We start from the raw sequence: 109,328 nt of genomic DNA, 5'->3' as shown, positions 1-109,328 counted from the left end.
TGGGCAACGAGTTTTACAAGCTCTGGCTGGACCCCAGCATGAGCTACTCCTCAGCGGTATTTGATGGTAACTACCGCCAAAGCCTGGAGTCGGCGCAGTGGGCCAAGTACGAGCGCATCCTGCAGCGGCTGGACGCGCAGCCCGGGCAGCGCATTCTGGAAATCGGCTGTGGCTGGGGCGGTTTTGCCGAATACGCCATCCGCACCCGCGGTGTACACGTGACCGGCGTGACGCTGTCTACCGAGCAGCTGGCATGGGCGCAGCACAGGTTAGCCGCCGCCGGGCTGGCCGCCCAGGCCGACCTGCGCCTGCAGGACTATCGCGATATCGAGGGCGAATTTGACCACATCGTGTCCATCGAGATGCTGGAGGCGGTGGGCGAGCGCTGGTGGCCGTCCTACTTTGCCACCCTGCACGCGCGGCTGAAGCCGGGCGGCAAGGCCATGGTGCAGGTGATTACCATTGGCGACGAATACTTTGCGCGCTACCGCAGCAGCACCGACTTTATCCAGCAGTTCATCTTCCCCGGCGGCATGCTGCCTTCGCCCGGCCAGCTGGATCAGCACATTGCCAGCGCCGGCCTGCGCCTGAGCGACCGCTACACCTTTGGCGCCGATTACGCCGAAACGCTGCGCCGCTGGCTGGCAGACTTCGACGCTGTGCAGCTGCGCGTGCGCGCCCAGGGCTTTGACGAGGCTTTTGTGCGCCTGTGGCAGTTTTACTTCTTCTATTGCATTGCCGGTTTTGATGCCGGGCGCACCGATGTGTGCCAGCTGGAGATGACGCGTCATGTCTAGATGGGTGGCTACCGGCGCCTTGCTCGCCGGCTTGATGGTAACGGAGGTGGTGATGGCCTTGCCTGCAGAGCTCGCTAACCTGCGCCCGCTGGGGCAGGGCAATTTGCGCTGGTTCGGTTTCAAGCTGTACGACGCGACGCTGTATACCCAGCAAGGCCAGTCATTTGACTGGGCGCGGCCGTTTGCGCTGTCGCTGCGCTACGCACGCGATATCCCGTCGGCCAAAATCGTCGACATCAGCCTGGAAGAAATGCAGCGCTACGGCCTGCCGGAAAACCGCCGTACCAGCTGGCGCGACGCGCTGACCGCGGCCATTCCCGATGTGCGGCAGGGCGATGAAATCGTCGGCGCATTCGATGGCAACAGCCTGCGCTTCTGGCACAACGGCCGCCCCACCCGCACGGTAGACGACCCGCTGCTGGCGCGGACTTTCTTCCGTATCTGGCTAGACCCGGCCTCGCGCGCCCCTGAGCTGCGCGAGCAGCTGCTGAACGCCCGCGGATGACGCCCCTGCAGCTGGCGCTGGCCGGCTTGGCTGCCATGCCGCTCGCCATGCTGGCCTTGCCGGTGTACCTGCATTTGCCGGCGCTGTACGCCCGGGATTTCGGCATTGCGCTGTCCAGCCTGGGTCTGCTGCTGTTTGTGACGCGGCTGCTGGACACCGTGCTGGACCCGCTGCTAGGGCAATGGCAAGACCGCCTTGGGCGTGGCGCACTGCGCCTGGCGGCGGGCGCGGCTGCTGCCGCCGCCGTAGCGGGTTTTGCCTGGCTACTGTGGCCGCAGCCTGGCTGGCCGCTGTGGCTGCAGCTGTCTGCCGCCCTGCTGCTGGTGTATGTGGCGCATGGCTGGCTCACCATCGCCCTGCTGCGCTACGGCGCGGCGCTGTGGCCCACGCCGGCCGGCCGGGCGCGTGTCGCAGCCTGGCGCGAGGGCTGGGGGCTGGCTGGTGTCCTGCTTGCCGCGGCCCTGCCTGCGTGGTGGGCCAGCAGCATGGGCGAGCTGGTGGCCATGCAGCGTTTTGTCTGGGTGTTGTTGTCGCTGGCGGTAGTAGCAGGGTTGGCCGCAGCCTGGTCGCCACGGCTACCGGCACCTGCCGCCGCCGAGGTGGACGGGCAAGCCGGGCAACCCTGGTGGCGTGACGGCGCGCTGCGCGCCGCGGGTGTGGTGCTACTGCTGAATGCGGTGGCCATGGCCATACCGGCGACCTTGCTGAATTTTTACGTGGCCGACGTGCTGCAGGCCAGCGCACAGACCGGTGTGTTTTTGCTGGCCTACTTTGTGGCAGCGGGCGTGTCGCTACCCGCCTGGGTGTGGCTGGCCGACCGCATTGGCAAGGTGCGCGCCTGGCGAGCCGGCATGGCGCTGGCCCTGCTGGGTTTCATGCCGGTGCCGCTGTTGGCCGCAGGGGATAGTGCCGGTTTTACGCTGGTGTGCGTGCTGACTGGCGTGGCGCTGGGCGCTGACTTGGCCTTTGCCAGCGCGCTGGTGGCCGACGCACTGGGGGCCCGCGTACAGCAAGCCGGCGGCACGGTGTTCGGTGCGGTGTCCATGCTCAACAAGCTGGCGCTGGCCGTGGCCGCCGGCGTGGCGCTGCCGCTGGCGCAGTGGGCCGGCTACGCCCCCGGCCAGACCGCCGGTGGCCTGATGTGGGTGTACGCGGCCTTACCGGCACTTTTCAAATTGATGGCGTGGGGGTGGCTGTGGTACCGGCCACCAACACAAGGAGCAGCATGATGTGGAAACGATGGGCTTGGCTGGTGGCCGCGATGGCGGCATTGGCACTGGGTGGCTGCAGTACCGCCAGTATCGACGACTACCGTGGTACGCGGCCAACCTTTGACCTGAAAACCTACTTTGACGGCCCGGTCACGGCGCAAGGCACCTTTCAGGATCGTAGCGGCAAAGTCATCCGCCGCTTTACCGTGCAGATGAACGCCAGCTGGCAGGGCGATACTGGCGTGCTGGACGAGCACTTTACCTACGACGATGGCGAAAAACAGCGCCGCATCTGGACGCTGAAAAAGCTGCCCGACGGCCGCTACACCGGCACGGCCGATGACGTGGTCGGGCAGGCCAGTGGCCGCACCGAAGGCTTTGCCCTGTTTTGGGATTACACCCTGCGCCTGCCGGTAGACGGCACCGTGTACGAGGTGCGCTTCGACGACTGGATGTACCAGCTGGACGAGCGCACGGTCCTGAACCGCTCGGTGATGAGCAAATGGGGTATCAAGCTGGGCGAAGTCACGCTGTTCTTTCGCAAAGGGGCACAGCCGTGAGCCTGAACCCCAAACTGCGTGATTGGCACGGCCAGCGCGTGTGGCTGGTGGGCGCCGGCCATGGCATAGGCGCGGCGCTGGCGCAGGCTTTGCAGCAGCAGGGCGCCCACGTGGCGCTGTCCGGCCGCACCGAGGCCGCGCTGCAGGCCGTGGCCGCCGGGCAAGAACGCATGCAGGTGCACGCGATGGACGCCACCGTGCCGGAAGACTGGCAGCGCGTACGCGACGCCTTGCTCGCCAACTGGGGGCGCATCGATTTGATAGTGATGCTGGCGGGCGACTACACCCCGCTACGCGCCTGGGAGCTGACACCGGAAGCTGCGCAGCGCATGGTGAATGTGAACCTGCTGGCCAGCCTGTACGGTGTTGCGGCCAACGTGCCGCAGCTGATGGCGCAGCAGGGCGGCGGGCTGGTGCTGGTGGCCAGCGTGGCTGGCTGGGCCGGCATGAGCAATGGCCTGGTATACGGCGCCACCAAGGCGGCGGTAAACCACCTGGCGCAAACGCTGTACCTGGACCTGCACCCGCACGGTATCGGCGTGTACGTGGTGAACCCCGGCTTTGTGACCACGCGGCTTACCGCGCAAAACGACTTTGCCATGCCCGCGCTGATCAGCCCGCAGCAAGCCGCCGACGACATCTTGCGCGGCCTGGCGCGCGGCGAGTTTGACATCCATTTCCCCAAGCGTTTTACGCGTGCGCTGAAGTTGGCCGCACACCTGCCCTACCGCCTGTATTTCTGGCTTGCACACAAGGTAACCGGACTATGAACCCCGCACTTGCCCGCCACCTGGACTGGTTTGCAACCCTTTCCCCCGCAACGCTGGACGAGATCGACGCGGTGTACGCCGACGGCGCCAGCTTTCGCGACCCCTTTAACGCCATCAAGGGGCGCTCGCAGATCAAGGCGTTGTACGCACGCATGTTCCGCAGCCTGGCCGAGCCGCGTTTTGTCATTGGCGAGGTCATCGCGCAAGGCGACAAGGCTTTTGTTACCTGGGACTTTACCTTTGCCATGTTGGGCAAGCCGCAGTGCATCCACGGGGGCACCCTGTTTGTGCTGGGTAGTGATGGCCGTATTGTGGACCACCGCGACTACTGGGACGCTGCCGAAGGCCTGTACGAAAAGCTGCCATTACTGGGTGGCCTGCTGCGCTGCCTGAAACGGCGCATGGCATAATGCCCGCCTTTGTTAATGTATTGTCGCTTGCGGCCCTGTACAAACCATGAACGAATTGCCCGAAAACGACGCCACCGGCCTGCCGATTGCCGCCATCGAGCGCGAAACCGGCATCCCCAAAGACCTGCTGCGCATGTGGGAGCGCCGCTACGGCTTCCCGCAGCCCGCGCGCGACGCCGCCGGCGACCGCCTGTATTCGCAGGCTGACCTGGCGCGGCTACGGTTGATCCGCCGCCTGCTGGACCTGGGTTTTCGCCCCGGCAAGCTGATGGCGATGAGCGATGCCCAGCTGCAGGCGCTCACTACCGAGCACACGCCACAGCGCCAGGTATCCGACGTGTGCCAGGGCCTGGTGGCAGCACTACAAAGCCACGACGCGCAAGCCACGCGTGCCTACCTGCGCCACCGCATGCTGGAGCTGGGCCTGCGCCGCTTTGCCTGCGACTTTTTGCCCGAGGCCAACCAGCTGGTGGGCGAGGCGTGGATGCGCGGCGAGCTGCAGATTGCCGAAGAACACTTGTATTCCGAGGCGGTAAGCCGGGTGATGCGCGAAACCCTGGCGGCGATCCCAGCCGGGGTCATGTCGCCACGGGTGATGCTGACCACGCCACCGGGCGAGCTGCACGTACTGGGCCTGCTGATGGTAGAAGCCCTGCTGCGGCTGGACGGCTGCGAGGCCATTGCCTTTGGCGCGCAGATGCCGCTGCAGGACATTGCTTTTGCCGCGGCCAAGCACCAGGTTGACGTAATCGTGCTGTCGTTCTCTGGTGCGTACGAAGGCAACCCGGCCAGTGCCATCGAGCAGCTGGCCAGCCAGCTCCCTGCTGGCGTGATGCTGTGGGTAGGGGGCGGTGGCTGCCGCAGCCTGCGCCAGCTGCCCGCCAATGCGTGCCACTTGGCCGAGCTATCGCAGCTGGACGGGTTGGTGGCGCAGTGGCGTGCCCGGCCTGCCGGCTAGGGTTTGCAAAACCGTGACGACTTGACCATAACAAAGGGGCCAGCAATGTGGCCCCTTTTCGTTAAACCGCTTGTATGGCCTAGTCGTCCATGTCTTTCAGGTTCAGGCGGCGTTCGTCTTCCGGGTCCAGGCCCAGTTTGCCGCGGATACAGGACAGGTACACGTTGACATCCGGCCCGCCGCCGTAGCGCTGCGCCTGCCAGATCATTTCGCCCAGGCAGTCGATCACCTCGTGCTGCGCGTCGTGTTCGCTGCCGGTTTTGGCCAGCAGCTGCTGGTACAGGGTGCGAATGCCGAAGGGCTGGTCGATGGACAGCTGTTCTTCCACCGCCAGGTGCATGCTCATGTGCATGAAGGGGTTGGTTTCGCCTTGCTCCGGCAGCCACTCGCGCTCGCCGTACTGCTCGGGGCGGCTGAGGATGGCGTGGTATTCGGGGTGGGCGGCGATCACGCTAGCCAGCAGCTTTTCCAGGTCGCTGAGCGGGTGGCCGGCTTGCTGTTTTTGCCAGGTATCAAAAAAGAAACGACGGGCATCCTGCCGGCTGGGTGCAAACATGATTGTTGACTGATTTGTTCGGGAAATCAGCATTATACGGAGACACACGCACCATGACCACGCTTGCCAGCTTTACGGCCAACCTGGCCGATGGCCGCCCGCAGCCCCTGGCCGATTACCTGGGCCAGGTGGTGCTGGTGGTAAATACCGCCAGTGAATGCGGCTATACCCGCCAGTACCACGGCCTGCAAGAACTGCAGGCCACCCTGGCTGAGCGCGGCTTTACCGTCCTGGCTTTCCCGTGCAACCAGTTTGGCGGACAGGAGCCAGGCAGCGCAGACGATATCGCCGCGTTTTGCCAGACACGCTTTGGCGTGAGCTTCCCGCTGTTTGCCAAAGGCGACGTCAACGGCCCCGCCGCCAGCCTGCTGTGGCAATGGCTCACTGGCGTGGAAAGCGGCCACCCGCACCCGGTAAAGTGGAACTTCACCAAATTCCTGATCGACCGCAAAGGCCGGCTGGTCAAACGCTACGAGCCGGCGGCCGAGCCACACGAGCTACTGCCGGATATTGAGGCGCTGCTGGGCGGCTAGCTGCCGGTGCGGCACGTAAAAAGACGGCCAGCCTGTTGCCAGGCTGGCCGTCTTTGTCTGCACGCTTACCCGTGGCTTACTTGCGGGTAAAGATGATGTCCCACACGCCGTGGCCCAAGCGGATGCCGCGGGCTTCGAACTTGGTCAGCGGGCGGTAGTCCGGGCGTGGTGCGTACGCTTCGGCGGTATTTTGCAGGTCGGCGTTGCCGTTGAAGACTTCCAGAATCTGGATGGCGTAGTCTTCCCAGTCGGTAGCGGCGTGCAGGTAGCCACCCGGCTTCAGTTTTTTCACCAGTTTTTCTACCAGCGGGGCCTGGATCAGGCGGCGCTTGTTATGGCGCTTTTTGTGCCACGGATCGGGGAAGAAGATATGCACACCGTCCAGGCTGCCGTCGGCCAGCATATTGTCCAGCACTTCTACTGCGTCGTGGCGCAGCAGGCGCAGGTTGGTGAGCTGCTTTTCTTCGATCAGCTTGAACAGGTTGCCTACGCCTGGGCTGTGGACTTCTACGCCCAGGTAGTCGTTATGCGGCATGTTGGCCGCAATCTCGGCGGTAGCACCGCCCATGCCAAAGCCGATTTCCAGAATCTTGGGCGCGTCGCGGCCAAAGGCCTGGGCCAGGTCCAGCTGCTCGGGGCGGTATTCGATACCCCAGCGCGGCATGCCTTCGTCGATGGCGCGTTGCTGGGAAGCGGAGAGGTGGCCCTGACGCAGTACAAAGCTGCGAATGGCACGCTTGAAGCCTGGATTTTCCATGGTGCGAACTCAAAAACTGCAAAAAGATCGCGATGTTACCGAATCTTGCGCCTGCGGGATAGCGCGGCGCGGCGTTGACTTGCCGGTGGCGGGTACTTAGGCTGCGGTCTTGCCTTGTTCAATAGGAAGACGCCATGCCGGGTATGGAAAATATCACGCTGTTTGCCCTGGCCGCGCTGGTGCTGGCGCTGACGCCGGGGCCGGATATGTTGCTGATCGCCTCCCGCAGTGCCAGTCAGGGCGTGCGTGCCGGCTTTGCCACGCTGGCCGGCATTCAGGCCGGGGTGTATTGCCATGCCCTGGCTGCTGCCTTGGGCTTGTCGCAGCTGCTGCAGCTGGTGCCGCTGGCTTACGATCTGATCCGCTACCTTGGCGCGGTGTATTTGCTGTACTTGGCCTGGGGCTGTGTGCGCGGTGGCCAGCCATCGGCGGCGATGGCGGCAAGCACAGGCTTGTCAGCGGGCACCGCTTTTCGCCAGGGGCTGTGGACCAATTTGCTCAACCCTAAAATGGCTTTGTTCGTGCTGGCACTGTTCCCGCAGTTTGTCCCGCCCGCGCATGGCTCGCTGGTCATGTGGTTCCTGTTGCTGGCCACGGTGCTGAATGGGGTAGGGCTATTGGTGAATGGGGCGGTGATTGTGGCGGCCAGCCGGCTGGCGCGAGGTTTGCTGGCCGCCCCTGCCCGACGTTGGCCGCAGTATGTGCTGGGCGGCGTGTTTGCCTTGCTAGCCGGCCGGCTGTTGTGGCAACCGCGCTAGCGCCGCAGCGTGCGCAGCAGGTGGCCTACCGTGGGGTAATGCAGGCAGCCGGGTAGCTCGCGCAGCAGGCGGGCATTGCTCAGGCGGCGCGACTCGGCCATGAATGACCATAGCCCGGGCGATACCTGCTGCTGTACCTGGGCGCGGGGCAGGCGCGGTGCTCGCGGCAGGCCCAGGGTGTCGGCCAGCTGGTCGTACCATTCGCCTACCGGCAGGGGCTGGCTGTCGCAGGCGTTGTACACGCGAATGCCGCTGCGGCGGCGCTGCAGGGCGGCGGCGCACAGGCGTGCCAGGTCGCTGGCGTGAATGTGGTTGCTGATGCTGTCTTCGCTGGCGTTGATCAGCGGGGTGCCGTTTTGCAGGCGGGCCAGCGGCAGGCGCTCGGCGGCGTAGATACCGGGTGCGCGCAGGATGGTGAGCGCGGTGCCGTGGGCGACAGCAAAGGCGCGCAGGCAGCGTTCTGCATCGACCCGGCGCTGGGCGCGGGGGGAGGTTGGCCGCAGCGGAGCGGTCTCGTCCAGCCACTTGCCATCGGCATTGCCGTACACGCCGCTGGTGCTGATATAGACGATTTGCTGTGGTAGACTCCCCGTTTTTGCCAGCTGCGACAAGACCTTGCGCATTCTGGGGTCTATGCGGCCTTGTTCTGGCGGCGGTGCGGTGTACAGCACGGCGTCGGCCAGGCCCGCGATACGCGACAGGCTGTTTTTGTCGTCCAGGTTAGCCAATAGCGGCAGCGCGCCATGCGCGCGCCAGGTGGCGGCAGCTTCCGGGCGGCGTAGCAGTGCAATGACCCGCCAGTGTGGCGTCAGCAGGGGAAGGGCGCGCAAGGCGACATCGCCGCTGCCCAGTATCAACAAGGTTCGCATGCCGGCCATTTTAGCGAAGTTTAAGGGAAGAAGATGACGTGTCAGGTAAAGGTGCTTCCGAGCGGCCATTCTTTTGGCGTAGAAGCGCATGAAACCATTCTGGAAGCGGCATTGCGCCAGTCTGTCGGCCTACCGTACGGCTGCCGCGATGGTGCCTGTGGCGCTTGCAAGGGCAAGGTTGTAGAAGGTGAAGTGGAGCACGGTGGCGCGCAGGACAAAGCGCTGTCGGCAACCGACCGTGCCCAGGGCATGGCGCTGTTCTGCTGTGCCAAACCCAAGGGCGATATCACCATCGAAGCGCGCGAGGTGGCGGGTGTCGGTGATATCCAGATCAAGACCCTGCCGTGCCGCGTGGAAAAAATCGAAAAAATCCACGATGTCGCCGTGCTGAAGCTGAAGCTGCCGGTATCCGAGCGCCTGCAGTTCATGGCTGGTCAGTACATCGATATCCTGATGAAGGACGGTAAAAAGCGCAGCTTCTCCATTGCCAACGCGCCGCACGACGATGCCTTCATCGAGCTGCATATCCGCCATCAGCCTGGCGGCTCTTTCTCCGACTACGTGTTCAACACCATGAAAGAGAAAGAAATCATGCGCTTCAAGGGCCCGCTGGGCTCGTTCTTCCTGCGCGAAGATTCCGACAAACCCATCATCATGGTGGCCAGCGGTACCGGTTTTGCCCCGATCAAGGGCATCATCGAGCACGCCATCCATCAGGGCATGACCCGCCCCATCGTGTTTTACTGGGGCGCCCGTACCCCGGCCGACCTGTATATGGCCGAGATGGCGGGCCAGTGGCAGGCGCAGAACAGCCATATCACCTTTATTCCGGTGGTGTCCGACGCGCTGCCCGAGCACAACTGGCAAGGCCGTACCGGCTTTGTACACCAGGCGGTGCTGGATGATTTCGACAGCTTGGCCGGCTACCAGGTGTACGCCTGCGGCGCGCCGGTGATGGTGGAGGCAGCGCATACTGCCTTTATCGGTGAGCGCAGCTTGCCGGCGGACGAGTTCTTCTCGGATGCCTTCTTTTTGTCCAAGGACATGAGCGGTAGTAAGTAAGTTTTATTGCTATGTGCTGAATGCAACGCCCCAGTCTGCTGTAAGTAGGCTGGGGCGTTGTTTTTCCACAAATGCTTTGAGCTTGGCCGGAATATTTGCTTTATTTAATTATCAATCGGCTCACTAGCGGGTTTCATGCAAAGGGATTCGGAGACATCATGGCACTGGACAGCGTGAATCCCCACTTTCTGGCCAACCTGCAAACGGCTGGCAATACGCTGACGGTTCGTGCCAGCCAGGATATCTATGCGGCCAACGGTATGAAACTGGTGGCACGTGGCGCCAGCATTGATGCCCGTATCAGCGAGCAGCTCAACACCCATCGCTTGCGTCAGCCGCTGGAAACCCAGCTTCAGCTGGATACCAGCCAGCTCGTGACCCAGCTGCGCGATGGCATGCAGCAGTTGTTGGCCGAGGACGCGCTATTGGCCGGCTGGCTGGGCAACCAGGCCAAGGCGCTGCAGCGCGAGCTGGCAGTACTGTCGCTACCGCCGCTGGCCGCCCAGGCCTTGCAGCTGATTGCCAGCCGCTTTCCCGATGTGTTCTGCCATAGCTTGCGCGTAGCCGCATTGGCGTGGAGCCTGGCATCGTCCCCGCGTGATGCGCAGCTGCTGCTGTGCAGTGGTTTGCTGCACGACGTAGGGTATTTGTACCTGCAGCCGGCAGTCTGGCAGCAAACCGGCCCGCTAAGCGCAGACGAGTGGCGCCAGTTTGACGCCCACCCCTTGGTGGGTTTTGTCTGGGCGAGCGAGCTCAAGGCAGTACCCGCCGATGTGGCACAGCTGATTGTGCAGCACCACGAGCGGGTAGATGGCAGTGGCTACCCGCGCCAGCTGCGGGGTGAGGCGATGGGGCAGGCAGCAGAAGTGCTGGCACTGGCAGAAATGGCAGCAGGTATTTTCGAGCACGCCCGCCAGCCGGTGGGCCAGCTGCAAACCGCGCTCAAACTACTGCCGGGGCAATTTTCTGCTGCGGTGCGCTTGCCGGCCCAGTTGCGCGCTGGCAGCCTGCCGCGCGAGGCCGGGCTGCTGCAGCCGGTGGATGCCCTGCAGTCGTCCTTGCACCAGCTGCTGATGCGCTTTGCCAGGGTGCACGAGGTGATGCAGCAGATCGAAGGCCAAACGCTCAGCGAGCCGGGCTGGCAGCTATTTGGCCATCTGGCGCTGCGGCTTAACAGCATTCAGCGTGCGTTTAACAGTGTGGGCCTGGACATGCTGAGCAAGCATGCCATGGAGGGGGAAGATACCCAGGCGATGTGGCAGGAGCTGGCCTGGGTCATGCATGAAACCAACTGGCTATCGCGCCATCTGGCGCGCGATCTGACCCGGCAACGTTTGCATCTGCCGCTGCAAGAGGCCGAGTTGTTCGAACCACTGGCCGTGCTGTTTCTCGGGCTAAGCAGCAAAACCGCCGTGGTGGGCTTATAGCCAGCCAGCTTGCCACAGCTTGGTGTCACCCAGCTCGCGCCAGGGCAGGGTGAAGTGGCGGCGCGACAGTACCGCCTCCAGCGTGACGCGCAGTACTTTTTGCGGGTCCTCCGCGTCGTGCTCTACCTGCACCACCAGAAAATGCTTCTCTCGGTTTTGCGGGGTGGTGGCGGTCCATTTGCTGCCCTGCAGTTTCTTGCTGTTTACCGGCATGGTGTGTCCCTGGTGGCTAGTTGCGTAGCAAGTGGGGTCGGTATTGCCAAAAACAACGCCCCCGGCTGTGGGCAGCGCGGGGGCGGGGTGGGTGGCCAGGGTTGGCCGCTACCTTAAGCGGTAGCTTTTACGTGCGGGGCGATCAGCGGCAGCAGCTGGCCCAGTACTTTTGGCGGGGCGGCCACGATGTCGCCGCTTTCGAACCAGCCGTCTTCGCCGTGCATATTGGTCACGATACCGCCAGCTTCCTGCACGATCAGGCTACCTGCCGCGATGTCCCAGGGCTTCAGGTTGAATTCGAAGAAACCATCTACGCGGCCGCAGGCCACGTTGCACAGGTCCAGTGCGGCAGAGCCTTCGCGGCGTGCACCAGCGGTTTTGCCGATCACGTCTTTCAGGATGGCCAGATGGGTATCCAGCATGCTCTGGTCTACTACCGGGAAGCCGGTGGCGATTAGGCATTCGTTCATGTTGATGCGTTTGGATACGCGGATACGGCGGTCGTTCAGGAACGCGCCTACGCCACGGCTGGCGGTGAACATGTCGTTACGGTTCGGGTCGTAAACCACGGCTTGCTGGATCTGGCCGCGGTGTGCCAGCGCGATGGAAATGCAGTATTGCGGGTGGCCGTGAATGAAGTTGGTGGTGCCATCGATCGGGTCGATGATCCACTCGTACTCGGAGGTGCCCAGACCGCGGCCGCCGGACTCTTCTGCTAGAATCGCATGCTTCGGATACGCATCCAGAATGACATCAATGATGGCTTGTTCGGCAGCTTGATCAACTTCAGACACGAAGTCGTTGTGTTTTTTCTTTTCAACACGCACGGTATCCAGGTTCAGCGATGCACGCTGGATAACGTTGGCTGCACGGCGAGCGGCTTTTACCGCGACATTGAGCATTGGATGCATTGACGGCCTCTAAAATCATACAAAACAAGCGCAGCCCCTTCGTGGGGTGCGCGCTTGTCGTAAACTGTCTGGGTTAAGGAACGATAAACACCGCTTTTGCAGCGGTGTTTTTGAATAGCCCGCGATTCTACTCAAAATTACCCGATGAATAAACCCCAAGTACCTGATTTTTTAAAGAACATTCGCGTCGTGCTGGCGCGCCCCAGCCACCCTGGCAATATCGGCTCGGCAGCACGGGCCATGAAAACCATGGGCCTGACGCGCTTGTATCTGGTTGAGCCGAAAGTGTTTCCCAGCGAAGAGGCCAACGTACTGGCTTCCGGCGCGGTAGACGTACTGGCGCACGCTACGGTGGTCAGCAGCCTGACCGAGGCGCTGTCGGACGTGACCGTGGCCTGTGCGCTGACCAGCCGCCGCCGCGAGCTCACCACGCCGCTGTCCACCCCGCGCGAAACCGCGCCCGAGCTTATTGCCCGCGCACGCGAGGGCGAGCAGGTAGCGCTGGTGTTCGGCAATGAAACCTTCGGCTTGTCGATAGAAGAAGTAGAAATGTGCAACCGCCTGGTAACCGTGCCAGGTAACCCGGACTACTTCTCGCTGAACCTGGCCATGGCGGTACAGGTGATGACCTACGAGCTGTTCAGCCACACCGGTGTGGATGTGAACTACCTGAAAGCCGAAGGCGAGGCCGCCAGCATGGCCGAGGTAGAAAGCATGTGCGGCCACCTGGACAACACGCTGGAAGCCATCGGCTACTACGAGCGCCGCAACAGCGAGCGCCTGATGCGCCGCATGCGTGCATTGTTCAACCGCGCTGGCGTACTGCGCGAAGAAATCGACATCCTGCGCGGCTTCTTCAAGCAGGTGCAGCGCGTCGCCGACGGCAGCCTGCCGCCGCGCGACAAGCAGGGCGAGTAAGCCATGCTGCCCGGCTTGGCGCAGTGCGCGCAGCTGCGCAGCCAGCCGGTGCGCGACCTTGCCTACCTGCTGACGGCGCCGCCACCCTGGCATAGCGGTGTGGAAATCAGCTGCCAGCGCCTGCTGGGGCCACAAGGTTGGCCGCAGCTGCTGGCGCTGGATGCCGACCCCGGCCCGCTGCTGGCGTGGCTGGCAGCACGCCCTACGCGCCGCCTGGGGCTATACGCCGAAGCCCTGCTGGCGTACTGGTTCAGCCACGCACCGCATATCGCGCTGGTAGCGGCCAACCTGCCGGTACGCGACGGCACCCACACAGTGGGCGAGTTTGACTTTTTGCTACGCATAGAAGGCGAACCGTATCACCTGGAAGCCGCCAGCAAGTTTTACCTGCAGCTGGATAGCGCCCCGTATGCGCTGGTCGGCCCCGGCCTGCGCGACGCCTGGTGGCTGAAATACCACAAGCTGGCCAGCCAGCTCACCTTGGCGCAGCACTCCGCCGCCAGGCTGCCCGCCGGTTTCGAGCAGGTAATCCCCTGCAGCCGCCTGACCGGCTGGCTGTTTTTCCCTGCCGATGCAGCCGACACCCACCCCGCCATTCATACCGCAGCCTGCCGTGGCTGGTGGTGCCGTTTGCAGGATGGTTGGCCGCAGCAGCATCCGCATAGCCGCTGGCTGGCCCTGCCGCGCTTGCAATGGCTAGGTCCGGCGCAAGCAGAGGAAGCGGTCACGCAGAGCCTGGCCGCCATGCGCGCGCAGCTGGCGCAGGCCGATGGCCCCTGGCTGCTGGCCGAGCTGCTGCCGGACGCGCAGGGCATCTGGCAGGAGGTGGCGCGAGGTTTTGTGGTGCCCGATAGCTGGCCAGACCCTGACTTACTGGCCACCTTGCTACCCAGGTTGGCCGCATGAAGACGCTGCTGGTGCTGTGGAGCAGCCAGACCGGCCATACCTTGCAGCTGGCCCAAGCGGCGGCCGCCGCAGCGGGGGAGAACGGCAGCGTGGCAGTACGCATCCTGCCAGCCCTGCAGGCGGGTATTGACGAGCTATTGGCCTGCGATGCGCTGCTGCTGGCCACACCGGAAAACTTTGGCTATATGGCCGGCGCGCTGAAAGACTTTTTCGACCGTACCTACTACCCGGCCCAGGGCAAAGTTGCCGGCTTGCCGTACGCGGTGCTGATTAGTGCCGGCAATGATGGCCTGGGGGCACAGCAGGCCATCGAGCGCATCGCACGCGGCTACGGCTGGCGGCAGGCCTACCCGCCACTGCTGGTACGCGGCGTGCCACAAACGGCGGACCTTGCCGCGGCTGCCGAGCTGGGCGCTACCCTGGCGGCGGCGCTGTCCATCGGCATGCTGTAGGCCAAAAAACAAAACGCCCCGGAAGGGGCGTTTGGCATTCGTAGCGGGTGATCAGTGCTGTGCTTGCGAGCAGCCGGCTACCAGCTGTTTCAGTTCTTCCGGTTTCACCAGCTGAATGTGTTTGTGGTCTACCACCAGCCAGCCTTGCTGCTGGAATTTCGACAGGGTACGGCTGACGGTTTCCAGCTTTAGCCCCAGGAAGCTGCCGATTTCTTCGCGGCTCATGCGCAGGATGAAATCGTTGGCCGCAAAGCCGCGAGCTGATAGGCGCTGTGACAAATTCAGCAAAAAAGCGGCCAGGCGTTCTTCGGCTTTCATGTTGCCTAGCAGCAACATCACCGACTGGTCGCGCACGATTTCGCGGCTCATCAGGCGGAAAAAATGGTGCTGCAGGCTGGGGATGTCACGGCCAAGCGTTTCCATGCGGTTGAAGGGCAGCTCGCAGACTTCGCTGTCTTCCAGTGCGATGGCATCGCAGCCGTGCAGGTTGGACGAAATGCCGTCCAGACCCATCAGTTCGCCCGACATGTGGAAGCCGGTTACCTGTTCGCGGCCGTCCTGGCTGGAGACGCAGGTCTTGAAGTAACCGGTACGCACCGCGTACAGCGAGCGGAAGCCCTCGCCAGAGCGGAACAGGTATTCGCCACGTTTCAGACGTCGGCTTTGACGGATCACGGCGTCCAGTTGCGCCATTTCATCGCGGTTCAAGCCTACCGGGAGGCACAGTTCTCGCAGGCTGCAGTTGGAACACGACACTTTGAGTGCGTGCATTGGGTGTGTGTGGTCAGTCATATAGTGTGTTTTCGCCAAGCAAGCGGGCTTGCTTGATACGCGTCAAAGCAAGAAAAGTGGTAATTGCGCAAATTTACCAGCCCACCACCGGTTTTCCAACCAGATTCAATATGACACCCACCACAAATTTCATGCCGACACAGTGTATTTTCGATAGAGAACTTATCGAAAGGTTGGAAGGCTCTGGCCCGCGTTACACGTCCTACCCCACCGCCGACCGTTTTCACGCCGGTTTCGGGGTGAGTGATTACGAGCAGTGGCTGGCGCACCGTGCGATCGGTGCTAACCACCGGCCGATCTCGCTGTATGTGCATGTGCCGTTCTGCAACACCATTTGCTACTACTGCGGCTGTAACAAGATCATTACCAAAGACAAAAGCCGCGCCGATGCCTACCTGGATTACCTGGAAAAGGAAATTCGCCTGGTGGCGGAAAAACTGGGTAGCCGTGAAAAAGTGATCCAGCTGCATTTTGGCGGCGGTACGCCGACCTTTTTGTCGGATGCGCAGCTGGACCGCGTGATGGGCATTATTCGCGAGCATTTCGAGCTGCTACCGGAGGGGGAATTCTCTATCGAGATCGACCCGCGCAAGGTTGGCCGCGACACCGTGCTGCACCTAGCACAGCTGGGTTTCAACCGCATGAGCATCGGTATCCAGGATTTCGACCCGGTGGTGCAGGAGGCGGTGAACCGCATCCAGAGCGAGGAAGAAACCCGCGTGGTGATGGATGCCGCGCGCGAAGCCGGCTTCAAGTCCATCAGTGTGGACTTGATCTACGGCCTGCCCAAGCAAACCGCGCATTCGCTGGAAAACACGGTAAGCCGCGTGATTGCCATGTCGCCAGACCGCATTGCGCTGTACAACTACGCGCATCTGCCTACGGTGTTCATGCCGCAGCGCCGCATTAACGAGGTGGATTTACCCACATCGGCTACCAAGCTGGATATCCTGCAAAACTCGGTCCGCCAGCTGGCAGATGCAGGCTATGTGTTTATCGGCATGGACCATTTTGCCAAGCCGGACGACGAGCTGACGCGTGCCTTGCAGCAGGGCCGCCTGCAGCGAAACTTCCAGGGCTACTCTACGCATGCCGACTGCGACATGATCGGTCTGGGCGTGTCGTCCATCGGTAAGGTGGGGCCGTGTTATACGCAGAACGAGAAGGAGCTGGACGCCTATTACGCCGCGCTGGATGCCGGCCGCCTGCCGGTGCTGCGCGGCATGACGCTGACGCAGGATGATATTTTGCGTCGCAGCGTGATCCAGGCGTTGATGTGCCGCTTCTCGCTGTCGGTAGAGGCGATCGAGCAGACCTTTGCCATCAATTTCGCCGACTATTTTGCGGTAGAGCTGCCGCAGATCCGGGCGTTCCAGAGCGAAGGCCTGCTGACCTTTGACGGTGATTTTCTGATGGTGGCACCCAAGGGGCGTTTCCTGATTCGCAATATCGCCATGATTTTCGACCGCCACCTGCGCGAGCGCGAAACCAAGGCGCGTTATTCGCAGACGATCTGACGCATCGTTTTACCAGATAAAAGCCGGCAGCCTCCTCGTGGGGCTGTCGGCTTTTTAAGCAGGCAAGAAAAAGCCCGCCTGGCTGGGCGGGCTGGTGGGTCAACGCGACAGCTTATTTCAGCTCGTTGACCATCTGTTGCAGCAGGGCTTCCAGGCCTTTGTCGGTGACGACGGCATTGTCGGCAGTGCGCAGCTCTACACGCACTTGCTGGTCGCCCTGGCGGGTCAGCTGTACGCGCAGGTTTGGCACGCTGGCGTTATCCCCCGGTTTGCTGTCTTTCCAGAACGCCAGCTTGGAGAACATGCCGCCGCTGCTTTGTGCGTTGGCTTTTTGCACATCATCGTTGCCTGGCTTCACGAAGTAGGCACCCAGTGTGCGGTCACGGTCGGTAATAGCCAGACCGTTGTGTTCCAGCACCAGGCCAACACGGCGCCATGCGCGATCGTAGCTATCGTCCAGCTCGATACCGCCTTTTACCAGGCGTGCACGGGCGGTATTGGCGGCTTGTTCCTGGCGGACAGCTTTCGCTGCCGTGGCTTCATCCGCACCCAGGCGTACCAGGAAGCGGCTCAGGAACACTGCTTCGATTTCCGGGTCGGTCGGGCGAGGCTGCCAGCGGGTGTCTTCTTTCTTCTCGTTAATGTAGATCTCGTACATGCCGCGGTGGCTGAAGAACACATCCGTACCGTTGGCCGTTTTCTCTATGCGGATGCGGAACTTGTCGCGCTCCGGCGTGGAGAACACACTCCCCAAACCCACTGTTTCCAGCAGGCCGCGTACGGTGGTGGCACCCAGCTTGGCGCGGTTCTCTGCCCAGTCGGTTTCCATGTAGCCTATATCGGCTTCTTCGTTCTGGATGACAAAGCCGTTATCCAGCCAGAACGCTTTCAGCAGCGGCCACACTTCTGCCGGGCTCTTGCCCGGGATGCTGACCCAGCGCTGGGTACCCGCGCGCTCTACTGCAGCACTGGCAGGCGCCGCCGGTGCGGCCGCCGCGCTGGTAGCAGCGGGTGTCGTAGTGGCTTGGCTGCCACTGCCAGTGTTGACCTGCGGAATAGGGTAGCGGTCTTGCTGTACTGGTGCGCTAAGGTCCGGCGGCACTTCCAGCGAAGATTTCGGTTTCGGGCTATCCGACTTGAACTCGTATTTCAGGTCGGGGTTGTTGCTGGCGCAGGCGCTCAGCAAGCCTGCACACAGCAGGCCGGAGATCAGGGTCTTGTTCATTGCGTGCTTCATGGTTTACAGGGTGTTCGCCTGTTTCATGGCTGCTTCGATGATGGCGACCGAACCCTGGCTCAGCGGGGTCAGCGGCAGGCGCAAGCCGGCGGGCATCAGGCCCAGGCGGTGCAGTGCCCACTTGGCCGGGATCGGGTTTGGTTCGCAGAACAGCTGCTTGTGCAAGCCCTGCAGCTGGTCGTTGATAGCGCGCGCGCCGGTGGTATCGCCACTGCGAGCGGCCTTGCACAGCTGGCTCATCAGTGCCGGGGCGACGTTGGCCGTCACCGAGATCACGCCGTGACCACCGCACAGCATGAAGGCCATGCCGGTAGCGTCGTCGCCGGAATACAGGGCAAAGTCGGCTGGGGCACGCAGCACCAGGTCGCAGGCACGGCCGATATCGCCGGTAGCGTCTTTCAGGCCGACGATATTGTCGATTTGGGCCAGGCGCAGTGCGGTATCGTTGCTCATGTCTGCCACGGTACGGCCGGGCACGTTGTACATGATCAGCGGGATATCTACAGCCTCGGCAATGGTGCGGTAGTGCTGATAGATACCTTCCTGCGTGGGCTTGTTGTAGTACGGCACTACGGACAGGCTGTGGCTGGCACCGGCCTGCTTGGCCAGCTGCGCCAACTCGATGGCTTCGGCTGTAGAGTTGGCGCCGGTGCCGGCTACCACGGTAACGCGGCCGGCAGCGTGCCGTGCCACGGCTTCTACGACCTTGATGTGTTCTTCCACGCCAAGAGTGGCGGATTCCCCGGTGGTGCCTACGGCAACAATGCCGTCGGTACCGTTATCGATGTGGAAGTCAACGAGACGTTTGAGCGATTCGAAATCGACCTGGCCGTCCTCGAACATCGGGGTGACCAGAGCAACAAGGCTGCCGGTAAGCATAGCTTCTGCCTATATGAAATGGATTAAGTAAGGTGTTTGATTGTAGCGGAATTCCGCTATTGCGGCGCAAGCAATGCACGTTGGCCGCAACACGCTGATTGCAAGGGTTTTTGTGCTAAAATACACGGTTTTCCGGTACACATTCAGAGACTGGCAGAGGAATTATCCGCGTGATTACGACAAGCAACATTACCATGCAGTTCGGCGCCAAGCCGCTTTTCGACAAAGTTTCGGTCAAGTTTGGCGAAGGTAACCGCTATGGCCTGATCGGTGCCAACGGCTCCGGCAAATCGACCTTCATGAAAATTCTGGGTGGTGACCTGGAGCAGACCAGTGGCGAAGTGGCCATCGAAAACGGCCTGCGTCTGGGTAAGCTGCGCCAGGACCAGTTTGCTTACGAAGATCAGCGTGTAATCGATGTTGTCCTGCAAGGCCATACCGAAATGTGGGCCGCCATGAGCGAGCGTGATGCCATTTACGCCAACCTGGAAGCCACCGAAGACGATTACATGCACGCGGCGGAACTGGAAGCCAAGTTTGCCGAGTACGACGGCTACACCGCCGAGGCACGCGCCGGCGAGCTGCTGATGGGCGTGGGTATTCCGGTAGAACAGCACTTTGGCCCGATGAGCGAAGTGGCGCCGGGCTGGAAACTACGCGTGCTGCTGGCGCAGGCGCTGTTCTCCAACCCGGACATCCTGTTGCTGGACGAACCGACCAACAACCTGGACATCAACACCATTCGCTGGCTGGAGCACGTGCTGAACGAGCGCAACTCCACCATGATCATCATTTCGCACGACCGACACTTCCTGAACTCGGTCTGCACCCATATGGCCGACCTGGACTACAACACCATCCGCATCTACCCGGGTAACTACGACGACTACATGATCGCGTCCACCCAGGCACGTGAACGCCAGCTGGCATCGAACAGCAAGGCCAAAGAGCGTATCCAGGAGCTGCAGGAATTCGTGGCACGTTTCTCGGCCAACAAATCCAAAGCCCGTCAGGCCACCAGCCGCCTGAAGCAGGTGGACAAGCTGAAGGCCGATATGGTGGAAGTGAAGCCATCCAGCCGTCAGAGCCCGTTCATCCGCTTTGAAATGGACGACAAGTTCAAACTGCATCGTCAGGCAGTCGAGGTCGACAGCCTGAGCAAGGCCTACGACAAGAAGGTGCTGCTGAAAGACCTGAGCTTTATCCTGGAAGCCGGTGCACGCTTGGCCATCATCGGTCCGAACGGTGCCGGTAAATCCACGCTGGTGAAGCTGCTGGCCGGGGCCTTCGAGGCGCCACTGGCTGAAGGCATTACTGCCGATTACGGCCAGATCAAGTGGGCCGAGAAAGCACAGGTGGGCTATTTTGCCCAGGATCACGAAGCCGAGTTCGACTCCGATCGTACGCTGACCGAATGGATGCGCGAATGGGGCCAGGAAGGCGATGACGAGCAGGTGATTCGCGGTACGCTGGGCCGCCTGCTGTTTGGTAGCAACGATGTGGACAAGGCAGTTCGCGTACTGTCCGGTGGCGAGAAAGGTCGCATGCTGTACGGCAAACTGCTGCTGCAGAAACCGAACGTGATGATCATGGATGAACCGACCAACCATATGGATATGGAGTCGATCGAAGCCTTGAACATGGCGCTGGAAAAGTACAAAGGCACCCTGATTTTTGTATCTCACGATCGTCAGTTCGTGAGCTCGCTGGCTACCCACATCCTAGAGCTGGATGGCAAGGGCGGTTTCGACTACTACACCGGCAACTACGAAGACTACCTGGCCAGCAAAGGCCTGGAATAAACCGGCCCCGCAGGGATAAGCACCAAGGCAGCTACGGCTGCCTTTTTTCATGTGGCCAGTGTTTGTTGGCTGGCTGGCAGGGTGTGGTGTTCATGGCCTCAATGCGCAAATAGCTGTTTTCCCTGCGATTTTTTTTGCATTGCGATAATCGCGCCACAGCCTTTCCTGTCGTGATGAAAGCCGATAGAGCGTTTGCTTTACCGCTACCGAGCGCTTGCGTTATATTGCAGCGCAAGATGGTTGTGCGCTGCAAAATGCAGCCGTGGCAACCGGCATAACAAGACAAGACAGACAATAAAAACAGGGACTCGGCCTTGAGGGTCGGTGGTGGAGCAATATCCGGTCGACAATCGGGTCGCCTGCAACTGAATGCAAAGGAAGAATTATGCGCTTGAAAGGGAAAGTCTCCATCATTACTGGCGGTGCCAGCGGTATCGGTAAAGCGACTGCCGAAAAATTCATCAAAGAAGGCGCCATCGTTGCGGTATGTGACATCAATCTGGATGCCGTAAACGCCGTGGTGGAAGAGCTGAAAGCAGCCGGTGGCGAAGCAGTAGGCTACAAAGTAGACGTGACCGACAAGGCCCAGATCGCCGACATGGTAGGCGCGCTGAAAACCCAGTTTGGCCGTATTGACGTGCTGGTGAACAACGCCGGTATCGTGATGGACGCACAACTGATCAAGATGACCGAAGACCAGTTCGACAAGGTCATCGACATCAACCTGAAGGGTGTTTACAACTGCACCAAGGCCGTGGTGGATACCATGATCGAACAGGGTGCCGGTGTGATCCTGAACGCATCGTCTGTGGTGGGTGTGTATGGCAACTTCGGCCAGACCAACTACGCTGCCTCCAAGTTTGGCGTGATCGGTTTCGTGAAAACCTGGGCGAAAGAGCTGGGCAAAAAGGGCATTCGTGCCAACGCTGTCTGCCCTGGCTTCGTGGCCACGCCTATCCTGAAATCCATGCCGGAAAAAGTGATCCAGGCGATGGAAGACAAGGTGCCGATGAAGCGTATGGCACAGCCGGAAGAAATCGCCAACGTGTACGCCTGGCTTGCTTCCGACGAAGCCAGCTACATCAACGGTGCTGCCATCGAAGTGACCGGTGGCCTGACACTGTAAGGTTGGCCGCAAGGCTCACCGTAAAAAACCCGCCAATCGGCGGGTTTTTTCTTTTGACGCTCGCGTCAACCTGGTACTGGTCGTCACTGCGGTGTAACGCGCGGTCGACTTTTGCGGTGCAGGTGCGGGGTAAAAGCGGGATACAGGTGCAGGTATTGCCGTGCAGATCAGCATTTTGCCAAGGTTGGCCGCAGGACTATCGATCTATGCAAAAACCCGCCAATCGGCGGGTTTTTCTTTTGACGTTAGCGTCAATTCAGAGCTCGTCGTCACCGTGGTGTAGCGCGCCGTCTACCTCTTTACGGTGTAGCCACCAGGCAAACAGCTCGATAAAGGTGTAAGCATCGCCGCGCAGGTGGGCGTTTTGGCGCAGGTTGGCCGCAGCGTTATCGCCATATGAAAAACCCGCAATCGGCGTAATCCCAGTCAGTTAAGCGAATATGCTTGGTCATCAAGTGGGAGCGCGAGAGTCAAGCGCCCTATCCCGTTGGCGCGAGGCGGTCAAAATGGTGCGCCCCAGGTTTTAAAACGCCGATTTGTTTGAGCCCCGAGCCGTTAGCAAGGGGCGAGTTCGGCGGCGCCTGGGGCCTGCCATTTTGGACGGGGTTTCGAGCAGCCCCGGGTTGTGGGGGAATGAAAAGGGGGCGGCAATCCGCCCCCTTTCCCGTCTGCCGGGCGGAACCGGCATTTAAGCATCGTCCGCATAGCGGACCCGCAAGCCGCTTTAACGCAACAAACCGCCAGCCAAAAAATGCCAGTCAGCGTTAACTGAATGGCATTAGCCAATCGGCGGTTTTTCCTGTTGACGCTAGCGTCAGCTCACAGCTCGTCATCACAGTGGTGCAGCGCGCTGTCGACTTCTTTGCGGTGCAGGTGCGGGGCAAACAGCTCGATAAAGGTATAGGCATAGCCGCGCAGGTAGGCGTCTTTGCGGATGCCGATCTTGGTGGTGGACGGCTCGAACAGATGGCTGGCGTCCAGTGCCTGCAGGCCGCTATCGCGCTCGGGCTCGAACGCCATGCTGGCGATAATGCCCACGCCCAGGCCCAGCTTGACGTAGGTTTTGATCACGTCTGTATCGATGGCGGTTAGCACCACGTTCGGGGTTTTGCCCGCGTCGGTAAACGCCTGATTGATGCGCGAGCGCCCGGCAAAGGCAAAGTCGTAGGTAATGATGGGGAAGCTGGCGATGTCTTCCAGCGTAAGCGGCCGGCCCAATGCCAACAGCGGGTGGCCATCCGGCGCCACAATGCTGCGGTTCCATTCGTAGCAGGGCAGCATGGCCAGCTCTTTGTAGAGCGAAATGCCCTCGGTCGCTATGGCCAAGTCTGCTTCGCCGGATACCACCATGTCGCAAATCTGGGTCGGGCTGCCTTGCTTGATGGACAGGCGTACTTTGGGGTAGCAGCGCACAAATTCGGCAATCACGCCAGGCAGCGCATAGCGGGCCTGGGTGTGGGTGGTAGCGATGGTCAGCGCGCCTTCCGCCTCTTTGGAGAACTCGTCGCCGACGCGCTTGAGGTTTTGCGCCTCACGCAGGATGCGCTCGGAAATGCGCAGCACCTCTTTGCCCGGCTCGGATACCGCCACGACACGTTTACCGTTACGGATGAAGACCTGAATGCCCAGCTCGTCTTCCAGCAGGCGAATCTGTTTGGAAATACCCGGCTGCGAGGTATGCAGCTTTTCTGCCGCCTCGGAAACGTTCAGCCCCTGTTTGGCCACTTCCACCAGATAGCGCAATTGCTGGAGTTTCATGTCTTGATCTCTTAAAACTGAAAGTAATTAAATACTAACACAATATTCTTTTCCGATTTAAAGCCTTTGGCTACCATGGCATCCTCTGTCCGTATGCCCTGGAGGCACCCGATGAGCCTTGCCGACAAGCTAGCCCAGACCGAAGCCCTGCTGCAGGAAATCGCCCGCACGCATGGCAAGGTGGCCCTGGCCAACAGTTTTGGCGCCGAAGACATGGTGCTGACCCACCTGATCGCCAAACTGGCGCTGCCGATTACCATTTTCAGCCTGGATACCGGCCGCTTGCCGCTGGAGACCTACGACCTGATGCATAAAGTGGGCGAGGCCTATCCGGCCTACCCGATCCGTGTGTACTACCCGGATGCCGCCGCACTGGAGGCTTACGTCAACGAAAACGGTATCAATGCTTTCTACAACAGCGTAGAGCAGCGTAAATCCTGTTGCCACATCCGCAAGATTGCGCCGCTCAAGCGCGCGTTGTCCGGCCTGGACGCCTGGATTACCGGCCTGCGCCGCCAGCAGTCACCCACCCGGCAGGACCTGGGCGACCGCGAGCACGATGCAGACAACGGCTTGATGAAGTACAACCCGCTGATCGAGTGGACAGAAAAAGACATCTGGGCGTATATCCGTGAACACGGCGTGCCGTATAACGCCCTGCACGACAAGCACGTGCCGTCCATCGGCTGTGCCCCCTGTACGCGCCCCATCGCCATGGGTGAGGATATCCGCGCCGGCCGCTGGTGGTGGGAGAACCCAGAATCCAAAGAGTGTGGCTTGCACGTGAAAGCCAGCCCGCTGAAACGCCCCGACTAATACGGAGACGTTGGCCGCACTATGCGGCCAACCTTGATCAAGAGAGCACGGCATGTACAAGTACGATGAAGTCGATTTCCGTCTGGTGCGCGAGCGGGTAGAGCAGTTCCGCAGCCAGACCCAGCGCTACCTGGCCGGCGAGCTGGCGGAAGAAGAATTCCGCCCGCTGCGCCTGATGAACGGCCTGTATATCCAGCGCCACGCCCCCATGCTGCGCGTGGCCATCCCTTATGGCCACCTGTCCAGCCTGCAAATGCGCAAGCTGGCGCACATCGCCCGCACCTACGACCGCGACTACGCCCACTTCACCACGCGCCAGAACATCCAGTTCAACTGGCCGGAACTGGCGCGCGTACCGGATATCCTGGCCGAGCTGGCTGACGTGGAAATGCACGCCATCCAGACCTCGGGCAACTGCGTGCGCAATACCACTACCGACGCTTTTGCCGGTGTGGCCGCCGACGAGCTGATCGATGGCCGCGCCTACTGCGAGATCATTCGCCAGTGGAGCACGCTGCACCCCGAGTTTGCCTACCTGCCGCGCAAGTTCAAGATTGCCGTATCTGGCAGTGCGGATGACCGCGCAGCCACCCAGGTGCACGATATTGGCCTGCACGTGGTGCGTAACGAGGCGGGCGAAGTCGGCTTCCGCGTACTGGTAGGTGGTGGCCTGGGGCGTACCCCCATCGTGGGCAAGGTCGTGCGCGAGTTCCTGCCGCCGCAGCACCTGCTGACCTATCTGGATGCTGTCTTGCGTGTGTATAACCGCTACGGCCGCCGCGATAACAAGTACAAGGCCCGCATCAAGATCCTGGTGCAGGCCATGACCGTAGAGGCGTTTGCGGCCAAAGTGGAAGACGAGTGGCTGAACCTGAAAGATGGACCGTCTACCCTGACCGAAGCCGACGTGGCCTATTACGCAGGCTTCTTTACCGACCCGCCATACGAAAGCCTGGCGGCCAACCCTGCGGCCTTCACCGAGAAGCTGGCCGAGCCTGCCTTTGCCCGCTGGGTAGAGCGCAACACCCGTGCCCACAAGCGTGCCGGTTACCGTTCGGTGGTGCTGTCGCTGAAGAAAACCGGCGTGCCACCAGGTGATATCAGTGCCGACCAGATGGACGCCGTTGCCGATATGGCCGACCGTTTCGGTTTTGGCGAGATCCGCTCCGCGCACGAGCAAAACCTGATTCTGCCAGACGTCAAAGAAAGCGATTTGTACGAAGTGTGGCAGCTGGCACGCCAGCATGGCTTTGCCACCCCGAACATCGGCCTGCTGACCGATATCATCTGCTGCCCCGGCGGTGATTTCTGCGATCTGGCCAACGCCCGTTCCATCCCGGTGGCCGAAGCGATCCAGCGCAAGTTTGACGATCTGGATTATCTATTTGATCTGGGCGACATCGACTGCAACTTCTCTGGCTGTATGAATGCCTGTGGCCACCATCATATTGGCAACATCGGCATTCTGGGTGTGGATAAGAATGGCCAGGAGTGGTACCAGATCACCCTCGGTGGTAGCCAGGGTAACTACACCGCGATTGGCAAGGTGATCGGACCGTCGTTTGCCCAGGCGGATGTGCCTGCTGCATTTGAAAAAATCATGACCCTGTACGTGGAGCAGCGCCAGGAAGGCGAGCGCTTCATCGAAACTGTACGCCGTATCGGTCTGGACCCGTTCAAGGAGCGCGTTTATGCAAAATCTCATTAAAAATCGCGCGCTGGCGAATGACGATAGCTGGCGCCTGATTCGCAGCGTCGAAGAGGCATTTTCGGCAGATGAAGATATCATTCTGCCGCTGGATCTTTACCTGCAGCGCGATGATACACAGCACGCTGGCAAGCTGGCGGTATGGCTGGCCCCAGAGCAGGATCCTGCTGTGTTGCAGGCACATCTGGCCAATCTGTCGCTGATTGCCATTGATTTTCCGGCTTTTACCGACGGGCGCGGCTACAGCCATGCGCGATTGCTGCGCGAGCGCTATGGTTACCAAGGCGAGCTGCGTGCCATTGGTGATGTGCTGCGAGACCAGTTGTCCTATATGGCGCAGGTGGGGTTTGATGCTTTCGTGATTCGTGCCGATCGCGATGCAGCCAGTGCCTTGGCCGGCCTGGCGGATTTTAGCGAGCAGTATCAGGCAACGGTGTTGCAACCTGTACCACTGTTGAAGCGTCGTGTGTCGTTAATTGTTGCTTGATTGCAACTCGGCAAGATTTGTTTCGATAAGATTTGCCTCAAAGGTGTTGTGTTTTTGTGTGAACTTTGGGTACTTGGCGTTGACATAGGCTAAGCTGCTTACCTATAGTCACAGAAAATGTCTTAACCAATTATGCCGTTTTTTCGACATTCGTTCTGTGGTGCCACGTTTAAGCGGGTTGTCACGACTTGTTTAAACAATGGTGGAACGCGTTTCAACAAAGAGGAAGTAAAATGAAAAAATCGATCAAGCTGAGCGCTCTGCTGGCTACCCTGCTGCTGACCGGCAATGCTTTTGCAGCTAACGAAGGCTACACCGTAGCTGCCGGCTCCCCGGTAGTAAAAAACGCCTACGGCGAATGCTGGCGCCTGCCGACCACTTACGACAAAGCGCGTGATGGTCTGGTAGAGTGCGGCGATCGTGAAGCAGCCAAGCCGGCTCCAGCCCCGGCTCCGGCCCCAGCTCCGGCTCCGGTTGTCGTAGCGCCTAAGCCACAGACTGTGATCAAAACCGTTAGCCTGTCCGCTGAAGGTCTGTTCGGTTTTAACAGTGCACAGATCGTTGCTGGCAACCAGCAACTGGAAGCACTGGTTTCCAGCCTGAAAGCTGACAAACTGCTGAAATCCGTAGCCGTTGAAGGTCACACTGATTACCTGGGTTCCGAGAAATTCAACCAGGCTCTGTCCGAAAAACGTGCTAACGCCGTTAAAGACTACTTCGTGGCTGCTGGTGTACCGGCTGACAAAGTGACTGCAGTAGGCAAAGGCGAAGCCGAAGCCAAACTGACTGCAGAATGCACTGCCAAGAAATTCAAGAAGCGTGCTGACCTGATCGCTTGCCTGGCTGGCGACCGTCGCTTTGACGTGACTGTAGAAACCGCCAAGGAAGTTCAGCAGTAATCTGCTGATCTTGTTGCAAAAGCCCCGGCTAGTCCGGGGCTTTTTTGTTTTTCGCTATGGCTGGCAATGTTGGGGTTGGCTGGTTAAAATCGGATGTTTTGATCCGTTATCGAGCCGCCCATGCGTGCGTTTTTGGGGAACCCCCGCCGTTTTGCGTTACCCCCCTGTGCCTTGACTATCGGCAACTTTGACGGTGTCCACCTGGGGCACCAGCGTATGCTGGCCCGTTTGCGGGAAGAAGCCGCGGCGCGTGGCCTGCCTGCCGCCTTGCTGACATTCGAGCCGCACCCGCGCGAATTTTTTGCGCGCCAGCAGCCGCCAGCACGCTTGGCCGTACTGCGCGACAAGCTGCAGTTTCTGGCGCAGCAAGCCCAGCTTGATTATGTGTTTATCTACCGTTTCAACCATGCGTTCTCTCGCATGCCTGCCGGGCAGTTTGTCCAGCAGGTGTTGCTGGATGAGCTGCAAACACGCTATTTGCTGATTGGCGACGACTTCCAGTTTGGCGCCGACCGCAAAGGGGATTTTGCCCTGCTGCAGCAGCACCCCGGTTTTGTGACCGAGGCGATGCCATCTGTGCTGGTTGCCGGTGAGCGCGCCTCCAGCACACTGGTGCGTGACAGGTTGGCCGCAGGCGATCTGGATAGCGCGGGCCGCTTACTGGGTCGCCCTTATCAGATCAGCGGCAAAGTCATGCATGGGCAAAAGCTGGGTCGTACCATTGGCTTCCCCACGGCAAACGTACACCTGCCGCACCGCAGGCCCGCACTGGAAGGCATTTTTGTGGTGCAAGTGGATACGCCGCATGGCCGTATCGGCGGGGTGGCGAGCCTGGGCAAGAACCCGACGGTTACCACTACCCAGAACTACAAGCTGGAAGTGCACTTGTTCGATTTTCATGGCGACCTCTATGGCCAGCGAATTTCGGTACATTTCCTGAAAAAATTGCGCGATGAAGCGCGCTACGACGATTTTAACGAGCTGGTGGCCCAAATCGAACGCGATGCCGCCAGCGCCAAAACTTATTTGACCAGTTTGCAACGAGATCAGGCATGAGCATCGACTACCGTAAAACCGTCAACCTGCTGGATACACCGTTCCCTATGCGCGGTGATCTGGCCAAACGTGAACCCGCCTGGCTGAAGCGCTGGACCGAGCAGCAGCGTTACCAGAAGCTGCGCAAACTGGCAGCTGGCCGCCCCAAGTTCATCCTGCACGATGGTCCGCCGTACGCCAACGGTGACATCCACATTGGTCACGCGGTTAACAAGATCCTGAAAGACATCATCGTCCGCTCCAAGACGCTGTCCGGTTTCGATGCGCCGTACGTACCCGGCTGGGACTGCCACGGCCTGCCTATCGAACTGATGGTAGAAAAACTGCACGGCAAGGATATCCCGGCGGCCAAGTTCCGCGAGCTGTGCCGCGAATACGCGCACGAGCAGATTGCCCGCCAGAAGAAAGACTTCATCCGTCTAGGCGTGCTGGGCGACTGGGACAACCCCTATCTGACGATGGACTTCAAAACCGAAGCCGACATCGTGCGCACCCTGGGCAAGATTTTTGAAAACGGCTACCTGATGAAGGGTGAAAAGCCGGTGCACTGGTGTATCGAGTGCGGCTCTGCCCTGGCTGAAGCCGAGGTGGAGTACGAAGACAAGACCTCGCCAGCCATCGACGTAGGCTTCCGCGTGGTGGATACCGACAAGCTGGCCGCCGCCTTTGCTGCGGCCAACGTGGACGGTGCCATGGCGGTCATCTGGACCACCACCCCCTGGACCCTGCCTGCCAACCAGGCAGTATCGGTCAGCGCCAAGCTGGTTTACCAGCTGGTAGAGTGTGCCAAAGGCAAGCTGATTCTGGCGAAAGACCTGGTGGAAGCCACCATGAAGCGCTACGGCGTGGAAAGCTACACCGTGCTGGGCGAAACCACCGGTGACAAGCTGGAGCTGCTGCGTCTGGCGCACCCGTTCTACGCCCGCGAAGTACCGGTGATCTGCGGTGACCATGTCACCACCGACGCCGGTACCGGCCTGGTACACACCGCGCCGGCTCACGGTCTGGAAGACTTCCAGGTTGGCCAGGTGTACGGCATCCCGGTAGATAACCCGGTAGCCGATAACGGCCGCTACAAGTCCACGACCGAGCTGTTTGCCGGCCTGTCGGTATGGGAAGCCAACCCGAAAGTAATCGAAGTACTGCAAGAGCGTGCTGCGCTGGTGCATCAGGACAAGCTGTTCCACAGCTACCCGCACTGCTGGCGCCACAAGACCCCGATCATTTTCCGCGCCACCCCGCAGTGGTTCATCGGCATGGACAAGGCCGGCCATGATGGCCAGGTACTGCGCCAGCGCGCCAAACAGGCCGTGGACAGCACCGAGTTCTTCCCGGCCTGGGGTCGTGCCCGCCTGGAAGCCATGATCGGTAACCGCCCGGACTGGTGCGTATCGCGCCAGCGTAACTGGGGCGTGCCGATGACTTTCTTTATCCACAAGGAAAGCGGCGAGCTGCACCCGCGCTCGGCCGAACTGCTGGAGCAGGTTGCCCTGCGCATCGAGCAGCAGGGTATCGAAGCCTGGTTCAGCCTGGATGCTGCCGAGCTGCTGGGTGACGATGCGGCCAACTACCGCAAGCTCACCGACACGCTGGACGTGTGGTTCGACTCCGGCTCCACCCACTTCGCCGTACTCAAGCAGCGCGCCGAGCTGGCATGGCCGGCCGACCTGTACCTGGAAGGCTCCGACCAGCACCGCGGCTGGTTCCAGTCCTCGCTGCTCACCGGCTGCGCCACCATTGGCCGCGCCCCGTACCAGCAGCTGCTGACCCACGGTTTCGTAGTGGATGGCAAGGGCCTGAAGATGTCCAAGTCCAAGGGCAACGTGGTAGCACCGCAAAAGGTCAACGACAGCCTGGGCGCCGATATCCTGCGCCTGTGGGTGGCCTCTACCGACTACTCTGGCGAGCTGGCGATCTCGGACGAAATCCTCAAGCGTGTGACCGAAAGCTACCGCCGCCTGCGTAACACCCTGCGTTTCCTGCTGGCCAACCTGTCGGACTTCAACCCGATGGAACACGCCGTGCCGTATGAGCGCCTGAGCGAGATCGATCGCTACGCGCTGATGATGGCCAAGGAAATGCAGGAAAAGATCACCGGCGAGCTGTACCCGCGTTATGCCTTCCACCACTCGGTGCAAGACATCGTGAACTACTGCTCGGAGGACCTGGGTGCGTTCTATCTGGACATCCTGAAAGACCGCCTGTACACCACCGCGGCCGACAGTCACCCGCGCCGCAGCGCCCAGACCGCGCTGTACCACATCACGCGCAGCCTGCTGCTGTTGCTATCGCCTATCCTGTGCTTTACCGCCGACGAGGCGTGGGAAGTACTGCTGGGTAGCGATGAAGAAACCCCGCTGTTCCACGTATGGCACGAGTTCCCGAACCCGGCCGTGGGCGCCGAAGAAGCGCTGGTCGCCAAATGGCAAGCCATCCGCGCCTTCCGTGCGCAGGTGAACAAAGAAATCGAAGCGCTGCGTAGCGCCGACAAACTGGGCTCTTCGCTGCAGGCCGAGCTGGCACTAAGCGCCAGTGGCGAGCTGTACCAGCACCTGGCCAGCCTGGGCGATGAACTGAAGTTTGTGCTGATGGTGTCGCAAGTCAGCGTGACCGAAGCCGCCGACACCACCATCAGCGTGACGCCATCCAGCCACGAGAAGTGTGACCGCTGCTGGCACTACCGCGCCGATGTGGGCACCCACGCCGGCCACGGCCACGTGTGCGGCCGCTGCGTAGACAATATCGATGGCAAGGGCGAGGCGCGTCTGCATGCTTGAGCAAGGCAAAATGGCCGGGGCTGCTGCCCCGGCTGTGGATAAAGCTGCCGGTGTTGCCAAGTGGTTTGTCCTGGCCGCGGCCATCATTGTGCTGGATCAGCTGACCAAGGTGTATTTCAACGGCAGCTACCAGTATGGTGAGCAGCGCGAGGTGATTCCGGCGCTATTGAACTTTACCCTGCTGTACAACCCTGGTGCTGCGTTCAGCTTTCTGGCCGATGCTGGGGGCTGGCAGAAGTTCTTTTTCACCGGCCTGGCGTTTGCGGTATCGGGCTGGCTGGGCTGGCAGATCGTACAGCGCCAGTTCAGCGGCCTGATGAATCTGGCTGCTGCCTTTATCATGGGCGGTGCACTGGGTAATGTGATCGACCGCCTGATTCACGGCCACGTCATTGACTTTATCCAGGTGCACTGGCAGCAAAGCTGGTACTACCCTGCGTTCAATATTGCAGACAGCTTTATCTGCGTGGGTGCCGTGCTGATGGTGCTGGATAGCTTCAAACAGCCCAAGACCTGAGCCAGGTTGGCCGCATGCGGCCAACCCCGGTTGACGGGCCGCCGCTGGCGGCCCCTTTCATGAAAAGGATTACCGATGACGAAGACCATCATGCTGGCCAACCCGCGCGGCTTCTGTGCCGGGGTGGACCGTGCCATCGCCATCGTCGAGCGGGCGCTGGAGAAATACGGCGCGCCCATCTATGTGCGGCACGAAGTGGTGCATAACCGTTTTGTGGTGGATAACCTGCGCGCCAAAGGCGCCATCTTTATCGAAGAGCTGAAAGATGTGCCGGCTGGCAGCACGCTGATCTACTCGGCGCACGGGGTGCCGTTATCGGTACGCCAGGAGGCCGAAGCGCTGGGCCTGACCGTGTACGACGCCACCTGCCCGCTGGTGACCAAGGTGCACGTAGAGGTAAAACGCATGCACCAGGCCGAGATGGAAATCATCATGATCGGCCACAAGGGCCACCCAGAGGTGGAAGGCACCATGGGGCAGGTGAATAGCCGCATGTACCTGGTGGAGTCGGTGGATGATGTGGCGACGCTGCAGGTGGTCAACCCGGCGGCACTGTCTTACGTGAGCCAGACTACGCTGTCGGTGGACGAAACACGCGATATCATTGCCGCGTTGAAAGCCCGCTTCCCGGCCATTCACAGCCCGAAGAAAGACGATATCTGCTACGCCACGCAAAACCGCCAGGACGCGGTCAAAGTGCTGGCCGACGAGTGCGATATCGTGGTGGTGGTGGGCTCGCCCAATAGCTCCAACTCCAATCGCCTGCGCGAAGTGGCAGCACTGAAAGGTGTGGACGCCTATATGGTAGATAACGCCAGCCTGCTGCAGGCCGCGTGGTTTGACGGCAAGCAGCGTGTGGGCGTGACCGCCGGCGCCAGTGCGCCCGAGGTGCTGGTGCAGGCGGTGATCGAGCAGATCAAAGCCTTTGGTGCGGAGCAAGTCAGTGAGCTGAACGGCGTAGAAGAGCACATTACCTTTGCGCTGCCACCCGGCTTGCGTGATAGCAAGCCGGCAGCCTGATATAGCGCTGGCAGTATGAAAAAGCGGCCAACCTGATCAAGGTTGGCCGCTTTTTTTATGCTGCGCGTGGCGCAGGCTAGGGTTCAGGCGCGTGCCGGGCGCAGGCCGGGGATAGGCAACTTTTGTAGCAGCAGCCCGCTCAGAATCAAGCCCAGGCCGGTGAGGGTGCTGGGCAAGATGGGCTCGCCCAGCAAGGTGCTGATTAGCACCAGCGACAGCATGGGCGACAGGAAAATCAGGTTGGCGATGCGTGCGGTGCTGCTGGTGAGCTTCATGGCCGACAGCCACAGCACAAAGGTAAAGCCCATTTCCAGCGCGCCGACATAGGCCGCCCCTGCGATGCCTTGCCACGCTACCGGGGTCAGCTCGCCGGTGGCGGCGCACCATAGCAGCGTCAGCGGGAGAGAAAGCAGGAAGTTCAGCGTCAGCCCCATCACCGGCTCGCGCTCATCTTTGGCATTAAACAGCCAGTAGCCCGCCCACAGCAGGGTAGACAGCAGCGCAAAGCCGACGCCGGCCAGGTTACTGAAATTCAGCGCCAGCGGGGCACCGCGGGTCGCAATGGTCAGCACGCCGCTATAGCACACCAACGCCGCCAGGCTGTCTTGCAGCTTCAGCTTTTGCCCCAGTACCGGCACGGCCAGCAGCGTCATGGTCAGCGCCCAGGTGTAGTTGATGGCCTGGGCCTCCTGTGCGGGGAGCAGGTCGTAGGCCTGGAACAGGATCAGGTAATAGGCAAACGGGTTCACCGCCCCCAGGATGGCGCTGCGGCGCCAGTGCTGGCGCAGCGCCGCGGGCAGCGTGGCCAGCCGGCCCTGCCAGCCCAGGATGGCCAGTAACGACAGCAGCGAAAACACGCTGGCGTACAGCACCAGCTGTGCCGGGCTCAGGTGGGCCAGGCTGAGTTTGAAAGCGCTGGCCACGGTGGACCAGGCCAGTACGGCGGATAAACCAAATAGGTACGCTTTGTGTTGCGAAGTCAAAATGCGGGGGCTCCTGCCTGTTTCAGGCGCAGGTTCAGTTCATGGGTCATCAGCTGCAGGGTGGTGGTGGCATTCAGGCCGATGGGGCCACCTTGCTCGGCTTCGTATTGTTCGCCGGCGCAGGCGTGCAGGTTGGCCGCCAGGTGGGCGGCATCCAGCAGCGGCATGCCTTGAGCCAGCAGTGCGCAGATGGCCCCGCCCAGCAGGTCGCCCTGGCCGGCGACGGCCAGCGCCGGGCTGCCGTGTGTCAGCAGGCGGAAAGGTTGGCCGCTGGTGGCCAGCAGCGTGCCGCTGCCTTTGAGTAATACGGTGCAGGCAAACTGCTGTGCCAGCTGCTGGGTAGCCGCGATGCGGTCGGCCTGCACCTGCTCGGTACTGCAGTCCAGCAGGCGGGCGGCTTCACTGGGGTGCGGCGTCAACAAGACCGGGTGGCTGCGCTGGCGCAAGCGTGTTTGTAGCTGGCTGTCTGCCGCCAGCAGGTTCAGGGCATCGGCATCCAGTACCAGCGTGTTGTCGTGCAGTAGCAGGGCATTCAGTGTCTGGTGGGCCTGGTCACTCAGGCCCAGGCCCGGGCCGATCAGCATGATGTTGGCCGCAGGAACATGGATACCGTCCTGCCAGGGGCGCAGCATCAGCTCGGGGGTGGCCGGGTCCAGCAGCAGGGTGTCTTGCGTATGGACAAATACTTTGCCGGCACCCAGTGCCAGTGCGGCGCGCCCAGCCAGGATGGCGGCGCCACTCATACCGCGTGCACCGCCTATCACGCTGACGTTGCCGTAGCTGCCTTTATGGCTGCTGTGCCAGCGCCGCAGGGGCCGGGCCGAGGGCACGGCGATACTGCCGCTGGCAGCCGGGTAGTAGGCTGGCGGGCAATCCAGCAGGGCTACGCTGGTTTGCCCGCAGTAGTCGCGCCCTTGGCCGGTATACAGTCCGGGCTTAGGCCCTAGCAGGCTTAGCGTGTGGCTGGCTCGCAGGGCTCCGCCGCGTGGCTGGCCAGTCCAGGCATCCAGGCCGCTGGGGATATCGATAGCCAGCTTGGGGCAGGGCAGGGCATTCAGGCGGCGAATCAGGTGCAGCCATGCCCCGCCCAGTGGGCGACTTAGGCCGACGCCAAACAAGCCATCCAGCAGCCACGCCGGCTGGGCATCGTCTAGGGTTGGCCGCACGCTGCCACCGCCTGCCTGCCAGCGCTGCAAGGCTGCTGCTACTGCACTATTTACCCGTGGCTCGGGCAGCAATACGTCTACCGGATAGCCGGCTTCTTGCAGCAGGCAGGCCGCCAGGATGGCGTCACCGCCATTATTGCCGGGGCCTGCCGCCACCAGAATGGCGGCGCCGGGCGGGATATGCGCCAGGCACCACTGGGCAATGGCTTGTGCGGCGCGCTGCATCAGCTGCAGGCCCGCGGCTTCTGCTTGCTGCTCCAGCTGCCGCAAGGCTGGCAGGGTCAGCAGGCTGTGTTCGGGGCTGTTCATGCGCGGTCTTCTCCCCAGCGTGGCAGCAGGGTATGTGCTACGCCGACTTGGTCCATGATGCGTGCCACGACAAAGTCCACCATGTCTTGCACGCTTTGCGGATGGGTGTAAAAGCCGGGGCTGGGTGGCAGTATGCACACGCCCAGGCGTGCGAGCTTCAGCATGTTTTCCAGGTGGATGGCCGATAGCGGTGCCTCGCGCGGTACCAGCACCAGCTTGCGCTGCTCCTTGATGCTAACGTCGGCGGCACGCTCGATCAGGTTGTCGCTACTGCCGGCGGCAATGGCGGCCAGCGTGCCCATGGAGCAGGGGCATACCACCATGGCGTCGGCCGGGTTGGAGCCGGAGGCTGGCGGGGCAAACCATTCTTCGCGCCCGTACACACGCAGCAGGCCATCGGCAGGGTGGTATTGTTCCTCCAGCCAGGTTTGGAAGGCCGCCGGGCGCGATGGCAGGGTCAGCTTCATTTCCTGCTGGGCGACCACCTGGGCCGCCTGCGAATACAGTACCCACACGCGCACACCGGCAGCAAGCAGGCACTCGATCAGGCGCAGGCCATAGGGCAGGCCAGAGGCGCCGGTAAGGGCTACGGTAATGGTTTGGCTTGGCATGGCGGGTGTTGCTCCAGCAGTGTCAGGGTCAGCACGCCGGTGGCCATACTGGCCAGCAGGCTGCTAAGCATTAAAGGGGGCAGCAGCTGCCAGACCCCATCGTGGGGAATGAGCCATAGCCGCGCCAGTAGCAATTGTCCTGCAAGATGGGCCATGCCGGCCAGCATACTGTGGCTGAGCAGGCTGAAATAGCGTGCCGGCAGCCGGCTAGCCAGCCCCAGCATCAGCAAGCTGCCGGTGCCGCCAGCTAGGCTGAGCCAAAAGCCGGGGGTGAACAGGCTGCCCAGCAGCACGCCCGCCCCCACGATACGCAGCAGGCTGACCCATACGGCCGCCCGCCAGCCGAGCTGGTGCAGGGCAATCAGGGTAACGATATTGGCCAAGCCGGGCTTAATGCCGGGTAGCGGCGAGGGAATGGCGCTTTCCAGCAGCGATAGCGCCAGGCCGACGGCTGCCAGCCGGGCAAGCTGCAGGTCGTGGGTGGTGGCTGGTGGTGGCGGGTCAGAATGCCAGCGAGTCATGGCCGCTATCGCCTTCCAGGGTAATGGCTGTGCGGTTGGGCAGGCACAGGGCGGTACTGCCGGGGCGGCTGAGCCAACCCTGCTGTACGCAATACTGGCGGGGGCTGGGGTCGGCTGCGATGCGGGCGCGCCCTTGGCGTATTTCCACCAGCGTGGCGCCTAGCGGGCCGTGCAGGGCAAACTGGCTATCCAGCCGCAGCGGCCAGCGCTTTACCAGCTGGCCATGCTGGTAGAGCAGCACATGGCTGGCCTGGCCGCGCTGGTACCACAGAAAATAAAAGCTGCCGAAGCAGCTTGCGGCCAACAGGGTGGCGATCAGCAGGTCGCCGGCCTTGCACAGGGCCAGGCGCATGGCTAGTGGTCGCCGCTGCGGCCACCCAGCTGGCGGTGACGAATCAGCACTTGCTCGTCGGCAAAGCTGGCCGCTAGCCGTTCGGTCAGGTACACCGAGCGGTGTTGCCCGCCGGTACAGCCGATGGCGATGGTGACGTAGCTGCGGTTGTCTTGCTTGAAGCGCGGCAGCCAGGTGGCAATAAACTGCCGGATGTCGTCTTCCATTTGCTGTACTTCCGGCTCGCCGGCAAAAAAGTCGCAGATGGCCTGGTCGCGGCCTGTCAGCGGGCGCAAGGCTTCTTCGTAGTAGGGGTTGGGCAGGCAGCGCACGTCAAACACAAAGTCGGCGTCCAGCGGAATACCGTGCTTGAAGCCGAATGATTCGAACACAACGGTCATCCGGCTGCTGTCCGCACCTGCCAGCAGCTTGACGTAGCCACGCAGTGCATTGGCCGACAGATGGCTGGTGTCGATACGGTGGCCCAGCTCGCCCACGTGCTCCAGCATCTCACGCTCCAGGCGGATGCATTCTTCTACTGTGAGGTTGCCATTGGACAAGGGGTGGCGGCGGCGCGTTTCGGAAAAGCGCTTGACCAGGATATCGGTGCTGGCCTCCAGATAAAGCAGCCGTACGTCGATATCCAGGGCACGCAGCGCTTTGATGGCATCGGGCAGGGCGGCCAGGGTGGGGGCCGAGCGGGTATCCACGCTGATGGCGATCTGGCTGTGGCCATGCTCGTGGTACAGCGCTATGGCGTCAGCCAGCATGCTGGGTGGCAGGTTGTCTACGCAGTAATAGCCGCTGTCTTCCAGCACGCGCAGAGCGACGGACTTCCCGGAACCGGACAGGCCACTAATCAGAATCAGCTGCATGTTCCTGGTCTCTTAGCAGGTTGGTATGGCGGTCGATGAACTCGCGCGTGCTATCTATGCCGCGCAGCTGCAGGATGTAGTTACGCACGGCCGCTTCTACCAGTACCGCCAGGTTGCGGCCGGCGGCCACAGGCAGCACCACCTTGCGCACGGTGACACCCAGAATATCTTGTGTCTCGGACTGGATATTCAGCCGGTCCAGTGCCTGCATGGCCTGGTCGTTGGCTTTCATCAGATGGATGATCAGCTTCAGTACTTTCTTGGGCCGCACGGCGGTTTCGCCAAAAATGGTGCGGATATTCAAGATGCCCAAGCCGCGTACTTCCAGAAAATCGCGCAGCAATGGCGGGCAGCGCCCTTCCAGTGTTTCCGGGCCGATACGGTATAGCTCTACCGCATCATCGGCTACCAGACCATGGCCACGCGAGATCAGCTCCAGCGCCAGCTCGCTTTTACCCATGGCCGAGTCGCCCATGATCAGCACGCCGATTTCCAGCACATCCAGAAACACGCCATGCATGACCGTGGATACCGCCAGGGCGCGCGCCAGGTAAATGCGCAGCACGTCCATCAGGTAGGGGCTTTCCAGCGGCGTGCTCATCAGCGGCACATTGTGCGTCTGGCAGTAGTCGTGCAGCAGCTTGGGTACGGGCTGACCATTGGCCACGATCACCACGGCCATGGTCTTGTGGAACAGCTGGTCCAGCGCGGTGCGGGCGGCGGCTTGCTCCAGCTTGTTCAGGTATTCCACTTCGGCCAGACCTAGTACCTGCACCCGGTTGGGGTGGATAAAGTTCAGGTGGCCCACCAGCGCCTGGGTTGGCCGCTGCTCTTCATTGGAAATCAGGTTGTCAGAACCGGCGCGGCTGGCCACCCAGCTCAGGCTCAGCTTGTGCTGGTTGTCCTGATACAGGCGGCGCACACTGATATTAGGCATGGGGGGCGTTTCCGGTGAGTAACTCGTACAGGGTTACAGCGTCGCAACTGGCCATTTTTTCACGCAGGCTACGGCTGGAGAACAGCTGGGCCAGCTCGGATAGCACCTGCAGGTGCAGGTCGGTAGCCTGCTCAGGCACCAGCAGGACAAACAGCAGGTTAACCGGCTTGCCGTCGGGCGAGTCGAACGGTATCGGGCTGGCCAGGCGGATAAACACGCCGGTGGCCTCTTTCAGGCCTTTTACCCGGCCATGCGGTATGGCTACACCCTGACCCAGCCCGGTTGAGCCCAGCTTTTCGCGGGCAAACAGGCTGTCAAAGATGTCACTGCGGGCAATGCCATGGCTGTTTTCAACCATCAGGCCTACCTGTTCGAACAGGCGCTTCTTGCTGGATACGTCTACATCCGCCAGCACGTTTTGCTGCGGAAGAATCTTGCCAATCAAGCTCATGATTTACATTTGCCGGAAAAAACCGTCGGCCATTCTACGCCGAGTCGGCTGTTTGCAATAGGGCAGGATAAGACCTGCCTGGGCCGGATAAGTGCCGCTGGCCAACGCCGGATATCCGCTCGTACAGAGGCAGGCTGCGGGTACTGCCTGTATTGGCAAGCCGGCTATTCTGGTGCGTGGCACAGTTTGGTTCGGGGCCAAATGTGGGCATGCGCATTTTGCCCTGTTTGGCGCATGGTGCTGCATTGAAATCGGTGTGACAGGCAAAAAATAGTCTGGCTGCGGCAGGAAAACAAAAACGGGAGCCTGGTGGCTCCCGTGTTGTGCATCAATGTGCCTTACAGGGTGGCGTTGACCTGTTGGGCGTTAACCCGGTGTTCACCCTGTTTTTCCTTGAACTTCAATACCTGACGGTCCAGTTTATCCATCAGTGTGTCGATGGCAGCGTACATGTCGGCTTCTTCCGATTCGACATGAATATCTTTGCCTGCCAGATGAACGTTGACCTCCGCTTTTTGTACCAGTTTATCAACCGACAGCGTCACGTTAACGCCAATGACATTATCTACGTGGCGGGTGATGCGTTCTAGTTTGCTCTCGATGTATTCGCGAATCGATGGGGTAACTTCGAGGTGTAGACCGGTAATTTTGAGGTTCATACCCTGACTCCTTCTGTTAACAGTGCGGTCGGGCTGGCCGCACCGGTGTTTTGGCACTTCTATAAGGCCTTGCGAAGGCTAACTGGCGGAATCTGCATAGCTTCACGATACTTGGCTACCGTACGTCTGGCAACCTGAATACCCTGTGCCGTGAGCTTGTCGGCGATGGCGCTGTCCGATAGCGGTTTTTTGCCATCTTCGCCATCAATGATCTGGCGTATCAGCGCCTTGATAGCTGTGGCAGAGCACTCGCCGCCACTATCCGTTTCCAGGGCATTACCAAAGAAATATTTCAGCTCGAACAAGCCCCTGCTGCATAGCAGATACTTCTGGGTCGTAACTCTGGAAATGGTGGATTCATGCAAACCCAGCTCGTCTGCGATGTCTCGCAATATCAGCGGGCGCATGGCCACTTCACCGTGTTCAAAGAACGCTTGCTGCCTTTCAACTATAGATTCCGACACTTTCAGGATGGTGTCAAACCGTTGCTGAATGTTTTTTACCAGCCATCTGGCCTCTTGCAGTTGGCCCGAAAGGTTGTGGCTGTTGTCCCGTTGCTGCAGCATGTTTGCATACAGCTGATTTACTTGAAGTTTTGGTAGCGAGCCGCGATTGAGCTGGGCAACCCAGCGCCCGCCGCGCCGCACGACATGGATATCCGGCGCGACATAATGTGTCTCGCCCTGGTCAAAACCACTGGTGGGCCTGGGGCGCAGCGTGGCAATAAGACTATGCGCGGCGCGTAATTCGGCTTCGCCCACACCCAGGATTTTCTTCAGCCGGGTGTAGTCACGGCTACCCAGCAGCGCCAGGTGTTCTCCTGCCAGCTTGCGGGCCAGGGGGAGCGATGGGGTGTGCGCGGGCAGGTTGGCTAGCTGTAACGCCAGAAACTCTCCCAGGTCGCGGCTGCCTATGCCCATGGGCTCAAATTGCATCATGAGCTTGCGCAGGGTTTCCAGCTCTTCGGTTTCGACATCCAGCTCCAGCGGCAGTTCGGCCGCTACCTCTTCCAGCGGTGTTTGCAGGTAGCCATCGTCGTCCAGCTCGTCTATCAGCAAAGCCAGCAGGGCACTATCGCGGCGGCCCAGCTGGGTTTCCCGCATCTGTGCCGTGAGGTGTTCGCGCAGGGTGGGGCGGCAGGGGGCATTGAGAATGGGGTCGAATTCGTCGTCGCCATCGTGGCTGCCGCCTCCGCCTCCACTACCCCAGTCCGTGAGCTCCATGCTGTCTTGCTGGCGGTCTTCGGCGGTGTCGTTGCTGCTTTCCTGGGTAACGGGCGCATCACCTTCTGCTGGCGGGCTATCGCTACCGTCGCTGCGCTCCAGTAGCGGGTTTTCCAGCAGGTAGCGCTCCAGTTCGCTGGACAAGTCCAGTGTGGACATTTGCAGCAGTTTGATGGACTGCTGCAGTTGCGGGGTCAGGGTAAGCTGCTGGCTGACTTTGAGCTGGAGGGTCTGTTTCATTTCGCTTACAGGTGGAAATGCTCGCCCAGGTAAACCTGGCGAACCTGTTCGTTATTGACCAGTTCGTCTGGCAAGCCGGAGGCCAGCACGCGGCCTTCGGAAATAATGTAGGCACGGTCGCAGATGCGCAGCGTTTCGCGCACATTGTGGTCGGTAATCAGCACCCCGATACCGCGCTCTTTCAGGAACGAGATGATTTTCTGGATGTCGATCACGGCAATCGGATCCACACCGGCAAAGGGCTCGTCCAGCAGAATGAAGCGCGGTTTGGTGGCCAGCACGCGGGCAATTTCCACACGGCGCCGCTCACCGCCAGACAGGGCCATGGCGTTGGTTTCGCGCAGGTGGCCGATGTTCAGGTCATCCAGCAGCAATTGCAGCTCATTATCCAGCACCTCACCGGACAGACCGGCCACTTCCAGTACCGCCTGGATGTTTTCCTCTACCGTCATCTTGCGGAAGATGGACGCCTCTTGTGGCAGATAACCCAAGCCTAGCCGTGCACGTTTGTGGATGGGCAAGTGGGTGATGACTTCACCATTGAGCGTGATTTCACCGGCTTCGGCAGCGACCAGCCCGACCACCATGTAAAAGCTGGTGGTCTTGCCGGCACCGTTCGGGCCGAGCAAGCCGATGACCTCGCCACTGGCGATATCCATGGAAACATCCCGTACGACGGTCCGCTTCTTGAAGGTTTTTTTCAGGTGCTGGATGCTCAGCCGGCTTTGGCTCATGGTTTTTCCTGCGGCTGAAGGATGATGGTGACGCGGCCGGAGGTGTTGCTGCCGCCCTGGCCTTTCACCTGGTAAATCTCGGTGGCGGTGTTGTAGGTGATCTGTTCGCCGGTGACCACGTCTTTACCGCGCTTGACTTGCGCTTTGCCGCTCAGTACCACGGTATTGCTGGCCGAGTCGTAATCTACACGGCTGGCCTGACCGTCTATGTATTCAGCCTGGCCGTCCAGTTTCTGGCGGAAGTACACCGGGCTGCCGGTGGCTTGCAGCTTCTGGCGGCGGTTGGCGTCTTGCGTGGCAACGGTTTTTTGTGCGCGCAGGCTCAGGGTACCCTGGGTGATGATGACATTGCCCTCAAACACGTTGATACCCTGTTTTTGGTCCAGCGATGCGCTGTCGGCATTCACTTCGATAGGTTTGCTGCTGTCGGCTTTTTCGGCGAATGCAGGGGTGCAGACGGTACCGAGTGCCAGCGCAAGCATCAGGCTATGGCGCATAGGAAATCCTTACTCGAGATAGCAGTTTCAGCTGCCCCGCGGGGTGATTGTAATAGAAGCCGATAGCGTTGATACGCGACTGGCCATCGTCAATGGTCACCGGGGCCTGGTTGCTGAGAATGCCACTCTGGCTGTTTACCCGTAGCGAGGGGGTTTGCAGATGAATGGCGGCTTGCTGGCCCATGGGCTGGCGCAGCATGTCGACGTGGCCTTCAAACAGCCCGATACCGGTACTGCGGGCGTAGCGGCCCTGGTCGGCACGCAGGGTGTAGTCCAGCTGGCCGTTGCGGTATTGCTTTACATCGGGCTGCTGCATGTAGACCTGTTCGGTTTGTGGCAGCTTCCACATTTTGCTGGCGTGCAGCCGTTGCAGTGGCTGGCCTTGTTCGTCGAAACGGGTGGCCTGCAGCTTGTCGATCGTGTACTCGGGCTGGGTCGGGTCGAGTTTATGCTGCGCTGGCGTGCGCCATTGCGTCAGCACGTTCAGCCAGAACGATAGCAGGCCCATGGCCAGCATCAGCCCGATGGGGAACAGTCGTGCCGCGCGGTTCATTCTAGGTAGCTGGCCATGACACGGTCAAAGTTGCCCTGGGCTTGCATGATGAGCTCGCACAGCTCGCGTACGGCACCACGCCCACCGCGGTTACCTGTCACAAAGTGGGCGTGCTGGCGCACAAAGCTTGGCGCATCCGGTACCGCTACGGCCAACCCCACACGGCTCATCACCGGCAGGTCGATGACATCGTCGCCAATATAGGCGCAGTCTTCGGCTGCAATACCGGTTTTGGCCAGCAGGTCGGCAAAGGCGGTGCGCTTGTCGTGCACGCCTTCGTAGTAGTGGTCTATGCCCAGGCCGCGTACACGGTGCGCCACGCTAGGTGCGGCGCGGCCGGTGATGATGGCCAGCTGTACGCCGGTGGCTTGCAGCATTTTCAGGCCGTGGCCGTCCAGGGTGTTGAAGGCTTTGAACTCTTCGCCGCTGGCGGTAATGAAGATGCGGCCATCGGTCAGCACGCCGTCTACGTCCAGGATCAGCAGGCGGGTTCGTTTGGCCAGGTCGGTCATTTTTTGCATGGGGGTCCTTACACCACGCCTGCCTTGAGCAGGTCGTGCATATTGAGCGCACCAATCAGGGCGCCGTTGCCGTCTACTACCAGCAGGCCGTTGATCTTGCGCAGCTCCATCTCTTTTGCGGCTTCGGCGGCTAGCAGGTTGGCCGCAATGGTGCGCGGCTGGCGGCCCATGACGTCATCGATCGTGAGGCCTGCCAAGTCTAGCGACCGGTCCAGCGTACGCCGCAAGTCGCCATCGGTAAAGATGCCTGCCAGGTGGCCGTCGGCATCCAGCACGGCGGTCATACCCAGGCCTTTGCGGGTCATTTCCAGCAGGGCGTCTTTTAGCGATGCGCCGCTGCGTACCACCGGCAGGGCGTCGCCACTGTGCATGACGTCGCTGATATGTACCAGCAGGCGGCGGCCCAGGCTGCCACCGGGGTGCGACAGGGCAAAGTCTTCCGGTTTGAAATCGCGGGCATCCAGCAGGGTCACCGCCAGGGCATCGCCCATGGCCAGCGCTGCCGTGGTGCTGGTGGTAGGGGCCAGGCCCAGGGTGCAGGCCTCTTTTTCTACCGACACATCCAGGTGCACATTGGCCTCTTGCGCCAGGGTGGACTGCGGGCGGCCGGTCATGGCGATAATGGCAATCCCCTTGCGCTTGAGCGCGGGCAGCAGGGCGATGATTTCGTCGCTTTCGCCCGAGTTGGACAGCGCCAGAATCACGTCACGCGTGGTGACCATGCCCAGGTCACCGTGTGCAGCTTCTGCCGGATGCATGAAGAACGACGGGGTGCCGGTGCTGGCCAGCGTGGCGGCAATCTTGCGGCCAACGTGGCCCGATTTACCGATACCGGTGACAATGACGCGGCCCTGGCAGGCCAGTATCAGGCTGACTGCGGCCAGAAAAGCGTCGTCCAGGCGCTGTGCCATGCTGTGGATGGCATCCGCTTCGATGTGTAGCACCTCGCGCGCCAGCGCCAGCTGCTGTTGTTTTTGCTCAATATCCATAGTCACCAATTATATCAGCTTATAATCGTTCGACCTTACCTGGCGGGTGCAAGTTTTGCTTGGCCTGTTTTTTGTCGCGAGGAGCACTCCCCCACGATGCATTCCCTGTTTCCCATAGTAGTGGTGTTGCTGGTGGCCGTTTTGGCTGTGACCGCCTGCCGTAGCCTGCGTGTACCGCCCATGCTGGGCTATCTGGTGGTGGGCTTCCTGGCCGGCCCCGGTGTGATGCACCTGATACCGGAAGGCCCCGAGACCGAGTTTCTGGGCGAAATCGGCATTGTCTTCATGATGTTTTCCATCGGGCTGGAGTTTTCGCTGGCCAAGCTCAAGGCCATGAAGCATCTGGTGTTCGGCGTGGGGCTGGCGCAGGTGGTGGTCACGCTGCTGCTGATTACGGGTGCCGTGGGTTGGCTTACCGGCAGTACGCTGGCGGGTTTTGCCATTGGCGCTGCGCTGACCATGTCGTCTACCGCGATTGTCAGCAAGCTGTTGGCCGAGCGGCTGGAGCTGGCGCAGCCGCATGGCCAGCTGGCCATGGGTACGCTGCTGTTCCAGGATATTGCCGTGGTGCCCCTGCTGATCCTGCTGCCGGCCTTTGCGGCCAACTCTAGCCATCTGGCTGCCGACCTGGGCATGGCGGCGGTGAAAGTGGTGCTGGTACTAAGCCTGCTGCTGGTGTTTGGCCAGCGCCTGATGCGGCCGTGGTTTCACCTGGTCGCGCGCCAGCGCTCCAGCGAGCTGTTCATGATCAATGTACTGCTCATTACTCTGGGGGTGGCGTTTATCACCCAGCAGGCCGGCCTGTCGCTGGCACTGGGGGCGTTTGTGGCGGGTATGCTGATTTCGGAAACCGAATACCGTTTTCAGGTAGAGGAAGACATCAAGCCTTTCCGCGATATTTTGCTCGGCTTCTTCTTTATTACCGTTGGCATGCGGCTGGATGTGGGCGTGCTGTTCCAGCAGTCGGGTGCCGTGCTGTTGATGCTGGTGTTGCTGCTGCCGGTCAAATTGCTGGTGGTGTTCGGTCTGGCACGCGCCATGGGTCACCGGGCCAACGATGCGTTCAAGGCAGGCCTGGCGCTGGCGCAGGGCGGCGAGTTCGGTTTTGTATTGCTGTCGCTGTCCGGTAGCCTCAAGCTGCTGCAGCCGGCTACCGAGCAGGCGGCCATCGCCGGTATTTTGCTGTCCATGCTGGCGGCGCCGTTCCTGATCCAGTACGCCGACCGTATCAGCAAACGCCTGATCAAGCAGGACTGGGCGCTGATGTCGGTAGACCTGCACCAGATCCTCGTGCAGACCATGAGCAAGAACGAGCACGTAATCATTTGCGGCTACGGCCGTAGTGGCCAGTACCTGGCCCGATTGCTGGAAAGCGAAGACATTTCCTTTTTTGCGCTGGATCTGGACCCGGAGCGCGTGCGCGAGGCGGGCGAGGCGGGCGACCCGGTGGTGTTTGGCGATGCCGCCAAGCGCGAGGTGCTGATGGCGGCGGGCGCGCTGCGCGCCAAGGCGGTGGTGATTACCTTTGCCGACACCCATGCCTCCGAACGCATTATTGATGTAGTACGCCAGCTGCGCAGCGACTTGCCGGTGATTGTGCGTACCATCGACGACACCGATATCGAGCAGCTGCGCCAGGCAGGTGCCGATGAAGTGGTATCCGAGGTAATGGAAGGTAGCCTGATGCTTGCCTCGCACGCGCTGGTGGTGCTGGGCGTGCCGCTGGGCCGCGTGCTGCGCCGTATCCGCACCGTGCGTGAAGAGCGCTACAACCTGTTCAAGGGTTTCTTCCGCGGTGCCAGTGACGAAGTGGACGGTATCGATGATAGCCAGATGTCGCGCTTGCATAGCGTGCAGCTGGTCAGCGGTGCGCACGCTATCGGCTCGCCGCTGGGGGCCATCAAGCTACCCGAGCGCCAGGTCGAGGTGAAAGCCGTGCGCCGCGGCCATACGCGCTATACCGAGCTGACGCCGGATTTCGAGCTATGCGAGGGCGATGTACTGGTACTGCTGGCCCGGCCGGAGCAGCTGCTCTTGGCGGAGACCTTGCTGTTGCAGGGTTGATAGTCGGCCTGTGTGGCTGTATTGAAACGAAAAAGATTGGCCGCAATCCTGTGCGGCCAACTTTTTTGCTGGTGGGCAAGATTGTGCACGGGCTGGTTGAATGTCTGGCCAAGCTGGGCAGCGCGACAGGGGGAGCCAGCTGTTGGGCTGTTTACGAAACAAGGCCTGTCTGCGTGGCAAACAGGCCTTGTCGCGACTTGGCCAAGGTTGGCCGCACGATGGGCTGCCAGGCTGTTGGTTGCGGGCTAGGCGCTTACTTCTTCGTGCCCGGCAGGATGGTGGTGATCTGTTTGGTCAGCTCTTTTTTCAGCGCCTGCTGTTTTTCGCCTTCGGTTTTCTTGCCTTTGACCATGGCGTTGAAGTCCAGCGAGTAGGTGGGCTTGTTGATCTGGCCAGTAATCTTCAGCGGTACGTTAATGCCGTTCAGCTGCTTGAAAGCCTGCGGGTTGGCGCGCACATTCAGCGTGTAGTCCACAATACTCTGCGTCAGGTCAAACTTGCCGCCGCCTTTCACATTCACCAGCGACGATGCCAGGTTCAGGTCCTGGTTGCGGGCAATACCGTTGTCCAGCTCAAACCCGGCCGACAGGGCCGAGAAGGTGGTTTTCTGGTCGGCCTGCGCCACCATGGTGTTGTTGTTCCAGTCTTTCAGCTCGCCCGGCAGGTCGCGCAGGGCCGATACCAGGTCAATGCCGGTGAGCGCGCCTTTTTCCAGCCGTACCGCCACTTTACCGCTCAGCGTATTGCGCAGCGCCGCCAGCGAGTTGCCGTGCGCGTTCAGCTGTACCCAGCCGTTGCTGGCGCCTTCCACGCGGTTAAAGTCGAACAGGTCCAGCATCAGCGGTTTGATCTGCATGCCGATCAGCTGCTGCGACAGCTCCACCCGTGGCTCTTTGTCACGCAGCAGCTTCAGGCTGCCCTTGAGCTTGCCGTCGTAGATCTCGGCGCCCAGCTGGTCCAGCGAAATGCTTTCCGGCCGCGCCTTGATATCGGCGGTAATGCCTTTGATGCGGAAGCGACCCATGGCCAGCTCACCCACTGACAGCTTGCCGTCTACGTTCAGGAAATCCATCCAGTCCAGGCGGAAGGGCGTACCGTTCTGGAACAGTGCTACCGCTTTTTCGGCCTGGTTTTCTGGCAGATAGCGGTTCAGGTCCAGCTTGCCTATCGTGAGCGTGGCTTCGTGGCGCGGCTGCAAGAAGCCGTACTGCGTGGCGGTGGCCGCCAGCGCGGCACCGTCCAGCTGGCCGGCAACGCGCAGGTTCAGCCTGCTTTCGGCCAGGTCGCCATCCAGCGCGCCTTGTAGCGAGGCTTGTAGCTGGCCGCGTGGCAGCACCGGGGTTTTCAGGTGGGCGGTCAGTGCCAGCGGCTCCAGACGCAGCTGGTGGTAGGCCGCCAGGCTGAGCGGTGCGCGCAGGTTCATATTGATGGCGTGGCCGCCTACCGACCAGGCAAAGTTGCCCAGCATCTGGTCGGCAAACGCGCCTTCGCGGTTCAGCTTGATTTCAGCCAGCTGGCTGGAAAAACGGTACTGCGTGCGGGCGTAATTCACCGAGCCGGTAATGGCCGCAGCCGGGGTGGACAGCTCGGTCAGGCTGGCACTGACTTGCGGCAAGCGTGCTTCGGCGTGGCCCTTGGGCAGCGAGGTGTCCAGCGTCAGCTTGATGTCTTCCCCGCTGGCCAGCAGGGTGCCAAAGTTCAGCTTCAGGCGGCCTTCGGCACTGAGTCGCACCTCGCCCAGCTTGTCGGTACTGCTGATGGCCAGCGCGTCCAGCTGGTCGATGCTGACCTGGTCATCCTGGCGGGTAAACGGTGCTTTGACGGCGACGCTCACTACGTGGGTGTCGCTGACGATACGGCCACCGAACGACAGCCGCGCGTCAGACTTCAAGCCTTCTATGTCCAGGCTGCCTTCTTCCAGGCGGCTCAGGCGGCCATTCACACGGTCGGACAGCGTCATGCTGGTGCCGCGGAGCGTCATGGTGTCCAGGTCCAGCTTGAATTTGCTGGTTTTGCGGCGGCGCAGCAGGTCGGCAAAGTTCATGTTGCCATCGCTGTTACGCACCAGGTCCATGCGGGTGTCGTGCAGCGACAGGTGGGTGATTTCCAGCTCGCCAAACAGCAGGGGTAGCCAGGCCAGGCGGGCTTCTACTTCGCCGATGCGCGCAAAAGAGGCTTTGCTGCCGGGTTCGCTCACTTCCAGGTCGCCAATCGCCAGGCCTGGTGAAGGGAACAGCATGGGGGAAATCTTGCCGTTGATGGTAACAGTGCGTTGGGTGTCGGCTAGCGAGTTTTGCAGGTTGTTGCGTACGCTTTGGCTATCGAAACGCAAGAAAAACAGGATCAGCCCGATGGCCAGCAGCGAAACCAGGGCAACGAGACTATAGACAGCGGTTTTGAGCCATAGCCGGCCAGAGTTCCATTTCATGGGCATTGGGTCTGCGGCGTGATTGATAAGGCAGGATGGAGCGGGTGAAGGGAATCGAACCCTCGTCGTAAGCTTGGGAAGCTTCTGCTCTACCATTGAGCTACACCCGCACTCAGGTGAAGCGCGAGTATACGCATAGCTGCGGGGCTAGGCAAGGCTGCGGCTGACGCAAAAGCGGTGGTATGGTATTTTACGTACTGTATTTCGTATACAAAACCGCCAGGCAGGCTGTGCCGCTGGCGGTTCTGGCTTTTTAGGGCCAGTGCGTTCTGCCCGCCTGCGTGTTCACCGTAGCCAACCTGGCTGCCCGGTGGCCCGCACTCAGGGCCAGCCTACCCGGCTGCTGCAGGACCTTGCCCGTGCTACCCGCCGCGGCAAGACCGGCAACGAGCGTGTGAATCGCCATGGTGCTTACCGGCAGCTTGGCGCTTGCGTGGGGTGCTTACCGGCAGCCCTGTTTCGTTACCGTTTGGAAGTGAAGTCTGTATGTCTCGATCTCAGTGGGGCTCGCGCCTCGGTTTTATTCTTGCTGCGGCGGGTTCCGCCATCGGCCTGGGGGCCATCTGGAAGTTTCCGTATGTTGCCGCGACCAACGGTGGTGGTGCGTTCCTGTTTATCTATCTGCTGATCTGCATGACAGTGGGCCTGGCGTTGATGCTGGGTGAAATGGCACTGGGCCGTGCGGCCAACAGTAATGCCGTGGGCAGCTTTCGCCAGCTGGGCGGCCGCGCCTGGCCGTGGGTGGGCTTTACCGGCGTGCTGGTGTGTTTCCTGATTTACTCTTTCTATAGCGTTGTGGGTGGCTGGACCATCGCCTATATCGGCAAGTCGCTTGGCGGCAGCATCCTGACCAGTGATGCCAAGGTGCTGGGCGATACCTTTAACGGCTTTATTACCGACCCGGTACAACCGCTGATCTACCATGGCCTGTTTGCCGGCCTGACGTTGGCGGTGGTGCTGGGCGGCGTGCAGAAGGGCATCGAGAACCTGTCCAAGTTTCTGATGCCGGCGCTGTTTGTGCTGATGCTGGTGCTGATCGTGCGTGGCCTGACGCTACCTGGCGCCATGGAAGGCCTGATGTATTTCCTGACCCCCGATTTTGGCAAAGTCACCGGCACCATGCTGGTTGATGCGATGGGTTTGGCCTTTTTCTCGCTGTCGCTGGGTATGGGCGTGATGATTACCTACGGCTCTTACGTTGGCCGCGATACCCCGCTGCTGGGTTCGTCGCTGTGGGTGATTGCGCTCACCGTGATGACCTGCTTCCTGGCCGGCCTGATGGTGCTGCCTGCGGTGTTCGCCTTTGGCTTTGACCCGTCCGCCGGCCCTGGTCTCACCTTTATCACCATGCCGGCGGTGTTTGCCCAGATGGCAGGTGGCCAGCTGTTTGCCGTGCTGTTCTTCTGCCTGCTGCTGGTGGCGGCGCTGACCTCGTCGGTGTCGCTGCTGGAGGTAGTGGTGAGCGCGGTGATGGACGAATTCAAGCTGCCACGCCGCCGTGCCGCGCTGCTGGTATCGGCGGGCGTGTTCTTGCTGGGTATTCCGGCGTCACTGTCGCTGGGTATCTGGAGCGAATACACCGTGTTCGGTAAAGGTATTTTCGACCTGCTGGACTACATCACATCCAACCTGCTGATGCCGCTGGGCGAGGTACTATTGGCCGTGTTTGTGGGCTGGCGAGTATGGCCCGTGGTGCAGGGCGAGCTGGCGCCGGGCGGGCGTAACCCGCTGTGGCTACGTGCCATGCGCGGTTTCTGCCGCTACGTGGCACCGGTGTTGATTCTGGGCATTCTGGTACACAATCTGTAATGCACACCTAAACGGCGTTACCCTTCCGGTGACGCCGTTTTTCATGATAAGGAGCATGGCGCATGAGCAAACTGTTGATTCTTTACACCGGTGGCACCATCGGCATGGCGCCCACCCCCGCTGGCCTGGCCCCCGTGCCGGGCTACCTGCCAGCCCAGCTGCAGCGCCTGGCGCGCGAGGGCGTGAGCTGGGATGTGGTGGAATACCCGCAGCTGATCGACTCGTCTGCCATTACCGTGGCCGACTGGCAAAAGCTGGTGGTTGACCTGGCTGCCGCCTACGAGCGCTACGACGGCTTTGTGGTGATTCACGGTACCGACACCATGGCCTATACCGCCAGCGTGCTGGCCTTTGCGCTGGAAAACCTGGCCAAACCGGTGATTGTGACTGGCTCGCAGCTGCCGCTGGGCCACCCGCGCAGCGATGGCTGGGGCAACCTAGCCGATGCCATCGAGGCCGCTTGCCAGCCGGCGCTGCACGAGGTGGCCATCGCCTTTAACCGCCTGCTGCTGCGTGGCTGCCGTGCGCGCAAGGTGGACGCCGCCAGCTTTGCCGGTTTTGATAGCCCGAACGCCGCACCGCTGGCCCGCTTTGGCATTCACGCCGGCTGGGACACCGCACAGTGGCGCCGTGGCAGTGGCGCCTTCCGCGCCGTGCTGCCGCAGCCGGCCAGCATCCGCAGCGGCTTCTTGCTGCCAGGCAGCATGGCCGGCGACTTTGGCCGCTGGTTGGCCGCAGACACCCCGCAGGCGGCCATACTGCACAGCTACGGCAACGGCAATACCCCGGACGACGCCGCGCTGCTGGACGGCGTGCGCGTGGCCAGCGCGCGCGGCTGCCTGGTGGTGAACCTGACACAATGCGGCAAAGGCGCGGTAGAAGTGGGCGCCTACGCGGCCAGCCAGCCGCTGGCGCAGGCCGGTGCGCTAGCCGGTGGCGACATGACGCCGGAAGCGGCCAACGCCAAGCTGCTTTACCTCCTGTCACAAGGGCTTGATGCAGCCGATTTACGCCAAGCCTGGGCTGCGAATCTGCGTGGTGAAGTCTCGCTGGCTGATTAAAAAACAGGCAGTACCGGAAAAGCATTGTACGTCATGGGTTTAGGGCATCTGTCCACAACCGCCCCACAGCACTTTCCCGTACCGGCGTGCATAAAGCGCGGCGGGTGATTAAAAAATAGTCAGCCGCGCTTTGTGCCTGCCGTATCAAGTACTTGCCTGGCTTTTCCACAGCCCGCCCACACCCTTGCTCCCACTGGGTGTGGGCGTTTTGCTTTAGTGCCTGCCTGGGCGGTGTCGGGCCGGGGATGAACTGCCAGGGCAGAGCCTGCTGCGCAGGTCTTGATTAAAAAATAGGCTGATGGTGCTTTGTTTCGATAAATCATCAGTTTGTCGCACTTTTCCACAGCCCGCCCACACCCTTGCTCCCACAGGATGTGGGCGTTTTTACGCATACTGTGGATAGCCGGGCCCGTTGTGCCGCCCTGTGCTGCAGGCGGGTAACAGGGCAGGGCGGTTGCCGCGTATAATAGGCGGCATATGTCAGACGTTTGCCCCCCTGTACGCATTGCCATTGTCGGGCCCGAATCCTGCGGCAAAAGCACCTTGGCCGCACAGCTGGCCAGCCGGCTGCAGCAGCATGGCGTGGCGGCGGTGGCAGTGGCAGAGTACGCCCGTGCCTACTATGCCCACCGGCCTTACCAGCCCAGCGCAGCCGATATCCTGGCCATTGCCCGCGGGCAGCTGGCTGCCGAGCAGGCCGCTTGCGACGCCGGCGCCAGCGTGTTGCTGTGCGATACCACGGTGCTAACCTGCCGTATCTGGGCCGAGGTCGCCTTTGGCCTGGCCGAGCCGGCGCTGCTGGCCATCAACCAGCCGCACCGCTATACACAGACGCTGCTGACCGCACCCGACCTGCCATGGCAGCCGGACCCGCTACGTAGCCACCCCGATAGCCGCGACTGGCTGTTTGGCCTGTACCGCGATGCCTTGCAGGCGGCCGGTGTGCCGTATCAGCTGGTAGCAGGGCAGGGGGCGCAGCGCCAGGCGGCGGCGTGGGCGGCACTGCGGCGGGTACTGCCGCAGCTGCCTGTTTTTTAGGCAGATGTGGCTTTCGCCTTACGGCTCAGCCAGTTAGGCTGTTTGTCCACAGCCGGTGCACAAGGCTGTCCCGCAGCGGTGTGGAAAGTAAAATCGGGCTGATGAAAAAATAGTCAGCCAGAAAATGGCAAGAACAAACAAAGGCTTGTGGCGCTTGTCCACAGCCGGCACACAGCCCTGTCAAAAGGCGGTGTGTACAACCCCTGTGAACAGAACCATGAACGAAATCTACGAACTGAGCGGCGATTACATCCCGCTGTGCGACCTGTTGAAAACCTGCGGTGTGTGCGACACCGGCGGTATGGCCAAACACTTTATTGCCGAGGGCAATGTGCTGGTAGACGGCCAGGTAGAGCTGCGCAAGACCAACAAGATCCGCGTAGGCCAGCTGGTGTCCGGCGACGGCTTTACCATCAAGGTGGTAGCGGCAGCGTGAGTACCCTGCAAGCCATCGGCCCCGAAGCGTTCGACGACGACTTCGACCCGCAGCCAGAGCCCCCTGAAGCGCCGGACGACTACGCCTGCTGCCACAGTGGCTGCCAGCCCTGCGTCTGGGATATGTATGATTCTGCGGTGAGTGAATACCGCCAGAAGCTGGCCGCCTGGCAGCTGCGCGAAGCGGCACGCCAGGCCCGCGCGGCAAATAAAGGCCCTGATGAACAGCATTGACCTGCACTTTCATTCCACCGCGTCCGATGGCGGGCTGCCACCGGCCGAGGTGATACGCCGCGCCGCCGAGCGCGGCGCCACCCTGCTGGCGCTAACCGACCACGACTGCACCGCCGGCCTGGCCGAGGCTGCCGCTACTGCCGCTGCCTGCGGTGTGCCCTTTCTGAACGGGGTCGAGGTATCGGTGAGCTGGCAGCAGCGCCATACCGTGCACATCGTTGGCCTGGGTATTGATGCGGCCAACCCGGTGCTGCAAGCCGGGCTGAAATCCATCCGCGATGGCCGCGTGGAGCGTGCGCGCCAGATGTCCGCCTCGCTGGAAAAAGCCGGCATCCACGGCGCTTTCGACGGCGCCATGCGCTTTGCCGGCAACCCGGAAATGGTTGGCCGCACCCACTTTGCCCGCTTCCTGGTGCAAAGCGGCGAGGTCAAAGACGTGAAAACCGTGTTCCGCAAATACCTCACCGCCGGTAAACCAGGTTACGTACCGCACGAGTGGGCTAGCCTGGAAGACGCGGTGGCGTGGATACGCGCCGCCGGCGGCATGGCGGTGATCGCCCACCCGGGGCGCTACGATATGGGGCGCACGCTGATCGAGCGGCTGATACTGGATTTCAAGGCCGCTGGCGGCGAAGCCATCGAAATTGCCAGCGGTAGCCACAGCCTGGACGATATGATCAAGTTTGCCCTGCACGCCCAGCGCCATGAGCTGTACGCCAGCGCTGGCAGCGATTTTCACGCGCCAGGCGAAGGCGGGCGCGACGTAGGCAGCACCCAGCCGCTGCCCCCTATCTGCCAGCCGGTCTGGCTACCGTTGGCCGCGCGCATCCAGCAGCCTGCGGCCAACCCTGCGGCCAACCTAGCGAGCTAATGCCATGTCCCAGTTCTTTGTGATTCACCCGGAAAACCCGCAGGCACGGCTGATACGCGAAGCCGCCAAAATCATCCGTGACGGCGGCGTGGTGGCATACCCCACCGACTCCTGTTACGCGCTGGGCTGCCACCTGGGCGACAAGAAAGCCATGGAGCGCCTGCTGGCTATCCGCCAGATCGACCTCAAGCACCACCTGACGCTGGTGTGCGCTGATTTGTCGTCGCTGGCGGCGTATGCCCGTGTGGATAACGCACAGTTTCGCCTGCTGAAGGCCGCCACGCCGGGCAGCTTCACCTTTATTCTGGAAGCCAGCCGCGATGTGCCAAAGCGCACACTGCACCCCAAACGCGCCACCATCGGCCTGCGCGTGCCGGAAAACACCGTGGCGCTGGCGCTGCTGGAAGAGCTGGGCGAGCCCATTTTGTCCTGTACCCTGCAGCTGCCGGGTGACGACGCACCGCTCACCGACCCTTACGAAATCCGCGAGCGGCTGGAACATCTGGTCGAGCTGGTGATCGATGGAGGCTGGTGCGGCACCGAGCCCACCACCGTCATCGACATGACCGATGGCGTGGCGCTGATTCGCCAGGGCAAGGGCGACCCCGCGCGCCTGGGCCTGTAAACCTGCAAGGACCACATCTTGGAAGAACTCAACCTGATCCAGAAGATTTCCGTATACGCACTGCCGGTATTGTTTGCCATTACCCTGCACGAAGCCGCACACGCCTACGTGGCCAAGTACTGGGGCGACAGCACCGCCTACAATCTGGGCCGTGTGTCGCTGAACCCGCTGCGCCATATCGACCTGGTGGGCACCATCCTGCTGCCGCTGATGTGCTTGGCCGTGGGCGGTTTCCTGTTTGGCTGGGCCAAGCCGGTACCGGTACGCTTTGGCAATTTGCGTAATGTACGCGCCGGCATGCGCTGGGTTGCTGCCGCCGGCCCGCTGGCCAACTTTGCCATGGCAGTACTGTGGGTGCTGCTATTCAAGCTGGCCGTGGTGATGAACAACAGCTACAGCGAGCCACTGGCACTGATGAGCCAGGCCGGTATCGGCATTAATGTGGTGCTGATGGTGCTGAACCTGATGCCGCTACTGCCGCTGGATGGTGGCCGTATCGTGGAAAGCCTGCTGCCGCCTGGCCTGGCATACCAGTATTCCCGGCTGGAGCCGTACGGTATGTGGGTTCTGCTGGCGCTGGTATTGACCGGCCTGCTGTCGCCCATCCTGAGTCCGTTTATCGAAATCGTACTGAACCTGCTCTACCTGCTGGTAAGAGCCTGACCTTTTTCTGAAAGCCATACATGTTTGCCAACCGTATTCTTTCCGGCATGCGCCCCACCGGCAGCCTGCATCTGGGCCACTATCACGGCGTGATCAAGAACTGGGTAGAGCTGCAGCACAGCCACGAATGCTTCTTCATGGTGGCCGACTGGCACGCGCTGACCACCAACTTTGACGATGTGTCCATCATCGGCAAGTCCATCAACGAGATGGTAATCGACTGGCTGGCCTCCGGCGTAGACCCGGAAAAATCCACCATCTTCGTGCAGTCCAAGGTGCCACAGCACGCTGAGCTGCACCTGGCGCTGTCCATGGTCACGCCGCTGGGCTGGCTGGAACGCGTGCCCACCTACAAAGACCAGATGGACAAGCTCAGCCATAAAGACCTCACCACCTACGGCTTCCTGGGCTACCCGCTGCTGCAAGCTGCCGACATCCTGGTGTACAAAGCCGGCCTGGTACCGGTGGGCGAAGACCAGGTACCGCACATCGAACTGACCCGTGAAGTGGCGCGCCGCTTCAACCACATGTTTGGCCGCGAGCCGAACTTTGAAGAGCTGGCCAAGGCCGCGGTGAAGAAAATCGGCAAGGCCGGCAAGCAGTTCGAGCAGCTGCGTACCGCCTACCTGCAGGACGGCAACGCCGAGTCGCTGGAAAAAGCGCGCGAGATTCTGGCGCAAAGCCAGAACCTGGGCGGCGCCGACCGCGAGCGCCTGCTGGGCTGGCTGGAAAACAAGGGCAAGATCATCCTGCCGGAGTGCGAGGCCAAGCTCACCGCCGCCTCCAAAATGCCGGGCCTGGACGGTCAGAAGATGTCCAAGTCCTATGGCAACACCATCACCATGCGCGAAGCGCCGGAGGCGGTGACCAAGAAAATCCGCGGCATGCCCACCGACCCCGCACGCGTGCGCCGCACCGACGCCGGCAACCCGAGCCGTTGCCCGGTATGGCAGCTGCACGAGGTGTACAGCGACGGCGCCACCAAGGAATGGGTGAAGGCAGGCTGTACCAGCGCCGGTATCGGCTGCCTGGACTGCAAGCAGCCGGTGATCGACGCCGTAGTGCGCGAGCAGCAGCCCATGTTCGAGCGCGCCGAGAAATACCTGAGCAACCCCAAGCTGGTGCAGGAGATTCTGGCCGAGGGCAACGCGAAGGCCGAGCAAGTGGCCCGCGCCACCATGAACGACGTGCGCCAGGCCATGGGGCTGGGCTACTGACAGCGTAAACGGTATGGTGCGTCAAAAAGGTTGGCCGCAACGTATGCGGCCAACCTTTTTGAGATACGGTCAGTGCTACCGCGTAAGCCTGCCGTATTGCCACAGGCCGTAGCGTGCATGATCGCTATTTTGTCTGCGTGAGCAGATGCGGTGCCAGCAAGCTGTCCCAGCTGTGCCGTATCTGCCGGTACTCGTCGGCGCAGCCCTCGGCGCGCTCGGCCGGTAGCTGGCCACTGACAATCATGTCGTCAAACGAATCGGGCTGTGCCCCGTATAGCCAGCACATCACGTTATAAAAGCGCTGCTCATCCAGGGCGTGGCTGTCGGCCATGGCTTCCATGTCGTACTCGCCGCTGGCGTTCAGCTGAAACCAGGTTGCCACATGGCCGATCTGCGCCACGCTATTGGCAAACACCTGCTCGCTATCCGTATCCGGCTCGCCCAGCAGCGACACCACGGCCAGCTGGTCGGCCACGTCCTCTTCACGCCCGGTGGCCGGTAATGCCAGCTCATGGATCAGCGCGTGTCCCAGCTCGTGCATGAACACAAAACTGAGTACCCCTTCCAGATACGCATCCTGCTCGGCCGTTGGCAGCTTTTGCGCCACCGCCTGCTGCTGTAGCTCCACAATCAGCTCGTAGCACAGCGTAATGCTGTGCGACTCCGGGTCGAAAAAGGCGTTGCTGACACCGCACTCCGCGGTGGCAACATCGATATCACGCGGCAGTCGAAATTGCGTATTCAGACTGTGCACCACCTCATCCAGCCAGCGCGCCTGTTTGGCCTGCTTATACAAGTCGCGCAGCGTTGCGGTCTGGGGGGCCAGGTAAACCGCCACAAAGCGCCCGTAAGCAGGTAGCTGGGTACGCGGGGAAGACGCCTGCGCGGCGGCCGTATTGGCATCAGGCTGGCTACAGCCGGGCAGGGTAGCCAGCAGGGCAGCAGCGAGCAGGAGCGTGGCTAGGCGAGTCATGGTGAACCTGGCGTACAATGGTGGTCTGGCCAGTATAGGGGCGCCCCGCCACGCCTCTGATTGTTCAATAAATGCATATTGCCTGCCGGCCAGACCGCCTGCGGCAGGTAAGAGACACCATGACCGACACCGCCTTCCAGCTTACCCCGCCAGCCCTGCCCGCCAGCGTGCCCATTGCCCATGTTTTCGGCCAGCCGGTGCTGGAAGTCCCGCAGGACCTGTTTATCCCCCCCGACGCCCTGCAGCTGATTCTGGAAAGCTTCGAAGGCCCGCTGGACCTGCTGCTCTACCTCATCCGCAAGCAGAACCTGGACGTGCTCAACATCCCCATGGCCGAGGTCACCGCGCAGTACATGGGCTATATCGATGCCATGCGCGACGGCCGGCTGGAGCTGGCCGCCGAGTACCTGCTGATGGCCGCGCTGCTGATCGAAATCAAATCGCGCCTGCTGCTGCCGCGCCCGCCGGTAGAAGGCGACGACGACCCGGACGACCCGCGCGCAGAGCTAGTGCGCCGCCTGCTGGAATACGAGCAAATGAAGCTGGCCGCGCTGGCGCTGGACAAGCTGCCGCAAGCCGACCGCGACTTTGCCTGGCTGGCCGTGCTGGTAGAGCAGTCTGCCGAGCAGCGCCTGCCTGACGTCAGCCCGCTGGACCTGCGCCAGGCCTGGCTGGCCATCCTGTCGCGCGCCAAGCACAACCGCCACCACAAGGTGGAAAAAGACGAGCTATCGGTACGCGAGCAAATGAGCTGGATCCTGCGCTACCTGGACGGCCGCGACTACGTGTCGTTCGAGGAACTATTCGACATCCACAAAGGCGTGGCCCACCTGGTAGTGAACTTCATCGCCGTGCTGGAGCTGGTGAAAGAGGGCATGGTGAAAGTCAGCCAGGACGAGCCCTACCAGCCCATCTACGTGCGGCTGGCGCTGGTGTAGCGGGGCTATCATCGGGGCGTGTGGTTAGCGCAGGGTGAGCAAAAGCCAAAGGCTGTACCCGCCGGGCTTGTGCATTGCTTCATCATCACTTGGATCTTGGCTGTACCAGGCTTGATGCGGCCAACCTTCATTCGCGGTAAATGTCAGACTTCACTGAATGCAGCCAGGCTACCGGGCAGAAAGGCGTGTTCGCCAAAATCAGGCAGGCTGTGCGTTGTCTGCCTGTGTTTTTTCGATTGTGCCGTTGCGGGACTTCCACTGTTTTGGAGATAAATCATGGCCACACATACTGTCCGGCTTCACCGCGTACTCAAGGCTTCACCAGAGCGCGTCTACCGCGCGTTTCTGGATGCCGCAGCCATGGCTAAGTGGCTTCCACCAAACGGCTTTACTGGCTCAGTGCATCACCTAGACGCCAAGGTTGGCGGGCGCTACGACATGTCTTTTACCAACTTTACCACTGATCACAGCCATGCTTTCGGCGGCGAATATCTTGAACTGGTACCCCATGAACGAATCCGCTACACGACCAGGTTCGACGACCCCAATCTGCCGGGAACAATGCAAACCACGGTGTCTCTGAGAGCGGTGTTCTGTGGCGTAGCGCTAGAGATCGTGCAGGAAGGCATCCCCGAGGCCATTCCGCCGGAGGCTTGCTACCTAGGGTGGCAAGAGTCGCTGGTCTTGCTTGCTCAGCTCGTCGAAGCTGAAATGTCTGAATAGCATTCCGAGATGGGCAAAAGCTGAGGCCTTGCCCAGCACAGACAAGTTAATACGACATCACTATTGATTTAACTTTCAAAAGTCTTGAGTCGTTGGGCTTTGCAGCCTTCAGCGCCACCTACCACACTGCCCACGCCGCACCCTGCCTACCAGAACGAAAGCCCCCATGCGTACCTTTGCCCTGTTTGTTGTGACCGCGCTGGCCGAGATTATCGGTTGCTATTTGCCGTGGCTGTGGCTGAAGCAGGGGGCGTCGGCGTGGCTGCTGCTACCCGCAGCGGCCAGCCTGGCGCTGTTTGCCTGGCTGCTCACGCTGCACCCGGATGCGTCCGGCCGCATCTACGCGGCGTATGGCGGGGTGTATGTGAGCGTGGCGCTGTTGTGGCTGTGGGCGGTGGACGGCGTGCGGCCAACCTGGTGGGATGCTGGCGGTGTAGCGCTATGTCTGGCCGGCATGCTGGTGATCATGCTGGCACCGCGTACGGCAGGGTAGGGCTGTTCTTTCCGCGCGGGAGCGGCTAGTATTTCTATAAATATTCCGCTCGTCTTGCCATGCGTATCGAAGCCGCCAGCGTGCTGCATAGCCACGCTTACCCCGCGTATTTCCAGCAGTGCCGTGCCGATGGCTGCGAGTACTACTGCCACAGCCAGGCCACGCCTGCGGTGTTTTACCAGCAGGTGCTGGACCACGCCGCGGGCCGCCACCTGCCGCCGGGCTATGTGCCCACCCTAACCTGGTTTGCGCTGGACGAGGGCGGCGATATTCTGGGCGCCATCCGCCTGCGCTTGGGCAGCACGCCATTTATCCTGGACCAGTGCGGCCATATCGGTTACGAGGTACACCCTGCGGCGCGTGGCCTGGGGGTGGCGGGCAACCTGTTGGCGCACGTGCAGCAGCACGGGTCGCCGCAGCTGGATGGCGGCTGGCTGATTACTTGTGCCGATGACAATAGTGCGTCGCAGAGGGTGATCAGCCGCGCCGGCGGTGTACTACTGACCGCCACGGCGCAGGGGCCGGGCGAGGCGTGGCTGCGCTACTATCATCTGCCGTCACGCCGGTATTGAAACAGCCGTACCTGTGGGCAAAAAATCGTGTAAAATCCGCGCCTTCCGTTCTGTTTTGCCCGTCTTGCGGCTGTCATGTCCACCATTACCGACCTCAATTACCTGAAGATCGTGCTGGAAACCGCCCTGCTTACCGCGCAGGAACCGTTAACCGTGGGCCAGCTGAAAAAGCTGTTCACCGAAGACGTGAAAGCGGCATTGATCAATGACATCCTGGACGAGGTGCAGCAAAACTGGAAAGGCCGCGGGGTAGAGCTGGTCAAGCTGGCTTCCGGCTGGCGCTTTCGCGCCCGCGCCGAATTTACCCCGTATCTGGCCCGGCTTACGCCGGAAAAGCCGCCGCGTTATTCGCGTGCGGTCATGGAAACACTGGCCATCATCGCCTATAAACAGCCGGTTACCCGTGGCGATATCGAAGCCATACGCGGTGTATCGGTGTCTACCAGTGTGATGCAGACCCTGCTGGAGCGGGGCTGGATCGAAGTCATCGGGCACAAAGACGTGCCCGGACGCCCGGGGCTATACGCCAGCACGCACAAGTTTCTCGACGACCTCGGGTTTCATACCCTGCGTGATTTGCCGCCCTTGGCCGAGCTGTCCACTCTGGTGGTCAGCGAGCCGGCGCCACCGGACGAAGAGCCCCTCGCTGATGAGGCGCCCCAATAAGCGCATCGCCCACACCGGCCCCGCCGGGCAAGGCCATGCCGGGAAGACAGTACTCAGCCTGCGCATGCAGCTGCCTTCCGCACAGCTAAACAGGAAACACCATGTCTAAAGGACAACGCAATACCTCCCGCCAACCCGTGGCCCGTGTACGTGGCCAGGAAAGCGGCCAACCCCGCCAGCCCGACATGGGCCGTAGCGGTGGCGGCAGCAAGCCGTCCGGCCGTGGCAAACCCACCGGCAGCTTTCTGACCCCGCGCAATGCCCCGGCTGCGCCACAGGGCAAACCGGCCCCGGCTGCGCGCCGCGATGCCGCGCCGATCAACCCGGAAGGCCGCCGTGCCCCGGTAAACTACGATACCCGCCGTGCCGCGCCTGTACGTGGCGAGGCCGCACTGCAGCACGAGCGCCGTTTTGGCAATAAAAACGCCGCCATGCCGGCCACCGACGCGCCGCAGCCGGAATTCGGCAAGGCCCGCCGCGAAGGCCCGGCCCCGAAAGTACAGCGTGCCAAAAAGCTGGCACTGCGTGCGCCGAAGCAGGAAATCGTCGACCGCTCCGCCCGCCTGCGCGAAACCCGCGTGGATTACAGCAAGATCGAGCCGATCCGCCTGCAAAAAGCGTTGGCCGCCTCCGGTGTGGGCTCGCGCCGTGAAATGGAAGAGTGGATCGAAGCCGGCTTTATCACGGTAAACGGCAAAAAAGCCGCGCTGGGCGACAAGGTTGGCCCGCAAGACCGTGTGACTGCCAAAGGTAACCCGATCAAGCTGAAGTGGGCCGACCGCCTGCCACGCGTAATCATGTACCACAAGCAGGAAGGCGAAATCGTTACCCGTGACGACCCGGAAGGCCGCGTGACTGTGTTCGACCGTCTGCCGCAAGCCAAATCCAGCCGCTGGGTTGCCATCGGCCGCCTGGACGTGAACACCTCTGGCCTGCTGCTGATTACCACCAGCGGCGAGCTGGCCAACCGCATGATGCACCCCAGCTTCGAGTTTGACCGCGAGTACTCGGTACGCGTGCTGGGCGAGCTGACCCGCGAGCAGATGCAGGAAATGACCAAGGGCGTCGAGCTGGAAGACGGCCCGGCGGTGTTCCAGCGCGTGAGCGAAAAAGGTGGCGCGGAAGAGGGCGCCAACCGCTGGTACAACGTGGTGATCCGCGAAGGCCGCAACCGCGAAGTGCGCCGCATGTTCGAACACTTCGGCCTCACCGTGAGCCGCCTGATCCGCGTGCGTTTTGGTAACATTGGCCTGCCCCCGCGCCTGAAGCGTGGCCAGTACTATGAGCTGAACGAGGCGGAAGTAGCAGCCGTAATGAAATGGGCGGGCCTGACGGCAACCGGCCAGGCCAAAACCGGCAAGCGCGACTAGACAATACGCTGATAACGCCTCCGCTTCTGCGGGGGCGTTTTGTTTTTGTAACGAGGTAACCATGAGCAAGGCCTTTACCCGAGAGCAGGACGAAGACGCCGACGACGATCTGCCGGCAGAGCAGCGCCTGCCTGCGTCGACCAAGAACTACATTACCCCCGCCGGCTGGGAGCGCCTGCGCCAAGAGCTGAACCAGCTGGTAAAGCATGAGCGCCCGCACATGACCCAGGTGGTGAACTGGGCGGCCAGCAACGGCGACCGCTCGGAAAACGGTGATTACCTGTACGGCAAACGCCGCCTGCGCGAAATCGACCGTCGTATCCGTTTTCTGACCAAGAGGCTGGAGATCGCCGAAGTGGTGGACCCGGAACGGCGTGAAGCCACCGACCAGGTGTTTTTCTCGGCTACGGTGGATATCCTGCGCGGCAATGGCAGCGAGCAGACGCTGAGCATTGTGGGGGTAGACGAGATCGACCTGGCGCAGGGCCATATCAGCTGGATTTCACCCATCGCCCGCGTGCTGCTGAAAGCGCGGGAAGGCGATACCGTGTATTTTCGCGGGCCGGATGGTGAGGAAGAGATCGAGATTCTGGCAGTGCGCTACCAGCGCATCGGGGAGTAGAGCGCTGTCTATTGTATGCAGTAGTGGGCGTCGTGCAGGGTGGCTGGCGCGGTAGCCAGCGTGTTGGCCGCTCAGCTTTGCGGGCGGGCCATGACCTGGTTTACCTTCAGCCAGCCTTCGGTGGCCTGCTGGCCGGCTTCGCCAAAGGCTTGCAGCAGCAGGCGGGCCTGCTCGCGGTGCAGTGCTTCTTCCAGCTTGCGGCCTTCTTCTGTCAGGCGCAGCTCTTTCACGCGCTTGTCGTGCTCGGCGGTGCCGGCTTCCACCAGATCCATTTCCATCAGCTGGCGTAGCGGAATATTGATGGCCTGTTTGGTCACGCCCAGACAGGCCAGCAGGTCTTTTACCGATAGCCCGGGGTGCAGGGCCACAAAGAACAGAATGCGGTGGTGTACGCGCGCCAGGCCGCGTTTGGCCAGCATTTCGTCCGGCTTGTCGGTAAAGGCCTGATAGGCATGAAAAAACGCCTTCATCGCATCGCGTAACAATGTGTTTGTGGGGGTGGAATTCATGTTGACGTGCTCGTCACAAAGCGTTAATTTGGTCAAACAATTTGACTAAAAACAATACGTGTCTGCCAAGGAGAGTAACATGTTTTCAGAACGCATCGAACGCCTGTCCGGCTCGCTGATCCGCGAGATTCTCGCCGCTGCACAGCGCCCGGAGGTGATTTCGTTTGCCGGTGGCCTGCCTGCGGCAGACTGTTTGCCCAAGCTGGATTTCAGTGGCGTACCGCCGCATCTGGCGCAGTACGGCACCAGCGAAGGCGAGCCGGAATTCCGCGCCGCCATCGTGCAGGAGCTGGCGCGTATCGGCCTGGATATCGATGCCTCGCAGGTTTTGGTGCTGTCCGGTAGCCAGCAGGCGCTAGACCTGGCCGCCAAGCTGTTCATCGATCCGCACACACCGGTGATTACCGAAGGCCCGACCTATTTGGCCGCCCTGCAGGTATTCAAGCTGTTTGGTGCCGACATCACTACCGTACAGCAAGAGCAGGGCCAGCTGCCGCCGGCCAAGCTGGCCGAGGCTATTGCAGCCAGCCAGGCCAAACTGGCTTACCTGATTCCATCGTTCCAGAACCCGTCTGGTGCCTGCTACACCGAAGAAACCCGCCGCGGCCTGGCCGAGGTGATCGATGCGGCCAACATGCCGGTGATCGAGGACGACCCGTACCGTGCGCTGTCTTACGATGGCGAAGCCCCGCGCCCGCTGGTAACACACCTGAAAAAAGCCCCGTGGATCTACTGTGGCTCTTTCTCCAAGACGCTGGCCCCCGGCCTGCGCATTGGCTACATGGTGGCCTCGCCCGAGCTGATGCCTTACCTGCTGAAGCTAAAACAGGCTGCCGATCTGCACACCAACCGCCTGGGCCAGTGGTTCAACACCCAGTGGCTGAACAGCGGTGACTACGTAGGCCACCTGAAAGAACTGCAGCAAAGCTACAAGGTTGGCCGCGACGCCATGCAAAAGGCGCTGGAAACCCACTTTGCCGATCTGGCCGACTGGCTGGTACCGCAAGGCGGCCTGTTCTTCTGGCTCACGCTGAAGCAGCCACGCGACACCCGTCCGCTGCTGAAAGTGGCGCTGGAAGAAAACAACGTGGCCTTCATGCCGGGCGAGGCGTTTTATGCCCAGCCGGAAGAAGGCATCGGCCACCTGCGCCTGAACTTCAGCCATGCCTCGCCAGAGCGCATCGAAGAAGGCATCAAGCGCTTGGCCGGCGTGATTCGCGCCGCACAGTAAGCGCTTGGCAGGGCAAGGTTGGCTGCGGCCAACTCGCCATGCAACAAGGCCGCCAGGCATGCCTGGCGGCCTTGTGTCATCTGGACCTGTGCGGTAGCAATCAGGCGCTGATGGCGTTGTCTTCCAACATCGTGACGCCTGGCAGGCCGGAGCGGAATACCGCTTGCTGCAGCGTCTCGATGGCTTTCTTTCGAAAGAACTGGCGGCGGGTGACGAGCAGTACCCGGCGCTGCGGTGCCGGTGCCTGGAACGGGATCACCGACAGCAAGCCCTCGTCCGCAGGGCTGACCGACGTAGCGGGTAGTACTGTCACGCCCATGCCGCTGGCCACCATGTGACGGATGGTGTTTAGCGAGCTGCCCTGCACGGTGGAAGCCAGGCTGTTAGCCTGATATTGCTTGCTGGCTACCTCACTGCAGGCTTGCAGTACCTGGTCGCGGAAGCAGTTGCCTTGCGAGAGCAGCAGCACGCTTTCCTCGCGCAGGTCGCAGGCCTGGATACGATCGCGCTTTTCCCACGGGTGGCCCTTGGGTGTGGCCACCATAAAGGGCTCGTCGTATAGCGCGTAGGCTTCGGTACCCGGTTCGTCAAACGGGTCGGCCACGATGATGGCGTCTACCTCGCCGCGCTTGAGCATTTCTGCCAGACGCGCGGTGTAGTTTTCTTCCAGGATCAGTGGCATGTCCGGCGCCAGGATGCGCAGTGCCGGGATAAGGCGCGGCAGCAGGTAGGGGCTGATGGTAAAAATCACCCCCAGCTTCAGCGGGCCGGCCAGCTCGTTCTGGTGCTCGCCGGCCAGGCGTTTTACCGTGTCGGCTTCTTCCAGTACGCGTTGCGACTGCTCGATGATGCGCTCGCCGATCTCGGTGACAGACACCTCTTGCCCGCCGCGCTCAAACAGCGTCACGCCCAGCTCGTCTTCCAGCTTCTTGATGGCAATGGACAGCGTGGGCTGGCTGACAAAGCAGCTTTGCGCCGCGCGGCCAAAGTGGCGCTCGCGCGCCACTGCCACGATATAACGCAGTTCGGTGAGGGTCATGATTAGCGCTGGTGTTCCGGCAGCACGATATTGACTTCCAGTACCTCAAAGTCGTCCTGACGTTCTACTTGTACCTTGATATCGTCCAGGTTGACCGAGACATACTTGGAGATGACCTCCATCAGCTCGCGCTGCAGCGCAGGCAGGTAGTCGGGCGCGCTACGGCCATTGCGTTCGTGCGCCAGGATGATTTGCAGGCGTTCGCGGGCAATGGAGGCGGTTTTCTGGCGTTTGCCAAAAATCATATCGATCAGGGACATGGCTTAGCCTCCAAACAGACGCTTGAGGAAGCCGATTTTTTCGGCTTCCAGGAAGCGCATAGGGCGGTCTTCACCCAGGAAACGGGCAACCACGTCGGCGTAGGCTTCGGCCGCATCGCTACCCTTCAGATGGATGGCGGGCGTACCGGAGTTCGATGCCTGCAGAATGGCTTGCGATTCCGGAATCACGCCGATCAGGTTCACGCGCAGGATTTCTTTGACGTCGTCTACCGACAGCATTTCGCCCTTGTCCACACGGCTAGGGGAATAACGGGTAATCAGCAGATGCTCTTTTACCGGCTCGCGGCCTTCGATGGCGCGGCGGGATTTGGACGACAGAATGCCCAGGATGCGGTCGGAGTCGCGCACGGAAGACACTTCCGGGTTGGTCACGACGACGGCTTCGTCGGCAAACAGCAGCGCCAGCAGTGCGCCTTTTTCGATACCGGCAGGCGAGTCGCACACAATGTACTCAAAGCCCATGTCCGCCATGTCTTTCAGTACTTTTTCCACGCCTTCTTCGGTGAGCGAGTCCTTGTCGCGGGTTTGCGAGGCCGGCATCACGTAAAGGTTGTCGCAGTGCTTGTCCTTGATCAGGGTCTGGTTCAGCGTGGCTTCACCGTTGATCACATTGATCAGGTCGTATACCACGCGGCGCTCGCAGCCCATGATCAGGTCCAGGTTACGCAGGCCGACGTCGAAGTCGATCACCGCAGTCTTGTGGCCGCGCAGTGCCAGGCCGGATGCAAAACTGGCACTGGTAGTGGTTTTGCCCACACCACCTTTGCCGGAGGTAACAACAATGATTTTTGCCACGATGGTCTTCCTTGCGTCGTCGTGATTCGTGTTATTCGCCAAGCGCCGTCATGACGAGGCGCTCGTTTTCTAGATAAATCTGGGTCGGCTTGCCCTGAATGCTGTCAGGCAGTGCTTGCTCTATGGTGCGATAGACACCGGCAATGGATACCAGCTCGGCTTCCATGCCCTGCACAAAGATACGGGCCTGGGTGTTGCCCCGTGCACCGGCCAGTGCACGGCCGCGCATAGGGGCGTACACGTGGATGCTGCCATCGGCGATCAGCTCGGCGCCCACGTTCACGGTGGCCAGTACCACCAGATCGCCACCTTTGGCGTAGATCTGCTGGCCGGCGCGTACCGGGCGGTCCACGATCAGGGTGTTTGCTGCCACCGGTGCTGCGGCGGGCGCGGCGACCGGGGCTGGCTGGCTGGCAGGTGGCGCAGCCAGCTCGCTGCGTGGGCTGGCGCTGGCATTGACATAGGCCAGGCCGTACAGGCGGGCCAGCTCGGCCACAGCCATGTCGCGGTGGCGCAGGGCAATGATGCGAATGCCTTTGGCCAGAAACAAGGCGCGGATCTGGTCCAGATCCAGGCTGGCAGGGTTGTCGATGGCGTCCAGGTCCAGCAGAAAAGCTTCGCTTTGCGAGGCATCGATCTGGTTGCCAAAGCGGGCTTCCAGCGCCGCTTCCAGCTGTGCGCAATCACCACTGCGCAGCAGCACCGCCAGCAAGTCCAGGCTGGCAGATTTGATATCAAAAGGGTTGGCCGCAGGGCTCATTGTGTGGCTTCGCTACCGGATAGATTTAATTTATCACCGGAGTGTAAAGCTTTGGCGACGGCCTTTCAACGCATGCATGACATATTCGTTCGCCTTGATGGCAAAAGGCAAAACTGCCTGTGGCGTTTTCTGTTTTGCCCTGGCGTGAAGGTATTTGCGGGCTTGACATGCTTAACGTGTCTGTCATGTTTGGTGGCCATGATGTGTCAAAAGCTGTTGTAAAAAGAGGGCCTTAGTTGCGGTGCTGATGCAAATTTGCTTGACATTGCTGCACTGCAATATAAAATCCGTATTGCTGCAATGCAGCAACGAGACTAAACGACGGTTTTGCTGCTGAGTTCTCACATTCGAAAAGGATCATGTCCATGTTTACCAACGCACAAGAATTTTCCGCTTTCGGTCAGGCACAGTTTGATAAAGCCGTTCGCCTGTCTTCCATTTTCCTGTCCAGCGCCGAGCGCCTGACCAACCTGCAGCTGGAAATCTCCCGCAAGCTGCTGGCTGCCAACGCTGAAACCCTGAAGCAGCTGACCGCCATCAAGGACCCGAAAGCGTTTGCCGAATTCCAGGCCGGTCTGGCCCAGCCTAGCCTGGACAAGGCACTGACCACCGCTCGCGAAGTGTACGACGCGACCCTGGTAACCCAGACCGAGCTGACTTCCTTTGTGGAAGAACAAGTGGCTGAAACCAACAAGCAAGTACTGGATGTGCTGGACCGCTTTGCCAAAAACGCACCGGCTGGTTCCGAGCCTGCAGTACAAGCACTGAAAAACCTGGTGACCTCCAGCAGCGCTGCGTTTGAAAATGCTTCCAAAACCGCTAAAAAAGTAGGCTCCGAGTTTGCTGAAGCCAGCGTTGAAGCTGCCGAAACGTCGGCCAAGGCTGCTACCGCTGCTGTTAGCCGCGCTCGCAAGACCCCTGCTACGCCAGCAGCCTGATCGCTCGCTAGTACATGAAAAGCCCGCTTCGGCGGGCTTTTTCTATTTCAGGTGTGCTCTGTGGGCAGCAGGCTATCAAACAGCTTTCTGGCGGGTTGACCCAGCTCCAGCGCCAATGCCAGTAGTGTGGCTAGCGTCAGGGCGTAATGGGTTTGCTGTTGCGGTGGCTGGCGAAAACTGTCCAGCACGCTTTCTACATCCTGTGGCTGCTGATCGATGCCATGCTGCGCGAGATAATGCCGGCACAAGGCTGCCAGCTTGTCGGCCAGCTGTTGCTGCTGGCGAACCAGGCTCAGCCAGTCTATCTGTACCGCAGCGCCCTGCATTTGGCTGGCATGCTGTGCCAGCGCCGGGCCGGCCAGGTAAAACAGGCTATCAAACACACGTTTGCACAAGCCTGCAGCGCCCAGTGGCCCGCAGTACAGCCACGGCTGCCCGGAACCTGCCAGCATTTGCAGCAAAGTCTGACACTGCTGGTACTCGGTGGGCTCTCCCGCTACCAGTAGTGCGGCAGGGGTGTGTGGTAAAGGTTGCCAGAGCAGGCACAGCTCAATATGGCCACCAGGGTAGCTGGCGCCCAGTGGCAGGGGCCCGCAATGTAGCGTGATGTCTTGCCAGATGATGAGGTCATGGCCTTGGGGCGTGCACAGTGCGGCTTGCTCGGCTGGCAAGCGGTGCAGCAGGGTATCGCGGTCATGACTGGGTGCAAGCATGGTAGCGGCTAGCTAAGTTTCCATTCGAATGTTTGCAGCCGCTTGATAAACCAACTCAGGGCCTGACCGGGCTGGCTTTCTTTCCAGGCATAGTGCAGCTGGACCGGAGCGCGCTTTTCTTCTACTTCCTTGATTACCAGCCGGCCGGCAGCTACATCGTCATGGATGCGGCAAAGTGGTAGGAAACCTACTCCAAGGCCGGCGCGTTGAACAGCGATTTTGTCTTCTACTGTGGCAACGGTCAGACGGCTTTGACCTTCTTGTATCGAAACACTACGTGGAGGCAAACTGCGTGACGTATCTGCCGCCACAGCGACGCGGTAACGGCGTATCAAATGCTGTGGAATGGGCTCGTCTGCCGTAGCCAGGGGGTGGTCAGGTGCCACGCAGAACACGAACTTGGTCTTGCCCATGCTGCGAGTCTGGAACACACCGCCCTGGCTGTTTTCGGTGGCGCCAATGGCCAGATCTGCCCGGCCGTCTACCAGCGCATCCCAGGTCCCGCCAAATACTTCGCGTGTAATGCGCAGCTCGGTATCTGCCCCTAGTTGGTTGAACTCTTCCAGCAATAGCAGCACATCGTCAAAGAACAGCAGATCGGACATGGCAATGCGCAGCTCGCCCTCCCAGCCTGTGGCATGAGTTTTGACACGGCTCTCTATCATGGCGGCCGAATCCAGCAAGGAGCGGCCTTCTTTCAGCAGCAGCTCGCCGGTGGAGGTCAGCCTGGCTTTGTGGCCGCTGCGGTCAAACAGCTGCACGTTCAGGTCTTGCTCCAGCTTTTGCACACTGTAGGTGATGGCAGAAGGGACGCGGTACAGCTCTTCTGCGGCGGCGGCAAAGCTGCCACGCCGGTCGATGGCATCCAGCACCATCAGGGCATCAAGGGATAGTTTCATCTTCAGAATATCTGAAAAAAAGTGTCAGAAAGTTACGCTATATCCATCACTGGCACAGCAATATACTGCCATTGACAGTTTGCTGCAGTACAAAGCGTTGGTTTGTCAGCCATTTTTGATATTGGCACGGCCACTTTGCTATTGCCGGATTTTCTGAATTAGCGTGCTGTTTGCCAGCTAGCCTGATGGCACAGCCATGCTATGACTTCGTTCTATTTATATAGGTGAAATGCGATGACTACCAAACTTGCCGTTGTTTATCACAGTGGTTATGGCCACACCGCCAAGGTGGCAGAGCACGTGGCAGAGGGCGCTCGTGCTCATGCCGAGGTGGTGCTGCTCAATGCTGACGAAGCGACTGCACGTATTGAAGAGCTGGCCGCATACGATGCCATCGTATTTGGTGCACCCACCTATATGGGTAGTGTGTCCGCACAGTTCAAAGCTTTCATGGATGCCAGTGCCAAGGTCTGGTATAGCCAGGGCTGGAAAGACAAGATCGCCGGTGGTTTCACTGTGTCCAATAGCCCTAGCGGCGACAAGCTGAACACCCTGCAGCAGCTGTCGGTGTTTGCAGCCCAGCACAGCATGATCTGGGTCGGTACCGGCCTGATGCCCGGCGGCACCATTGGCAGCGACATCAACCGCTACGGCAGCTCGCTGGGCCTGATGACCCGTACTGACAACGCGCCAGCCGAGGTCACGCCCGATGCCGCCGACCTGGAAACCGCCCGACTGTTTGGCGCCCGCCTGGCAGCAAAAGCCGCGCAGTTCAAACGCGGCGCCTGATGCGGCCAACCGTATTGCAGGCAACAAAAAAGCCGGGGTAACCCGGCTTTTTTGCGTGCGGCGGCAGGCTTAACCTTGCTTGGCGCGCTCGATACCTTCGTTCAGCTCGCGGGTCGCGTCTTCCAGTGTGCCCCAGCCGTTGATCTTGACCCATTTGCCTTTTTCCAGGTCTTTGTAGTGCTCGAAGAAGTGCACCATCTGGTCGCGCAGCAGCTGTGGCAGGTCTTCCAGTTTCTGGATGTCCTTGTACATCGGGCACAGTTTTTCTACCGGCACGGCGATCAGCTTGGCATCCACGCCGCCGTCGTCTTCCATCTTGATCAGGCCCAGGGCGCGGACGCGGATCAGCACGCCAGGAGGCAGCGGGAACGGGGTAACGACCAGCACGTCTACTGGGTCGCCGTCACCGGCGATGGTTTGCGGTACAAAACCGTAGTTGGCCGGGTAGAACATGGAAGTGCCCATGAAACGGTCTACACACAGGGCGCCGGTTTCTTTGTCGAATTCGTATTTGATCGGGGCGCTGTTGGCGGAGATCTCGATCACAACGTTGATGTCGTTAGGCATGTCCTTGCCCGGGCTGATCAGGTCGATATTCATACGCGGTGTCCTTGTTAGGGTAGGGTAGAGTGAAACAAACCACGGGATTATAACAGCAGCACCGGCAAGGTATAATCGCCACTATTGATGACTGCCATAAGCCAGCATGATGCTAGACAAACTGATTACAGAATTCGACCGCGGCCTGCGCACCCTGTTTGCGCCGGCAGTCAGCAGCCGCCCCCGCCCGGACCACGCGCTAGTCGAGGCCGAGCTCACGGCAGCGGAAAAACAACATGCCATCGGCCTGATGCGGGTGAACCACTGCGGCGAGGTATGTGCCCAGGCCTTGTATCAGGGCCAGGCGCTCACCGCGCGTAACCCTGCTGCGCGCGAGGCACTGCGCCACGCCGCTTTCGAAGAGGTAGAGCATCTGGCCTGGACCGAGCAGCGCATCCGCGAGCTGGGCGGCCGCCCCAGCCTGCTGGGCCCGGTGTGGTACACCGGCTCGCTGGCCATTGGCGTCACGGCCGGCCTGCTGGGCGACAAGTGGAACCTGGGCTTTCTGGAAGAAACTGAAAAGCAGGTTGGCGCCCACCTGGATAGCCACCTGCAGCAGCTGCCGGATCAGGACGCCAGAAGCCGCGCCATCGTGGCGCAAATGCGCGACGACGAGCTGAAGCACGCCGACATGGCGCATGATTTTGGCGCCGCGCCACTACCACTGCCGGTGAAAGGGCTGATGAAGCTCACCGCCAAGGTGATGACTGCTACGAGCTACCGCGTGTAAGCCACCCCTCCCAATAAAAAAGCCCGCGCAAGCGGGCTTTTACTGATGCTGCGCCATGCGGCCAACCCCAAGGTTGGCCGCCGCCGCTTAGAAAAACACGAAAGTCAGCAGCACAAAGGTAGGAATCAGGAACAGGCAGGCCCAGCCGATGTAGGCAAAGAAGCTGGGCATGGCCACGCCGCGTTCTTCCACGATAGCTTTCACCATGAAGTTCGGCGCGTTACCGATATAGCTGTTGGCACCCATGAACACGGCACCCATGGAGATGGCCATCAGCGTGGTGGCACCATCGTGCATCAGGTGGGTGGCATCGCCACCGGCCAGGTTGAAGAACACCAGATAAGTCGGGGCGTTATCCAGGAAGCTGGACAGCGCGCCGGTCAGCCAGAAATACGCAGCGTTTACCGGCACACCGTCTGGCGTGCTGACCATGCTGACCAGCTCGGCAAAGGCGCCGGCCTTGCCGGCTTTCAGCATGGCCAGTACCGGAATCATGGTGATGAAAATGGCGGCAAACAGCTTGGCTACCTCCAGCATCGGGCCCCAGTTAAAGGCGTTCGCCTGACGGCAGCGGCCCGGGGTGAGCTTGAGCGACAGCAGGGTTACGCCCAGCAGCAGGATATCGCGCACCACGTTTTGCAGCTCGATATCCAGGCCGGCAATCTGCCAGCTGATGCCCGGCTTCCAGATGCCGGACAGCAGGACGGCCACCACAATGCCGCCCAGCAGCGCAAAGTTCACTTTGCCTTCAATGCTTACGCGCGAGTCCGGCGTCGGGTCCGGCAGCGGCGGCAGGTCCTCTTCCTTGTGGTAGTAGTGGCGATCCAGCAGGTAGAACACCACCAGCAGGATAGCGCTGGCCAGCGCCATCGGCGCCAGCATGTGCACCATGGTCCAGCCAAAGCCCACGCCCTTCAGGAAGCCCAGAAACAGCGGCGGGTCGCCCAGTGGTGTGAGCGAGCCGCCGATATTGGCCACCAGAAAGATGAAGAACACAAACACGTGTGTTTTGTAGCGGCGGTTGTCGTTGGCGCGCAGCAGCGGGCGAATCAGCAACATGGCCGCACCGGTGGTGCCGGTAAAGCTGGCCAGCACGGTACCCACGCCCAGAAAGCCCGTATTCAGCAGCGGCGAGCCGTGCAGGTTACCGCGCAGGTAAATACCGCCGGCCACGGTAAACAGCGACACCAGCAGAATGATGAACGGCACGTATTCCAGCACCAGCGTGTGCGCCATTTCGTAGGCGGTAGCGCCCAGGCCGTGGCTGGCGGCAAACGGTACGATGAACAGCAGCGACCACACGGCAGCGATCTTGCCGAAATGGTGGTGCCAGAGGTTGGCCGCTAACAGCGGCAGCAGGGCAATGGACAGCAGCATGCCGGCAAACGGCAGTGCCCAGGCAATAGCCAGTTCGCCGCCGTTGATGCTGGCCTGCGCAAACGCAGGTAACAGCAGCAGGGCGCCGGCCAGCAGGTGCGGCAGACGGGAGAGGTTCATGGTGAATCCTGTGTTGTCGGTAACGCAGCCCGTTCCGGCGCCGGATGCGTCGTCCTTTATGGTTTGCTCTGTCAGGGGGAAACCGGAAGCGCGGCAGTTTACCAGCATCTGCCGCTGGCGGGGCTATCAGGGCTTTCCCCTTGCTGTTGCAGAATGTAAACAGCTGATATGCCAAGCAAAACGGCACCGCATGTTAAGGCGGTGCCGTGTGCCGGTGGTGGGGGATTTAGCCGGGTAGTGTGCTGTGACAACGCGCCAGTAGCGCGGCCCAGCCTGGCTCGGCGGCACTGCCGTCTTTCAGCGCCACGCCGCTACCCTGCTGCAGCGCGGCGCGTATCAGCCAGGCCAGCTTGAATGCCGCCAGCCGGTAGGGCAGGCCGGCCGGGCGCACATTAGAGATGCAGTTGCGTTCCGAGTCCATGCGGCCAACCTTTGGCGCGCTGGTCAGGTACACGCCCAGGCTGTCTGGCGAGCTCAAACCCGGGCGCTCGCCCAGCAGCATCACCACCAGCCGCGCCTGCAGGCACTCGCCGGCTTCATCAGCCAGCGCCACGCGGGCCTGGTTGGCGATGACGACCGGGCCAATGTGCAGGCCCGCCTCGGCCAGATACGGCAGGGTGGCGGCCAGCAGGGGGGCGGCGTGGCTGGCGGTGGCCAGCGACGACAGCCCGTCGCCCACCACAAACAGCACGTCGCAGCCATCCGCAGCCTGTGCCAGCAGCTGTGCGCGGCTATCGGGGTGCAGCCTGCGGCCCAGGTCGGGGCGCTGCAGGTACTGCGCACGGTTGGCCGACGCCGACTGCACCTGCAGCACGCGATGGCCAGCCTGCGTGAGCGTGGTAGCCAGCGCGGCGCTGTCCAGCGGCGTGTGTACCGCGTCGCGCGCCTGGGCGTGGGCCAGCGCAAAGCGCAGCGTTTCGCGGGTAGGCAGGCTGGCACCGGCACGGCCCAGCGCGATGCGCGCTACCGTGTGCTGGCCCAGCGCCTGCCAGCTGTCTTCGGTAATGGTTTCAGGGTTGGCCGCGGCGCCGGGGAAGGGAATCACGCTCATGCTACGGTCTCCATCAGGCCCAGGAGTGGCGGCTGCTGGCCGTGTGCCTGCAGGCGGCCAGCGCGTGTAATGGCCATGGTTTCCAGCCAGTCTTCGAATTCCGGTGCGCGTTTCAGGCCCAGCAGCTCGCGCAGGTATAGCGCGTCGTGAAAGGACGTGCTCTGGTAGCCCAGCATGATGTCGTCGGCGCCGGGTACGCCGATGATGAAATGGATGCCTGCAGTACCCAGCAGGGTGAGCAGGGTGTCCATATCGTCCTGGTCGGCTTCGGCGTGGTTGGTGTAGCAGATGTCACAGCCCATGGGCAGGCCCAGCAGCTTGCCGCAGAAATGGTCTTCCAGCCCGGCGCGGATGATCTGCTTGCCGTCGTACAGGTATTCCGGGCCGATAAAGCCCACCACGGTATTCACCAGCAGCGGGTTGAAATGCCGCGCCACGGCGTAGGCGCGGGCTTCACAGGTTTGCTGGTCGGCGCCCCAGTGTGCACCGGCGGAGAGCGCGCTGCCCTGGCCGGTTTCGAAGTACATCACGTTGTTGCCCACCGTGCCGCGCTGCAGGCTGCGCGCGGCGTCGTGCGCCTCTTGCAGCACGGCCAGGTTGATGCCAAAGCCGCTGTTGGCCCGCTCGGTACCCGCTACCGACTGGAACACCAGGTCCACCGGCGCACCGCGGCCTATCAGTTCCAGGGTAGTGGTCACGTGGGTCAGCACACAGCTTTGCGTGGGGATGGCGTAACGCAGGCGCACCTCGTCCATCATCGCCAGCATGGTGTGGATGGCCTCCGGGCTGTCGGTGGCCGGGTTGATGCCGATTACCGCGTCGCCGGCGCCGTACAGCAGGCCGTCCAGCATGGCGGCGGCAATGCCGCGCGCGTCGTCGGTGGGGTGGTTGGGCTGCAGGCGCACGCCCATGTGGCCAGGCAGGCCCTGGGTATTGCGAAAAGCGGTGACCACGCGGCATTTGCGCGCCACCAGGATCAGGTCCTGGTTGCGCATCAGCTTGCTGACGGCGGCGGCCATTTCCGGCGTGACGCCAGGGGCCAGTGCGGCCAAGGTCGCAGGGTTGGCCGCATCGGACAGCAGCCAGTCGCGAAAGCCGCCCACGGTCAGGTGCGCCACGGCAGCAAAGGCGGCGGCATCGTGGCTATCGATAATCAGCCGCGTGATCTCGTCGTCTTCGTACGGGATGATGGGGTGCTGCAGAAAGTCGCGCAGCGGCACGTCGGCCAGGCAGTAGCGTGCCGCTACGCGCTCTTCGGCACTGGCGGCGGCTACGCCGGCCAGCAGGTCGCCGGAGCGCAGCGGCGAGGCGCGGGCCAGCAGGGTTTTGAGGTCGGCAAAGTGGTAACGGCGCGGGCCGATGGTGATGTGGTACATGGTGCTTCAGGGCCGGCGCAGCCGGCCCTGCCTCGACGGAGTATCAGGATGCTTCGGTGGCCAGCACGGGTTTCACTGCGGGTTCGCTGGCCTCGCCGTGCAGCAGCGCGTCGTGCGCGGCAGCGGCACGCTGGCGGTGGGTCGCCAGGTAGTAGGCAAAGCCGGCCGCCATAATGGCCAGGAACAGGCCGGTCAGCATGGTGTTGTAGTACCCCATGGCCACCAGGCAGACCAGCGCGCAGCCCAGGGCAATGGCCGGCAGCAGCGGGAACAGCGGCGCGGCGTAGGGGCGCGCCAGGGCTGGCTCGCTGCGGCGCAGCTTGAACAGCGACAGCATGGACACGATGTACATCACGATGGCGCCGAATACCGATAGCGTCACGATGTTGGCGGTCAGCGGTAGGCCGCCAATCTGGATAAAGCTATCGCTGAAGATGGCCGCGATACCGATCACACCGCCGGCCAGAATGGCACGATGCGGGGTCTTGAAGCGCGGGTGTACCACCGCCAGCGCGGGGGGCAGGTAGCCGGCACGGGCCAGCGCAAAGATCTGGCGCGAGTAACCCATGATGATGCCGTGGAAGCTGGCGATCAGGCCGAACACACCCAGCCATACCAGCATGTGCAGCCAGCCGCTGTCACCGCCCACAATCACCTTCATGGCCTGCGGCAGCGGGTCGTTGATATTGGACAACGTGCGCCAGTCGCCCACGCCACCGGCCATCACCATCACGCCCAGCGCCAGCGCGACCAGTGTGAGGATGCCGGCAATGTAGGCGCGCGGAATGGTGCGCACCGGGTCGCGTGCTTCTTCGGCGGCCATAGCGGCGCCTTCGATGGCCAGAAAGAACCAGATGGCAAACGGAATCGCCGCAAAGATGCCGCCAATGGCCGCCAGGCTGAAACCGTCGCTGCCGGCCCAGCCGTGGGCGGTAAAGTTGGCCCAGCTAAAGCCTGGCGCTACCAAACCCATGAACACCAGCAGCTCGAAAATGGCCAGCAGCGTGACGCACAGCTCGAAGGTAGCGGCAATGCTCACCCCCACGATGTTCAGCGTCATGAAGACCAGATAGGCACCGCAGGCAATCCACTTGGCGTCCAGCGCCGGGAACTGCACGTTCAGGTAAGCGCCAATCGCCAGCGCGATGGCCGGCGGGGCAAAGACGAATTCGCACAGCGTGGCAAAACCGGCTACAAAGCCACCCACCGGGCCAAAGGCGCGACGGGCGTAGGCAAACGGCCCGCCAGCATGCGGGATGGCGGTGGTGAGTTCGGTAAAGCTGAAAATGAAAGCGGTGTACATCAGCGCCACAAATAGCGTGGTGGCCAGAAAGCCCAGCGTGCCCGCCTGTGCCCAGCCGTAACTCCAGCCAAAGTATTCGCCCGAGATCACCAGCCCGACGGCGATGCCCCAGAGCTGCCAGCCGCCCAGCTTGCGTGCCAGGCCATGGTTGCTTGTGCTCATTGTTGTTGCTCCATGCTTGTTTGCTCCCTGCCCGCAGCACCCGCTGTCAGGCCTTCAACGCCATGGTAGGAAGTGCGTTGCGGGGGCCGGTATCGCAAAACGGAAATTGCACTGGCCATGTTTGCCGGCACTTAGCCGCTTTTGCTGCATGGCAGCAAAAGACGTGCCGACAGCTTGCCCAGCGGCAGTGCGGCTGGCGGCTGGCATGGCTCCGTGCTGCACCGTGCTGGCGCATGCGGGGGCAGGGGGGTGCACAGACATGGCGAATTTGCCGGTTTTGGATAGCCAACGTCATGCCGCCGGGCTGGTGTGAATATTGCTGCGGACAAGTGTGGTTTTTGATAAACGGAGGATGCCATGCAAGCACTGACCGGCATGGCCAGCATGCAGCTGACCACCCGCATGGCCGAAGACGCGGCCGATCACGCTGCCTTTATCACCGGCTGGCAGCAGGACTACGCCCAGCTGTCCTGCGGGCGTTACCAAGGGCGGCTGGACGAGCTGTGCCTGCCGCGCCTGCAGCTGTTTCGCGAGTTTTCATCCTGCGAAACCTGGCAGCACTGCCAGCCGTGGCCAGATGCCATATGGTTCGGCATCCCGCGCCCTGGCAGTAGCGGCCAGCTGCGCTACTGTGGCCGCAGCGTGCCGGAAAACACGGTGCTGTTGTCGCCTGGCGGCAGCGATTTCACATTGCGCACCCCGCCGGGTTTCCTGATCTACGGCATGGTGCTGCCGCTAGCTTTGCTGGACTTGCACGCGCAGCTGATTACCGGCCTCCATGCCCCGGCAGTCTGGCGCCAAAGCGGCACGCTTACCCTGCCGGTAACGGCCTACACCCGCTTGTGCTACGCGCTGGACAGCATTCTGGCGAGCCCGGCCGACAGTGCTGCGCCGTCGCGGCTGGCGCTGGCCAGTATCACCGCGCTGGTACAGGCGCTAGTACAGGGGCAGGGTGGGGGCCATGTTGGCCGCAGTGTGATCCAGCAGCGCCATCTGGACTGGGTGAATACCGCCAGCGCACTGGCGGCCAGCCCGGCCGACACGCTGCCTACCGTCGAGATGCTGTGCGAGCAGCTGCATGTAACCCGCCGCACCCTGCAAAACGGTTTTCAGGAGGTCGTAGCCACCAGCCCGCTGCAGTGGCTGCGCGCGCTGCGTCTTAATCACATCCGCCAGGCATTACGCCACCACCCGCTGGACGATACCCCCATCAACGATCTGGCTGCCGCCTGGGGCTTTGCCAGCCCCAGCCACTTCAGCTACGACTATCGCCGCCTGTTTGGCGAAACGCCCAGCCAGACGCGCCAGCGTGCTGCCGGCCTGGCCTCCAGCTAGGCACGCCCTGCGCCTGGCAAGGTGGCCCGCCGGTTTCTTGCCTGCTTCTCGCCGGTTTAGGCATGCATGCCCCCTGGCCATCAGCATCCCGGCGGGCAGGGCTGGCCGCATGCCTGTTACGGGTGCGACCAACTGCCTGGCTCTGTTTGACATCGTACGTTCTGCTGCCTTCTGCTTGAAAAGCTGTATGGCATGGGCCTTGATTGGTAGATAATATTTGCTTTGTCATTCGACAGTTAACGCTAAAAAAACAAGGCCGTTTTTCCTGCGAGCTTTTATTGCTTTTTTATTGATTGCAAGCGATGTCGGTCTCCGTGCGCAAAGGGTGTGGGGTAGAGGATGCTAACGAAGGAATCTGGACGCCTGCTACACAAGCGGGCTGGCCAAGCTCGGTACAGTGTGGAGGCGGTCTTGCTATGGCCTGTCGTCGTGGCGACGTTCGCCGCCCCAGCCTGGGCGCTGGATGTGCCTGTGGTACCCCTGGTGACGAACGCATCGACTCAGACGCCGTTAAACCTGCTGGTACTGGGTAAAGACCACAAGCTGTTCTACGAAGCCTACGACGATGCGTCCGATCTGGACGGTGACGGCCTGGTAGATACACGCTACAAGCCCGCTAGCATTGACTATTACGGCTATTTCGACAGTAAGAAGTGCTATGTCTACAGCAGTGGCCGTTTCGATCCTGTGCAGACGACATCCAATAAGCAGTGCAATAGCGGCAGCAATACCGAGCAATGGTCCGGCGACTTTCTGAATTACCTGACCACCGCGCGTATCGATGCCCTGCGGCGCGTGCTATACGGTGGCAGCCGCTATCTGGATGAGGCTGTATCCGGCAACCTGAGCAGCGGCCGTGTTGTGCTGCAGCGGGCCTACATTCCACAAGATGCCCACGCCTGGGGCAAGCAATACACCAGTATCGCGGTGGACGGGTACGATCTTAGCCGTTACGCGCCTACCGCCTGGCAGCCCGCTAGTGGCGAGCGCACCTTGTTTGCCAACGTCACCATTGGTACCGAGACGGATGCCCCCCTGCTGCGCGTGGTCAAAGTGCCTTCCTCTGTGAGTATATGGAACTGGCTAAGCAAGGAGCGACCGGTAGCCGGTAACAGTTACAACGCGGGCAATGGTGATGTGTCGATCAGCCCTAGCAATTTGAACGTACGGGTCAGGGTGTGTGACGCCAGCTTTCCCGAAGACAACTGCAAGAAATACAGCGATGGCAGCCTGCGCCCATCCGGCCTGCTACAGAAGTACGGCGACAGTAACCGCATGCGCTTTGGCCTGCTGAGCGGTAGCTTTGACCGGCCGCTGGATGGCGGCGTGCTGCGCAAGAATATCGGCGATATCAGCGACGAAATCAGCACCACCAGTGGCCAGTTCCTGAGCGACAGCAACGGCATCATCAGCACGCTGAACAAGCTGCGGGTCGTGGGTTTCAAAAACTCCGACTGGACCTACGGCTGCGGTTGGGAGTTGTCCAACGACCTGGGCAATATCGGCAACTGCCGTAACTGGGGTAACCCGCTGGCCGAGATGATGTACGAGGCGCTGCGCTACTACGCCGGCCTGGGCAAAACGTCGGCGTTCAGTAGCGCTACCTCGGTAGATAGTGGCATGGGGCTGCCTGTGGATGTGAACTGGCAAAACCCCTACGGCCTGGATGGCAGTAACAAACCGCGTAATTACTGGTGTGCCAAACCCAATATCACCCTGATCAGCGACGCCTATACCTCTTACGATACCGGGCTGCCCGGCTCGCCGTTTGATGAAGAGGGGCGGGCCAGTCTGGGTTCTTTCAGCATGCTCAGTGCAGGCAATACCCTGTGGAACTGGGAGTTTGCCGACGGCAGTACCCGCAGCCGTAACATCGCCATTGGCGAGCTATCCACGACCAAAACTAACGACCTGGCACCGACACTCAAAGCGGCCAGCTCCTTTGCCACCATCCGCGGGCAAACACCGGGCGAGCCTACCCGTCAGGGGGGCTTTGGCACATCATTGCTGGCTTACTATGCCCGCAGTAATACCCTGGTTAACCCTGCCAGCAGTAACAAGCCCAGTGACATCAGCCTGCTACCCAAGATCAATACCTACGCTGTGTCCTTGTCTTCGCCGTCGTTGAAAGTGAGTATCCCGCTGGCGGGTAAGCAGGTCACCATTCAGCCCTTTGCCAAGTCGGTGGGGGGCTCGGGGGTTCCCAAGAATGGCTATTACCCTACCGACCAGATTGTGGACTACTACGTGACCCAGGTGGCCAATACGGCACCATCCAACTACGACGCCAGCGTCAATGGTGGCCGGCCTTACTACAAGTTTTCCATCAATTATGAAGACGTGGAGCAAGGCGCCGACCACGATATGGACGCCATCGCCGAGTACACCATTGCGGTGACCAGTGCTGGCAAGGTCAGTGTGGCGGTGGATTCCACCTATGCTGCAGGTGGCATCGACCAGCATATGGGCTACATCATTACCGGGGTGAAACCGGTAAAGAACGGCCGTAGTGATGGTTTGTACCTGGTGGTGAAAGACGTCGGTGGCGGGGCGGTCAACTACGCGCTGGACTATCGTGATACCGGCAATAACAGCTGCAAGGCAACGGCCAATGATTTGCCGTTGAAGTGCACGCTGGAATTTGAGGTGGATACCAGTGCGTCGGCGGTTACCAAACTGAACGACCCGCTGTGGTATGCGGCCAAGTACGGCGGCTATGCAGACAGTACGCTGGCGAACAGCCCGTCTGCTTTCAACCAGATCTGGGATAACGATGGTGACGGCGTGCCGGATAACTACTTTCTGGTGGTGAACCCGCTCCGGCTGGAGACGCAGCTGGCCGCCGCATTCGACAGCATCGCCCGGCGTGCCGGCTCGCTCACCTCCGGCAGTGCCACCTCGCTCAAGGTGATGGCCGATTCGCTGTATTTCGAAACCACCTTCGATTCGGCCAACTGGACCGGCGAGCTGTCGGCCTACAAGGTGAACCTCAGCAGTGGCGTGGTCGATACCGGTACCACCTCTACCTTGCAATGGTCTGCTGGCGGCAAGCTCACGTCAGAGAAAGTGGCCGGTGCCGACCGCAAGATCATCGCCGGTAGCAATAGTGGCGGCATACCGTTCCGTGCGGCCAACCTGCAGACTGCCGGGGTGCTATCCAGCTTGCGCGAAACCAGCGAAAGCAATGATACCAACGCCCAGAAACGTGTGGATTACCTGCGCGGCAGCAGCAGCAACGAAGGTTCCGGCAGCGGCCAGTACCGTGCCCGCACCCAGACCAAGCTGGGCGACCTGTTGCGCTCGGCCCCCCTGTATGTCGGCGCGCCTTACTACCAGGTAGAGCAGAGCAGCGACTACGACACCTTCCGCAGCAATAACCTCACTCGTACCCCCATGGTGTACGTTGGCGGCAACGACGGTATGTTGCACGGCTTCAAGGCTGCCACCGGCGAGGAGGCTTTCAGCTTTATCCCCAAAGTGTTCCTGAAAACCGGCGAGCGCTCCAAACTGGTGGATGTGGTACGGCAAGGCTATGCCGCTACCCACCAGAACTTTGTCAACGGCCAGCAGACCCGTGCCGAAGCGAAAGTCGGCACCCAGTGGCGCACCCTGCTAGCCGGGGCGCTGGGCGAGGGCGGGCGCGAGCTCTACTTGCTGGACATTACCCAGCCGGCCAGCGTGTCGGAAAGCAATGCGGCCAACCTGGTGAAATGGGAGTTCAACAACAGTGACGATAGCGACCTGGGCCTGACCTTTGGCCGCCCCTATATCGCCAAACTGAATGACGGCAACTGGTACGTGCTGGCCCCCAATGGCTATTACGACAAAAGCAGTTTCCCCGCCGCGGATAGCGCCGCCACGCGCAAGTCCGGGCTGTTCATCCTGCCGGTTAACAAAAGCGGGGCATGGGTCAACCAGCCGGGTAACGCCAGCGGCAGTAGCTACTTCAAACTGATGACATCGGTGGTAGGCGAAAATGGCCTGTCCGAGCTGCGCCCGGTAGACCTGAACAAGGATGGCAAGGTCGATATGGTGTATGCCGGTGACCTGCGTGGCAACGTGTGGAAGTTCGACCTCAGCAGTGCCACGCCTGCGCAGTGGCGCGTGGCAAGCCAGCCGCTGTTTACCGCGACCGGGCCGGATGGATACATCCAGCCCATCGTGGTGGCGCCTGCCGTGGCGTACAACACCGAGCGTAGAGTGGATAACCCCAGCGTGAGCCAGCCTGGGCTGATGGTGTATGTCGGCACGGGCAAATTCATCGAACAGTGCGACAAAAGTGCCGGCGAATGCGGCAAGAACGACCTGGTACGCAAACGCGAGTCGGCCACCAATAGCGTGTACGGCCTCTGGGATTACGGCGGTAGCGTGTGTGGCCGTCACGAGCTGCGGGCGCAGACCATTGGCCAGTACACGGCCACCGGCGGCACGGTGTACCGCACGCTTACCCGGCATGCCGTGGTGTTTCCACCCAGCCATATCATCGCCACGTCTTGCAGCAACAACGGCAGCCCGCGCACTTTTGTCACGGACAAGCTGCTGGGCGGCACCCAGTACCCGTTTACCGCTACGCCCCCCTCATCTGACTACCGGCTGGGCTGGTACCAAGACCTGCCGGTCAGCGGAGAGCGCGTGATTACCGACCTGACCCAGACTGCCAAACAGCTGCAATACCTGACCTATGTCCCTGATGTTTCGGTGAATGGCTGCGCCACCCAGGCGGCAGAGGGCTACCTGATGGCGGTAAATACGCAGACTGGCGGCGCGTTCAGTGACACATCCATTGTGATTACCGACCAGGTGGATGACGCGAACAAGAGCAAACTGGCGTATACCGCCGGGGTGAAAGTCAACGCTGCCTTCGGTTACAACCTGTTTGATGCCCCGAAAGGCAGCAGCTTTTACAGCATGCAGGACAAGCCCTACCAGCCATTTCTGGTGGGTAAAAACTACGAAGGCTGTGCCAACAACGTCAAGACCAGTGCCGGGCAGACCGTACGGCTAAACGCTGGTGCCAGCTGCAGCCGCACGGTACAGCGCGTGAGCTGGCGCGAGGTGATGGAGGACTAATCGCCCACCCTGCGTACCAGCAGGGCGGGTAGCTACGGTGATGGCGTGGGGCTTACCACAGGTGGCCGGGCACATAGGTTACGCCGGCCACCAGTGGGCGGGCCGTGCGTACCACGCCGGCTTTGCTGATATGCGGCCAACCTTCTGCATCCAGGCCGTCCTGGCAGACTTGAGTATGCAGCTGGCCGCCGGGGTGTTCGATGGTGACCTGCCGGGGGTTCGCCGGGTCGAGTTGTGCCAGGCGGTGCGCCAGCGTGCCTGGGATATGGCAGGCAGCAGCCACGCACAGCGCGCCGGTGACGGCGTGGGCAGCGTGGCAGTTCCACGGCACAAAGTAGCGCGAGCAGATCTGCCCACCTGCGGCAGGTGGTGCCAGCAGGACCACTTTGGGTAGCACCTGGCCTGTGACATCGCCCATGCCCATACGTAGCGCGGCCTGGCGTCGCAGTGTTTCTATGCGGGCCAGTAGCGCACTGTCCGCATCCAGCTCGGCCTTGCTCTCGTAGCCGCTTTTGCCCAGCGCGGCGGCGGCAATGAATACGATAGGGCTGGAAAAATCCACGCAAGACACCTCTATCCCGTCTATCACGTCAATGGCCTGGCCGGTGGGCATCAGCTTGCCGGTTTTGGCGCCGGCGGCATCCATGAAATTCAGCAGGATGGGCGCGCCACTGCCGGGCACGCCGTCGATGTGTACATCGCCTTCGTAGTTCACCTTGCCCCCCGGCGTTTGCACGACAGCTTCCACCACCTTGCCGGTGTTCTGGTTGTAGATGCGTACCGATGTGTGCGGTTTGTCGGCGGCGACCAGGCCATGCTCCAGCGCAAACGGCGCGACCCCGGCCAGCATATTGCCGCAGTTGGGCGAGGTGTCTACCGAGGCGTTGTCTACCGATACCTGGGCAAACAGGTATTCCACATCGATGCCTGGCCGGCTGGAGGCCGACACCATCACCACCTTGCTGGACAGCGAGTCCCCGCCACCCAGGCCGTCGATCTGGCGGCGGTCGGGCGAGCCCATCACGGCCAGCAACACCTGGTTACGGCGTGCTTCGTCCTGCGGCAGGTCGCTGTGCAGAAAGAAGGGGCCTTTGGAGGTGCCACCGCGCATGACGACGCAGGGAATGGGGATCAACATGGTTGTTACCTCGGTAGATGGATCATTTACCGGGGCATTGTCGGTACGGCTGCCGCATAAGAGAAATGAATTTATTTCTGCAATTAATGCGCTTTTGTAAATTATAGATCTTGCGCCGGGTAGGCTTTCACCATTTCGTACAGCGCCTGCGCTGCCGGTGACAGCTCGGCCGTTTTGCGGGTTATCAGCACCAAACCGCGTGACACCACCGGGTTTTGCAGCCGCATCACGCGGATATGCGGGTAGGCATCCTGCTGCAGTGCCAGGCCGGGCAGTACGGCGGCGCCCACGCCTTCGGCCACCAGACCCAAGGCGGTAGACACGCGCTGCACTTCGTACAGCGACTGCAGGGTGACCTGGTTTTCTTCCAGCGTACGGTCCAGCAGCGGGCGGTTGCCGCTGAACTGGCCAATGGAAATCAGCGGGTAGGGCTCCAGATCACGCCATTGCAGCGTGGGCAGGGCGGCCAGGGGGTGGTCGTCGCGGCACACCAGCACAAATTCGTCTTCGATCAGCGGCACGCCCAGCAGCTCGGCATGGTGGCTGCCGGCAATGGTGATGCCAAACTCGGCCTCGCGCTGCAGTACCGCGCTGGATACCCCGGCCGAGGTGTGGTCCAGAATCTTGATGTGGTTATCGGGGTACTGCGCCGAGTAGGCCTGGATGATGCGCGGCAAGAAGCGCACGCCCACGGTGGGTACGCAGGCAATGGTGACACTGCCGCGCTTGAGGCGGCCAGTATCGCGGATCTCGGTCAGCGAGCCGGCCAGCTCGCCCAGCAGGCGCTTGGCGTGTGGCAGGAACTCTTCCCCCACCCGCGTGAGTGCTACCGAGCGCGTGGTGCGCTCGATCAGCTTGACCCCCAAGTAGTCTTCCAGGTTTTGCAGGCGCCGGGTAATGCCGGCCTGCGACAGAAACAGGCTGTCGGCCGCGGTCTGGAAGCTGCCGCTCTCGGCAATGGCGATGAAGGCTTGTACGCCGATGGTGTCGATTTTCATGCGCTAAGCTCAATAATCTGGCAGATAAATTTACTTTACTACGGTCTGCAAGCTTTGCACACTGGGCGCTGTCTGCTCCGGCAGTACAGCAAAAAGTACTCCCTTGTGTTGGCCACCTGCCGCGGTGGCCATTTTTTTTGGCAGACTATTTATCAGTTTTTAGCAATAATCATAAAAAACAATGCATTTAACAAAACAAAAAGACGCCACCACAATGCAGCGCAAGCAGCTGGCAAACGCCTACGCTGTAGGGCAAACACAATACGGAGAGACACCACCATGAAAAAACTGACATCCCCCCTCCTCTTGGCCACTTTGCTGCTGGGTTCCCAGGCGGTGTTGGCCGCCGACCCTATCGTGATCAAGTTCAGCCACGTGGTGGCCACGGACACGCCCAAGGGGCAGGCTGCCGAGTATTTCAAGAAACTGGTGGAGGAGCGCACCAAGGGTCAGGTCAAGATCCAGATCTACCCCAACAGCCAGCTGTACAAGGACAAGGAAGAGCTGGAGGCGCTGCAGATGGGCTCGGTACAGATGCTGGCACCCACCACCAGCAAGTTCGGCCCGATGGGCTTCAAGGAGTTCGAAGTTTTCGACATGCCCTACGTGTTCATGAACGAAGACCAGGTGCACAAAGTCACGCGTGGCCCGGTGGGCAACAGCCTGATGCAAAAGCTGGAAAGCCGCGGTATCAAAGGCCTGGCGTTCTGGGATAACGGCTTCCGTGTGTTCAGCGCCAACAAGCCGCTGAAGGTGCCGGCAGACATCAAAGGCCAGAAGATCCGCATTAACTCGTCCAAGGTCAATCAGGCCATTATCCAGTCGGTAGGTGCACTGCCGCAGACCATGGCGCTGTCCGAGGTGTACCAGGCCATGCAGACCGGCGTGGTGGATGGCGCCGATGGCAACGTGTCCAACCTGTACACGCAGAAGCAGTACGAGGTACAGAAGTACGTGGTGGATACCCGCCATTCCTACAGCGGCTACGCCGTGGTGGTGAACAAACCGTTCTGGGACAAGCTGCCGCCAGCCATCCGTACCACGCTGGAAGGCGCGATGCGCGATGCCACCGTGTACAACGACCAGATGGCCGAGAAAGACACCAACCTAGCCTACGAGCGCATCAAGGCCAGCGGCAAAACCCAAGTCTACGTGCCCAGTGCCGCCGAGAAGGCCGAGTGGGTAAAAGCCATGCAGCCAGCGTTCAACGACATCGCGCCGCGCATCGGCATGGCCACCATCAACGCGGTGCGTAGCGCCATCGCCAAGTAAGTCTTTTCCAGCGGGTGGCCGTGCTGCCCGCCGTCTCCTGCTTTCTGCGAGGTCGTCGTGAAATTCCTGGATCATCTGGAGGAATGGCTGATTGCCATTCTGATGGGCGCTGCCACGCTCATCACTTTCGTGGCCGTGCTGCACCGTTATGGTAGCGGTACCGCCTGGCTCAACCCCTTGCTGTCCGGCATCCACATGAGCTGGGCACAAGAGCTGACCATTTACCTGTTTGTGTGGATGGCCAAATTCGGTGCTGCTTATGGCGTACGTACCGGTATCCACGTGGGCGTGGACGTCTTGATCAACAAGCTGTCCGAGAAAAACCGCAGCAAATTCATTGTGATCGGCCTGCTGTCCGGTGCTCTGTTCACCGGCATTGTCGGCACGCTGGGTGCCGGTTTTGTGTGGGAGATCGCCCATACCGACCAGACGTCGGTGGACCTGGAAATCCCGATGTGGCTGGTCTACCTGGCGGTGCCGCTGGGTTCTTACCTGATGTGCTTCCGTTTCCTGCAAGTCACCGTGGGCTTTCTGAAGACCGGTAGCCTGCCCAAGCACGACCACACCCACGTGGAAGGCATGGACGACCTGCCGGAAAACAGTAACTGGTACGCCATGGACGACAACCTGCATCCGCAAGATGTAAAACGCGGAGGAACACACTGATGAGCACCCTGATTATCTTTGGCCTGCTGATTACGCTGATGCTCACCGGCATGCCGATCTCCATTTCGCTGGGCCTGACCGTCCTCACCTTTCTGTTTACCATGACAGATGTACCTATCGAGTCGGTGGCGCTGAAGCTGTTTACCGGTATCGAGAAGTTCGAAATCATGGCGATTCCGTTCTTTATCCTGGCCGGTAACTTCCTGACCCACGGCGGGGTAGCGCGGCGCATGATCAACTTTGCCACCAGTATGGTGGGGCACTGGCACGGCGGCCTGGGTCTGGCTGGCGTACTGGCGTGTGCATTGTTTGCCGCCGTATCGGGTTCCAGCCCGGCCTGCGTGGTAGCCATCGGCTCCATCCTGCTGCCGGCCATGGTGAAACAGGGCTTCCCGCCACGCTTTGGTGCCGGCGTGATTACCACCTCCGGTGCGCTGGGCATCCTGATTCCGCCGTCCATCGCCATGGTGATGTATTCGGTAGCCACCAATACCTCGGTGGGCCAGCTGTTCATGGCCGGCGTGATTCCTGGTTTGATGCTGGCGACCTTGCTGGGCCTGACCACCTGGTACCGTGCGCGCAAGTTCGGCTACCCGCGTCTGCCCAAGGCCAGCGTGGCCCAGCGCATGCATGCCCTGCGCGAAAGCTTCTGGGGTTTGTCGCTGATCGTGCTGGTGATTGGCGGTATCTACAGCGGCATTTTTACCCCCACCGAAGCCGCGGCCATGTCTGCCGTGTACGCCTTTATTGTGGCGGTGTTCATCTACAAGGACATGACGCTGAAGCAAGTACCGAAGGTGCTGCTGGATTCGGCCAGTATGTCGTCCATGCTGCTGTACATCATCACCAACGCCGTGCTGTTCTCGTTCCTGATGACCAGCGAAGGCGTACCGCAGGCCATGGCTAGCTGGCTGATCGATGCCGGCCTGGGCCCGATTGCCTTCCTGCTGGTGGTGAATGTGATCCTGCTGCTGGCAGGCAATGTGATGGAGCCCTCGTCCATCGTGCTGATTTTTGCCCCCATCCTGTTCCCGGTGGCCATCGCACTGGGCATCAACCCGGTGCACTTCGGCATCCTGATTGTGGTGAACATGGAGGTCGGCATGTGTCACCCGCCAGTGGGCCTGAACCTGTATGTGGCTTCCGGCATTACCAAGATGGGCATTACCGAACTGACCATCGCGGTATGGCCATGGCTGCTCACCATGCTCGGCTTCCTGGTGCTGGTGACCTACGTACCGTCTATCTCGCTGTGGCTGCCCAGAACCCTGGGCATGATGTAAACCTCCGCTCGGGCCTTGCCCATGCCTTACCCCGCGTCTGACGCGGGGTTTTTTTATGCAGATTGGCCGCAGGCAGGGCTTGTTCCTTGTGCTGGCGGCCATGACCCGGCACTTTTTGCATGGGGCAGGCGGTGGTTTGACTGTGGTACAGAAAAATCCCCCCATCTTCTCCAAGCGGTAAGGAGAGAATATGGGGGGATTATCTGCGGTATCAGACACTAGGCATCAGCCTGCCCGGCGGTGTACCTAGGCAGCCTGGTGCCGTCTTGAGTGTGGTGTCAAAGCAGCTTGGAAATATCCTTCGCGTCCCAGTGCGGGAAGCGAATTATTTATAGTTTTTATATAAAAATCAGCTATTTAGTGTTTTATTCTTTTGAATTGGGGGTACGTTGGGGGGTTCGTTTGGCCGTGACTGAGTTTTTGAGTCGCTGTGCCTCCCCAGACACAGAGTGGCTCTATCCTGAAATGCAACATTAGTTGAGTTCGGCCATACCTTTGTGAGTCAACTTCGTAACATCCTTGCGTCGATACTCTCCTGACGGTAAGCAAATCTCGACCTAGTAGAGCTGTTGGTGTCGGATCAGGCCGCTACCTTGATGGTGCTGTTGGGTGACAGCATGATCGGAGAGGTTATCGGTACCGGCGATATTCTGATCGTAAATTGTAGCATTACCCAGTCACACGGCATGACCGTGCTTGCCGAGGAGTTCACCGTTAAGCGCCTGTTCCGGCGCGGCACCCGCGTGGCGCTGATTCCCGAAAATCCCCCACCAGCCTATCGAGCTGCACGACGGGCAGGGACTGTAGATCTGGGGCGTGATCAAGTCCTGCATCAAGCAGTTCTGCTAGCCATGCCGCTGTTTGCCTTGGTGGACGACTGCAGCGTTTACCCCAGCTGTGAGCGAGTGTTCTATCCAGATTTCAGCAAGTCAATTGTGGTGGTTACGGCTGTTCGCTTGTGCATCAACCAAGAATGTATGCCGATCTTATCACTCTGATACGTATTCCAGATGTGCATGAGTACGTCACTTGGCTTTCTCGTGACACCGCTGTGCCGGAGGTGTCTGAGAACTCAATGTCGCTGACAATGCGTGGCTAGTTCTTTGGTCTTAATGTTAGCGTGCATATATTTTTTCTACATGTTGAATTAATTGCGATCATGGTTGTGATTTTTTATATTTTTTAAATAATATATTTCAAGTCCTCTGGGTTTGGTAATGTATTAATTTCTCTATCCTCCCTTTGGATGAACTCTCTGATCGCTTGGCTAATAACTGCATTCTTCTTTTTGCCATGCTTAACCAGGTAATCAACTAGCATTGTTGATGTTAGGTTGTCTAATTCTATATTTGTTTGATTTCTATCTTTGTTTTTTCTTATATTGTTTATTTTTCTCTCGTACTCAAGTTTAATTGTTCTTAATATATCAACTCTATTTCTGTGTGAAAACATGAGTGTCTTTATGATGTTGTCTAATTTTGTTTCTTGTTTAAATCTTGGTATTGATTGTGGTATTTCAAGTGCATGACGTCTGTTCTCTATGAATTTTATACTCATATCAAGTTTATCATTTTCATCATTAATGCTTGATTTAATCCATTTTTCAAAGTTTAACTTGAATTTAATGTGGCGAATCCAGGTTTCTTTTATTGTCAGCGAGAAGTTAAATCTGTCTGTGGCTGATTCTTGCATGACGTCAAAGTATGCGCATAGTTCTTCTTGTATATTCTTGAATCCCAAGTTTTTATTTCGGCCATGCATAGATATTTCTGCTATTTCTCCAGTGTAATATTCTAAGAATAATTCTAAATCGGCATGGTCACTTTCTTGTTTGATTATGAAGTCTAATGCCAGGCGCTGACTTGCATTTGAAATAATGCTCATGGCTTGAAGTGTCTTAGGGTCTTTGACTCCTTTTTTGAAAGCCTCTTGTATGCTCGCTAGATAGTCGTTGTCTAGTCTAGGTACATGCTTAGTAACTTGAGTGGGCGTATCTGCTTCGTAAAGATCCAATAGGGAAAATGCATTGAATAAGCGAGTTTGATAGTTATTTTTCATTTAAAATCTTTCATGACAAATAGGTAATCGCGGGGTTTGATTAGTTTTCTATCTTACTGAACTAGTATAGTGAACTAGTTCAGTATTGCTAGAGAAAAAAATCATTACTCTGCCTTATTTAGGACTACTTCTTCCTTGAACAGCCTGAGCAGAATTTCTCAGACATGAGTTGGTTTTTCGTTGTACTTTTGCGTGCTCTGTAAAAATTTACACAGTGTCACCCATGGTGTGTTCTAACCCACAGGTGACCACCATGAAGATCCTTCGCATCAACCAAGTAATCGAGATGACTACACTGGGACGCTCTACCATCTATAAGTACATCAAGGAGGGTACCTTTCCGAAGCAGATCAAGATGGGTGCGCGAGCATCAGGTTGGCTGCAAGCTGACGTCGAAAACTGGATCCTTACTAGGCGATGTGGAGGCCAGGAGGTCCAGGAGAGTTGTTCTTCTTAGTGCGGCGATAGACTGGGATGGTGACTGTTTTGCCAAAGCCAAACACCAGAAGGCGTAAGCGCCTTCTGGTTCACTGTCTGGATAATTTAACTTGGTAGTCCTGATGGAGCCACTTTGTGCTTTGCTTCGAATGTATATATCTAATGTAGGCAATCTTGCTGTTTTGGCTGTGATTTTGTGTAGGGTATAATAGTATCTAGCAAATAAGTACTGTCAGGTACTCTACTGGCAGATATCTACTATCAGGTACCTATCCCCAAGTAACCATCCCTAAGTCTTCAGTCTCAAGTATCCATCCATCCATAATCTGCAGGGTGATCTCAATCATCACCCTTAGCCAGAGTTGATGCTAAGCGATCTATGATCAGCACTGTGTTTGTCACGCAGAGCAATGCATCATGCTGTGCACCGGCAGAGTCAACTCTTGGATCAATACACAGCCATGCTACCGAGCATGGGCTGATGGGCGTTTAGATCTTCCCCGATTGTTTCCCTTAAGCAGATCCAGCATGCAGGCAGTATCGCTAAGATTAACTGCCTGATGCCTCGTCTCGTATTCTTCGATAGTCCCTTTAGCGGTTTATCTGCGTTGACCATTGATGAGCATCCTGTAGCAGATCAGTCTGGTATCGATCATTATCCTACGATACCTCTTGGCTCGATCATGCTCTGCCATTCATTGGCTTTGGTGGCCATGAATGCCAGCTTTATCATCCGGGTCATTTACCAGGTTAAGCAGGTGAAATAGAAAGTGAACGGTGGGGGAGGGGAAAGGGTATTCCCAGGCTAGCAGGCCATCATCTGGGTGGATTGGCCTGTGCGGGTAAGGGGTAGGGGTGTCATGGCTGTGCAGTCGCTGCTATTGGGCCTAGCAGGGCGGCAATAAGCTCAGCACCAGATGGCTGTATTGACCAGCGTGTGGTCTGCTTCAGTAAAAATTTACAGTGTTCGTGATCGTGTGAGACCAACCATCAGAAGCACTCACATGACACGTCATCCCGAGAACCGTAACTTACGTCTGCACTACGAAGACACCTTCCATAACCTGCCAGTGCTGGCCAGTGACGATAGGCCGCTGGTGGCAAACTATCTGGAAACCATGGAGCAGGTCATTGACCAGGCGATGGAAGATTATTCCCGAGTCTTTGTCTTCAGGCTAGATCTTCGCTTTCCCTACGACTACGACCAAGACGTCAGCAACAACACAATCAGGCGTTTCCTCGACTCATTCACGGCCAAGCTTGAAGCCAGTGAGCAGCGCAGACGATCTAGCACGCGTGTGCAGGATAACCGTGTTCGCTACCTATGGGCTCGGGAGCAGGTGTCGTCTGACTATCCCCATTATCATCTGGCGATCTTGCTCAATGGACATGCTTACCGACGAGTCGGCAGCTACATGGCAGAGCACGGCCTTGCCAGAGCGATCAAAGAAGCTTGGGTGCGTGCCTTAGAGCTCGATGAGCGGGGTGACCATGAGGGGCTGGTTTCGTACCCAAGGGATAGCGAATTTATTCTGACACGTGACGATGAGCGTGCCCGACGTACTTGCTTCAGTCGGCTGAGCTACCTCTGCAAGGTAGCAAGCAAGCGCTACGGAGATCGTAGCCGTAACTTTGGATGCAGCATCAGGTAAGGGGAGGGGGCAACCCCTTCACTTCAGTAAAAAAATACAGCGTTCATTAACCATGTGACTACAACCCACCAGGGCAATCACATGGCACACCTTACATCGAACCCAATCCCTTCCCGTCAGCAGATCGTTACCACAGATCAGTACCACTACCTGGCAGCGCAGCGCCAAGCAATCACACAGACCAAAGCAAGCTACGGTACAGCGATGGTGGTATCGCTAGAACTTTACTTGTCGCAGGGCAGCCTGGCACCTAGCCTCAGCCGTAGTAACGACATGATTGAACGCTTTCTGGAATGCCTGCAGGGATCCATCGACCACGCCATGATCAGCCGGTCAAAGCTTGAAGGGCATCCGCTTCATTGCCGTGTGCGGCATGCATGCCAGTGCATCATGGCTGACGATGAACAGCCCGCCTTCGAGATGACGCTTTGCCTGAACTCCGAAGCATTCAATGGCCTGGGTCTACTGGACATGACAGGCAGGGGCTTAATGTCGCTTATCAAGCAAGCTTGGGCCAAGACGCTGGGTATCTCGTTCAGCCAGGCTACTGGTCTGGTTGCTTGTGGGCAGCCACGTGTGGATTATCGATAGCGTTCGGCCTAGCCACTCCAGCACCGCCACAGGTTTGATCCAGTAGCGCCACCGCAAAATCCACAAGAACAAAATGTGTAAGATCACTGTTCGATTGTGATCGATTCACACTTCATGTGGTGCATGAACTGGCGCAAGATCAATAATCTGGCAGCAAACTGCCTGTCTATGAGCAGCCCTTCCATTGACGCTGGCCGCCCCTGAATAACCGCTACCAGGCGTCCGAAGGTGTGCTCTACGACATCACGGCTCAGCGCGGTTTCTGCTTGCATCGAGATAGCCGCCAAACTGACGATATCCAGAATCTGGCTGTCTAGCGTATACAAGGGCAGCACTTGACCCGCCAGGTGGTGCCAGGTTTCCAGCTTGTTTTCTACCTCCTCTAGCGCACTTGGTGGCTTATGCTTGAAGCAGGGGTGGGCAATCGACGCGACGCCAATATCCAGAAGATATTCTTCTGACTGCGCCATGGGGTTCCTGCGCGTCAGCTGCAGCTGATCCGTAGCTAGCGTCAGCGCGCCACGCCACCTCGTTGAGCTTATCGTGCAGATCCGTGCGCATGATGGTCAGTATCCTTAGTCAGTCGAACGGCGCCCCAGCACGGTATCGAACCAGGCAAGGAAGTCGGTTTGCATGGCGGGTGTCAGGGTATGGCCTGCCGTGTAACGGTGGCTTTCATAAGCCACTCCCAGCTCGGCCAGACGTTGTACCGATAGCGCCGCCCAGCTCACTGGGAGCACCGCATCGTCATCACCATGGCTGACAAATGCCTGCAGCTTGTCTAAGCGTTCTCGGCTGGCCAAGTACGGTGCCAGCTCTGGCAAAATGCGCCCGGATAGAATGCCAAAGCCACAAACCTGCTCTGGTTCGCTCAAGGCAACGCTAGCACTCATGATGCCACCCTGGCTGAAGCCGGCTATCACGACCTGCCTACCACCCAGCCCATAGGCAGTCTGCAATCCGGCAATAAAGTCCAGCAGCAGGACGCGTGCGCTGTCTGCTTCGGCGGGGTCAAGACGCGGCCCGCTTTGCGAGAAGGCAACGCGAAACCAGGCGTATTGTTCTGCGCCTAACTGAATGGGGCCTTGTGGTAGTACCACCAGTACGGATGGGTCGATGGCTGCAGCAAGATCTGCCAAGTTGCTGGCGTTACCGCCAACGCCGTGCAATAGCACGACACATGCGCTGGGGGTAGTGGGGGCAGGTTCGCGTACGCGATACGATAAAGGCAAACCGGATTTTTGCTGCAAAGGGCTGAGGTGTAGAGCGTGGTACGGCATAGTGTCCCCAGTCTGGCGCATATAGCCTAGGGTGTTACCACTAGGCAGCACGCCGGTAGTGTGCTTACGCACTAAGTTTCGTCATCTGCATGATTGCACGCATGCTTGTTCACAAGCACTGTATCTTTTCGATATGAATCTGGCAGGCTAGCTGGTCTGCCAAATCGGCTACCAGCGCAGAGAAATGCGGCGATGCTTGATGTGCTGCTAGTGCGGCATCGTCAGCATACCGCTCCAGCAGATAAAAGGTGCCTGGGATGTCGCGCGATGCAAACAGCGCATACTGCAGGCAACCCGGTTCGCTGCGCGACGGTGCGATCATGGCTTGCAGGGCTGCAGCCACGTTTGCAGTCGCTGTCGGTTTGGCAGTAACAGTGGCCAGTATGGTGGTAGACATGCTCATTCCTTGCGTGATGATCTGGCAAGACAGAGGTCAGCGTGCTGATGTATCGACAAAGCATACCTACACGCTGACCACCCTGGTTTAGCTACCGAATAGCTTGCCCTCTCCGGCCCAGTCCGACGGTGCCACGTCTTCAAAAATCACATAGATGTATTTGGCATCCGTACCGGTGTGGCGGACGATGCTGTCCGTGATATCGGCAGCCACGGTTTGTTTAGTTTCGGTCTCTTTGCCTTCGAACCAGCTGACACGTACTACAGGCATTTATTGCTCCTTACATAGCGACAGGTTGGCCGCACGCTGCGGCCGGGATAGTGAATAGCACTCAGCGCGCCAAAAAGGCGTGCAAGTCCTGGGTAAAACGAAACGGGTTCTTGAACATCAAGAAATGATCACCCTGCTCGACACGGCTGTAGGTATACAGCGTGGCATCCGGGATGACGGACGCCATCCAGCGCTGGCTTGGTAGATTGCTGCTGTACTCACCACTGAAAATGGCGGTGGGCACGGTGATCTTGTGGCGCAGCACGTCGCGCCAGTCGTTGGTGGCGTGGTCAAACAGCACTTTGGCGCTGTACTGCGGCACTGCCGCAGCTACCGCTCTGGCAAAGGCACTGCTATTGACGTAGTAGGGTGAGTCTGTTGCCAGCGCTCGCTCGACTACTTTCATGTCAACCACTTGCTGGTTGGCCGTATCGCCACGAGTGAACGCGGCCACCATGCGCTCCGGGGAAGTGGTCATACCCCCAGCGTCTAGCCGCTCCTGCTCGCTCCAGTCGGCGTGGGTATAGATTGATGGTGGCTGGTCAACAAATACCAACTTGCGAATGCCTTCGGTGCCAAACAGATCGACATAGCTCCACAGCACCGCAGCTCCCATAGACCAGCCGCAGTAGTCGGCTTGCTGAAGCTTGAGGTGATGGACAAACGCTTTCAGGTCGGCAGCAAAGCGACTGATACGCCCACCGTAGTCCACCTGCTGCGATAAGCCCTGGTTGCGCGGGTCCAGTACGTATACGTGGTACTGCTTGCTCAGCAGATACAGCACGTTGATGTACTCGGCACCGCTGGCCGACCAGCCGGGAATAAAGACCAGTGGTTTGCCGCTGCCTGCTTCCCAATAACGCAAGGTAACGCCGTCATTTGTCTGGAACTGATTTATCTGCAGGCCGGGAAAGTCCGACAGCCGGGCAGGCAGACCTGCTTGTGGCTGGGGAAAGACAAAATCTTTTCCCAATACCGACAGCGCGGGTGCTGCCAGCGCCAAGCTCGCCGCACTGCCCAAGAGCATTACCGCCATAAGGCGCTGCAGTGCATGATGTGCGCTGCTTACTGCCTGGCTCATACTTTCACCCAGCCCGGTGCCACTGCTGGCCCCTGACCCAGAAAGTAACCAAACTGGATATTCATCAGGCCTACCGGCTCCAGTAAACGGCAGTTTTCCAAGCCGCCTGCATCTACCGCTTCGAAACCGATAGATTGCACCAAACTGGCCACCACCGATTTTGCCGTGCTGTCATCCGAAGCCATGAAAACTTGCAGAGTTTTATCGGCCCGTGCGGCCGGGGGAAGCAAAGGTGCAAAGATGGTATTGAACGCTTTCACCACACGCGCAGCGGGCGCCCAGCGCTGTACCTGTTCACCTGCAGAGGTGGTGTGTCCGATGACCAGCTGCTTGAAATCTGCGCTGATCGGGTTGCAGATATCTACCACTACCTTGTCGGTCAGGTTGCCAGCTACAGCTAGCGCCTCTGCCATTGCGGCAAAAGGTAGAGCCAGGAAAATTACCTCTGCTTGCCGTGCAGCATCCACCAAGCTACTGGCCATGGCGCCCGTAGTGGCAGCCGCCGCGTCGGCTTTGTCCTGGTCTCGCCCTGCTAACCAGACAGTGTGACCTGCGGACACCAGTGCGGCTGCCAGGCCGCTTCCCATATTGCCGTGACCAATAATGGCTACTTTCATCATCTGCTCCTTGTTTCAACACAAGCGCACTATATGACTAGCAACCATGCGGGATAAATTGGCTAAAATAGCCTAGACTAAAAACTGGATGTTTCTAATGGACCGTTTGCAAAGCATGGCTGTGTTTGTAAAAGCCGTGGAAACCGGGTCGTTCTCAGCAGCAGCAGACATGCTGGAGATGTCACCACAACTGGTGGGCAAGCATGTCCAGGTGCTGGAGCAGCACCTGGGTGTACGCCTGCTGAACCGCACCACGCGGCGGCAACATCTTACTGAATTTGGCGAGCGCTACTATGAGCGCGTAAAAGATATCCTGGCGGACGTAGCAGAAGCGGAAAGCCTGGCCGAGGAAACCCGCGCCGTGCCGCGCGGCAAGCTGCGCATCAACGCCCCCATGACTTTTGGTGTGGGTGCCCTGGCCCCGCAGCTGCAGCGCTATATGTCGGCCTACCCCGAGGTGTCGGTCGAGATGTCGCTGGTCAACAGTTACGTGGACATTATCGAAGCGGGGGCGGACGTAGTGTTTCGCGTGGGGGCGCTAGCCGACAGCAGCATGATTGCACGGCCACTGGCGCCCTACCGGCTGCTGCTCTGCGCTGCACCTGCCTACTTGGCCAGCCACCCGCCTATTACCCACCCCAGTGACCTGAGCCAGCACGAGTGCCTACGCTACGCAATCAAGGAACTGCGCGATCAATGGACCTTCGATGGGCCAGAGGGGCGCATCACGGTACCCATCAACGGGCGCTACCTGGTGGATACCGGCGAAGCCTTGCTACCGCTGGCGCTGGCTGGTTTCGGCATTATGCTGCAGCCCGTAGAGCTAGTATCCGACGCGCTGGCGCGTGGCCAACTGGTACAGCTGCTGCCTCAATACACGCCGCCAGGCAGGCCATTTCATTTGCTCTACCCAGCAGACCGCCGCATGACCCCCAAGCTGCGTAGCTTCATTGACTTTGCCCTGCAAACATTTGGAGACCGTGAGGCGTGACTTGAGCTGCGATGCAGAGCGTTTGGTTAATAACAAAGTGCGCTTGATTGTTATCGCTATATTTTTAGAAGTTGTTAAAAATTTCGTTTGATTGTCAATAATTGTTAAGGTCTATTTACTAAAAGTTAATGCAAATTATTATTGATGCGTTATAGCCAGCCAGTTGCCAGCAGCCTATCGGTTCCGTGTAGCAAGCCAGCCAAATCTAGCACCCATCAATAATAAGGAACGTTAAGATGGCTTTCATTAGCAGCCGGAAGCACGATGTGCCTGCTCAGGCCCACCGTACTGCGTTGTTATCCGCACTGATGCTGACTTTGCCTGCTGCCGCGTCGGCAGCGGATGCCGCTGTTGAAAATGCGGCTGAAACCGTGTTGCCCACGGTGCAGGTTGAGGCTACCCCGGTCAAACCTGCTTACAAGACGGAGTCATCCGCTTCGAGCAAATTCACCGCCCCGCTGCTGGACACACCCAAAACCGTCACCATCATCCCTGCCGAGGTTATCCAGCAAACCGCTGCGGCTACCCTGGCAGAGGCTTTGCGGGCTACCCCGGGTATCACCATGGGTTCCGGCGAAGGCGGTAACCCGATTGGCGACAATATCTACATCCGCGGCTTCATGTCGCAGAGTGATACCTTCATCGATGGTGTCCGCGATACGGGCTCCCAATCGCGTGAAGTGTTCAACCTGGAGCAAGTGGAAGTCAACAAGGGTCCGAGCTCTGCCTACGGTGGGCGCGGCTCTGCGGGTGGTAGCGTCAATCTCATCAGCAAAGCACCCAAGCTGGAAGAGTTCACCCGTGGTTCGCTGGGTGTTGGCACCGATGATTACAAACGCGGCACGCTGGATATCAACCGTACACTGGATGACACCACCGCTATTCGCGTGAACGCGATGGCTTATGCCTCCGATGTGGCAGGGCGTGATGCTGTCAATATGAGCCGCTGGGGGATTGCACCCAGTATCGGTTTTGGCCTGGGCACGGATACCACGGTATTGCTCAGCTACTACCACATGCAATCCGATGACTTGCCGGATAGTGGCATCCCGTTTAACAACCCCTTCAGCTCGGGCAGCAACGTTGCCAAGAACGGTGACGGCCAGCCGGTCAGCGTTGACCGTAATACTTACTACGGCTTGGTTAACCGTGACTTTCACAAGACCGAAGCCGACATCGCCACGCTAGACGTCAAGCACACTTTCGGCAGTGGCATGACACTGCGCAACGTGGCGCGCTACGGCAAGACCAGTAACGACTATGTCTGGACCCAGCCCGATGACAGCAAGGGCAACGTAGTGCTGTACGGCAATGTCTGGCGTCGTGCTAATAGCCGCTTTACCGAGACCGAAACCGCCACCAACCAGACCAGCATCGATGGCAAATTTGAGCTGGGTGGTATCAAGCACAGCTATGTGCTGGGCCTGGAGCTGAGCCGCGAGGAAACCAATCGTGGCAGCTACGTCTTCTCTCCGGGGACAAACAACCTGCTTACCGGTAACACCACTTGCGCCACCGCGGGTGCGGCGACAGGTTACAACTGCACCTCCCTGAGCAACCCCAATTACAACGACCCCTGGGTTTACACCCGCAGCATTTCACCGGCTAGAACCAATGTGGTGACCGATACCAAGTCCTTGTACGGTTTCGACACCGCCGAGCTGAGCGAGCGTTGGTCGGTCAACGGTGGTCTGCGCTTTGATGACTACACGTCCAAGCTGCATACCCCTGCTTATGTTTCCGGTAGCACAACCACCGCAGCAGTGTCGGCCCGGAACCACAGCAGCTTCTGGAACTACCAAGCCGGCGTGGTGTACAAGCCCGCTCCGCAAGGTAGCGTGTACGCGTCGTATGGTACCGCCAGCACCCCGCCTGGCAATGATGGTGGCGATGGCCTGGATGGCTTGACCACGGCAGTACAGAACCTGGACCCGCAAGAAAGCCGCAACATCGAGCTGGGCGTGAAATGGGAGCTGTTCGACCGTACCCTGCAAGTGGCCGCGGCCGTATTCGATACTGACATGAAAAATGCGCGCGTGACATCTGCAGATGGCACCAGCAAGAACGTTGGCCGCAAGCGTGTCAAAGGCTATGAACTGTCGGCCAGCGGTAACCTGACGCGCAACTGGCAAGTGTTTGCCGGTTACACCCATCTGGATGCCCGCGTGGTGGATAACGGGTATGTGAATGTCGGCACGACGGCAGCGCCGGTGTATGTGGCATCGCCGTACAACGGTAATCAATTCCCGACCACACCGGAAGATAGCTTCAGCCTGTGGAATACCTACCAGCTTGCCCCGGGGGTCACCATCGGTGCGGGGGCAAACTATGTTTCCAAGGTGTATGCCAACGTAAACAACACCAAGTGGGTGCCGTCTTACTGGCGTTACGACGCGATGGCCAGCTACGTGGTGAACAAGCACACTACACTGCAGCTGAACATCCAGAACCTGACCGATGAGGTTTACTACAACGCGGTTTCTTCTCCGCATTACGCCAATATCGCACCGGGCCGCTCTGCAACATTAACGGCCAACTTCACGTACTAAGAAATCACTAGGCCATTGCGCCTGAACCGCTTATCCAGCGGCAAAACAGCCCCAGCTTCACCTGCGAGCTGGGGCTGTTTTTGTTGGTTGCGTCAGCAGGCAAGCGATCAGCAAGGAAACCGCAAGGTAAAGCAATTCACACCCGTGGCTGAGTCGACGGTAATGTGCCCACCGTGCAGCTCGACAATCGACCGGGTAATGGCCAAGCCCAAGCCTGCGCCATCGGACTCCCCCGCGACGCGTGCAGGGTCTGCGCGGTAGAACCTGTCAAACAATCGGGGGATGACCGCTGCGGGTATGGCGTCCCCTTCGTTGCGTACCTGGAGGGTCCAGCCGGTAGCGTCTTCTGCCATGACGATGCTGACGACACTGCCGGGATAGGCGTGGCGCAGTGCGTTGGACAGCAGGTTGCTGAGTGCCCGTCTCAGCATCAGACGGTCACCTTGCAACTGACTGTGACCCGTTTGCTGCAAGCGGATGTCTTTTTCTTCTGCTAGCGCGTCGTAAAACTCGAACAGTGCCGCGACTTCATCCTCGATGACAATCGTCTCGCGGCTAGGCAAAACCAGCCCATGCTCGGCTTTCGCCAGAAAGAGCATGTCAGACACGGTGCGGGCAAGGCGCTGAAACTCTTCTGCATTGGATGCCAGTATTTCCCGGTACGCTTCCGCGCTACGCGGTTGTGCGATGGCGACCTGGGTTTCGGTCAGCAGATTGCTGATGGGCGTGCGCAGCTCATGCGCCAGATCGGAAGAAAATTCAGACAGTTTGTGGAAGTCGTTCTGCAGCCGGCGCAACATGGCATTGAGGGTGTGCGCCAAATCGGCCATTTCTGGAGGCACCGAGTCAACCGGCATTTGTGCGTCCAGATGTTGCCCGGTGATTTGCTGCGCTTTGGCTTTCATGTCACGCAGCGGGGCCAGACCATTGTGCGCCACCCACCAGGCCAGCAAACCGCCCAATAACGCCGAGAAAACGATGTATCCCAGCAGTGAGTGGCCGACGGTATGCATGAAGTGCTCATGCCTTTTGGTGTCAATCACGGCGCAGATGGTCAGCTCGGTCCGTTGCTGGTCGGCCAGTTGCCCTGTACCGCACAGGCCATGGTAGTTGGCGCCCTTGTGCTGCCAGCTCTGCATGCTCTGGTTGGTGCTGGGCCGGGTATCGGGAAAGTAAAATCCCGCGGGCACGGGGGAGGTGTACACCGGGTAGCCCAGACGCTGTAATTGCACGTAAAGGTCGCGGTGGTTATGTACCACGTCATCGAGCCGGGTAGCCAAAGCGCCAAGGTTGGCCGTGGTGCGCATGACTTCCTGAATCAGGCCAATCTTGTCGCGCAGGTCATCTGCATCTTGCTCATCGAAGTGGCGATTCACCATCACGCCGACCAGCACGCCCAGGCCTGCCAGTAACAGAACGGAGACCAGCGCGTACAGCAATGTCAGTCTGGCCGTGAGTGACAGACGGTACGTCATGCATCCGTCTCCGGTACTTCCAGTACGTAACCCATGCCGCGTACGGTATGAATGAGTTTGGGTTCGAAGCCATCGTCAATTTTTACCCGCAACCGGCGCACGGCCACATCGATGACATTCGTATCGCTATCGAAATTCATGTCCCACACCTGGGAAGCGATCAGGCTGCGCGGCAGGACCTCCCCTTGGCGGCGCATGAGCAGCTCCAGCAAGCCGAACTCTTTGGCAGTCAACGTAATCCGCTTGCCTTCGCGACAGACCCGTCGCCGTAGCAGGTCCAGCTCCAGCCCGGCAATCTGCAACGTTGTCGTATCTTGCGGACTGCGACCACGGCGCAAGATGGTGCGTACCCTGGCCAGCAACTCTGCGAACGAAAAGGGTTTGACCAGGTAATCGTCTGCGCCCAGCTCCAGGCCCTTGACTCGGTCCTCTACCTGGTCGCGTGCAGTCAGGAAGAGGGTGGGCATGGTTTTATGCCGCAGCCGCAACTGGGTCAGCACTTGCCAACCATCCATGGTAGGCAGCATCACGTCCAGAATCAGCAGGTCATACATCCCCTCCAAGGCAAGGTAAAACCCTTCTTGCCCGTCTTGTGCCAGATCCACCGTAAAGCCGGCCTCGCGTAGCCCCTGGCGCAAATACTCCCCGGTCTTGAGTTCGTCTTCGACAATCAGAATTTTCATCGCCATTCCCGTATCAAGCCGACAGTTTGCCATTTCCCGCGATGGAATGCGCCAGATGACAGATTTGTAATCTGACTGTCAGTTTGTTGTTGGCTGCCGTCGGCCAGACTAGGCGTACTGAATACGGACCTGATTTTCTGCCAACGCGACGCAAGGTTTGGGCGGTGGCAGAAAAGGAGAGTGGAGTATGAATAAACACACAACATGGCTGGCCATCCTGCCACTGCTGGCCAGCCTGGCGCAGGCACAGCAAGCCCCGGAAAGCGAGTGGCGGCAAGCTAACCGGCACGTGGCCGAATTCCCGCGTGGGCATGCAGATGTTTTGAAATGGGAACAGCAGCAGGCAGTCGCTGCCGTGCCGACTGTCACCAAAGCTGCCCCATTGCAGATTGGGCAACTCGCCGAGGGAGTACGCCTTGCTTGGCAAGCTCACCCTGAACTGGCGAGATCACTGAACCAGCTTGGCGCCGAGCAAACCGAGCTGCTAGCGACTGGGCAGTGGCAGGCCTTGTCGCTGACACAGTTGCGCCGAGTGGAAGACGCCGCAGAACTGATCGAGATTGCTCATAGTTCGCGCAAGGTTCTGCTCGCCGCTGTTGCCGCTACACAAGCGCAGCCGTATCAGCATCAAATCCTGAAGGCCGCCGAAGCCGCATCCGAGCTGGGTGAGCGTATGGCGAAAACCGGTAACTGGAGCCAGCTACAGGCGGCGCAGCGGCAGCTGATTCATCTTGATGCGCAGCAACAGTGGCAGCGCGACCAGTATGCCGTGGCGCAGAACGAGATGGCGCTACTCAAGACAATACAGCAATGGGCTCGCACCACCCCACCCAGCTTGCAGCTGCCGACCTCACTGCCCGAACTGCCGGTTACCCCAGTGAGCGAGCAAGCCATGCAAAGCCGGCTGGCTCAGGTGCGAGATACGCTGCCTCACCGTGAAAAAGTCACCGCGCTTCCCAATGCAGAGATGGCCTACCGCGCCTACCGTACCGCCCATGCGCTGGCTAGCAAACAGCAGCAGATACAGACATTGAAGCAGTTTGTGTATGACGAAACGGTGCTGCGTTACAACGGCATGCTGATGAATACCTGGGAATTGCTGGACGAGGCGCGAGCCTTGGTGGAAGCAAGGGTCCGGGCCATCAACGCCATTCGCGACTTCTGGCTGGCAGAGGCAGACCTGCAACTGGTTCTGCTGGGTGGACAGCCCGAAAGCTTTGTAACGTTGGCCGCAGGCAGCGGCGATAGCCCTGCTGCTGCGGGACATTGAAAGGATAAGGCATGAGTATTGATCAATCCCGCCGCCAATTTTTTGCGGGCGCTGCCACCGCCGTCGTTGGTGCTACTGTCGCCCGTTCGGCACTGGCTGCGTTACCGGAGCCCGTCATTCAGACCTCGGTAGAAACCGCGCCACCACTGATTCCCGATACCGGCCGCCCGTACAACCCGGTGGTAACCCTTAATGGCTGGACGCTACCCTGGCGAATGAACAATGGCGTCAAGGAGTTTCACCTGGTCGCCGAGCCGGTAGAACGCGAAATGGCCCCCGGCTTTACTGCCCAGCTGTGGGGCTACAACGGGCAGAGCCCGGGGCCGACCATTGAGGTTGTCGAAGGTGACCGCGTACGTATCTTCGTCACCAACAAGTTGCCGGAGCATACCAGCGTGCACTGGCATGGCCAGCGCCTGCCTAACGGCATGGACGGGGTGTCCGGGCTGACCCAGCGCAGCATCAAGCCCGGTAAAACCTTTGTTTACGAGTTCGAAGCACGGCGCCCGGGGACATTCATGTACCACCCGCATGCCGATGAAATGGTGCAGATGGCCATGGGCATGCATGGTTTCTGGGTCACCCACCCCAAAGGCAAGCACCCGCTGATCGATGAGGTCGACCGCGACTTCTGCTTCCTGCTTAATGCCTTTGATGTAGAGCCCGGCAGTAAGACGCCCAAGGTCAATACCATGACCGATTTCAATATCTGGGCGTGGAACAGCCGCATCTTCCCGGGTATCGATTCGCTGAATGTGCGCCTGAACGACAAGGTGCGCATCCGGGTGGGCAACCTGACCATGACCAACCACCCGATCCACCTGCATGGCCACGAGTTCCTGGTGACCGGCACCGATGGTGGGCCAACACCCAAATCCACCCGCTGGTACGAAGTCACCACTGATATTGCCGTCGGCCAGATGCGCCAACTGGAGTTCATTGCGGATGAGGAAGGCGATTGGGCCATCCATTGCCACAAAAGCCACCACACCATGAACGCCATGGGGCATGACGTACCAAACATGATTGGTGTGGATCACCGGGGCCTGGTAGGCAAGATCCAGCAAGTAGCACCGGATTACATGCTGATGGGTGAGCGTGGCATGGCGGATATGGGGGAGATGGAAATGCCGATTCCCGATAACACCGCGCCCATGATGACCGGGCAAGGCCCGTTTGGCTCGCTGGAGATGGGGGGCATGTTCAGCGTGCTGAAGGTGCGCAAAGACCAGCCTGCCGGCAGCTACAAAGACCCGGGCTGGTTTCAGCACCCTGCGGGTACGGTGGCGTACGAATACCGGGGGGAACTGCCCGCTGCCTCACGTCAGCCCGCTGCGGCCAACCCAGCCGCTGCTACGGTAAAAGCCAAAAAACCGGGGACGACGCCCGGTCACCATTAACCACACCATCAGGAATAGACCACATGAAAACCACCCGCCAATTGATCGCCATTGCCTTGCTGGCTAGCGTTGGGATTGCTCCAGCTTGGGCTGCCGGCAGTCATGCAGGCAGCCATGACGAATCTGCCATTGGTTTGCCGGGTAAGGCTGCCAATGTCACTCGCACCATCCAGATGGACATGTCTGACAACATGCGCTTTTCAGCGCCGTTGATTCGTGTGAAGCAAGGCGAGACTGTCCGTTTCGTTGTGCAAAACCTGGGCAAGGTAAAGCACGAGTTCAGTCTGGGGACAGAAAAAGAGCTGCTTGAGCACTACGAGCAAATGAAGAAATTTCCGGACATGGAGCACGACGAGCCCAGCAAGGTGTCGCTCGCACCCGGTGCCAAAGGCGAGGTGATCTGGCAGTTCACCAAGGCAGGTACGGTTCGCTTTGCCTGCCTGCACCCCGGGCACTACGATGCCGGCATGAAAGGCTTGGTCAAAGTAGACAAGAAGTAAAACCATGCGGGCGAGCAGAAAGCCTGCCCGGCGTATTGATGTTTGAGGAGTATGAAACCATGACCATTCGTACCGTGTTTTTCGCCACCGCTTTGGGCTTGGCTGCTTTCAGCCCTGTCGTTCAAGCTACCCAGCACACTATGGCAGGCAGCCACATGAGCGCTAGCAATCACATGAACATGATGGCTGACGGTGAAGTCCGCAAACTGGATCTGGCTGCCGGCAAAATCACCATCAAGCATGGCCCGATTGCACACATGGACATGCCAGGCATGACCATGGTGTTCACCGCCAAAGACAGGGCATTGCTGGATAAGATCAAGGTGGGGGACAAAATCCGCTTCATGGTCAGTCATGAGGACGGCAAGATGATGGTTACCGACATCCAGCCAGCCAACTGATACCCGTGCGGCCGTGTCACCACGGCCTTTTTCACCTTTCAGGATGTCGACTCAATCATGTCGTTGCTGACGTCTAAACAGAAAATAGCCTTCATCGTGTTGCTCGGGCTGGTGGCTACAGGGGTTGCCGTTTATTTGACGACCGATCGCGGCCCGGTGACACAACCGTTTGCACTACGCCCGGATGATGCGGCACTGGTGACACGTGGCCATCAGGTGTACCTAGAAAACTGCGCCAGTTGTCACGGCAGCGAGCGTGAAGGGCAGGCGAATTGGCGTGAGCGTAACGCTCAAGGCATGTTGCCAGCGCCGCCACACGATGAAAGCGGCCATACCTGGCACCACCCTGACGAGATGCTGTTTGCGCTGACCAAGTACGGCGTTGCCAAGGTGGCCAATATGCCGGGCTACCAGTCCGCCATGCCAGCATACGAAGGCAAGCTCAGTGATAGCGACATCATCGCGGTGCTGTCCTGGATAAAAAGCCAGTGGCCAGAAGAAACGCGCAAGCTGCACGATCAGGTAAATCAACGCGCACAGGTAAAGTGAGGGTATTGCCATAGCCTTTAGCGAGGCTTTAGTTTGGTGTCCGATTGCCATCAGGTTGCTGATTAGAGAGTGCCATGATGGCTATTGCTTTTGGTGTGGCATTTCTTTTTGCTCGAACAGCCCATCACCTCTCTGTGCTAGCCACTGCTTTTTATTAAATCCAGTCGCTACTTGCTTGCGTACATCCCCCCAGGTAGGATGCTGAGCCATGAGCACACATACTTCCCATCCCGACATTATCAAGCGGCTCAAGCGTGCCGAAGGCCACCTCAGGAGCATCGTCACTATGCTCGAAGAGGGGCGCAGCTGCCTGGAGATCGCCCAGCAGCTACAAGCCGTAGAAAGCGCCGTGACTAATGCCAAAAAGACGCTTGTTCACGACCATATCGAGCACTGTCTAGAACACGCTGTGCGCGAAGGCGCGCAGACTGCCGACGATACCTTGCGCGAATTCAAAGCCATCACCAAATACCTCTGAGGCGCTACCTGCCATGACTGAGTTTGCTACCCTCCTGCAGCAGGGTAATGCTTGGCTATTTATCCCTAGCGCCATCCTGCTGGGGGCGTTGCACGGCCTGGAGCCGGGTCATTCCAAGACCATGATGGCTGCCTTTATTGTGGCCATACGCGGCACGCTGGGGCAGGCGGTGTTGCTAGGCTTGTCGGCTACCCTGTCGCACACCGCCGTGGTGTGGGCTGTGGCCATGACTGGCCTGTACTTTGGCCAGAACTGGGACCCGGGCAAGACCGAAGCCTATTTTCAGCTGGCATCTGCCGTGATTATTGTTGGTGTAGCCGCCTGGATGATCTGGCGCACCTGGTATAACCAGCAATGCGCGCACGACCATGACCATCATCACGACCATGACCATGATGAAAGCCAGACCATTGATACCGGCCACGGCAAGGTCAGGCTGCAAGTATTCGAAGACGGCGTGCCACCTCGTTTTCGCTTGTACCACGGAAGCCCATGCGGCCATGTCTGGGCGGCTGAGCATATCCGCGTGGAAACCCTGCGCCCCGATGGGCAGCGCCAGGCTTTTACTTTTGTGCAGCGAGATGGCTTTGTGGAGTCCGAGCAGCTCATTCCCGAGCCGCACGAATTCGTGGCACGTCTGAGCCTGGGGCATGGGCAGCATAGCCACGATTACGAAGTGCAATACGTCGAACATGGCCACGATCACGCTGTAAATGACTTGGATGGCCTGAGCATATCGGCAGACGGTTACCAAGACCCGCACGAATTAGCCCATGCAAACGATATCCGTCGCCGCTTTGCAGGCCGGGAGGTGACCACCGGCCAGATTGTCATGTTTGGCCTAACG

General features: G+C 60.1%; 114 protein-coding genes and 1 tRNA gene (1 of these 115 running past the window's edge). 65 read left to right on the top strand and 50 right to left on the bottom strand.

The window, feature by feature from the left end:
- The 7 genes in view from ACZ9XP_RS15510 to ACZ9XP_RS15480 are tightly spaced (at most 46 nt apart) and all read left to right on the top strand, a layout consistent with a single transcriptional unit that may run on beyond the window.
- On the top strand, positions 1 to 797 hold the 3' portion of the coding sequence (locus ACZ9XP_RS15510) for a class I SAM-dependent methyltransferase (RefSeq protein ID WP_147682959.1). It extends 424 nt beyond the left edge of the window; 797 of the gene's 1,221 nt are visible here — the last part of the coding sequence; its start codon lies beyond the left edge, outside the window; its stop codon occupies positions 795 to 797.
- Positions 790 to 1,302 carry a chalcone isomerase family protein gene (locus ACZ9XP_RS15505; protein WP_465188737.1) on the top strand — a complete coding sequence of 171 codons (513 nt, stop codon included), beginning with the start codon at positions 790 to 792 and terminating at the stop codon, positions 1,300 to 1,302. The genes ACZ9XP_RS15510 and ACZ9XP_RS15505 overlap by 8 nt, the downstream gene beginning before the upstream one ends.
- Complete coding sequence (locus tag ACZ9XP_RS15500) at positions 1,299 to 2,531, top strand: MFS transporter (protein WP_465188736.1); 1,233 nt, start codon at positions 1,299 to 1,301, stop codon at positions 2,529 to 2,531. The genes ACZ9XP_RS15505 and ACZ9XP_RS15500 overlap by 4 nt, the downstream gene beginning before the upstream one ends.
- On the top strand, positions 2,528 to 3,073 hold the full coding sequence (locus ACZ9XP_RS15495) for a DUF3833 domain-containing protein (RefSeq protein ID WP_240801290.1): 546 nt from the start codon (positions 2,528 to 2,530) through the stop codon (positions 3,071 to 3,073). Before ACZ9XP_RS15500 ends, ACZ9XP_RS15495 begins: the two co-directional genes overlap by 4 nt.
- On the top strand, positions 3,070 to 3,843 hold the full coding sequence (locus tag ACZ9XP_RS15490) for an SDR family NAD(P)-dependent oxidoreductase (protein ID WP_147682965.1): 774 nt from the start codon (positions 3,070 to 3,072) through the stop codon (positions 3,841 to 3,843). The genes ACZ9XP_RS15495 and ACZ9XP_RS15490 overlap by 4 nt, the downstream gene beginning before the upstream one ends.
- A complete protein-coding gene (locus tag ACZ9XP_RS15485; protein ID WP_147682967.1) occupies positions 3,840 to 4,253 on the top strand; it encodes a nuclear transport factor 2 family protein in 414 nt (137 codons plus the stop codon). The genes ACZ9XP_RS15490 and ACZ9XP_RS15485 overlap by 4 nt, the downstream gene beginning before the upstream one ends.
- A 46-nt stretch (positions 4,254 to 4,299) precedes the next feature.
- Complete coding sequence (locus tag ACZ9XP_RS15480; protein ID WP_465188735.1) at positions 4,300 to 5,211, top strand: MerR family transcriptional regulator; 912 nt, start codon at positions 4,300 to 4,302, stop codon at positions 5,209 to 5,211.
- Positions 5,212 to 5,290: 79 nt separating this feature from the next.
- Here the strand turns inward: ACZ9XP_RS15480 and ACZ9XP_RS15475 are convergent, their stop codons facing one another.
- Positions 5,291 to 5,767, bottom strand: a complete 477-nt coding sequence (locus ACZ9XP_RS15475; RefSeq protein ID WP_465188734.1) for a DUF1841 family protein — start codon at positions 5,765 to 5,767, stop codon at positions 5,291 to 5,293.
- A 53-nt stretch (positions 5,768 to 5,820) separates the two neighbouring features.
- On the opposite strand from ACZ9XP_RS15475, the gene ACZ9XP_RS15470 reads away from it, so the two are divergent.
- Positions 5,821 to 6,300 (top strand): glutathione peroxidase, encoded by a 480-nt coding sequence (locus tag ACZ9XP_RS15470; protein WP_465188733.1) that lies wholly within the window; start codon positions 5,821 to 5,823, stop codon positions 6,298 to 6,300.
- 76 nt (positions 6,301 to 6,376) lie between these two features.
- Here the strand turns inward: ACZ9XP_RS15470 and trmB are convergent, their stop codons facing one another.
- The gene (gene trmB / locus ACZ9XP_RS15465) at positions 6,377 to 7,057 is read right to left on the bottom strand and encodes a tRNA (guanosine(46)-N7)-methyltransferase TrmB (RefSeq protein ID WP_017510263.1); all 681 of its coding nucleotides are present in this window, start codon (positions 7,055 to 7,057) and stop codon (positions 6,377 to 6,379) included.
- Positions 7,058 to 7,191: 134 nt separating this feature from the next.
- Here trmB and ACZ9XP_RS15460 point away from each other — a divergent pair, with 134 nt between their 5' ends.
- Complete coding sequence (locus tag ACZ9XP_RS15460) at positions 7,192 to 7,815, top strand: LysE family translocator (protein ID WP_465188732.1); 624 nt, start codon at positions 7,192 to 7,194, stop codon at positions 7,813 to 7,815.
- On the opposite strand, the gene ACZ9XP_RS15455 is transcribed toward ACZ9XP_RS15460, so the two are convergent.
- Entirely contained in the window at positions 7,812 to 8,684 is an 873-nt protein-coding gene (locus tag ACZ9XP_RS15455) for an SDR family oxidoreductase (RefSeq protein ID WP_465188731.1), read from the bottom strand. The genes ACZ9XP_RS15460 and ACZ9XP_RS15455 overlap by 4 nt on opposite strands.
- 33 nt (positions 8,685 to 8,717) lie before the next feature.
- On the opposite strand from ACZ9XP_RS15455, the gene ACZ9XP_RS15450 reads away from it, so the two are divergent.
- Entirely contained in the window at positions 8,718 to 9,746 is a 1,029-nt protein-coding gene (locus ACZ9XP_RS15450; protein ID WP_465188730.1) for a CDP-6-deoxy-delta-3,4-glucoseen reductase, read from the top strand.
- Between the two features lie 158 nt (positions 9,747 to 9,904).
- Positions 9,905 to 11,173, top strand: a complete 1,269-nt coding sequence (locus ACZ9XP_RS15445; protein WP_465188729.1) for an HD-GYP domain-containing protein — start codon at positions 9,905 to 9,907, stop codon at positions 11,171 to 11,173.
- Here the strand turns inward: ACZ9XP_RS15445 and ACZ9XP_RS15440 are convergent.
- The gene (locus ACZ9XP_RS15440) at positions 11,168 to 11,386 is read right to left on the bottom strand and encodes a TIGR02450 family Trp-rich protein (RefSeq protein ID WP_147682985.1); all 219 of its coding nucleotides are present in this window, start codon (positions 11,384 to 11,386) and stop codon (positions 11,168 to 11,170) included. The two genes, ACZ9XP_RS15445 and ACZ9XP_RS15440, sit on opposite strands and share 6 nt — an antisense overlap.
- Positions 11,387 to 11,499: 113 nt before the next feature.
- Positions 11,500 to 12,297: an inositol monophosphatase family protein gene (locus ACZ9XP_RS15435; protein WP_147682987.1), complete on the bottom strand. Its 798-nt coding sequence runs from the start codon at positions 12,295 to 12,297 to the stop codon at positions 11,500 to 11,502.
- Between the two features lie 144 nt (positions 12,298 to 12,441).
- Between ACZ9XP_RS15435 and ACZ9XP_RS15430 the strand changes: the two genes are divergently transcribed.
- The 3 genes from ACZ9XP_RS15430 to ACZ9XP_RS15420 are packed head-to-tail and all read left to right on the top strand — an operon-like array spanning position 12,442 to position 14,573.
- A complete protein-coding gene (locus ACZ9XP_RS15430) occupies positions 12,442 to 13,215 on the top strand; it encodes an RNA methyltransferase (protein ID WP_147682989.1) in 774 nt (257 codons plus the stop codon).
- 3 nt (positions 13,216 to 13,218) lie between these two features.
- On the top strand, positions 13,219 to 14,121 hold the full coding sequence (locus ACZ9XP_RS15425) for a DUF1853 family protein (protein WP_147682992.1): 903 nt from the start codon (positions 13,219 to 13,221) through the stop codon (positions 14,119 to 14,121).
- Positions 14,118 to 14,573 (top strand): NAD(P)H-dependent oxidoreductase, encoded by a 456-nt coding sequence (locus ACZ9XP_RS15420; RefSeq protein ID WP_147682994.1) that lies wholly within the window; start codon positions 14,118 to 14,120, stop codon positions 14,571 to 14,573. Before ACZ9XP_RS15425 ends, ACZ9XP_RS15420 begins: the two co-directional genes overlap by 4 nt.
- Before the next feature lie 51 nt (positions 14,574 to 14,624).
- Here the strand turns inward: ACZ9XP_RS15420 and fnr are convergent, their stop codons facing one another.
- Positions 14,625 to 15,365, bottom strand: a complete 741-nt coding sequence (gene fnr / locus ACZ9XP_RS15415; RefSeq protein WP_147682996.1) for a fumarate/nitrate reduction transcriptional regulator Fnr — start codon at positions 15,363 to 15,365, stop codon at positions 14,625 to 14,627.
- Positions 15,366 to 15,475: 110 nt separating this feature from the next.
- Between fnr and hemN the strand changes: the two genes are divergently transcribed.
- On the top strand, positions 15,476 to 16,882 hold the full coding sequence (hemN, locus tag ACZ9XP_RS15410; protein ID WP_147682998.1) for an oxygen-independent coproporphyrinogen III oxidase: 1,407 nt from the start codon (positions 15,476 to 15,478) through the stop codon (positions 16,880 to 16,882).
- A gap of 112 nt (positions 16,883 to 16,994) precedes the next feature.
- Here hemN and bamC read toward each other — a convergent pair whose 3' ends face one another.
- Together bamC and dapA are read right to left on the bottom strand one after the other, a co-directional pair.
- On the bottom strand, positions 16,995 to 18,107 hold the full coding sequence (gene bamC, locus ACZ9XP_RS15405; protein ID WP_147683000.1) for an outer membrane protein assembly factor BamC: 1,113 nt from the start codon (positions 18,105 to 18,107) through the stop codon (positions 16,995 to 16,997).
- Between the two features lie 15 nt (positions 18,108 to 18,122).
- Positions 18,123 to 18,998, bottom strand: coding sequence for a 4-hydroxy-tetrahydrodipicolinate synthase (gene dapA, locus ACZ9XP_RS15400; protein WP_147683002.1), 876 nt, complete (start codon positions 18,996 to 18,998; stop codon positions 18,123 to 18,125).
- 170 nt (positions 18,999 to 19,168) lie between these two features.
- On the opposite strand from dapA, the gene ACZ9XP_RS15395 reads away from it, so the two are divergent.
- Both ACZ9XP_RS15395 and fabG read left to right on the top strand, forming a co-directional pair.
- On the top strand, positions 19,169 to 20,800 hold the full coding sequence (locus ACZ9XP_RS15395; protein ID WP_147683004.1) for an ABC-F family ATPase: 1,632 nt from the start codon (positions 19,169 to 19,171) through the stop codon (positions 20,798 to 20,800).
- Between the two features lie 385 nt (positions 20,801 to 21,185).
- Entirely contained in the window at positions 21,186 to 21,926 is a 741-nt protein-coding gene (gene fabG, locus ACZ9XP_RS15390) for a 3-oxoacyl-ACP reductase FabG (protein ID WP_144372525.1), read from the top strand.
- An 819-nt stretch (positions 21,927 to 22,745) separates the two neighbouring features.
- Here fabG and cysB read toward each other — a convergent pair.
- Positions 22,746 to 23,684 (bottom strand): HTH-type transcriptional regulator CysB, encoded by a 939-nt coding sequence (cysB, locus tag ACZ9XP_RS15385; RefSeq protein ID WP_465188728.1) that lies wholly within the window; start codon positions 23,682 to 23,684, stop codon positions 22,746 to 22,748.
- Between the two features lie 111 nt (positions 23,685 to 23,795).
- Between cysB and ACZ9XP_RS15380 the strand changes: the two genes are divergently transcribed.
- The 8 genes from ACZ9XP_RS15380 (at position 23,796) to ispH (ending at position 32,964) form a co-directional block, all read left to right on the top strand.
- A complete protein-coding gene (locus ACZ9XP_RS15380; protein WP_438698096.1) occupies positions 23,796 to 24,500 on the top strand; it encodes a phosphoadenylyl-sulfate reductase in 705 nt (234 codons plus the stop codon).
- Positions 24,501 to 24,552: 52 nt separating this feature from the next.
- On the top strand, positions 24,553 to 26,208 hold the full coding sequence (locus tag ACZ9XP_RS15375; protein WP_147683010.1) for a nitrite/sulfite reductase: 1,656 nt from the start codon (positions 24,553 to 24,555) through the stop codon (positions 26,206 to 26,208).
- Positions 26,192 to 26,695, top strand: a complete 504-nt coding sequence (locus ACZ9XP_RS15370) for a DUF934 domain-containing protein (protein ID WP_147683012.1) — start codon at positions 26,192 to 26,194, stop codon at positions 26,693 to 26,695. Before ACZ9XP_RS15375 ends, ACZ9XP_RS15370 begins: the two co-directional genes overlap by 17 nt.
- A gap of 233 nt (positions 26,696 to 26,928) precedes the next feature.
- Positions 26,929 to 27,594 (top strand): OmpA family protein, encoded by a 666-nt coding sequence (locus ACZ9XP_RS15365; RefSeq protein ID WP_147683015.1) that lies wholly within the window; start codon positions 26,929 to 26,931, stop codon positions 27,592 to 27,594.
- Between the two features lie 120 nt (positions 27,595 to 27,714).
- Positions 27,715 to 28,650 carry a bifunctional riboflavin kinase/FAD synthetase gene (locus ACZ9XP_RS15360; RefSeq protein WP_147683017.1) on the top strand — a complete coding sequence of 312 codons (936 nt, stop codon included), beginning with the start codon at positions 27,715 to 27,717 and terminating at the stop codon, positions 28,648 to 28,650.
- A complete protein-coding gene (gene ileS / locus ACZ9XP_RS15355; protein ID WP_147683019.1) occupies positions 28,647 to 31,427 on the top strand; it encodes an isoleucine--tRNA ligase in 2,781 nt (926 codons plus the stop codon). Before ACZ9XP_RS15360 ends, ileS begins: the two co-directional genes overlap by 4 nt.
- A gap of 10 nt (positions 31,428 to 31,437) precedes the next feature.
- The gene (lspA, locus tag ACZ9XP_RS15350; protein ID WP_147683228.1) at positions 31,438 to 31,944 is read left to right on the top strand and encodes a signal peptidase II; all 507 of its coding nucleotides are present in this window, start codon (positions 31,438 to 31,440) and stop codon (positions 31,942 to 31,944) included.
- A gap of 75 nt (positions 31,945 to 32,019) precedes the next feature.
- The gene (ispH, locus tag ACZ9XP_RS15345) at positions 32,020 to 32,964 is read left to right on the top strand and encodes a 4-hydroxy-3-methylbut-2-enyl diphosphate reductase (protein ID WP_147683021.1); all 945 of its coding nucleotides are present in this window, start codon (positions 32,020 to 32,022) and stop codon (positions 32,962 to 32,964) included.
- An 83-nt stretch (positions 32,965 to 33,047) separates the two neighbouring features.
- Here ispH and ACZ9XP_RS15340 read toward each other — a convergent pair whose 3' ends face one another.
- From ACZ9XP_RS15340 to ACZ9XP_RS15270, 15 genes are all read right to left on the bottom strand, one after another.
- Complete coding sequence (locus ACZ9XP_RS15340; RefSeq protein ID WP_147683023.1) at positions 33,048 to 33,947, bottom strand: DMT family transporter; 900 nt, start codon at positions 33,945 to 33,947, stop codon at positions 33,048 to 33,050.
- Positions 33,944 to 35,422 carry an NAD(P)H-hydrate dehydratase gene (locus ACZ9XP_RS15335; RefSeq protein ID WP_465188727.1) on the bottom strand — a complete coding sequence of 493 codons (1,479 nt, stop codon included), beginning with the start codon at positions 35,420 to 35,422 and terminating at the stop codon, positions 33,944 to 33,946. Before ACZ9XP_RS15335 ends, ACZ9XP_RS15340 begins: the two co-directional genes overlap by 4 nt.
- Positions 35,419 to 36,033 carry a flavin prenyltransferase UbiX gene (locus tag ACZ9XP_RS15330; protein WP_147683028.1) on the bottom strand — a complete coding sequence of 205 codons (615 nt, stop codon included), beginning with the start codon at positions 36,031 to 36,033 and terminating at the stop codon, positions 35,419 to 35,421. Before ACZ9XP_RS15330 ends, ACZ9XP_RS15335 begins: the two co-directional genes overlap by 4 nt.
- A complete protein-coding gene (locus ACZ9XP_RS15325; protein ID WP_147683030.1) occupies positions 36,009 to 36,554 on the bottom strand; it encodes a Gx transporter family protein in 546 nt (181 codons plus the stop codon). The genes ACZ9XP_RS15330 and ACZ9XP_RS15325 overlap by 25 nt, the downstream gene beginning before the upstream one ends.
- The gene (locus tag ACZ9XP_RS15320; protein WP_147683032.1) at positions 36,535 to 36,906 is read right to left on the bottom strand and encodes a NusG domain II-containing protein; all 372 of its coding nucleotides are present in this window, start codon (positions 36,904 to 36,906) and stop codon (positions 36,535 to 36,537) included. The genes ACZ9XP_RS15325 and ACZ9XP_RS15320 overlap by 20 nt, the downstream gene beginning before the upstream one ends.
- Before the next feature lie 2 nt (positions 36,907 to 36,908).
- Positions 36,909 to 37,760, bottom strand: a complete 852-nt coding sequence (rapZ, locus tag ACZ9XP_RS15315; protein ID WP_147683034.1) for an RNase adapter RapZ — start codon at positions 37,758 to 37,760, stop codon at positions 36,909 to 36,911.
- The gene (gene hprK, locus ACZ9XP_RS15310) at positions 37,741 to 38,697 is read right to left on the bottom strand and encodes an HPr(Ser) kinase/phosphatase (RefSeq protein WP_017510096.1); all 957 of its coding nucleotides are present in this window, start codon (positions 38,695 to 38,697) and stop codon (positions 37,741 to 37,743) included. Before hprK ends, rapZ begins: the two co-directional genes overlap by 20 nt.
- A complete protein-coding gene (gene ptsN, locus ACZ9XP_RS15305; RefSeq protein ID WP_147683036.1) occupies positions 38,690 to 39,148 on the bottom strand; it encodes a PTS IIA-like nitrogen regulatory protein PtsN in 459 nt (152 codons plus the stop codon). The genes hprK and ptsN overlap by 8 nt, the downstream gene beginning before the upstream one ends.
- Positions 39,149 to 39,486: 338 nt before the next feature.
- Positions 39,487 to 39,807, bottom strand: coding sequence for a ribosome hibernation-promoting factor, HPF/YfiA family (gene hpf / locus ACZ9XP_RS15300; protein WP_017510098.1), 321 nt, complete (start codon positions 39,805 to 39,807; stop codon positions 39,487 to 39,489).
- A 59-nt stretch (positions 39,808 to 39,866) separates the two neighbouring features.
- Complete coding sequence (locus ACZ9XP_RS15295) at positions 39,867 to 41,270, bottom strand: RNA polymerase factor sigma-54 (RefSeq protein ID WP_147683038.1); 1,404 nt, start codon at positions 41,268 to 41,270, stop codon at positions 39,867 to 39,869.
- A gap of 5 nt (positions 41,271 to 41,275) precedes the next feature.
- Entirely contained in the window at positions 41,276 to 42,004 is a 729-nt protein-coding gene (gene lptB / locus ACZ9XP_RS15290; RefSeq protein WP_147683040.1) for an LPS export ABC transporter ATP-binding protein, read from the bottom strand.
- The gene (gene lptA, locus ACZ9XP_RS15285; RefSeq protein WP_147683043.1) at positions 42,001 to 42,501 is read right to left on the bottom strand and encodes a lipopolysaccharide transport periplasmic protein LptA; all 501 of its coding nucleotides are present in this window, start codon (positions 42,499 to 42,501) and stop codon (positions 42,001 to 42,003) included. The genes lptB and lptA overlap by 4 nt, the downstream gene beginning before the upstream one ends.
- Positions 42,491 to 43,054, bottom strand: coding sequence for an LPS export ABC transporter periplasmic protein LptC (gene lptC, locus ACZ9XP_RS15280; RefSeq protein ID WP_147683045.1), 564 nt, complete (start codon positions 43,052 to 43,054; stop codon positions 42,491 to 42,493). The genes lptA and lptC overlap by 11 nt, the downstream gene beginning before the upstream one ends.
- Entirely contained in the window at positions 43,051 to 43,575 is a 525-nt protein-coding gene (kdsC, locus tag ACZ9XP_RS15275; protein ID WP_147683046.1) for a 3-deoxy-manno-octulosonate-8-phosphatase KdsC, read from the bottom strand. The genes lptC and kdsC overlap by 4 nt, the downstream gene beginning before the upstream one ends.
- An 8-nt stretch (positions 43,576 to 43,583) precedes the next feature.
- Positions 43,584 to 44,558, bottom strand: a complete 975-nt coding sequence (locus tag ACZ9XP_RS15270) for a KpsF/GutQ family sugar-phosphate isomerase (protein ID WP_465188748.1) — start codon at positions 44,556 to 44,558, stop codon at positions 43,584 to 43,586.
- A gap of 102 nt (positions 44,559 to 44,660) precedes the next feature.
- On the opposite strand from ACZ9XP_RS15270, the gene ACZ9XP_RS15265 reads away from it, so the two are divergent.
- Positions 44,661 to 46,628: a monovalent cation:proton antiporter family protein gene (locus ACZ9XP_RS15265; protein ID WP_147683047.1), complete on the top strand. Its 1,968-nt coding sequence runs from the start codon at positions 44,661 to 44,663 to the stop codon at positions 46,626 to 46,628.
- 253 nt (positions 46,629 to 46,881) lie between these two features.
- Here ACZ9XP_RS15265 and ACZ9XP_RS15260 read toward each other — a convergent pair whose 3' ends face one another.
- Both ACZ9XP_RS15260 and ACZ9XP_RS15255 read right to left on the bottom strand, forming a co-directional pair.
- Entirely contained in the window at positions 46,882 to 49,056 is a 2,175-nt protein-coding gene (locus tag ACZ9XP_RS15260) for an AsmA family protein (protein ID WP_170253535.1), read from the bottom strand.
- Positions 49,057 to 49,092: 36 nt separating this feature from the next.
- Positions 49,093 to 49,166, bottom strand: a tRNA-Gly gene (locus ACZ9XP_RS15255).
- Between the two features lie 376 nt (positions 49,167 to 49,542).
- Between ACZ9XP_RS15255 and ACZ9XP_RS15250 the strand changes: the two genes are divergently transcribed.
- The 9 genes from ACZ9XP_RS15250 (at position 49,543) to ACZ9XP_RS15210 (ending at position 57,009) form a co-directional block, all read left to right on the top strand.
- Positions 49,543 to 50,865 carry a sodium-dependent transporter gene (locus ACZ9XP_RS15250; protein ID WP_147683051.1) on the top strand — a complete coding sequence of 441 codons (1,323 nt, stop codon included), beginning with the start codon at positions 49,543 to 49,545 and terminating at the stop codon, positions 50,863 to 50,865.
- Positions 50,866 to 50,927: 62 nt separating this feature from the next.
- Positions 50,928 to 51,926 (top strand): asparaginase, encoded by a 999-nt coding sequence (locus ACZ9XP_RS15245; RefSeq protein WP_147683053.1) that lies wholly within the window; start codon positions 50,928 to 50,930, stop codon positions 51,924 to 51,926.
- Positions 51,927 to 52,403: 477 nt separating this feature from the next.
- On the top strand, positions 52,404 to 52,964 hold the full coding sequence (locus tag ACZ9XP_RS15240) for an ATP/GTP-binding protein (protein ID WP_147683055.1): 561 nt from the start codon (positions 52,404 to 52,406) through the stop codon (positions 52,962 to 52,964).
- Between the two features lie 217 nt (positions 52,965 to 53,181).
- Positions 53,182 to 53,400 carry an RNA-binding S4 domain-containing protein gene (locus ACZ9XP_RS15235; protein ID WP_147683057.1) on the top strand — a complete coding sequence of 73 codons (219 nt, stop codon included), beginning with the start codon at positions 53,182 to 53,184 and terminating at the stop codon, positions 53,398 to 53,400.
- Positions 53,397 to 53,633, top strand: a complete 237-nt coding sequence (locus tag ACZ9XP_RS15230; protein ID WP_147683059.1) for an oxidoreductase-like domain-containing protein — start codon at positions 53,397 to 53,399, stop codon at positions 53,631 to 53,633. Before ACZ9XP_RS15235 ends, ACZ9XP_RS15230 begins: the two co-directional genes overlap by 4 nt.
- Positions 53,620 to 54,504, top strand: a complete 885-nt coding sequence (locus ACZ9XP_RS15225) for a 3',5'-nucleoside bisphosphate phosphatase (RefSeq protein WP_147683061.1) — start codon at positions 53,620 to 53,622, stop codon at positions 54,502 to 54,504. The genes ACZ9XP_RS15230 and ACZ9XP_RS15225 overlap by 14 nt, the downstream gene beginning before the upstream one ends.
- 4 nt (positions 54,505 to 54,508) lie before the next feature.
- Entirely contained in the window at positions 54,509 to 55,129 is a 621-nt protein-coding gene (locus ACZ9XP_RS15220; RefSeq protein ID WP_147683063.1) for an L-threonylcarbamoyladenylate synthase, read from the top strand.
- A gap of 18 nt (positions 55,130 to 55,147) precedes the next feature.
- Positions 55,148 to 55,792, top strand: coding sequence for a site-2 protease family protein (locus tag ACZ9XP_RS15215; protein WP_465188726.1), 645 nt, complete (start codon positions 55,148 to 55,150; stop codon positions 55,790 to 55,792).
- A 20-nt stretch (positions 55,793 to 55,812) separates the two neighbouring features.
- A complete protein-coding gene (locus ACZ9XP_RS15210; RefSeq protein ID WP_465188725.1) occupies positions 55,813 to 57,009 on the top strand; it encodes a tryptophan--tRNA ligase in 1,197 nt (398 codons plus the stop codon).
- Between the two features lie 124 nt (positions 57,010 to 57,133).
- On the opposite strand, the gene ACZ9XP_RS15205 is transcribed toward ACZ9XP_RS15210, so the two are convergent.
- On the bottom strand, positions 57,134 to 57,982 hold the full coding sequence (locus tag ACZ9XP_RS15205) for a DUF4344 domain-containing metallopeptidase (RefSeq protein WP_147683070.1): 849 nt from the start codon (positions 57,980 to 57,982) through the stop codon (positions 57,134 to 57,136).
- Between the two features lie 119 nt (positions 57,983 to 58,101).
- On the opposite strand from ACZ9XP_RS15205, the gene ACZ9XP_RS15200 reads away from it, so the two are divergent.
- The 7 genes from ACZ9XP_RS15200 to greB all read left to right on the top strand — a co-directional run bounded on the left by ACZ9XP_RS15200 (position 58,102) and on the right by greB (position 63,366).
- Positions 58,102 to 58,920, top strand: a complete 819-nt coding sequence (locus ACZ9XP_RS15200) for a segregation and condensation protein A (RefSeq protein ID WP_147683072.1) — start codon at positions 58,102 to 58,104, stop codon at positions 58,918 to 58,920.
- A gap of 276 nt (positions 58,921 to 59,196) precedes the next feature.
- Complete coding sequence (locus ACZ9XP_RS15195; RefSeq protein ID WP_147683074.1) at positions 59,197 to 59,643, top strand: SRPBCC family protein; 447 nt, start codon at positions 59,197 to 59,199, stop codon at positions 59,641 to 59,643.
- 166 nt (positions 59,644 to 59,809) lie between these two features.
- Positions 59,810 to 60,136 (top strand): YnfA family protein, encoded by a 327-nt coding sequence (locus ACZ9XP_RS15190; RefSeq protein ID WP_147683076.1) that lies wholly within the window; start codon positions 59,810 to 59,812, stop codon positions 60,134 to 60,136.
- Positions 60,137 to 60,195: 59 nt separating this feature from the next.
- On the top strand, positions 60,196 to 60,708 hold the full coding sequence (locus ACZ9XP_RS15185) for a GNAT family N-acetyltransferase (protein ID WP_465188724.1): 513 nt from the start codon (positions 60,196 to 60,198) through the stop codon (positions 60,706 to 60,708).
- 75 nt (positions 60,709 to 60,783) lie between these two features.
- Positions 60,784 to 61,374, top strand: coding sequence for an SMC-Scp complex subunit ScpB (scpB, locus tag ACZ9XP_RS15180; protein WP_017510122.1), 591 nt, complete (start codon positions 60,784 to 60,786; stop codon positions 61,372 to 61,374).
- A 101-nt stretch (positions 61,375 to 61,475) separates the two neighbouring features.
- Positions 61,476 to 62,744, top strand: coding sequence for a 23S rRNA pseudouridine(2605) synthase RluB (rluB, locus tag ACZ9XP_RS15175; protein ID WP_026108175.1), 1,269 nt, complete (start codon positions 61,476 to 61,478; stop codon positions 62,742 to 62,744).
- A 61-nt stretch (positions 62,745 to 62,805) separates the two neighbouring features.
- Complete coding sequence (gene greB / locus ACZ9XP_RS15170; RefSeq protein ID WP_147683080.1) at positions 62,806 to 63,366, top strand: transcription elongation factor GreB; 561 nt, start codon at positions 62,806 to 62,808, stop codon at positions 63,364 to 63,366.
- 71 nt (positions 63,367 to 63,437) lie between these two features.
- Here greB and ACZ9XP_RS15165 read toward each other — a convergent pair whose 3' ends face one another.
- Positions 63,438 to 63,875: a MarR family winged helix-turn-helix transcriptional regulator gene (locus ACZ9XP_RS15165; RefSeq protein ID WP_026108176.1), complete on the bottom strand. Its 438-nt coding sequence runs from the start codon at positions 63,873 to 63,875 to the stop codon at positions 63,438 to 63,440.
- Between the two features lie 79 nt (positions 63,876 to 63,954).
- Here ACZ9XP_RS15165 and ACZ9XP_RS15160 point away from each other — a divergent pair, with 79 nt between their 5' ends.
- Entirely contained in the window at positions 63,955 to 65,106 is a 1,152-nt protein-coding gene (locus tag ACZ9XP_RS15160; RefSeq protein WP_147683082.1) for an aminotransferase-like domain-containing protein, read from the top strand.
- Positions 65,107 to 65,206: 100 nt separating this feature from the next.
- On the opposite strand, the gene ACZ9XP_RS15155 is transcribed toward ACZ9XP_RS15160, so the two are convergent.
- The 4 genes from ACZ9XP_RS15155 to minC are packed head-to-tail and all read right to left on the bottom strand — an operon-like array spanning position 65,207 to position 67,981.
- Entirely contained in the window at positions 65,207 to 66,145 is a 939-nt protein-coding gene (locus tag ACZ9XP_RS15155) for a hydrogen peroxide-inducible genes activator (RefSeq protein WP_147683084.1), read from the bottom strand.
- 2 nt (positions 66,146 to 66,147) lie between these two features.
- Positions 66,148 to 66,405, bottom strand: coding sequence for a cell division topological specificity factor MinE (minE, locus tag ACZ9XP_RS15150; protein WP_017510129.1), 258 nt, complete (start codon positions 66,403 to 66,405; stop codon positions 66,148 to 66,150).
- A 3-nt stretch (positions 66,406 to 66,408) separates the two neighbouring features.
- Entirely contained in the window at positions 66,409 to 67,221 is an 813-nt protein-coding gene (minD, locus tag ACZ9XP_RS15145; RefSeq protein ID WP_147683086.1) for a septum site-determining protein MinD, read from the bottom strand.
- A 31-nt stretch (positions 67,222 to 67,252) separates the two neighbouring features.
- A complete protein-coding gene (gene minC, locus ACZ9XP_RS15140) occupies positions 67,253 to 67,981 on the bottom strand; it encodes a septum site-determining protein MinC (protein ID WP_147683088.1) in 729 nt (242 codons plus the stop codon).
- A gap of 359 nt (positions 67,982 to 68,340) precedes the next feature.
- Here minC and ACZ9XP_RS15135 point away from each other — a divergent pair, with 359 nt between their 5' ends.
- The gene (locus ACZ9XP_RS15135; protein ID WP_240803368.1) at positions 68,341 to 68,919 is read left to right on the top strand and encodes a phasin family protein; all 579 of its coding nucleotides are present in this window, start codon (positions 68,341 to 68,343) and stop codon (positions 68,917 to 68,919) included.
- Positions 68,920 to 68,966: 47 nt separating this feature from the next.
- Here the strand turns inward: ACZ9XP_RS15135 and ACZ9XP_RS15130 are convergent, their stop codons facing one another.
- The gene (locus ACZ9XP_RS15130) at positions 68,967 to 69,632 is read right to left on the bottom strand and encodes a hypothetical protein (RefSeq protein ID WP_465188723.1); all 666 of its coding nucleotides are present in this window, start codon (positions 69,630 to 69,632) and stop codon (positions 68,967 to 68,969) included.
- A gap of 8 nt (positions 69,633 to 69,640) precedes the next feature.
- Complete coding sequence (locus ACZ9XP_RS15125; RefSeq protein WP_170253537.1) at positions 69,641 to 70,531, bottom strand: LysR family transcriptional regulator; 891 nt, start codon at positions 70,529 to 70,531, stop codon at positions 69,641 to 69,643.
- A gap of 234 nt (positions 70,532 to 70,765) precedes the next feature.
- Between ACZ9XP_RS15125 and ACZ9XP_RS15120 the strand changes: the two genes are divergently transcribed.
- The gene (locus ACZ9XP_RS15120) at positions 70,766 to 71,320 is read left to right on the top strand and encodes a flavodoxin family protein (RefSeq protein WP_465188722.1); all 555 of its coding nucleotides are present in this window, start codon (positions 70,766 to 70,768) and stop codon (positions 71,318 to 71,320) included.
- A gap of 69 nt (positions 71,321 to 71,389) precedes the next feature.
- Here ACZ9XP_RS15120 and ppa read toward each other — a convergent pair whose 3' ends face one another.
- Positions 71,390 to 71,920, bottom strand: coding sequence for an inorganic diphosphatase (ppa, locus tag ACZ9XP_RS15115; protein WP_017510136.1), 531 nt, complete (start codon positions 71,918 to 71,920; stop codon positions 71,390 to 71,392).
- A gap of 109 nt (positions 71,921 to 72,029) precedes the next feature.
- Here ppa and coq7 point away from each other — a divergent pair, with 109 nt between their 5' ends.
- Positions 72,030 to 72,650: a 2-polyprenyl-3-methyl-6-methoxy-1,4-benzoquinone monooxygenase gene (gene coq7 / locus ACZ9XP_RS15110; RefSeq protein ID WP_465188747.1), complete on the top strand. Its 621-nt coding sequence runs from the start codon at positions 72,030 to 72,032 to the stop codon at positions 72,648 to 72,650.
- 87 nt (positions 72,651 to 72,737) lie between these two features.
- Here the strand turns inward: coq7 and ACZ9XP_RS15105 are convergent, their stop codons facing one another.
- From ACZ9XP_RS15105 to eat, 4 genes are all read right to left on the bottom strand, one after another.
- Positions 72,738 to 74,147, bottom strand: coding sequence for a sodium:proton antiporter (locus ACZ9XP_RS15105; RefSeq protein WP_465188721.1), 1,410 nt, complete (start codon positions 74,145 to 74,147; stop codon positions 72,738 to 72,740).
- 226 nt (positions 74,148 to 74,373) lie between these two features.
- The gene (gene eutC, locus ACZ9XP_RS15100) at positions 74,374 to 75,198 is read right to left on the bottom strand and encodes an ethanolamine ammonia-lyase subunit EutC (protein ID WP_147683096.1); all 825 of its coding nucleotides are present in this window, start codon (positions 75,196 to 75,198) and stop codon (positions 74,374 to 74,376) included.
- Entirely contained in the window at positions 75,195 to 76,574 is a 1,380-nt protein-coding gene (locus ACZ9XP_RS15095) for an ethanolamine ammonia-lyase subunit EutB (protein ID WP_465188720.1), read from the bottom strand. Before ACZ9XP_RS15095 ends, eutC begins: the two co-directional genes overlap by 4 nt.
- Before the next feature lie 43 nt (positions 76,575 to 76,617).
- Positions 76,618 to 78,039: an ethanolamine permease gene (gene eat / locus ACZ9XP_RS15090; RefSeq protein WP_147683100.1), complete on the bottom strand. Its 1,422-nt coding sequence runs from the start codon at positions 78,037 to 78,039 to the stop codon at positions 76,618 to 76,620.
- Between the two features lie 357 nt (positions 78,040 to 78,396).
- On the opposite strand from eat, the gene ACZ9XP_RS15085 reads away from it, so the two are divergent.
- Both ACZ9XP_RS15085 and ACZ9XP_RS15080 read left to right on the top strand, forming a co-directional pair.
- Positions 78,397 to 79,374: a helix-turn-helix domain-containing protein gene (locus ACZ9XP_RS15085; protein WP_147683102.1), complete on the top strand. Its 978-nt coding sequence runs from the start codon at positions 78,397 to 78,399 to the stop codon at positions 79,372 to 79,374.
- Between the two features lie 429 nt (positions 79,375 to 79,803).
- Positions 79,804 to 84,444 (top strand): pilus assembly protein, encoded by a 4,641-nt coding sequence (locus tag ACZ9XP_RS15080; protein ID WP_465188719.1) that lies wholly within the window; start codon positions 79,804 to 79,806, stop codon positions 84,442 to 84,444.
- A 52-nt stretch (positions 84,445 to 84,496) separates the two neighbouring features.
- On the opposite strand, the gene ACZ9XP_RS15075 is transcribed toward ACZ9XP_RS15080, so the two are convergent.
- Positions 84,497 to 85,582, bottom strand: a complete 1,086-nt coding sequence (locus ACZ9XP_RS15075) for a 4-oxalomesaconate tautomerase (RefSeq protein WP_465188718.1) — start codon at positions 85,580 to 85,582, stop codon at positions 84,497 to 84,499.
- Positions 85,583 to 85,683: 101 nt separating this feature from the next.
- Positions 85,684 to 86,580 carry a LysR family transcriptional regulator gene (locus ACZ9XP_RS15070; RefSeq protein ID WP_465188717.1) on the bottom strand — a complete coding sequence of 299 codons (897 nt, stop codon included), beginning with the start codon at positions 86,578 to 86,580 and terminating at the stop codon, positions 85,684 to 85,686.
- Between the two features lie 279 nt (positions 86,581 to 86,859).
- Between ACZ9XP_RS15070 and ACZ9XP_RS15065 the strand changes: the two genes are divergently transcribed.
- The 4 genes from ACZ9XP_RS15065 to ACZ9XP_RS15050 all read left to right on the top strand — a co-directional run bounded on the left by ACZ9XP_RS15065 (position 86,860) and on the right by ACZ9XP_RS15050 (position 90,799).
- Positions 86,860 to 87,852, top strand: a complete 993-nt coding sequence (locus tag ACZ9XP_RS15065) for a DctP family TRAP transporter solute-binding subunit (protein WP_465188716.1) — start codon at positions 86,860 to 86,862, stop codon at positions 87,850 to 87,852.
- A gap of 57 nt (positions 87,853 to 87,909) precedes the next feature.
- Entirely contained in the window at positions 87,910 to 88,518 is a 609-nt protein-coding gene (locus ACZ9XP_RS15060; RefSeq protein ID WP_465188715.1) for a TRAP transporter small permease, read from the top strand.
- Positions 88,518 to 89,801, top strand: coding sequence for a TRAP transporter large permease (locus ACZ9XP_RS15055; protein ID WP_465188714.1), 1,284 nt, complete (start codon positions 88,518 to 88,520; stop codon positions 89,799 to 89,801). Before ACZ9XP_RS15060 ends, ACZ9XP_RS15055 begins: the two co-directional genes overlap by 1 nt.
- Positions 89,802 to 90,373: 572 nt before the next feature.
- Positions 90,374 to 90,799 (top strand): LexA family protein, encoded by a 426-nt coding sequence (locus tag ACZ9XP_RS15050; RefSeq protein WP_272750395.1) that lies wholly within the window; start codon positions 90,374 to 90,376, stop codon positions 90,797 to 90,799.
- 184 nt (positions 90,800 to 90,983) lie between these two features.
- Here the strand turns inward: ACZ9XP_RS15050 and ACZ9XP_RS15045 are convergent, their stop codons facing one another.
- Positions 90,984 to 91,859 carry a hypothetical protein gene (locus ACZ9XP_RS15045; protein ID WP_465188713.1) on the bottom strand — a complete coding sequence of 292 codons (876 nt, stop codon included), beginning with the start codon at positions 91,857 to 91,859 and terminating at the stop codon, positions 90,984 to 90,986.
- 223 nt (positions 91,860 to 92,082) lie between these two features.
- Here ACZ9XP_RS15045 and ACZ9XP_RS15040 point away from each other — a divergent pair, with 223 nt between their 5' ends.
- From ACZ9XP_RS15040 to ACZ9XP_RS15025, 4 genes are all read left to right on the top strand, one after another.
- Positions 92,083 to 92,316, top strand: coding sequence for a helix-turn-helix transcriptional regulator (locus ACZ9XP_RS15040; protein WP_465188712.1), 234 nt, complete (start codon positions 92,083 to 92,085; stop codon positions 92,314 to 92,316).
- A gap of 541 nt (positions 92,317 to 92,857) precedes the next feature.
- On the top strand, positions 92,858 to 93,064 hold the full coding sequence (locus tag ACZ9XP_RS15035; RefSeq protein WP_465188711.1) for a hypothetical protein: 207 nt from the start codon (positions 92,858 to 92,860) through the stop codon (positions 93,062 to 93,064).
- A gap of 237 nt (positions 93,065 to 93,301) precedes the next feature.
- Positions 93,302 to 93,949, top strand: a complete 648-nt coding sequence (locus tag ACZ9XP_RS15030) for an inovirus Gp2 family protein (RefSeq protein ID WP_465188710.1) — start codon at positions 93,302 to 93,304, stop codon at positions 93,947 to 93,949.
- Between the two features lie 81 nt (positions 93,950 to 94,030).
- Complete coding sequence (locus ACZ9XP_RS15025) at positions 94,031 to 94,540, top strand: YagK/YfjJ domain-containing protein (protein WP_465188709.1); 510 nt, start codon at positions 94,031 to 94,033, stop codon at positions 94,538 to 94,540.
- A gap of 83 nt (positions 94,541 to 94,623) precedes the next feature.
- Here the strand turns inward: ACZ9XP_RS15025 and ACZ9XP_RS15020 are convergent, their stop codons facing one another.
- From ACZ9XP_RS15020 to ACZ9XP_RS14995, 6 genes are all read right to left on the bottom strand, one after another.
- A complete protein-coding gene (locus tag ACZ9XP_RS15020) occupies positions 94,624 to 95,010 on the bottom strand; it encodes a hypothetical protein (RefSeq protein ID WP_465188708.1) in 387 nt (128 codons plus the stop codon).
- Between the two features lie 105 nt (positions 95,011 to 95,115).
- Positions 95,116 to 95,820: an alpha/beta hydrolase gene (locus tag ACZ9XP_RS15015; protein ID WP_465188707.1), complete on the bottom strand. Its 705-nt coding sequence runs from the start codon at positions 95,818 to 95,820 to the stop codon at positions 95,116 to 95,118.
- Positions 95,821 to 95,929: 109 nt separating this feature from the next.
- Complete coding sequence (locus ACZ9XP_RS15010; RefSeq protein WP_465188706.1) at positions 95,930 to 96,217, bottom strand: putative quinol monooxygenase; 288 nt, start codon at positions 96,215 to 96,217, stop codon at positions 95,930 to 95,932.
- An 87-nt stretch (positions 96,218 to 96,304) separates the two neighbouring features.
- Positions 96,305 to 96,487 (bottom strand): tautomerase family protein, encoded by a 183-nt coding sequence (locus tag ACZ9XP_RS15005; protein WP_465188705.1) that lies wholly within the window; start codon positions 96,485 to 96,487, stop codon positions 96,305 to 96,307.
- A gap of 61 nt (positions 96,488 to 96,548) precedes the next feature.
- Positions 96,549 to 97,568 (bottom strand): alpha/beta fold hydrolase, encoded by a 1,020-nt coding sequence (locus ACZ9XP_RS15000; protein WP_465188704.1) that lies wholly within the window; start codon positions 97,566 to 97,568, stop codon positions 96,549 to 96,551.
- On the bottom strand, positions 97,565 to 98,185 hold the full coding sequence (locus tag ACZ9XP_RS14995) for an NADPH-dependent F420 reductase (protein WP_465188703.1): 621 nt from the start codon (positions 98,183 to 98,185) through the stop codon (positions 97,565 to 97,567). The genes ACZ9XP_RS15000 and ACZ9XP_RS14995 overlap by 4 nt, the downstream gene beginning before the upstream one ends.
- 97 nt (positions 98,186 to 98,282) lie before the next feature.
- Here ACZ9XP_RS14995 and ACZ9XP_RS14990 point away from each other — a divergent pair, with 97 nt between their 5' ends.
- Positions 98,283 to 99,176 (top strand): LysR family transcriptional regulator, encoded by an 894-nt coding sequence (locus tag ACZ9XP_RS14990; protein WP_465188702.1) that lies wholly within the window; start codon positions 98,283 to 98,285, stop codon positions 99,174 to 99,176.
- 236 nt (positions 99,177 to 99,412) lie between these two features.
- Entirely contained in the window at positions 99,413 to 101,725 is a 2,313-nt protein-coding gene (locus ACZ9XP_RS14985) for a TonB-dependent receptor (RefSeq protein WP_465188701.1), read from the top strand.
- A gap of 107 nt (positions 101,726 to 101,832) precedes the next feature.
- Here the strand turns inward: ACZ9XP_RS14985 and ACZ9XP_RS14980 are convergent, their stop codons facing one another.
- Positions 101,833 to 103,200, bottom strand: coding sequence for a heavy metal sensor histidine kinase (locus ACZ9XP_RS14980; RefSeq protein ID WP_465188700.1), 1,368 nt, complete (start codon positions 103,198 to 103,200; stop codon positions 101,833 to 101,835).
- On the bottom strand, positions 103,197 to 103,883 hold the full coding sequence (locus ACZ9XP_RS14975) for a heavy metal response regulator transcription factor (protein WP_227302543.1): 687 nt from the start codon (positions 103,881 to 103,883) through the stop codon (positions 103,197 to 103,199). Before ACZ9XP_RS14975 ends, ACZ9XP_RS14980 begins: the two co-directional genes overlap by 4 nt.
- Positions 103,884 to 104,070: 187 nt before the next feature.
- Between ACZ9XP_RS14975 and ACZ9XP_RS14970 the strand changes: the two genes are divergently transcribed.
- The 7 genes from ACZ9XP_RS14970 to ACZ9XP_RS14940 all read left to right on the top strand — a co-directional run.
- A complete protein-coding gene (locus tag ACZ9XP_RS14970; protein ID WP_465188699.1) occupies positions 104,071 to 105,153 on the top strand; it encodes a hypothetical protein in 1,083 nt (360 codons plus the stop codon).
- Between the two features lie 11 nt (positions 105,154 to 105,164).
- Positions 105,165 to 106,553: a multicopper oxidase family protein gene (locus ACZ9XP_RS14965; RefSeq protein WP_465188698.1), complete on the top strand. Its 1,389-nt coding sequence runs from the start codon at positions 105,165 to 105,167 to the stop codon at positions 106,551 to 106,553.
- Between the two features lie 23 nt (positions 106,554 to 106,576).
- Positions 106,577 to 107,053 (top strand): cupredoxin domain-containing protein, encoded by a 477-nt coding sequence (locus ACZ9XP_RS14960; protein ID WP_438696950.1) that lies wholly within the window; start codon positions 106,577 to 106,579, stop codon positions 107,051 to 107,053.
- A gap of 155 nt (positions 107,054 to 107,208) precedes the next feature.
- The gene (locus ACZ9XP_RS14955) at positions 107,209 to 107,454 is read left to right on the top strand and encodes a copper-binding protein (protein WP_465188697.1); all 246 of its coding nucleotides are present in this window, start codon (positions 107,209 to 107,211) and stop codon (positions 107,452 to 107,454) included.
- 57 nt (positions 107,455 to 107,511) lie between these two features.
- On the top strand, positions 107,512 to 108,003 hold the full coding sequence (locus ACZ9XP_RS14950; RefSeq protein ID WP_465188696.1) for a c-type cytochrome: 492 nt from the start codon (positions 107,512 to 107,514) through the stop codon (positions 108,001 to 108,003).
- A 208-nt stretch (positions 108,004 to 108,211) separates the two neighbouring features.
- Complete coding sequence (locus ACZ9XP_RS14945) at positions 108,212 to 108,481, top strand: metal-sensing transcriptional repressor (RefSeq protein WP_147683135.1); 270 nt, start codon at positions 108,212 to 108,214, stop codon at positions 108,479 to 108,481.
- 13 nt (positions 108,482 to 108,494) lie between these two features.
- Positions 108,495 to 109,328, top strand: an 834-nt coding sequence (locus ACZ9XP_RS14940; RefSeq protein WP_465188695.1) for a nickel/cobalt efflux transporter, incomplete at its 3' end; no start/stop codon positions are given.

It is taken from the genome of Vogesella perlucida, from assembly GCF_979366545.1.
Note: the sequence above shows the minus strand (reverse complement) of the source record. Positions and strands in the feature narration are given on the sequence as shown.

What these genes read in the sequence shown, in the direction of transcription:
- lptA (WP_147683043.1), bottom strand. Translation starts at nt 42,501, where the DNA reads ATGCGCCATAGCCTGATGCTTGCGCTGGCACTCGGTACCGTCTGCACC.
- ACZ9XP_RS14980 (WP_465188700.1), bottom strand. Translation starts at nt 103,200, where the DNA reads ATGACGTACCGTCTGTCACTCACGGCCAGACTGACATTGCTGTACGCG.
- ACZ9XP_RS15035 (WP_465188711.1), top strand. Translation starts at nt 92,858, where the DNA reads ATGCCTCGTCTCGTATTCTTCGATAGTCCCTTTAGCGGTTTATCTGCG.
- ACZ9XP_RS15085 (WP_147683102.1), top strand. Translation starts at nt 78,397, where the DNA reads ATGCAAGCACTGACCGGCATGGCCAGCATGCAGCTGACCACCCGCATG.
- ACZ9XP_RS15430 (WP_147682989.1), top strand. Translation starts at nt 12,442, where the DNA reads ATGAATAAACCCCAAGTACCTGATTTTTTAAAGAACATTCGCGTCGTG.
- ACZ9XP_RS15030 (WP_465188710.1), top strand. Translation starts at nt 93,302, where the DNA reads ATGACACGTCATCCCGAGAACCGTAACTTACGTCTGCACTACGAAGAC.
- dapA (WP_147683002.1), bottom strand. Translation starts at nt 18,998, where the DNA reads ATGCTTACCGGCAGCCTTGTTGCTCTGGTCACCCCGATGTTCGAGGAC.
- ACZ9XP_RS15425 (WP_147682992.1), top strand. Translation starts at nt 13,219, where the DNA reads ATGCTGCCCGGCTTGGCGCAGTGCGCGCAGCTGCGCAGCCAGCCGGTG.
- fnr (WP_147682996.1), bottom strand. Translation starts at nt 15,365, where the DNA reads ATGACTGACCACACACACCCAATGCACGCACTCAAAGTGTCGTGTTCC.
- ACZ9XP_RS15105 (WP_465188721.1), bottom strand. Translation starts at nt 74,147, where the DNA reads ATGAACCTCTCCCGTCTGCCGCACCTGCTGGCCGGCGCCCTGCTGCTG.
- ACZ9XP_RS15505 (WP_465188737.1), top strand. Translation starts at nt 790, where the DNA reads ATGTCTAGATGGGTGGCTACCGGCGCCTTGCTCGCCGGCTTGATGGTA.
- ACZ9XP_RS15250 (WP_147683051.1), top strand. Translation starts at nt 49,543, where the DNA reads ATGTCTCGATCTCAGTGGGGCTCGCGCCTCGGTTTTATTCTTGCTGCG.
- ACZ9XP_RS15015 (WP_465188707.1), bottom strand. Translation starts at nt 95,820, where the DNA reads ATGCCGTACCACGCTCTACACCTCAGCCCTTTGCAGCAAAAATCCGGT.
- ACZ9XP_RS15445 (WP_465188729.1), top strand. Translation starts at nt 9,905, where the DNA reads ATGGCACTGGACAGCGTGAATCCCCACTTTCTGGCCAACCTGCAAACG.
- rapZ (WP_147683034.1), bottom strand. Translation starts at nt 37,760, where the DNA reads ATGCAGCTGATTCTGATTAGTGGCCTGTCCGGTTCCGGGAAGTCCGTC.
- cysB (WP_465188728.1), bottom strand. Translation starts at nt 23,684, where the DNA reads ATGAAACTCCAGCAATTGCGCTATCTGGTGGAAGTGGCCAAACAGGGG.
- ACZ9XP_RS15325 (WP_147683030.1), bottom strand. Translation starts at nt 36,554, where the DNA reads ATGACTCGCTGGCATTCTGACCCGCCACCACCAGCCACCACCCACGAC.
- rluB (WP_026108175.1), top strand. Translation starts at nt 61,476, where the DNA reads ATGTCTAAAGGACAACGCAATACCTCCCGCCAACCCGTGGCCCGTGTA.
- ACZ9XP_RS14960 (WP_438696950.1), top strand. Translation starts at nt 106,577, where the DNA reads ATGAAAACCACCCGCCAATTGATCGCCATTGCCTTGCTGGCTAGCGTT.
- ACZ9XP_RS15045 (WP_465188713.1), bottom strand. Translation starts at nt 91,859, where the DNA reads ATGAAAAATAACTATCAAACTCGCTTATTCAATGCATTTTCCCTATTG.
- ACZ9XP_RS15420 (WP_147682994.1), top strand. Translation starts at nt 14,118, where the DNA reads ATGAAGACGCTGCTGGTGCTGTGGAGCAGCCAGACCGGCCATACCTTG.
- ACZ9XP_RS15095 (WP_465188720.1), bottom strand. Translation starts at nt 76,574, where the DNA reads ATGTACCACATCACCATCGGCCCGCGCCGTTACCACTTTGCCGACCTC.
- ACZ9XP_RS15205 (WP_147683070.1), bottom strand. Translation starts at nt 57,982, where the DNA reads ATGACTCGCCTAGCCACGCTCCTGCTCGCTGCTGCCCTGCTGGCTACC.
- ACZ9XP_RS15265 (WP_147683047.1), top strand. Translation starts at nt 44,661, where the DNA reads ATGCATTCCCTGTTTCCCATAGTAGTGGTGTTGCTGGTGGCCGTTTTG.
- ileS (WP_147683019.1), top strand. Translation starts at nt 28,647, where the DNA reads ATGAGCATCGACTACCGTAAAACCGTCAACCTGCTGGATACACCGTTC.
- fabG (WP_144372525.1), top strand. Translation starts at nt 21,186, where the DNA reads ATGCGCTTGAAAGGGAAAGTCTCCATCATTACTGGCGGTGCCAGCGGT.
- ACZ9XP_RS15460 (WP_465188732.1), top strand. Translation starts at nt 7,192, where the DNA reads ATGCCGGGTATGGAAAATATCACGCTGTTTGCCCTGGCCGCGCTGGTG.
- ACZ9XP_RS15260 (WP_170253535.1), bottom strand. Translation starts at nt 49,056, where the DNA reads ATGAAATGGAACTCTGGCCGGCTATGGCTCAAAACCGCTGTCTATAGT.
- ACZ9XP_RS15470 (WP_465188733.1), top strand. Translation starts at nt 5,821, where the DNA reads ATGACCACGCTTGCCAGCTTTACGGCCAACCTGGCCGATGGCCGCCCG.
- minC (WP_147683088.1), bottom strand. Translation starts at nt 67,981, where the DNA reads ATGAGCCCTGCGGCCAACCCTTTTGATATCAAATCTGCCAGCCTGGAC.
- ACZ9XP_RS15240 (WP_147683055.1), top strand. Translation starts at nt 52,404, where the DNA reads ATGTCAGACGTTTGCCCCCCTGTACGCATTGCCATTGTCGGGCCCGAA.
- ACZ9XP_RS15440 (WP_147682985.1), bottom strand. Translation starts at nt 11,386, where the DNA reads ATGCCGGTAAACAGCAAGAAACTGCAGGGCAGCAAATGGACCGCCACC.
- ACZ9XP_RS15500 (WP_465188736.1), top strand. Translation starts at nt 1,299, where the DNA reads ATGACGCCCCTGCAGCTGGCGCTGGCCGGCTTGGCTGCCATGCCGCTC.
- eat (WP_147683100.1), bottom strand. Translation starts at nt 78,039, where the DNA reads ATGAGCACAAGCAACCATGGCCTGGCACGCAAGCTGGGCGGCTGGCAG.
- ACZ9XP_RS15065 (WP_465188716.1), top strand. Translation starts at nt 86,860, where the DNA reads ATGAAAAAACTGACATCCCCCCTCCTCTTGGCCACTTTGCTGCTGGGT.
- ACZ9XP_RS15055 (WP_465188714.1), top strand. Translation starts at nt 88,518, where the DNA reads ATGAGCACCCTGATTATCTTTGGCCTGCTGATTACGCTGATGCTCACC.
- ACZ9XP_RS15375 (WP_147683010.1), top strand. Translation starts at nt 24,553, where the DNA reads ATGTACAAGTACGATGAAGTCGATTTCCGTCTGGTGCGCGAGCGGGTA.
- ACZ9XP_RS15165 (WP_026108176.1), bottom strand. Translation starts at nt 63,875, where the DNA reads ATGAATTCCACCCCCACAAACACATTGTTACGCGATGCGATGAAGGCG.
- ACZ9XP_RS15485 (WP_147682967.1), top strand. Translation starts at nt 3,840, where the DNA reads ATGAACCCCGCACTTGCCCGCCACCTGGACTGGTTTGCAACCCTTTCC.
- greB (WP_147683080.1), top strand. Translation starts at nt 62,806, where the DNA reads ATGAGCAAGGCCTTTACCCGAGAGCAGGACGAAGACGCCGACGACGAT.
- ACZ9XP_RS15360 (WP_147683017.1), top strand. Translation starts at nt 27,715, where the DNA reads ATGCGTGCGTTTTTGGGGAACCCCCGCCGTTTTGCGTTACCCCCCTGT.
- kdsC (WP_147683046.1), bottom strand. Translation starts at nt 43,575, where the DNA reads ATGCAAAAAATGACCGACCTGGCCAAACGAACCCGCCTGCTGATCCTG.
- scpB (WP_017510122.1), top strand. Translation starts at nt 60,784, where the DNA reads ATGTCCACCATTACCGACCTCAATTACCTGAAGATCGTGCTGGAAACC.
- ACZ9XP_RS15235 (WP_147683057.1), top strand. Translation starts at nt 53,182, where the DNA reads ATGAACGAAATCTACGAACTGAGCGGCGATTACATCCCGCTGTGCGAC.
- lptC (WP_147683045.1), bottom strand. Translation starts at nt 43,054, where the DNA reads ATGAACCGCGCGGCACGACTGTTCCCCATCGGGCTGATGCTGGCCATG.
- ACZ9XP_RS14990 (WP_465188702.1), top strand. Translation starts at nt 98,283, where the DNA reads ATGGACCGTTTGCAAAGCATGGCTGTGTTTGTAAAAGCCGTGGAAACC.
- ACZ9XP_RS15295 (WP_147683038.1), bottom strand. Translation starts at nt 41,270, where the DNA reads ATGAAACAGACCCTCCAGCTCAAAGTCAGCCAGCAGCTTACCCTGACC.
- ACZ9XP_RS15120 (WP_465188722.1), top strand. Translation starts at nt 70,766, where the DNA reads ATGACTACCAAACTTGCCGTTGTTTATCACAGTGGTTATGGCCACACC.
- ACZ9XP_RS14945 (WP_147683135.1), top strand. Translation starts at nt 108,212, where the DNA reads ATGAGCACACATACTTCCCATCCCGACATTATCAAGCGGCTCAAGCGT.
- ACZ9XP_RS15435 (WP_147682987.1), bottom strand. Translation starts at nt 12,297, where the DNA reads ATGCATCCAATGCTCAATGTCGCGGTAAAAGCCGCTCGCCGTGCAGCC.
- ACZ9XP_RS15075 (WP_465188718.1), bottom strand. Translation starts at nt 85,582, where the DNA reads ATGTTGATCCCCATTCCCTGCGTCGTCATGCGCGGTGGCACCTCCAAA.
- ACZ9XP_RS15005 (WP_465188705.1), bottom strand. Translation starts at nt 96,487, where the DNA reads ATGCCTGTAGTACGTGTCAGCTGGTTCGAAGGCAAAGAGACCGAAACT.
- lspA (WP_147683228.1), top strand. Translation starts at nt 31,438, where the DNA reads ATGGCCGGGGCTGCTGCCCCGGCTGTGGATAAAGCTGCCGGTGTTGCC.
- ACZ9XP_RS14950 (WP_465188696.1), top strand. Translation starts at nt 107,512, where the DNA reads ATGTCGTTGCTGACGTCTAAACAGAAAATAGCCTTCATCGTGTTGCTC.
- ACZ9XP_RS15010 (WP_465188706.1), bottom strand. Translation starts at nt 96,217, where the DNA reads ATGTCTACCACCATACTGGCCACTGTTACTGCCAAACCGACAGCGACT.
- ACZ9XP_RS15190 (WP_147683076.1), top strand. Translation starts at nt 59,810, where the DNA reads ATGCGTACCTTTGCCCTGTTTGTTGTGACCGCGCTGGCCGAGATTATC.
- ACZ9XP_RS15380 (WP_438698096.1), top strand. Translation starts at nt 23,796, where the DNA reads ATGAGCCTTGCCGACAAGCTAGCCCAGACCGAAGCCCTGCTGCAGGAA.
- minE (WP_017510129.1), bottom strand. Translation starts at nt 66,405, where the DNA reads ATGTCCCTGATCGATATGATTTTTGGCAAACGCCAGAAAACCGCCTCC.
- ACZ9XP_RS15200 (WP_147683072.1), top strand. Translation starts at nt 58,102, where the DNA reads ATGACCGACACCGCCTTCCAGCTTACCCCGCCAGCCCTGCCCGCCAGC.
- eutC (WP_147683096.1), bottom strand. Translation starts at nt 75,198, where the DNA reads ATGAGCGTGATTCCCTTCCCCGGCGCCGCGGCCAACCCTGAAACCATT.
- hprK (WP_017510096.1), bottom strand. Translation starts at nt 38,697, where the DNA reads ATGCCTAATATCAGTGTGCGCCGCCTGTATCAGGACAACCAGCACAAG.
- ACZ9XP_RS15185 (WP_465188724.1), top strand. Translation starts at nt 60,196, where the DNA reads ATGCGTATCGAAGCCGCCAGCGTGCTGCATAGCCACGCTTACCCCGCG.
- ACZ9XP_RS15210 (WP_465188725.1), top strand. Translation starts at nt 55,813, where the DNA reads ATGTTTGCCAACCGTATTCTTTCCGGCATGCGCCCCACCGGCAGCCTG.
- coq7 (WP_465188747.1), top strand. Translation starts at nt 72,030, where the DNA reads ATGCTAGACAAACTGATTACAGAATTCGACCGCGGCCTGCGCACCCTG.
- ACZ9XP_RS15020 (WP_465188708.1), bottom strand. Translation starts at nt 95,010, where the DNA reads ATGGCGCAGTCAGAAGAATATCTTCTGGATATTGGCGTCGCGTCGATT.
- ACZ9XP_RS14995 (WP_465188703.1), bottom strand. Translation starts at nt 98,185, where the DNA reads ATGAAAGTAGCCATTATTGGTCACGGCAATATGGGAAGCGGCCTGGCA.
- ACZ9XP_RS14955 (WP_465188697.1), top strand. Translation starts at nt 107,209, where the DNA reads ATGAGCGCTAGCAATCACATGAACATGATGGCTGACGGTGAAGTCCGC.
- ptsN (WP_147683036.1), bottom strand. Translation starts at nt 39,148, where the DNA reads ATGAGCTTGATTGGCAAGATTCTTCCGCAGCAAAACGTGCTGGCGGAT.
- ACZ9XP_RS15040 (WP_465188712.1), top strand. Translation starts at nt 92,083, where the DNA reads ATGGTGTGTTCTAACCCACAGGTGACCACCATGAAGATCCTTCGCATC.
- trmB (WP_017510263.1), bottom strand. Translation starts at nt 7,057, where the DNA reads ATGGAAAATCCAGGCTTCAAGCGTGCCATTCGCAGCTTTGTACTGCGT.
- ACZ9XP_RS15000 (WP_465188704.1), bottom strand. Translation starts at nt 97,568, where the DNA reads ATGAGCCAGGCAGTAAGCAGCGCACATCATGCACTGCAGCGCCTTATG.
- ACZ9XP_RS15335 (WP_465188727.1), bottom strand. Translation starts at nt 35,422, where the DNA reads ATGAACAGCCCCGAACACAGCCTGCTGACCCTGCCAGCCTTGCGGCAG.
- ACZ9XP_RS15135 (WP_240803368.1), top strand. Translation starts at nt 68,341, where the DNA reads ATGTCCATGTTTACCAACGCACAAGAATTTTCCGCTTTCGGTCAGGCA.
- ACZ9XP_RS15220 (WP_147683063.1), top strand. Translation starts at nt 54,509, where the DNA reads ATGTCCCAGTTCTTTGTGATTCACCCGGAAAACCCGCAGGCACGGCTG.
- ACZ9XP_RS15155 (WP_147683084.1), bottom strand. Translation starts at nt 66,145, where the DNA reads ATGACCCTCACCGAACTGCGTTATATCGTGGCAGTGGCGCGCGAGCGC.
- ACZ9XP_RS15455 (WP_465188731.1), bottom strand. Translation starts at nt 8,684, where the DNA reads ATGCGAACCTTGTTGATACTGGGCAGCGGCGATGTCGCCTTGCGCGCC.
- ACZ9XP_RS15130 (WP_465188723.1), bottom strand. Translation starts at nt 69,632, where the DNA reads ATGCTTGCACCCAGTCATGACCGCGATACCCTGCTGCACCGCTTGCCA.
- ACZ9XP_RS15365 (WP_147683015.1), top strand. Translation starts at nt 26,929, where the DNA reads ATGAAAAAATCGATCAAGCTGAGCGCTCTGCTGGCTACCCTGCTGCTG.
- ACZ9XP_RS15330 (WP_147683028.1), bottom strand. Translation starts at nt 36,033, where the DNA reads ATGCCAAGCCAAACCATTACCGTAGCCCTTACCGGCGCCTCTGGCCTG.
- ispH (WP_147683021.1), top strand. Translation starts at nt 32,020, where the DNA reads ATGACGAAGACCATCATGCTGGCCAACCCGCGCGGCTTCTGTGCCGGG.
- ACZ9XP_RS15245 (WP_147683053.1), top strand. Translation starts at nt 50,928, where the DNA reads ATGAGCAAACTGTTGATTCTTTACACCGGTGGCACCATCGGCATGGCG.
- ACZ9XP_RS15070 (WP_465188717.1), bottom strand. Translation starts at nt 86,580, where the DNA reads ATGAAAATCGACACCATCGGCGTACAAGCCTTCATCGCCATTGCCGAG.
- ACZ9XP_RS15160 (WP_147683082.1), top strand. Translation starts at nt 63,955, where the DNA reads ATGTTTTCAGAACGCATCGAACGCCTGTCCGGCTCGCTGATCCGCGAG.
- ACZ9XP_RS15025 (WP_465188709.1), top strand. Translation starts at nt 94,031, where the DNA reads ATGGCACACCTTACATCGAACCCAATCCCTTCCCGTCAGCAGATCGTT.
- ACZ9XP_RS14970 (WP_465188699.1), top strand. Translation starts at nt 104,071, where the DNA reads ATGAATAAACACACAACATGGCTGGCCATCCTGCCACTGCTGGCCAGC.
- lptB (WP_147683040.1), bottom strand. Translation starts at nt 42,004, where the DNA reads ATGAGCCAAAGCCGGCTGAGCATCCAGCACCTGAAAAAAACCTTCAAG.
- ACZ9XP_RS14965 (WP_465188698.1), top strand. Translation starts at nt 105,165, where the DNA reads ATGAGTATTGATCAATCCCGCCGCCAATTTTTTGCGGGCGCTGCCACC.
- ACZ9XP_RS15480 (WP_465188735.1), top strand. Translation starts at nt 4,300, where the DNA reads ATGAACGAATTGCCCGAAAACGACGCCACCGGCCTGCCGATTGCCGCC.
- ACZ9XP_RS14985 (WP_465188701.1), top strand. Translation starts at nt 99,413, where the DNA reads ATGGCTTTCATTAGCAGCCGGAAGCACGATGTGCCTGCTCAGGCCCAC.
- ACZ9XP_RS15320 (WP_147683032.1), bottom strand. Translation starts at nt 36,906, where the DNA reads ATGCGCCTGGCCCTGTGCAAGGCCGGCGACCTGCTGATCGCCACCCTG.
- bamC (WP_147683000.1), bottom strand. Translation starts at nt 18,107, where the DNA reads ATGAACAAGACCCTGATCTCCGGCCTGCTGTGTGCAGGCTTGCTGAGC.
- ppa (WP_017510136.1), bottom strand. Translation starts at nt 71,920, where the DNA reads ATGAATATCGACCTGATCAGCCCGGGCAAGGACATGCCTAACGACATC.
- ACZ9XP_RS14975 (WP_227302543.1), bottom strand. Translation starts at nt 103,883, where the DNA reads ATGAAAATTCTGATTGTCGAAGACGAACTCAAGACCGGGGAGTATTTG.
- ACZ9XP_RS15475 (WP_465188734.1), bottom strand. Translation starts at nt 5,767, where the DNA reads ATGTTTGCACCCAGCCGGCAGGATGCCCGTCGTTTCTTTTTTGATACC.
- hpf (WP_017510098.1), bottom strand. Translation starts at nt 39,807, where the DNA reads ATGAACCTCAAAATTACCGGTCTACACCTCGAAGTTACCCCATCGATT.
- ACZ9XP_RS15495 (WP_240801290.1), top strand. Translation starts at nt 2,528, where the DNA reads ATGATGTGGAAACGATGGGCTTGGCTGGTGGCCGCGATGGCGGCATTG.
- ACZ9XP_RS15450 (WP_465188730.1), top strand. Translation starts at nt 8,718, where the DNA reads ATGACGTGTCAGGTAAAGGTGCTTCCGAGCGGCCATTCTTTTGGCGTA.
- ACZ9XP_RS15125 (WP_170253537.1), bottom strand. Translation starts at nt 70,531, where the DNA reads ATGAAACTATCCCTTGATGCCCTGATGGTGCTGGATGCCATCGACCGG.
- ACZ9XP_RS15225 (WP_147683061.1), top strand. Translation starts at nt 53,620, where the DNA reads ATGAACAGCATTGACCTGCACTTTCATTCCACCGCGTCCGATGGCGGG.
- hemN (WP_147682998.1), top strand. Translation starts at nt 15,476, where the DNA reads ATGACACCCACCACAAATTTCATGCCGACACAGTGTATTTTCGATAGA.
- ACZ9XP_RS15195 (WP_147683074.1), top strand. Translation starts at nt 59,197, where the DNA reads ATGGCCACACATACTGTCCGGCTTCACCGCGTACTCAAGGCTTCACCA.
- ACZ9XP_RS15370 (WP_147683012.1), top strand. Translation starts at nt 26,192, where the DNA reads ATGCAAAATCTCATTAAAAATCGCGCGCTGGCGAATGACGATAGCTGG.